This window comes from Pseudomonas putida (genome assembly GCF_004357765.1).
GTDB lineage: Bacteria > Pseudomonadota > Gammaproteobacteria > Pseudomonadales > Pseudomonadaceae > Aquipseudomonas > Aquipseudomonas putida_U.
The window spans coordinates 279,296-391,769 of the sequence record NZ_SMTE01000003.1 but is presented as its reverse complement, the minus strand read 5'-3'; the positions used below and the strand labels follow the sequence as shown (position 1 = coordinate 391,769).

At 62.7% G+C, this 112,474-nt stretch carries 112 protein-coding genes (2 of these 112 cut by a window edge); 57 read left to right on the top strand and 55 right to left on the bottom strand.

Translation table 11 applies throughout. The features are described from left to right. From E2H86_RS06475 to E2H86_RS06435, 9 genes are all read left to right on the top strand, one after another. Positions 1-717, top strand: the 3' portion of a protein-coding gene (locus tag E2H86_RS06475) for a Re/Si-specific NAD(P)(+) transhydrogenase subunit alpha (protein WP_133325878.1). Its footprint begins 405 nt before the window's first position; the window shows 717 of its 1,122 coding nt (coding positions 406-1,122); its start codon lies beyond the left edge, outside the window; the stop codon is at positions 715-717. 11 nt (positions 718-728) lie between these two features. Continuing rightward, complete coding sequence (locus E2H86_RS06470) at positions 729-1,043, top strand: NAD(P) transhydrogenase subunit alpha (protein ID WP_003256966.1); 315 nt, start codon at positions 729-731, stop codon at positions 1,041-1,043. Positions 1,044-1,045: 2 nt separating this feature from the next. Then, a complete protein-coding gene (locus E2H86_RS06465) occupies positions 1,046-2,482 on the top strand; it encodes an NAD(P)(+) transhydrogenase (Re/Si-specific) subunit beta (protein ID WP_133325876.1) in 1,437 nt (478 codons plus the stop codon). A gap of 182 nt (positions 2,483-2,664) precedes the next feature. Next, the gene (locus E2H86_RS06460; RefSeq protein ID WP_133325874.1) at positions 2,665-4,158 is read left to right on the top strand and encodes an acetyl-CoA hydrolase/transferase family protein; all 1,494 of its coding nucleotides are present in this window, start codon (positions 2,665-2,667) and stop codon (positions 4,156-4,158) included. Between the two features lie 345 nt (positions 4,159-4,503). Beyond that, positions 4,504-4,719: a DUF1127 domain-containing protein gene (locus tag E2H86_RS06455; protein ID WP_133325872.1), complete on the top strand. Its 216-nt coding sequence runs from the start codon at positions 4,504-4,506 to the stop codon at positions 4,717-4,719. A 302-nt stretch (positions 4,720-5,021) separates the two neighbouring features. Beyond that, positions 5,022-5,339 carry a DUF2388 domain-containing protein gene (locus E2H86_RS06450; protein ID WP_133325870.1) on the top strand — a complete coding sequence of 106 codons (318 nt, stop codon included), beginning with the start codon at positions 5,022-5,024 and terminating at the stop codon, positions 5,337-5,339. Positions 5,340-5,424: 85 nt separating this feature from the next. Then, positions 5,425-5,718, top strand: coding sequence for a DUF2388 domain-containing protein (locus tag E2H86_RS06445; protein ID WP_133325868.1), 294 nt, complete (start codon positions 5,425-5,427; stop codon positions 5,716-5,718). Between the two features lie 37 nt (positions 5,719-5,755). After that, on the top strand, positions 5,756-6,076 hold the full coding sequence (locus E2H86_RS06440; protein WP_133325866.1) for a DUF2388 domain-containing protein: 321 nt from the start codon (positions 5,756-5,758) through the stop codon (positions 6,074-6,076). Next, positions 6,073-8,031, top strand: a complete 1,959-nt coding sequence (locus E2H86_RS06435; RefSeq protein WP_133325864.1) for a DUF7844 domain-containing protein — start codon at positions 6,073-6,075, stop codon at positions 8,029-8,031. Before E2H86_RS06440 ends, E2H86_RS06435 begins: the two co-directional genes overlap by 4 nt. Before the next feature lie 60 nt (positions 8,032-8,091). Here the strand turns inward: E2H86_RS06435 and E2H86_RS06430 are convergent, their stop codons facing one another. Beyond that, positions 8,092-8,493, bottom strand: coding sequence for a GFA family protein (locus E2H86_RS06430; RefSeq protein ID WP_133325862.1), 402 nt, complete (start codon positions 8,491-8,493; stop codon positions 8,092-8,094). Positions 8,494-8,757: 264 nt separating this feature from the next. Here E2H86_RS06430 and E2H86_RS06425 point away from each other — a divergent pair, with 264 nt between their 5' ends. From E2H86_RS06425 to E2H86_RS06385, 9 genes are all read left to right on the top strand, one after another. Next, positions 8,758-10,065, top strand: a complete 1,308-nt coding sequence (locus E2H86_RS06425) for a CitMHS family transporter (RefSeq protein ID WP_133325860.1) — start codon at positions 8,758-8,760, stop codon at positions 10,063-10,065. 72 nt (positions 10,066-10,137) lie between these two features. Then, a complete protein-coding gene (locus tag E2H86_RS06420) occupies positions 10,138-10,908 on the top strand; it encodes a TerC family protein (protein WP_133325858.1) in 771 nt (256 codons plus the stop codon). 163 nt (positions 10,909-11,071) lie between these two features. Beyond that, positions 11,072-12,730 carry a Na/Pi cotransporter family protein gene (locus E2H86_RS06415; protein ID WP_133325856.1) on the top strand — a complete coding sequence of 553 codons (1,659 nt, stop codon included), beginning with the start codon at positions 11,072-11,074 and terminating at the stop codon, positions 12,728-12,730. Positions 12,731-12,760: 30 nt separating this feature from the next. Further along, positions 12,761-14,167, top strand: coding sequence for a M16 family metallopeptidase (locus tag E2H86_RS06410; RefSeq protein ID WP_133325854.1), 1,407 nt, complete (start codon positions 12,761-12,763; stop codon positions 14,165-14,167). Positions 14,168-14,317: 150 nt separating this feature from the next. Next, positions 14,318-15,340 carry a DUF5924 family protein gene (locus E2H86_RS06405; RefSeq protein ID WP_133325852.1) on the top strand — a complete coding sequence of 341 codons (1,023 nt, stop codon included), beginning with the start codon at positions 14,318-14,320 and terminating at the stop codon, positions 15,338-15,340. 103 nt (positions 15,341-15,443) lie between these two features. Further along, positions 15,444-16,577: an ABC transporter permease gene (locus E2H86_RS06400; RefSeq protein ID WP_133325850.1), complete on the top strand. Its 1,134-nt coding sequence runs from the start codon at positions 15,444-15,446 to the stop codon at positions 16,575-16,577. Then, positions 16,574-17,365 (top strand): ABC transporter ATP-binding protein, encoded by a 792-nt coding sequence (locus E2H86_RS06395; RefSeq protein WP_133325848.1) that lies wholly within the window; start codon positions 16,574-16,576, stop codon positions 17,363-17,365. Before E2H86_RS06400 ends, E2H86_RS06395 begins: the two co-directional genes overlap by 4 nt. A 2-nt stretch (positions 17,366-17,367) precedes the next feature. Continuing rightward, a complete protein-coding gene (locus E2H86_RS06390) occupies positions 17,368-18,306 on the top strand; it encodes an MlaD family protein (RefSeq protein ID WP_133325846.1) in 939 nt (312 codons plus the stop codon). Beyond that, positions 18,303-18,926 carry an ABC-type transport auxiliary lipoprotein family protein gene (locus tag E2H86_RS06385; RefSeq protein ID WP_133325844.1) on the top strand — a complete coding sequence of 208 codons (624 nt, stop codon included), beginning with the start codon at positions 18,303-18,305 and terminating at the stop codon, positions 18,924-18,926. The genes E2H86_RS06390 and E2H86_RS06385 overlap by 4 nt, the downstream gene beginning before the upstream one ends. Here the strand turns inward: E2H86_RS06385 and E2H86_RS06380 are convergent. From E2H86_RS06380 to E2H86_RS06355, 6 genes are all read right to left on the bottom strand, one after another. Next, positions 18,908-20,137, bottom strand: a complete 1,230-nt coding sequence (locus E2H86_RS06380) for a nucleoside recognition domain-containing protein (protein WP_133325842.1) — start codon at positions 20,135-20,137, stop codon at positions 18,908-18,910. The genes E2H86_RS06385 and E2H86_RS06380 overlap by 19 nt on opposite strands. Positions 20,138-20,292: 155 nt before the next feature. Beyond that, positions 20,293-21,621, bottom strand: coding sequence for a glutamate/aspartate:proton symporter GltP (gene gltP / locus E2H86_RS06375; protein ID WP_133325840.1), 1,329 nt, complete (start codon positions 21,619-21,621; stop codon positions 20,293-20,295). A 739-nt stretch (positions 21,622-22,360) separates the two neighbouring features. Then, positions 22,361-22,828 (bottom strand): inhibitor of vertebrate lysozyme family protein, encoded by a 468-nt coding sequence (locus E2H86_RS06370; RefSeq protein ID WP_133325838.1) that lies wholly within the window; start codon positions 22,826-22,828, stop codon positions 22,361-22,363. Between the two features lie 2 nt (positions 22,829-22,830). After that, positions 22,831-22,992: a DUF1328 domain-containing protein gene (locus tag E2H86_RS06365; RefSeq protein ID WP_003252966.1), complete on the bottom strand. Its 162-nt coding sequence runs from the start codon at positions 22,990-22,992 to the stop codon at positions 22,831-22,833. A 44-nt stretch (positions 22,993-23,036) separates the two neighbouring features. Next, a complete protein-coding gene (locus E2H86_RS06360) occupies positions 23,037-23,339 on the bottom strand; it encodes a hypothetical protein (protein ID WP_133325836.1) in 303 nt (100 codons plus the stop codon). A 175-nt stretch (positions 23,340-23,514) separates the two neighbouring features. Beyond that, the gene (locus tag E2H86_RS06355; protein ID WP_133325834.1) at positions 23,515-24,330 is read right to left on the bottom strand and encodes a BON domain-containing protein; all 816 of its coding nucleotides are present in this window, start codon (positions 24,328-24,330) and stop codon (positions 23,515-23,517) included. Between the two features lie 213 nt (positions 24,331-24,543). Here E2H86_RS06355 and algB point away from each other — a divergent pair, with 213 nt between their 5' ends. Together algB and E2H86_RS06345 are read left to right on the top strand one after the other, a co-directional pair. Next, positions 24,544-25,890: a sigma-54-dependent response regulator transcription factor AlgB gene (gene algB / locus E2H86_RS06350; RefSeq protein ID WP_133325832.1), complete on the top strand. Its 1,347-nt coding sequence runs from the start codon at positions 24,544-24,546 to the stop codon at positions 25,888-25,890. A gap of 8 nt (positions 25,891-25,898) precedes the next feature. Next, positions 25,899-27,665 (top strand): KinB sensor domain-containing domain, encoded by a 1,767-nt coding sequence (locus tag E2H86_RS06345; RefSeq protein ID WP_133325830.1) that lies wholly within the window; start codon positions 25,899-25,901, stop codon positions 27,663-27,665. A gap of 24 nt (positions 27,666-27,689) precedes the next feature. On the opposite strand, the gene E2H86_RS06340 is transcribed toward E2H86_RS06345, so the two are convergent. From E2H86_RS06340 to E2H86_RS06305, 8 genes are all read right to left on the bottom strand, one after another. Beyond that, entirely contained in the window at positions 27,690-29,309 is a 1,620-nt protein-coding gene (locus tag E2H86_RS06340) for an EAL domain-containing protein (protein WP_133325828.1), read from the bottom strand. Positions 29,310-29,381: 72 nt separating this feature from the next. Then, positions 29,382-30,170, bottom strand: coding sequence for an N-acetylmuramoyl-L-alanine amidase (locus E2H86_RS06335; RefSeq protein ID WP_133325826.1), 789 nt, complete (start codon positions 30,168-30,170; stop codon positions 29,382-29,384). Between the two features lie 60 nt (positions 30,171-30,230). After that, the gene (locus E2H86_RS06330) at positions 30,231-30,623 is read right to left on the bottom strand and encodes a hypothetical protein (protein ID WP_133325824.1); all 393 of its coding nucleotides are present in this window, start codon (positions 30,621-30,623) and stop codon (positions 30,231-30,233) included. A gap of 85 nt (positions 30,624-30,708) precedes the next feature. Then, a complete protein-coding gene (locus tag E2H86_RS06325; protein ID WP_133325822.1) occupies positions 30,709-32,685 on the bottom strand; it encodes a GGDEF domain-containing protein in 1,977 nt (658 codons plus the stop codon). A 95-nt stretch (positions 32,686-32,780) separates the two neighbouring features. Next, entirely contained in the window at positions 32,781-33,635 is an 855-nt protein-coding gene (locus E2H86_RS06320) for an endonuclease/exonuclease/phosphatase family protein (RefSeq protein ID WP_133325820.1), read from the bottom strand. A gap of 13 nt (positions 33,636-33,648) precedes the next feature. Continuing rightward, positions 33,649-34,284 (bottom strand): thiol:disulfide interchange protein DsbA, encoded by a 636-nt coding sequence (gene dsbA / locus E2H86_RS06315; RefSeq protein WP_133325818.1) that lies wholly within the window; start codon positions 34,282-34,284, stop codon positions 33,649-33,651. Positions 34,285-34,437: 153 nt separating this feature from the next. Beyond that, positions 34,438-35,055 carry a c-type cytochrome gene (locus E2H86_RS06310; RefSeq protein WP_133325816.1) on the bottom strand — a complete coding sequence of 206 codons (618 nt, stop codon included), beginning with the start codon at positions 35,053-35,055 and terminating at the stop codon, positions 34,438-34,440. A gap of 31 nt (positions 35,056-35,086) precedes the next feature. Then, a complete protein-coding gene (locus E2H86_RS06305; protein ID WP_133325906.1) occupies positions 35,087-35,389 on the bottom strand; it encodes a c-type cytochrome in 303 nt (100 codons plus the stop codon). Positions 35,390-35,582: 193 nt separating this feature from the next. Between E2H86_RS06305 and yihA the strand changes: the two genes are divergently transcribed. After that, positions 35,583-36,215 carry a ribosome biogenesis GTP-binding protein YihA/YsxC gene (yihA, locus tag E2H86_RS06300; protein ID WP_133325814.1) on the top strand — a complete coding sequence of 211 codons (633 nt, stop codon included), beginning with the start codon at positions 35,583-35,585 and terminating at the stop codon, positions 36,213-36,215. 290 nt (positions 36,216-36,505) lie between these two features. Here the strand turns inward: yihA and polA are convergent, their stop codons facing one another. Continuing rightward, a complete protein-coding gene (gene polA, locus E2H86_RS06295) occupies positions 36,506-39,253 on the bottom strand; it encodes a DNA polymerase I (RefSeq protein WP_133325812.1) in 2,748 nt (915 codons plus the stop codon). A 75-nt stretch (positions 39,254-39,328) separates the two neighbouring features. On the opposite strand from polA, the gene E2H86_RS06290 reads away from it, so the two are divergent. Beyond that, positions 39,329-39,616, top strand: a complete 288-nt coding sequence (locus E2H86_RS06290) for a DUF2782 domain-containing protein (RefSeq protein WP_133325810.1) — start codon at positions 39,329-39,331, stop codon at positions 39,614-39,616. A 69-nt stretch (positions 39,617-39,685) separates the two neighbouring features. Further along, the gene (locus tag E2H86_RS06285) at positions 39,686-40,636 is read left to right on the top strand and encodes a homoserine kinase (RefSeq protein WP_133325808.1); all 951 of its coding nucleotides are present in this window, start codon (positions 39,686-39,688) and stop codon (positions 40,634-40,636) included. Between the two features lie 49 nt (positions 40,637-40,685). Here E2H86_RS06285 and E2H86_RS06280 read toward each other — a convergent pair whose 3' ends face one another. Next, positions 40,686-41,642: a zinc ABC transporter substrate-binding protein gene (locus E2H86_RS06280; protein ID WP_133325806.1), complete on the bottom strand. Its 957-nt coding sequence runs from the start codon at positions 41,640-41,642 to the stop codon at positions 40,686-40,688. Positions 41,643-41,660: 18 nt separating this feature from the next. Between E2H86_RS06280 and zur the strand changes: the two genes are divergently transcribed. From zur to E2H86_RS06260, 4 genes are all read left to right on the top strand, one after another. Further along, the gene (gene zur / locus E2H86_RS06275; RefSeq protein ID WP_133325804.1) at positions 41,661-42,146 is read left to right on the top strand and encodes a zinc uptake transcriptional repressor Zur; all 486 of its coding nucleotides are present in this window, start codon (positions 41,661-41,663) and stop codon (positions 42,144-42,146) included. Next, positions 42,143-42,916 (top strand): zinc ABC transporter ATP-binding protein ZnuC, encoded by a 774-nt coding sequence (gene znuC / locus E2H86_RS06270; protein WP_133325802.1) that lies wholly within the window; start codon positions 42,143-42,145, stop codon positions 42,914-42,916. The genes zur and znuC overlap by 4 nt, the downstream gene beginning before the upstream one ends. Then, on the top strand, positions 42,909-43,691 hold the full coding sequence (znuB, locus tag E2H86_RS06265; RefSeq protein ID WP_133325800.1) for a zinc ABC transporter permease subunit ZnuB: 783 nt from the start codon (positions 42,909-42,911) through the stop codon (positions 43,689-43,691). Before znuC ends, znuB begins: the two co-directional genes overlap by 8 nt. Positions 43,692-43,819: 128 nt before the next feature. Continuing rightward, entirely contained in the window at positions 43,820-44,527 is a 708-nt protein-coding gene (locus E2H86_RS06260; protein WP_133325798.1) for a PA5502 family lipoprotein, read from the top strand. 52 nt (positions 44,528-44,579) lie between these two features. Here E2H86_RS06260 and katE read toward each other — a convergent pair whose 3' ends face one another. After that, positions 44,580-46,724 carry a catalase HPII gene (katE, locus tag E2H86_RS06255; protein WP_133325796.1) on the bottom strand — a complete coding sequence of 715 codons (2,145 nt, stop codon included), beginning with the start codon at positions 46,722-46,724 and terminating at the stop codon, positions 44,580-44,582. A 225-nt stretch (positions 46,725-46,949) separates the two neighbouring features. Between katE and E2H86_RS06250 the strand changes: the two genes are divergently transcribed. The 3 genes from E2H86_RS06250 to E2H86_RS06240 all read left to right on the top strand — a co-directional run bounded on the left by E2H86_RS06250 (position 46,950) and on the right by E2H86_RS06240 (position 49,463). Beyond that, positions 46,950-47,957, top strand: a complete 1,008-nt coding sequence (locus E2H86_RS06250) for a methionine ABC transporter ATP-binding protein (protein WP_133325794.1) — start codon at positions 46,950-46,952, stop codon at positions 47,955-47,957. Further along, entirely contained in the window at positions 47,957-48,628 is a 672-nt protein-coding gene (locus tag E2H86_RS06245; RefSeq protein WP_133325792.1) for a methionine ABC transporter permease, read from the top strand. The genes E2H86_RS06250 and E2H86_RS06245 overlap by 1 nt, the downstream gene beginning before the upstream one ends. Before the next feature lie 64 nt (positions 48,629-48,692). Beyond that, positions 48,693-49,463, top strand: a complete 771-nt coding sequence (locus E2H86_RS06240) for a MetQ/NlpA family ABC transporter substrate-binding protein (protein ID WP_133325790.1) — start codon at positions 48,693-48,695, stop codon at positions 49,461-49,463. Between the two features lie 55 nt (positions 49,464-49,518). Here the strand turns inward: E2H86_RS06240 and E2H86_RS06235 are convergent, their stop codons facing one another. The 6 genes from E2H86_RS06235 to E2H86_RS06210 all read right to left on the bottom strand — a co-directional run bounded on the left by E2H86_RS06235 (position 49,519) and on the right by E2H86_RS06210 (position 55,634). Continuing rightward, the gene (locus tag E2H86_RS06235; RefSeq protein ID WP_133325788.1) at positions 49,519-51,681 is read right to left on the bottom strand and encodes a M48 family metallopeptidase; all 2,163 of its coding nucleotides are present in this window, start codon (positions 51,679-51,681) and stop codon (positions 49,519-49,521) included. A gap of 75 nt (positions 51,682-51,756) precedes the next feature. After that, complete coding sequence (locus E2H86_RS06230; RefSeq protein WP_133325786.1) at positions 51,757-52,389, bottom strand: SCO family protein; 633 nt, start codon at positions 52,387-52,389, stop codon at positions 51,757-51,759. Then, positions 52,386-53,279 (bottom strand): heme o synthase, encoded by an 894-nt coding sequence (gene cyoE, locus E2H86_RS06225; protein ID WP_133325784.1) that lies wholly within the window; start codon positions 53,277-53,279, stop codon positions 52,386-52,388. The genes E2H86_RS06230 and cyoE overlap by 4 nt, the downstream gene beginning before the upstream one ends. Continuing rightward, positions 53,264-54,337, bottom strand: coding sequence for a COX15/CtaA family protein (locus E2H86_RS06220; protein ID WP_133325782.1), 1,074 nt, complete (start codon positions 54,335-54,337; stop codon positions 53,264-53,266). The genes cyoE and E2H86_RS06220 overlap by 16 nt, the downstream gene beginning before the upstream one ends. Positions 54,338-54,346: 9 nt before the next feature. Continuing rightward, entirely contained in the window at positions 54,347-54,928 is a 582-nt protein-coding gene (locus E2H86_RS06215; protein ID WP_133325780.1) for a hypothetical protein, read from the bottom strand. Continuing rightward, positions 54,897-55,634, bottom strand: coding sequence for an SURF1 family protein (locus tag E2H86_RS06210; protein WP_133325778.1), 738 nt, complete (start codon positions 55,632-55,634; stop codon positions 54,897-54,899). The genes E2H86_RS06215 and E2H86_RS06210 overlap by 32 nt, the downstream gene beginning before the upstream one ends. Positions 55,635-55,697: 63 nt before the next feature. Between E2H86_RS06210 and E2H86_RS06205 the strand changes: the two genes are divergently transcribed. After that, on the top strand, positions 55,698-55,901 hold the full coding sequence (locus tag E2H86_RS06205) for a twin transmembrane helix small protein (RefSeq protein ID WP_133325776.1): 204 nt from the start codon (positions 55,698-55,700) through the stop codon (positions 55,899-55,901). A gap of 4 nt (positions 55,902-55,905) precedes the next feature. Here E2H86_RS06205 and E2H86_RS06200 read toward each other — a convergent pair whose 3' ends face one another. Genes E2H86_RS06200 through coxB form a run of 4 tightly spaced genes read right to left on the bottom strand, consistent with a single transcriptional unit; the run spans position 55,906 to position 60,146 of the window. After that, positions 55,906-56,793, bottom strand: a complete 888-nt coding sequence (locus E2H86_RS06200) for a cytochrome c oxidase subunit 3 (protein WP_133325775.1) — start codon at positions 56,791-56,793, stop codon at positions 55,906-55,908. 16 nt (positions 56,794-56,809) lie between these two features. After that, on the bottom strand, positions 56,810-57,376 hold the full coding sequence (locus tag E2H86_RS06195; protein ID WP_133325773.1) for a cytochrome c oxidase assembly protein: 567 nt from the start codon (positions 57,374-57,376) through the stop codon (positions 56,810-56,812). Positions 57,377-57,385: 9 nt separating this feature from the next. After that, a complete protein-coding gene (gene ctaD / locus E2H86_RS06190; RefSeq protein WP_133325771.1) occupies positions 57,386-58,975 on the bottom strand; it encodes a cytochrome c oxidase subunit I in 1,590 nt (529 codons plus the stop codon). Positions 58,976-59,018: 43 nt separating this feature from the next. Further along, positions 59,019-60,146 carry a cytochrome c oxidase subunit II gene (gene coxB, locus E2H86_RS06185; RefSeq protein ID WP_133325769.1) on the bottom strand — a complete coding sequence of 376 codons (1,128 nt, stop codon included), beginning with the start codon at positions 60,144-60,146 and terminating at the stop codon, positions 59,019-59,021. Between the two features lie 370 nt (positions 60,147-60,516). Between coxB and E2H86_RS06180 the strand changes: the two genes are divergently transcribed. Continuing rightward, entirely contained in the window at positions 60,517-61,158 is a 642-nt protein-coding gene (locus E2H86_RS06180) for a hypothetical protein (protein ID WP_133325767.1), read from the top strand. Positions 61,159-61,278: 120 nt separating this feature from the next. Here the strand turns inward: E2H86_RS06180 and E2H86_RS06170 are convergent, their stop codons facing one another. From E2H86_RS06170 to prlC, 6 genes are all read right to left on the bottom strand, one after another. Continuing rightward, the gene (locus E2H86_RS06170; RefSeq protein WP_133325765.1) at positions 61,279-62,811 is read right to left on the bottom strand and encodes a SulP family inorganic anion transporter; all 1,533 of its coding nucleotides are present in this window, start codon (positions 62,809-62,811) and stop codon (positions 61,279-61,281) included. A gap of 191 nt (positions 62,812-63,002) precedes the next feature. After that, positions 63,003-63,722 (bottom strand): carbonic anhydrase, encoded by a 720-nt coding sequence (locus tag E2H86_RS06165; RefSeq protein ID WP_133325762.1) that lies wholly within the window; start codon positions 63,720-63,722, stop codon positions 63,003-63,005. A 278-nt stretch (positions 63,723-64,000) separates the two neighbouring features. Continuing rightward, on the bottom strand, positions 64,001-65,056 hold the full coding sequence (locus tag E2H86_RS06160; RefSeq protein ID WP_133325760.1) for a PA0069 family radical SAM protein: 1,056 nt from the start codon (positions 65,054-65,056) through the stop codon (positions 64,001-64,003). Positions 65,057-65,119: 63 nt separating this feature from the next. Continuing rightward, positions 65,120-67,120, bottom strand: coding sequence for a M3 family metallopeptidase (locus tag E2H86_RS06155; protein ID WP_133325758.1), 2,001 nt, complete (start codon positions 67,118-67,120; stop codon positions 65,120-65,122). A gap of 116 nt (positions 67,121-67,236) precedes the next feature. Beyond that, on the bottom strand, positions 67,237-67,521 hold the full coding sequence (locus tag E2H86_RS06150; protein WP_133325756.1) for a YheV family putative zinc ribbon protein: 285 nt from the start codon (positions 67,519-67,521) through the stop codon (positions 67,237-67,239). After that, complete coding sequence (gene prlC, locus E2H86_RS06145; protein WP_133325754.1) at positions 67,518-69,605, bottom strand: oligopeptidase A; 2,088 nt, start codon at positions 69,603-69,605, stop codon at positions 67,518-67,520. Before prlC ends, E2H86_RS06150 begins: the two co-directional genes overlap by 4 nt. A gap of 66 nt (positions 69,606-69,671) precedes the next feature. On the opposite strand from prlC, the gene E2H86_RS06140 reads away from it, so the two are divergent. Further along, positions 69,672-70,220: a gamma carbonic anhydrase family protein gene (locus E2H86_RS06140; protein WP_133325752.1), complete on the top strand. Its 549-nt coding sequence runs from the start codon at positions 69,672-69,674 to the stop codon at positions 70,218-70,220. A gap of 85 nt (positions 70,221-70,305) precedes the next feature. Beyond that, the gene (locus E2H86_RS06135; RefSeq protein ID WP_133325750.1) at positions 70,306-70,956 is read left to right on the top strand and encodes an HAD family hydrolase; all 651 of its coding nucleotides are present in this window, start codon (positions 70,306-70,308) and stop codon (positions 70,954-70,956) included. A 38-nt stretch (positions 70,957-70,994) separates the two neighbouring features. On the opposite strand, the gene E2H86_RS06130 is transcribed toward E2H86_RS06135, so the two are convergent. Continuing rightward, the gene (locus E2H86_RS06130; protein WP_133325904.1) at positions 70,995-72,059 is read right to left on the bottom strand and encodes an aminopeptidase; all 1,065 of its coding nucleotides are present in this window, start codon (positions 72,057-72,059) and stop codon (positions 70,995-70,997) included. 83 nt (positions 72,060-72,142) lie between these two features. Here E2H86_RS06130 and E2H86_RS06125 point away from each other — a divergent pair, with 83 nt between their 5' ends. Together E2H86_RS06125 and E2H86_RS06120 are read left to right on the top strand one after the other, a co-directional pair. Beyond that, positions 72,143-72,556, top strand: coding sequence for a PA0061/PA0062 family lipoprotein (locus E2H86_RS06125; RefSeq protein ID WP_133325748.1), 414 nt, complete (start codon positions 72,143-72,145; stop codon positions 72,554-72,556). A gap of 55 nt (positions 72,557-72,611) precedes the next feature. Continuing rightward, positions 72,612-73,025, top strand: a complete 414-nt coding sequence (locus E2H86_RS06120) for a PA0061/PA0062 family lipoprotein (protein WP_133325746.1) — start codon at positions 72,612-72,614, stop codon at positions 73,023-73,025. 50 nt (positions 73,026-73,075) lie between these two features. On the opposite strand, the gene E2H86_RS06115 is transcribed toward E2H86_RS06120, so the two are convergent. Together E2H86_RS06115 and E2H86_RS06110 are read right to left on the bottom strand one after the other, a co-directional pair. Then, a complete protein-coding gene (locus tag E2H86_RS06115; protein ID WP_133325743.1) occupies positions 73,076-73,309 on the bottom strand; it encodes a DUF1161 domain-containing protein in 234 nt (77 codons plus the stop codon). A gap of 74 nt (positions 73,310-73,383) precedes the next feature. Continuing rightward, positions 73,384-73,809, bottom strand: coding sequence for an OsmC family protein (locus E2H86_RS06110; RefSeq protein WP_133325741.1), 426 nt, complete (start codon positions 73,807-73,809; stop codon positions 73,384-73,386). Positions 73,810-73,963: 154 nt separating this feature from the next. On the opposite strand from E2H86_RS06110, the gene E2H86_RS06105 reads away from it, so the two are divergent. Continuing rightward, entirely contained in the window at positions 73,964-74,968 is a 1,005-nt protein-coding gene (locus tag E2H86_RS06105; RefSeq protein WP_133325739.1) for an LLM class flavin-dependent oxidoreductase, read from the top strand. A 26-nt stretch (positions 74,969-74,994) separates the two neighbouring features. Here E2H86_RS06105 and E2H86_RS06100 read toward each other — a convergent pair whose 3' ends face one another. Next, positions 74,995-75,216 carry a DUF1161 domain-containing protein gene (locus E2H86_RS06100; RefSeq protein WP_133325737.1) on the bottom strand — a complete coding sequence of 74 codons (222 nt, stop codon included), beginning with the start codon at positions 75,214-75,216 and terminating at the stop codon, positions 74,995-74,997. Positions 75,217-75,313: 97 nt separating this feature from the next. Continuing rightward, on the bottom strand, positions 75,314-75,529 hold the full coding sequence (locus tag E2H86_RS06095) for a dodecin (RefSeq protein ID WP_133325735.1): 216 nt from the start codon (positions 75,527-75,529) through the stop codon (positions 75,314-75,316). A 149-nt stretch (positions 75,530-75,678) separates the two neighbouring features. Between E2H86_RS06095 and E2H86_RS06090 the strand changes: the two genes are divergently transcribed. Next, complete coding sequence (locus E2H86_RS06090; RefSeq protein ID WP_133325733.1) at positions 75,679-76,002, top strand: DUF883 family protein; 324 nt, start codon at positions 75,679-75,681, stop codon at positions 76,000-76,002. Here the strand turns inward: E2H86_RS06090 and E2H86_RS06085 are convergent. Further along, the gene (locus E2H86_RS06085; protein WP_133325731.1) at positions 75,999-76,895 is read right to left on the bottom strand and encodes a LysR family transcriptional regulator; all 897 of its coding nucleotides are present in this window, start codon (positions 76,893-76,895) and stop codon (positions 75,999-76,001) included. The genes E2H86_RS06090 and E2H86_RS06085 overlap by 4 nt on opposite strands. Before the next feature lie 109 nt (positions 76,896-77,004). Here E2H86_RS06085 and trpB point away from each other — a divergent pair, with 109 nt between their 5' ends. Beyond that, positions 77,005-78,222 carry a tryptophan synthase subunit beta gene (gene trpB, locus E2H86_RS06080; protein WP_133325729.1) on the top strand — a complete coding sequence of 406 codons (1,218 nt, stop codon included), beginning with the start codon at positions 77,005-77,007 and terminating at the stop codon, positions 78,220-78,222. Beyond that, a complete protein-coding gene (gene trpA / locus E2H86_RS06075; protein WP_133325727.1) occupies positions 78,219-79,028 on the top strand; it encodes a tryptophan synthase subunit alpha in 810 nt (269 codons plus the stop codon). Before trpB ends, trpA begins: the two co-directional genes overlap by 4 nt. Before the next feature lie 92 nt (positions 79,029-79,120). On the opposite strand, the gene E2H86_RS06070 is transcribed toward trpA, so the two are convergent. After that, positions 79,121-79,453 (bottom strand): DOPA 4,5-dioxygenase family protein, encoded by a 333-nt coding sequence (locus E2H86_RS06070; RefSeq protein WP_133325725.1) that lies wholly within the window; start codon positions 79,451-79,453, stop codon positions 79,121-79,123. A 53-nt stretch (positions 79,454-79,506) separates the two neighbouring features. Between E2H86_RS06070 and E2H86_RS06065 the strand changes: the two genes are divergently transcribed. Further along, positions 79,507-80,124: an NAD(P)-dependent oxidoreductase gene (locus E2H86_RS06065; protein ID WP_133325723.1), complete on the top strand. Its 618-nt coding sequence runs from the start codon at positions 79,507-79,509 to the stop codon at positions 80,122-80,124. Between the two features lie 8 nt (positions 80,125-80,132). Here the strand turns inward: E2H86_RS06065 and E2H86_RS06060 are convergent, their stop codons facing one another. After that, positions 80,133-81,032 carry a choline sulfate utilization transcriptional regulator gene (locus E2H86_RS06060; protein ID WP_133325721.1) on the bottom strand — a complete coding sequence of 300 codons (900 nt, stop codon included), beginning with the start codon at positions 81,030-81,032 and terminating at the stop codon, positions 80,133-80,135. Positions 81,033-81,142: 110 nt separating this feature from the next. Here E2H86_RS06060 and betC point away from each other — a divergent pair, with 110 nt between their 5' ends. Next, entirely contained in the window at positions 81,143-82,660 is a 1,518-nt protein-coding gene (gene betC / locus E2H86_RS06055; protein ID WP_133325719.1) for a choline-sulfatase, read from the top strand. 14 nt (positions 82,661-82,674) lie between these two features. Further along, a complete protein-coding gene (gene choX, locus E2H86_RS06050; RefSeq protein ID WP_133325717.1) occupies positions 82,675-83,601 on the top strand; it encodes a choline ABC transporter substrate-binding protein in 927 nt (308 codons plus the stop codon). Positions 83,602-83,607: 6 nt separating this feature from the next. Here the strand turns inward: choX and aroE are convergent, their stop codons facing one another. Next, positions 83,608-84,432: a shikimate dehydrogenase gene (aroE, locus tag E2H86_RS06045; protein ID WP_133325715.1), complete on the bottom strand. Its 825-nt coding sequence runs from the start codon at positions 84,430-84,432 to the stop codon at positions 83,608-83,610. Positions 84,433-84,457: 25 nt separating this feature from the next. Then, positions 84,458-85,369 (bottom strand): oxygen-dependent coproporphyrinogen oxidase, encoded by a 912-nt coding sequence (hemF, locus tag E2H86_RS06040; RefSeq protein ID WP_133325713.1) that lies wholly within the window; start codon positions 85,367-85,369, stop codon positions 84,458-84,460. Positions 85,370-85,503: 134 nt separating this feature from the next. On the opposite strand from hemF, the gene E2H86_RS06035 reads away from it, so the two are divergent. After that, the gene (locus tag E2H86_RS06035) at positions 85,504-86,481 is read left to right on the top strand and encodes an NADPH:quinone reductase (RefSeq protein ID WP_133325711.1); all 978 of its coding nucleotides are present in this window, start codon (positions 85,504-85,506) and stop codon (positions 86,479-86,481) included. Between the two features lie 127 nt (positions 86,482-86,608). Here the strand turns inward: E2H86_RS06035 and E2H86_RS06030 are convergent, their stop codons facing one another. After that, on the bottom strand, positions 86,609-87,166 hold the full coding sequence (locus tag E2H86_RS06030; protein WP_133325709.1) for an L-threonylcarbamoyladenylate synthase: 558 nt from the start codon (positions 87,164-87,166) through the stop codon (positions 86,609-86,611). A 40-nt stretch (positions 87,167-87,206) separates the two neighbouring features. Further along, positions 87,207-88,304, bottom strand: a complete 1,098-nt coding sequence (gene dprA, locus E2H86_RS06025) for a DNA-processing protein DprA (RefSeq protein ID WP_133325707.1) — start codon at positions 88,302-88,304, stop codon at positions 87,207-87,209. A gap of 206 nt (positions 88,305-88,510) precedes the next feature. On the opposite strand from dprA, the gene def reads away from it, so the two are divergent. From def to E2H86_RS06000, 5 genes are read left to right on the top strand one after another with little or no spacing between them, the layout of a single operon-like run. After that, on the top strand, positions 88,511-89,017 hold the full coding sequence (gene def / locus E2H86_RS06020) for a peptide deformylase (protein WP_051097836.1): 507 nt from the start codon (positions 88,511-88,513) through the stop codon (positions 89,015-89,017). 59 nt (positions 89,018-89,076) lie between these two features. After that, complete coding sequence (fmt, locus tag E2H86_RS06015) at positions 89,077-90,009, top strand: methionyl-tRNA formyltransferase (protein WP_133325705.1); 933 nt, start codon at positions 89,077-89,079, stop codon at positions 90,007-90,009. Beyond that, positions 90,006-91,316 carry a 16S rRNA (cytosine(967)-C(5))-methyltransferase RsmB gene (gene rsmB / locus E2H86_RS06010; RefSeq protein ID WP_133325703.1) on the top strand — a complete coding sequence of 437 codons (1,311 nt, stop codon included), beginning with the start codon at positions 90,006-90,008 and terminating at the stop codon, positions 91,314-91,316. The genes fmt and rsmB overlap by 4 nt, the downstream gene beginning before the upstream one ends. Positions 91,317-91,339: 23 nt before the next feature. Further along, positions 91,340-92,713, top strand: coding sequence for a Trk system potassium transporter TrkA (gene trkA, locus E2H86_RS06005; RefSeq protein ID WP_133325701.1), 1,374 nt, complete (start codon positions 91,340-91,342; stop codon positions 92,711-92,713). A gap of 13 nt (positions 92,714-92,726) precedes the next feature. Beyond that, positions 92,727-93,035, top strand: a complete 309-nt coding sequence (locus E2H86_RS06000) for a tetratricopeptide repeat protein (RefSeq protein WP_133325699.1) — start codon at positions 92,727-92,729, stop codon at positions 93,033-93,035. Positions 93,036-93,159: 124 nt separating this feature from the next. Here the strand turns inward: E2H86_RS06000 and E2H86_RS05995 are convergent, their stop codons facing one another. Both E2H86_RS05995 and E2H86_RS05990 read right to left on the bottom strand, forming a co-directional pair. After that, a complete protein-coding gene (locus E2H86_RS05995; protein ID WP_133325697.1) occupies positions 93,160-94,047 on the bottom strand; it encodes a lysophospholipid acyltransferase in 888 nt (295 codons plus the stop codon). Between the two features lie 41 nt (positions 94,048-94,088). Next, positions 94,089-94,640 (bottom strand): DNA-3-methyladenine glycosylase I, encoded by a 552-nt coding sequence (locus E2H86_RS05990; RefSeq protein WP_133325695.1) that lies wholly within the window; start codon positions 94,638-94,640, stop codon positions 94,089-94,091. 83 nt (positions 94,641-94,723) lie between these two features. On the opposite strand from E2H86_RS05990, the gene glyQ reads away from it, so the two are divergent. From glyQ to E2H86_RS05970, 4 genes are all read left to right on the top strand, one after another. Next, entirely contained in the window at positions 94,724-95,671 is a 948-nt protein-coding gene (glyQ, locus tag E2H86_RS05985; RefSeq protein WP_133325693.1) for a glycine--tRNA ligase subunit alpha, read from the top strand. After that, positions 95,668-97,719, top strand: a complete 2,052-nt coding sequence (gene glyS / locus E2H86_RS05980) for a glycine--tRNA ligase subunit beta (RefSeq protein ID WP_133325691.1) — start codon at positions 95,668-95,670, stop codon at positions 97,717-97,719. The genes glyQ and glyS overlap by 4 nt, the downstream gene beginning before the upstream one ends. A 3-nt stretch (positions 97,720-97,722) precedes the next feature. Next, positions 97,723-98,250, top strand: coding sequence for a D-glycero-beta-D-manno-heptose 1,7-bisphosphate 7-phosphatase (gmhB, locus tag E2H86_RS05975; protein WP_133325689.1), 528 nt, complete (start codon positions 97,723-97,725; stop codon positions 98,248-98,250). 61 nt (positions 98,251-98,311) lie between these two features. After that, positions 98,312-99,082 (top strand): lysophospholipid acyltransferase family protein, encoded by a 771-nt coding sequence (locus E2H86_RS05970; RefSeq protein WP_133325687.1) that lies wholly within the window; start codon positions 98,312-98,314, stop codon positions 99,080-99,082. A 190-nt stretch (positions 99,083-99,272) separates the two neighbouring features. Here the strand turns inward: E2H86_RS05970 and E2H86_RS05965 are convergent, their stop codons facing one another. After that, complete coding sequence (locus E2H86_RS05965) at positions 99,273-100,892, bottom strand: MFS transporter (RefSeq protein WP_133325685.1); 1,620 nt, start codon at positions 100,890-100,892, stop codon at positions 99,273-99,275. Between the two features lie 96 nt (positions 100,893-100,988). After that, positions 100,989-102,635 carry a GMC family oxidoreductase gene (locus E2H86_RS05960; protein WP_133325683.1) on the bottom strand — a complete coding sequence of 549 codons (1,647 nt, stop codon included), beginning with the start codon at positions 102,633-102,635 and terminating at the stop codon, positions 100,989-100,991. 119 nt (positions 102,636-102,754) lie between these two features. On the opposite strand from E2H86_RS05960, the gene E2H86_RS05955 reads away from it, so the two are divergent. Next, a complete protein-coding gene (locus E2H86_RS05955) occupies positions 102,755-103,642 on the top strand; it encodes a LysR family transcriptional regulator (RefSeq protein ID WP_133325681.1) in 888 nt (295 codons plus the stop codon). Here the strand turns inward: E2H86_RS05955 and E2H86_RS05950 are convergent. Genes E2H86_RS05950 through E2H86_RS05940 form a run of 3 tightly spaced genes read right to left on the bottom strand, consistent with a single transcriptional unit; the run spans position 103,631 to position 106,638 of the window. After that, positions 103,631-104,449 (bottom strand): sulfite exporter TauE/SafE family protein, encoded by an 819-nt coding sequence (locus tag E2H86_RS05950; protein WP_133325679.1) that lies wholly within the window; start codon positions 104,447-104,449, stop codon positions 103,631-103,633. The two genes, E2H86_RS05955 and E2H86_RS05950, sit on opposite strands and share 12 nt — an antisense overlap. Continuing rightward, positions 104,446-105,717 carry an NAD(P)/FAD-dependent oxidoreductase gene (locus tag E2H86_RS05945; protein ID WP_133325677.1) on the bottom strand — a complete coding sequence of 424 codons (1,272 nt, stop codon included), beginning with the start codon at positions 105,715-105,717 and terminating at the stop codon, positions 104,446-104,448. The genes E2H86_RS05950 and E2H86_RS05945 overlap by 4 nt, the downstream gene beginning before the upstream one ends. Before the next feature lie 36 nt (positions 105,718-105,753). Beyond that, positions 105,754-106,638 (bottom strand): MBL fold metallo-hydrolase, encoded by an 885-nt coding sequence (locus E2H86_RS05940; RefSeq protein WP_133325675.1) that lies wholly within the window; start codon positions 106,636-106,638, stop codon positions 105,754-105,756. Between the two features lie 223 nt (positions 106,639-106,861). Between E2H86_RS05940 and E2H86_RS05935 the strand changes: the two genes are divergently transcribed. Beyond that, complete coding sequence (locus E2H86_RS05935) at positions 106,862-108,166, top strand: sigma-54 interaction domain-containing protein (RefSeq protein WP_133325673.1); 1,305 nt, start codon at positions 106,862-106,864, stop codon at positions 108,164-108,166. Between the two features lie 137 nt (positions 108,167-108,303). Next, positions 108,304-108,699, top strand: a complete 396-nt coding sequence (locus tag E2H86_RS05930) for an RcnB family protein (RefSeq protein WP_133325671.1) — start codon at positions 108,304-108,306, stop codon at positions 108,697-108,699. Positions 108,700-108,764: 65 nt separating this feature from the next. Here the strand turns inward: E2H86_RS05930 and E2H86_RS05925 are convergent, their stop codons facing one another. Then, a complete protein-coding gene (locus E2H86_RS05925) occupies positions 108,765-110,375 on the bottom strand; it encodes an MFS transporter (protein ID WP_133325669.1) in 1,611 nt (536 codons plus the stop codon). A 204-nt stretch (positions 110,376-110,579) separates the two neighbouring features. Further along, positions 110,580-111,968, bottom strand: coding sequence for an aminotransferase-like domain-containing protein (locus E2H86_RS05920; protein WP_133325667.1), 1,389 nt, complete (start codon positions 111,966-111,968; stop codon positions 110,580-110,582). Between the two features lie 119 nt (positions 111,969-112,087). On the opposite strand from E2H86_RS05920, the gene E2H86_RS05915 reads away from it, so the two are divergent. Further along, on the top strand, positions 112,088-112,474 hold the 5' portion of the coding sequence (locus E2H86_RS05915; protein ID WP_133325902.1) for a DMT family transporter. It continues 483 nt past the right edge of the window; 387 of the gene's 870 nt are visible here — the first part of the coding sequence; its start codon is at positions 112,088-112,090; its stop codon lies off the right edge, out of view.

The following is a 112,474-nucleotide window of genomic DNA, read 5'->3' as shown; positions in this document are numbered from 1 at the left end:
GCCGGGTACAAGGCCGTATTGCTCGCCGCACATCACTATCCACGCTTCATGCCCATGCTGATGACCGCCGCCGGCACCGTGAAGGCCGCCCGTGTGCTGATCCTCGGTGCAGGCGTTGCCGGCCTGCAGGCGATCGCTACGGCCAAGCGGCTGGGCGCAGTAATCGAAGCATCGGATGTGCGCCCCGCAGTGAAGGAGCAGATCGAATCGCTTGGTGCCAAATTCATCGACGTGCCATACGAGACCGACGAAGAACGCGAGTGCGCCGAAGGCGTGGGCGGTTACGCCAGGCCGATGCCGGCGAGCTGGATGCAACGCCAAGCCCAGGCCGTGCACGAGCGCGCCAAGCAGGCCGACATCGTCATCACCACAGCTCTGATCCCTGGCCGCAAGGCGCCGACTCTGCTCAGCGCCGAGACCGTAGCGCAGATGAAACCCGGCTCGGTGGTCATCGACCTGGCCGCCGCCCAGGGCGGCAACTGTCCGTTGACCGTCGCCGATCAGGTGGTCCAGCACAACGGCGTGACCATCGTCGGTCCGACCAATCTGCCCGCCCAGGTCGGTGCCGATGCCTCGGCGCTGTATGCGCGCAACCTGCTGGACTTTATGAAGCTGCTGTTCGACAAGGACAGCGCATTGGTGATCAACCTCGAAGACGACATCGTCGCCGCGTGCCTGATGTGCCGCGACGGCCAGGTCGTGCGCAAGAACGGCTAAGGAGCACGACAATGGAAGACATGCTGATTTCTCACGGAATCTACAACCTGATCATCTTCGTGCTGGCGATCTATGTGGGTTACCACGTGGTATGGAACGTCACCCCGGCCCTGCACACGCCGCTGATGGCGGTCACCAATGCCATCTCGGCCATCGTCATCGTCGGCGCCATGCTCGCCGCAGCCCTGACCGTGACCCCGGCCGGCAAGCTGATGGGCACCCTGGCTGTCGCCCTGGCGGCGGTCAATGTATTCGGTGGCTTCCTGGTCACCCGCCGCATGCTGGAAATGTTCAAGAAGAAAACCAAGAACGAGGCGCAGAAGTAAGCATGAGCATGAATCTGGTAACGCTTCTCTACCTCGTCGCTTCGGTGTGCTTCATCCAGGCGCTCAAAGGCCTGTCGCACCCGACTACCTCGCGACGCGGCAACCTGTTCGGCATGATCGGCATGGGGATCGCGATCCTCACCACGGTCGGCCTTATCTATAAGCTCGGCTCCGAACTTGCAACGGCCGGCATCGGCTACGTCATCGTCGGCCTGCTGGTCGGCGGCAGCGCCGGTTCGATCATGGCCAAGCGCGTCGAGATGACCAAGATGCCCGAGCTGGTCGCTTTCATGCACAGCATGATCGGTCTGGCCGCAGTGTTCATCGCCATCGCCGCCGTTCTCGAGCCGCAGTCGATGGGCATCGTCGCCGCCATCAGCGACCCCATTCCCACCGGCAACCGCCTGGAGCTGTTCCTCGGCGCGGCGATCGGTGCAATTACCTTCTCCGGTTCGGTGATTGCCTTTGGCAAGCTGTCGGGCAAGTACAAGTTCCGTCTGTTCCAGGGCGCACCGGTACAGTTCGCCGGCCAGCACAAGCTGAACCTGATCCTGGGTCTGGCCACCATCGCCCTGGGCCTGCTGTTCACCTTCACCGGCCACTACAGCGCATTCACCCTGATGCTGGCCCTGGCCTTCGTCATGGGTGTACTGATCATCATCCCGATCGGTGGCGCCGACATGCCGGTGGTGGTGTCGATGCTCAACAGCTACTCGGGCTGGGCGGCGGCCGGTATCGGCTTCTCGCTGAACAACTCGATGCTGATCATCGCGGGTTCGCTGGTAGGCTCGAGCGGTGCGATTCTCTCGTACATCATGTGCAAGGCGATGAACCGCTCGTTCTTCAACGTCATCCTCGGCGGCTTCGGCGGCGATACCGACAGCGGTGCCGCGCAAGGCTCGAAGGAGCAACGCCCGGTGAAGTCTGGCTCGGCCGACGACGCCACCTTCCTGCTGAGCAACGCCGACAGCGTGATCATCGTCCCCGGTTACGGCCTGGCAGTAGCCCGCGCCCAGCATGCGCTCAAGGAACTGACCGAGAAGCTGACCCACAATGGCGTGACCGTGAAGTATGCGATCCACCCGGTGGCGGGCCGCATGCCCGGACACATGAACGTGCTGCTGGCCGAGGCCGAAGTGCCTTACGACCAGGTGTTCGAGATGGAAGACATCAACGCCGAGTTCGGGCAGGCCGACGTAGTGCTGGTACTGGGCGCCAACGACGTGGTCAACCCGGCGGCGAAGAACGATCCCAAGTCGCCGATCGCGGGCATGCCGATCCTCGAAGCGTTCAAGGCCAAGACCATCATCGTCAACAAGCGCTCGATGGCCAGCGGTTACGCAGGTCTGGACAACGAACTGTTCTACCTGGACAAGACCATGATGGTGTTCGGCGATGCGAAGAAGGTCATCGAGGACATGGTTAAAGCCGTAGACTGATCCGTAGGTAGACACCTCACGCTATAAAGGAAGCCCCGCTCATAATTGAACGGGGCTTTCTCCATTGCTTCAGATCAAAGGCCTTTGTCATAGGCCTTTCATACGACCATGGTCGTGGGACGGCGACGGGTTAAATCTCTAGACTGCGCTGCAGTAGCTTCAGTAGCCCGAGATAACAATCCATGTACCGTGATCGTATCCGCTTGTCCTCCCTGCACAGCAAGGTTATGAGTGCGGCTGACGCCGCTGGCCTGATCGAGGACGGCATGACCGTCGGCATGAGCGGTTTCACCCGTGCCGGTGAAGCCAAGGCCGTGCCACATGCGCTGGCCGAACGCGCCAAGCAGTCACCACTGAAAATCAGCCTGATGACCGGCGCAAGCCTGGGCAACGACCTGGACAAGCAATTGACCGAGGCCGGCGTCCTGGCTCGCCGCATGCCATTCCAGGTCGACAGCACCCTGCGCAAGGCCATCAACGACGGCAAGGTGATGTTCATCGACCAGCACCTCTCGGAAACCGTCGAGCAGCTGCGCAACAAGCAGCTCAAACTGCCCGACATCGCGGTCATCGAAGCTGTGGCCATCACCGAGCAAGGCCACATCGTGCCGACCACCTCCGTAGGCAACTCGGCCAGCTTCGCCATTTTCGCCAAGCAAGTGATCGTCGAGATCAACCTGTCGCACAACGCCAACCTCGAAGGCCTGCACGACATCTATATCCCGACCTACCGCCCGACCCGCACCCCGATCCCGCTGGTCAAGGTCGACGACCGCATTGGCAGCACCGCCATCCCGATCGATCCGGCCAAGATCGTCGGCATCGTCATCAGCGAGCAACCGGACTCTCCCTCCACCGTGCTGCCGCCCGATGACGAAACCCAGGGCATCGCCAACCACCTGATCGAGTTCCTCAAGGGCGAAGTGGCGGCCGGGCGCATGAGCAACGAGCTCGGTCCGCTGCAGGCTGGCATCGGCAGCATCGCCAACGCGGTGATGTGTGGTCTGATCGAGTCGCCTTTCGAAAACCTGACCATGTACTCCGAGGTGTTGCAGGACTCGACCTTCGACCTGATCGATGCCGGCAAGCTGCGCTTCGCTTCGGGCAGCTCGATCACCCTGTCGACTCGTCGCAACGCCGATGTGTTCGGCAACCTCGAACGCTACAAGGACAAGCTGGTGCTGCGTCCACAGGAAATCTCCAACCACCCTGAGGTGGTACGGCGCCTGGGCATCATCGGTATCAACACCGCACTGGAATTCGACATCTACGGCAACGTCAACTCCACCCACGTCTGCGGCACCAAGATGATGAACGGCATCGGCGGATCCGGCGACTTCGCCCGCAACGCCCATTTGGCGGTATTCGTCACCAAATCGATCGCCAAAGGTGGCGCGATTTCCAGCGTGGTGCCGATGGTCAGCCATGTCGATCATACCGAGCATGACGTGGACATCCTCGTCACCGAGCAGGGCCTGGCCGACCTGCGAGGCCTGGCACCCCGTGAGCGCGCTCGAGCGATCATCGATAACTGCGTGCACCCGGACTACCGCGCAGCGCTCAACGACTACTTCGAGCGTGCCTGCCAGCGTGGCGGCCATACCCCGCACATCCTGCGCGAGGCATTGAGCTGGCACGAGAACCTGGAAGAAACCGGGCGTATGATCGCCGTCTGACCCCAGGTTGCACCGGAACAGCTGCAATGGCTGTTCCGGCCTTATCGCCAGTACAGATTGAAACACCCCTTCGCAGCCATCACGCCAATTTCAAAAAACTGTACTACTGTACTGCAATAAACCGTCGCCACGGCTTCCCATCGACCTAACAAAAACCTAAAACGCACCATTTAGGGGCAGACCGGTACAGTTTCGCCAGTTTAGAGTGCAACAGTTGCTTAAAACAGTTAACTGGGCCATCGCATTGCTGTTGAACTGTATCTACTGTTATGGACAGGGGAGGAGGATCATGGGCACCAGTTAAATCACTCCCTAGTACCGCCATAAGCGGAAGGATGAAGCATCATGGAACGTACCCTCAGTTCCGGTCTGGTTTTTGAAAGCAACGCCCAGCAATCCCAAACTTCGCTGCCGCTGCGCGCCCTCTCCACCCTGCTGCTCTGGCAGCGTCGCATGGCCAGCCGCCGTCAACTGGCTCGCCTGGACGCCCGCCTGCTGGCCGACGCCGGTATCAGCGAGTCGCAGCGTTACGAAGAGCTGAGCAAGCCGTTCTGGCGCTAAGCCTCGGTTCGCCGGCTCCGGCTGGCACCGCGAATTCCAAACCCGTTGCGGGAAACCGCAGCGGGTTTTTTTATGCCTGAAGTAACGAGCTAGAGCCGCTAGAGCCCATACAAGTACAGTTTTAATGAACTGACATTCGACCATAACAGTTAAGAAAGTGGCTTGCGCATCAACATCTGGAAATACCAGCCCGTGATACGCTTGGCTTAGCAGTCTGTTACAAACACGTTGTTCAAAAGTACCGTGACGAGCTGTGCGAGCGTCCGATAAGCAGATCGACCCTTTTCCAGGAGTCCATGACCATGACCCGTAAATACCTGATTGGCACAGCCTTCCTGCTCGGCCTCGCCGGCACTGCCAATGCCAGCAGCTTCGTCGTCACCACCGATGCCGTGGTACGTGCCGTTGCTGCTTCGACCGACGCCACCTCCGACCTGACTTCATCGTTCCGTGACGACAAGATCGTCCAGGCGGCACGTGACGACGCGGCCAGCTTCGTCGGTAGCCAGGGCGACATCCGTGGCGCCAAGCTGGAGAGCGCGTTCATGCACATCCGTTCGAGCATGCCATCCCTACAGGCCAGCGACGCACAGTTGGCCCAGGCGATCCTGGCGCTCTGATCCGAAGCCCGACTACGCAAGCGCTGGCTTAAGCCAGCGCTTTCAGGCTAGCCTTCGTCACCCACGTTCTGTCTTAAGAAAACCCATGCGTTATCTGTTGTCGTTGCTGCTCTGCGTCGTTGCCTCGGGCGCTGCCCATGCCATGGACACCACCACACAGGGCTTGGTCATCACAGGCTATGTCACCAGCCAAGTCACCACTGCTCCCTTCGACCGCAAGCTGGTCAGACAGGCGCGCGACGATGCTGCGGCGTTCGTTGCCAGCGACGGCGTGATCCGCGGCGCTCGCCTGGAAGCAGCGCTGCAGGCGCTGCGCCATGGCAGTACCCATCATTCGGTCGGCGACCTTGAACTGGCCGAAGCAATTCTCGTCCAATGATCTCATCTGACTCCTTGTTATGTTCCGGAGATGCTCCATGCGTAAACCGCTGATCGCCGCTACCCTCGGCATGCTGCTGCTGGCCGACCTGGCCCAGGCACAAACCCTGGTAGCCACCAGCAACATCATCGTGCGCGCCTTTGGCCGCTCGATCGACTTCACCTCTGACACCACCACTTCGATCCGCGACTCCAAGGTCGTCCGTGAGGCCCACGACGATGCTGCCAGCTTCGTCGCCAGCAACGGGGACATCCGTGGCGCGCAACTCGAGGCCGCCTTCACAACTCTGCGTGAGCGTGTACCAGAAGCACGTGACGCCAGCGACCAGGTATTGGCCGAAGCCATCCTCGCCCTGTGAAGCCCATGCGTGCCTGGTTGCTCGGCTGCGCCATGACGCTGCTGGGCACGCCCGCCCTGGCTGACCTGCAACTCGACCTGCAGACATCGGGTCTCGACGCGCAACAGGTGCAAGCCACACAGGCTTTGCTGGACGAGGCCCTGGGCAAACTTCCCCCCAGCTTCAAACAACGTCTGGACCGACGCATCCAGGTCAGCTGGGATGCCCACATGCCGGCCGATGCCTATGGTCAGGCATCATTGGTCTCGACCCTGGCGCTGAACCGTCGCCTGCTACCTGGCCTGACCGACGGCAGCGCGGCGCTGGAACGCACCGATCGCCCCCATGGCACGGTGCGCGAGGAACTGCTCGCCACGGTGCTCCACGAGCTTACGCACATCTATGACCGCGCCAGGCTCTGGCCCCAAGCCGAGCGTGCTCTGCTGGCTCGCTGCACACGCCAGCAGGGCACCTTGGGCAAGGTTGGCCAGCGCGCAGAATGCCGCGGTCAGGCCGACCGACGCTTCACCTTGAGCGACGATCCACGTCTGCTCGACCTCGCCGGCTGGCCGCAATACGTCGGTCGACGTGGCGAGCGCGAGCAACGCAACGGCCAGTTTCTACGTAGCCCCGACAGCTACGAGCTGAGTAGCCCCAAGGAATTCGTGGCGGTCAACATGGAGTATTTCCTCCTTGACCCCAGTTATGGCTGCCGCCGTCCAGCGTTGAACCAGTACCTGCGCGATCATTTCGGTTGGGCCCCACAGCAGGACACCTGCGCCAAGGGCCTGCCGTTTCTCAATGCCGGCAGTGATTTTGCCCGTCAGCCATTCGGCGAAATCGACCCGGAGCGGGTCTACGAAGTGGACTACCTGCTGGCCGAAGCCAACCAGAACCTGGTCAGCCGCTGGGGCCACAGCATGTTGCGACTGGTGATCTGCAAACCCGGTCGCCCACGTGGCCCGGACTGCCGCCTGGATCTCGACCAGCACTTGGTGCTCTCCTATCGGGCGTTCGTCAACGATGTGCAGTTGTCGAGCTGGGACGGCTTGGTCGGCGCTTACCCATCCCGGCTGTTCGTCCTGCCGTTGGCGCAAGTGATCGATGAATACACCAAGACCGAGCTACGCAGCCTGGCCTCGGTGCCACTCAAGCTCACTCGCACCGAGCTGGAGAACCTGGTGCGTCAGGCCGTCGAGATGCACTGGAGTTACGACGGCAACTACTGGTTCCTGTCCAACAACTGCGCGGTGGAGGAGTTGAAGCTGCTACGCAGCGGCACCGGCAATCCTCGCCTGAACGATCTCGACAGCATCATGCCCAATGGCCTGCTGGCGGTGCTCAAGGGTCGCGGACTGGCCGATACCAGCGTTCTTGAGGATCCTCGCGAGGCGCTGCGCCTGGGTTATCGCTTCGATTCCTACCGCGACCGTTACCAGGCCATGTTCGAGGTCTTGAAAAAGCAACTGCCGGTCAAGCAGGACAAGGTTGAGGACTGGCTGGGGCTGGACGCCGAGCAACGCCGCGGCTGGTTCGCCAAGGCCGATCTGCGCACCAGTGCTGCGCTACTGTTGCTGGAGCAGGCCGCCCTGCGCCAGCAACTGTTGCTGGCCCAGGACGAGGTCAAGAATCGTTATCTGAATGCTGCGGCGCTGAAGGACGGTAGCATCGGCAAGGCCGACGAGACGCTCAGGCAGATGCTCGCCAACAGCGGTTTCCTCAGCCGCCCGGCAGAGCTTCTCGATGCCAAAGGCTACGGCTTGCCACAACCCGCTGAGCGCAAGCATCTGGAGCAGGTCAGCGCCGAGCGCCAGGCACAATTGCTGCGCTTGAGCACCGATCTGGACAAGGAGGTGAGGGCGCTGCTGAGCCCGGCACGGGCCAAGGAAATTGCCGCGGTCGAGACCAATGTGAAACAGATAGGCGATCACCTGCGGGCATTGCACAAGGCTGCCGGGGGCTTGCAGCTGCCTTAGGGTCAGCAGCGGCCCAATCGCCGGCAAGCCGGCCCCGACCTGGGGCCGAGGTGTGCATGCCTAGATCGATTCCTGCTCCTCTTTTGGCAGATCCTCGTCCAGATGTAACCAGGGCAAGCGACTGCCAGTCCAGATATGGCGCTTGGCCCGTACCCGTTCGGGGTGGTCCAGGGTGGCTACGGTCACGTCGATGCTCTGCGGACTGTGCTCGGTCACCAGTGCCACATGGGCACCGCAGTTGCCGCAGAAGTAGCGCTTGCAACTGGCCGGCGCCACGTAGCAGTTGGGATTGCCAGCCAACCAGGTAAAGCCGGCAAGGGGCAGGGTCAGCCAGGTCACCAGCAATCCGCCGCTTACCCGTCGACAGATCGAACAATGGCAGTGGGCGACGTCGTGCAGTTGGCCTTGCAACCGATATCGCAGCGCGCCGCAATGGCACCCGCCTTCGTTAACGTCGTCCATCACCTACCTCCGGTCCCCTCGCGATTGGCGAAAGCTGGTTGAAAGCTTGCCCCCCTAGGATAGCGCCACCACCGGCACCAGACCGGTCGCCAGGGCAACCGGAACTGCCGAGCCCGGCTCAATCAACAACAACAATGGTGATTCTGATGTCTTTCCACGCCCGCCGTTACCCGGTATTCCTCCGTGTGCTCCATGTGCAGCGCCTGATGCGCTGATCCGCCCGAACAGTCCTTTCTTTCGTCGCGCCACGCCTGGAGTACCGCCATGCTGACCTTCCTCGGCTTCGCCATGGTCATCACCTTCATGTACCTGATCATGACCAAGCGCCTGTCGGCCTTGATCGCCCTGATCCTGGTACCGATTCTGTTCGCCCTGTTCGGTGGTTTTTCCACCAAGATCGGCCCGATGATGCTCGAAGGCATCAGCAAACTTGCGCCCACCGGCGTGATGCTGATGTTCGCCATCCTCTATTTCGCCCTGATGATCGACTCCGGCCTGTTCGACCCGGCGGTGCGCAAGATCCTCAAGCTGGTCAAGGGCGACCCGCTGAAAGTCTCGGTCGGTACGGCGGTACTGGCCTTGGTGGTCTCGCTCGACGGCGACGGCGCCACCACCTACATGATCTGCTGCGCGGCCATGTTGCCGTTGTACAGCCGTCTGGGCATGAGTCCAAGGATCATGGCCGGCCTGATCATCCTGGCTGGCGGTGTGATGAACATGACCCCTTGGGGTGGCCCGACCGCCCGCGCCGCCAGTGCTCTGCACGTGGACCCTTCGGACATCTTCGTACCCATGATCCCGGCCATGGCCTTCGGTGTGGCGGGCATTCTGGCCATTGCCTATTTCTACGGCAAACGTGAACGCGCCCGGCTCGGTGAGTTGCACCTGCCGACCGACGACATCGACCACAGTGAAATCAGCGTGTCGCAATTCCCCGAAGCACGCCGGCCTAAGCTGCTCTGGTTCAACGGTGCGCTGACCGCGGCATTGATGGTGGCGCTGATCGCCGGCGTGCTGCCGCTGCCGGTGCTGTTCATGATCGCCTTCAGCATCGCCATGATCGTCAACTACCCTTGCCTGCAGCAGCAGAAAGACCGCATCGCCGCCCACGCCGGCAGTGTGCTGGCGGTCACCGGGCTGATCTTCGCCGCGGGTATCTTCACCGGCATCCTCTCCGGCACCGGCATGGTCGAGGCGATGTCCAAGAGCCTGCTGGCGGTAATTCCGGATGCCTTGGGCCCCTACCTGGCAGTTATCACCGCAGTGGTGAGCATGCCGTTCACCTTCTTCATGTCCAACGACGCCTTCTACTACGGCGTGCTGCCGGTACTCTCGGAGGCGGCTGCGCACTATGGCATCAGTCCGGTGGAAATGGCCCGTGCATCGATCGTCGGACAGCCGGTGCATTTGCTCAGCCCGTTGGTACCCTCGACCTACCTGCTGGTGGCCCTGGCCGGCATCGAATTCGGCGATCATCAGCGCTTCACCCTCAAGTGGGCAGTGCTGGTGTGCATGTGCATAATGCTCGCCGCGCTACTGATGGGCATTTTCCCATTGTTCAGTAGTCTTTAATTAACACCCATCGCCCCACCGCGATGCGTCCAGGCTCAGGCGCGTCGCCTTCACTCGTTCGAAGGAATACACATGGAATGGCTGACCAGCCCGGAACTCTGGGTTGCCTTTTTTACCCTCACCGCCCTCGAGATCGTGCTGGGCATCGACAACATCATCATGATCTCGATCCTGGTCAGCCGCATGCCCAAGCACATGCAGCCACGCACGCGGATCTTCGGCCTGGCACTGGCCATGGTCACGCGGATCATGCTGTTGCTGTCGATCACCTGGGTCATGCGCCTGACCAGCGATCTGTTCCACGTGTTCGGCGAGGGCATTTCCGGCCGTGACCTGATCCTGTTCTGCGGCGGCCTGTTCCTGCTGTGGAAAAGCTCCCAGGAGATCTACCACGGCCTGGAAGGTGAGGACGAGCAGGGTGATGCGCCGAAAGGCGCAGGTGGCAAGTTCCTCTACACCATCATCCAGATCGCCATCATCGACATCGTATTCTCCCTGGACTCGGTGATCACCGCGGTGGGTATGGTTTCCCACGTGCCGGTGATGATCGCCGCGATCGTCGTCGCGGTGCTGGTGATGATGGCCTGTGCCGGCACCATCAGCGACTTCATCGACAAACATCCGTCGCTGAAGATGCTCGCGCTTTCGTTCCTGATCGTGGTCGGAACCGTCCTGATCGCCGAATCTTTCGACGTGCACGTACCCAAAGGCTACGTCTACTTCGCCATGGCCTTCTCGCTGGCCGTGGAAGCGATCAACATCCGCATGCGCACCGCCATGGCGCGCAAGAAGGGCGAGGAACACGAGCCTGTGAAACTGCGCAAGGACATGCCGGGTCAATAACTCAGGCTGACCATGATCGAGGGCCCTGCGGGGCCCTTTTTCATGAGAAGCTGGAAACCGCCGTGCAAAACGGCTAAAGCTTCGAGTGAGCACTCTAAAAAGATCAACGCGCTCACGCTCCACTCATTGGTCCTTTGGACCATCGACAACAGGGGGCCATGTCATGCTGACCCTGCTCAACCTGCTCTCCGCGGTGGCCTTGCTGGTGTGGGGAACGCATATCGTCCGTACCGGCATCCTCAGGGTGTTCGGCTCCAACCTGCGCCGCGTGCTCAGCCAGAACATGGATCGCCGGCCACTGGCCTTCATCGCCGGCATCGTGGTCACCGCGTTGGTGCAAAGCAGCAACGCGACGGCCATGCTGGTCACTTCGTTCGTCGGCCAGGGGCTGATGGCCATGACCCCGGCCCTGGCGATCATGCTCGGCGCCGACGTGGGCACCGCGCTGATGGCGCGGGTGCTGACCTTCGATCTGTCCTGGCTGTCGCCGCTGCTGGTGTTCCTCGGCGTGATCTTTTTCCTGTCGCGCAAACAGACCCGCGCCGGACAGCTGGGACGGGTGGCTATCGGACTGGGCCTGATCATCCTGGCCCTGGAACTGATCGTCCAGGCCGCCACGCCCATCACCCACGCCCAAGGCGTGAAGGTGCTGTTCGCCTCCCTGACCGGCGACATCCTGCTCGACGCCTTGGTCGGCGCGCTGTTCGCCATGATCTCCTACTCCAGCCTGGCGGCGGTGCTGCTCACCGCCACCCTGGCCGGCGCCGAAGTGATCAGCCTGCCAGTGGCCATCGGCCTGGTGGTCGGCGCCAACATCGGCAGTGGCCTGCTGGCCTTCCTCACCACCAGCATGCAGAACGCGGCAGGCCGCCGCGTGGCGCTGGGCAGCCTGCTGTACAAGCTGATCGGCCTGGTGCTGATCATTCCAGGGCTGCACCCGCTGGTGAACTGGATGGACTCGCTGAACTTCAGTCCCCAGGAACTGGTGATCGGCTTTCACCTGCTCTACAACACACTGCGCTGCCTGATCATGCTGCCCACCACCACGCCCATGGGCCGCCTGTGCAACTTCCTGTTGCCCGAGCGGGAGAACGGCAATGGCCAGGTGCGCCCCCGCCACCTGGATGCCTCGGCCTTGGCGACGCCAAGCCTGGCTCTCGCCAATGCCGCACGCGAGACCCTGCGCCTGGGCGATCTGGTCGACAGCCTGCTCGAATCCATGCTCGGCGCCCTGCGCGGCACCCAGACGGCCCTGCCACAGCAGGTGCGGGCCCTGGTCGAAGACGCCGAGGCACTGTACAGCGCGATCAAGCTTTATCTGGCACAGATGCCCCGCGATGACCTCAGCGACCAGGACAACCGCCGCTGGGCCGAGATCATCGAACTGGCGATCAATCTCAAGCTGGCCTGCGACCTGATCGAGCGCATGCTGCGCAAGGTGCAACAGCAGAAGACCAGCCAGCGCCGGGAGTTTTCCCAGGTCGGGCTGCAAGAGCTCACAGGCCTGCAGGAACAACTGTTGGCCAACCTGCGTCTGGGCCTTTCGGTGTTCCTCAGCGCCGACCCGCACAGCGCACAGCTGCTGCTGCGGGAGAAGCGCCGCTTTCGCGCTCAGGAACGGCGCCTGGCCCACGCCCATGTCAGCCGTTTACAGCGCAAGGTAGTGCAAAGTATCGAGACCAGTTCGCTACACTTGGAGCTGATCGCAGACATGAAGCGGTTGAACTCTTTGTTCTGCAGCAGTGCCTATGTGGTACTGGGCGGCTCGGACACAGGCGGACTCTTGCTCGAGAGCGCCCCTGAAGAAACTCGCCAGCCCTGATCTCGCCAATCCGGAGACTCCCGCTCGCCTATGCGTTGCCTGATGTTCCTTTGCCTGCTGATCTGCAGCCTGCCCTCGCTTGCCCTGGACCGCTCACGGGTCGAGGGCTATCTGCTGCCCAATGGGCTGCAGGTGATCCTCAAGTCTGGCTACGAACGTGACCACGTGGCGATTCGCCTGGTGGTCGGTGTCGGCCTGGATGACTTCGACTGCGAACAGAAAGAGCTGCCACACCTGCTCGAGCACCTGCTGTTCACCGGCATCGACGAGACCGGCGAGGGCGGCCTGGAAGAGCGCTTGCAAGCACTGGGCGGGGAATGGAACGCGTACACCAGTAGCGCCGATACCACCTTCGTCATCGAGGCACCGGCCCGGAACCAGCGCAAGGTGCTCGACCTGCTGCTGGCCGTGATCCGCGATACGCGCATCGATGCCAAGGCACTGGCCACCGCCAAACGCATCATCGAGCGCGAGGATGGCGGCCATTACGGTCATCTGCAGCGCTGGCTCGACCGCCAGGACATCGGCCATCCGGCCAGTGATCAGCTGGCCACGGAACTGGGCTTGAAGTGTCCGGAGCGCTCCAATGTCAACGACATGACGTTGGCGCAGGTGCAGGCCCTGCGCGAGAAATGGTACGCCGCCAACAACATGACCCTGATCATCGTAGGTGGTCTCGACCGCTTGCTGCCGGCCTATCTGGAACGAACCTACGGCGAGCTGCCGGCCACCGAGCCTGAAGAGCGCCGTGCCCTGGAAAGCATCAGCCAGCAGGCAGAACAACGACGCGACCTGACCCGCGGCTGGTTGGGCGACAGCGCCAAGCTGCACTGGCTATTCATCGAGCCAGTGCTGGACAACGACCATCAACAGACCTTGGACCTGCTCTCAAGGTACCTGGAATGGGCCCTCTACGATCAGCTACGGCTGCGCAACGGGTTGTCCTATGGCCCCTCGGTACAGCGTGAGAGCTTCGGCGACAGCGGCATGCTCAGCCTCAACGCCGATCTCGAGCGCGATGATGTCGACCAGGCCATCGACGTGATGCAGCAATTGTTCGACCACCTGCGCAAAGACGGCCTGGACCCGGACACCTTCGCCCGCATCAAGGACGCGGCCATCGCCAAGGAAAGCTGGAGCACCCAGGGCAACAGCGCGCTGGCCGACTATTACTGGGGGGCGCTGAACGACTACGACAACGGTCGCTTCACCGATCCGGCCCGCAAGCTGCGTCAGGTCAGCCTGGATCAAGCCAACGACGCGCTGAAGGAAATGCTCAAGGACCCTGGCTACCTGCGCATCGAAAAGCCGTTGTTGGGCTATGACGAGCTGTACGGGCTGTTGGCGCTGCTGCTTGGGCTCATTGTCGCGGCGGGTCTGCTACGCTGGCGTCGGCACACGCCGCAGCGGCCCAGTGGTGCTACTCGGGAGCGGTGAAACAGCGGTATCCTTTTGCCAGTACCGCCCTCTTCGCGGGCAAGCCCGGTCCTACAGAAACCTCACAGTATCGAATGTTGTGGGGGGTCGGTGTGGGGCTTGCCGGCAAAGAGGGCGGCACAGCCACCCCATGAACATGTTGTAGACCCAATGCCCCCAATACCCCGCTTCGTCAATCGCATCATCGAACTGCTCAAACGCTACCCCGGCGTCATCGCGCTCGGAGGCTTCCTCTCCGGCATCGGCAGTTTCATCCTGGTCGACCGTCAAGCCGGCCTGGCGAGCTGGGTCGCTGTGCTGATGCTGGTGAGCTGGGTCTGGCTGATGTTCGAGAACACCCTCACCGGCCTGTTCGCCCGCACCTTCAACCGCGAGATCCCGCAGCCACTGCTGCGCTACGCGACGCAGATGATCCACCAGGAAAGCCTGTTCTTCGTCTTGCCGTTCTTCTTCATCACCACCACCTGGAACAGCGGCCAGTTGGTTTTCACCGGCCTGCTTGGCGCGGCCGGGCTGATCTCGATCATCGACCCGCTGTACTACAAGTGGCTGGCCCCTAGGCGCTGGCTGTTCATGGCACTGCATACCCTGACGCTGTTCGCTGCCCTGCTCACCGCGCTGCCGATCATCCTCCACCTGACCACCGCGCAAAGCTTCAAGCTGGCCCTGATCGCCGCCATGGCCCTGTCGTTCCCGAGCCTGGCCAGCAGCTTCCCGATCAATAACTGGCGCCGCGGCGTGGCCCTGGTGCTGGTGACCCTGGCCGTCGGAGGCGGCGGCTGGCTATTGCGCTCCTGGGTGCCACCGGCCACCTTGTGGATGACCGAAGTGGCGGTCAGCACTGAAGTACTCAACCGCCAGCCAGGCGACTCGCTGAAAGAAGTCGCCGCCAGCCGCATCCGCAGCGGCGGTTTGTATGCCTACACCGCGATCAATGCGCCACGCGGCCTGAACGAACGTATCTATCACGTGTGGCAGAAGGATGGTAAGGAAGTCGACCGCATCGCTCTGGATATCCATGGCGGACGCAAGGAAGGTTACCGGGCCTGGACCCACAAACAGAATTTCCCGCCCAACCCGGTGGGCAAGTGGCAGGTGCGGGTCCTCACCGAGGATGGCCAGGTGATCGGCGTACTGCGCTTCAAGGTCGTCGACGACACGCCGGCAGGATGACCGGCAGGCGTTGCAAAGGCTGCTAGACAGCACATTTTCAACAAACCCCGGTAGCCCGGCTGGGCTATGATCAGCCTCTATCCTTCCGCGCCTAGTCAGCTGCATGGAGCCTATGACCACGCCAAGCGCAACACTGGACACCAGCCGACAGCCGGCCTGCCTACGCATCGCCGGTGACTGGACCCTGGCGCACTATGCCGACTTGCGTCGCGACAGCGAGCAACTGCGCAGCCAGTGCGCCGCCGATGCGGTGGCCGACCTCAGCCAACTGGGCCGTCTGGATACCGCCGGCGCCTCGCTATTGGCCGAGCTGCTGGGGGCCGAACGCCTGTCGCGCTGCACTGGCCAGCTCCCGGAAGCCAGCCGCGCCCTGCTCCAGACGGTGTATTGCTCGGTGCAGGATTACTGCGTTCCAACCAAGGCCCCGGAACGCAACGTGTTCATGGTGCTGCTCGAACGCATCGGCTGTGCGGTGGCCGTCCTGTGGGACGATACCCGACAGTTGCTAGGTTTCATCGGCCTGATTCTCGAAACCATCGTGCGGCGGCTGTTTCAACCCCATCGCTGGCGCGTCACACCAGTGGTTGCGCACCTGGAACAGACGGGCCTGGACGCCGCGCCCATCGTCGCCTTGCTGACCTTCCTGGTCGGTGCGGTGGTGGCCTTTCTGGGCGCCACGGTACTGGCGGCATTCGGCGCAACCATCTTCACCGTTGACCTGGTGGCGTTTTCCTTCCTGCGCGAGTTCGGCGTACTGCTGACCGCCATCCTGCTCGCCGGACGCACGGCCAGCGCCTTCACCGCGCAGATCGGCTCGATGAAGGCCAACGAGGAAATCGACGCCATCCGCACCCTGGGCCTGAACCCGATCGAGCTGCTGGTGGTGCCAAGGGTGCTGGCCCTGTTGATCGCACTGCCGCTGCTGACCTTCGTCGCCATGGTTTGCGGCATCGTCGGCGGCGCGGTGGTCTGCGCCCTGTCGCTGGACATCACGCCGGCCATGTTCCTGTCACTGCTGCAAAGCGACATCGGCGTGCAGCACTTCTTGGTGGGTTTGGCAAAAGCGCCGTTCTTCGCCTTCCTGATCGGCGCCATCGGCTGCCTTGAAGGCTTCAAGGTCAGCGGCAGCGCCGAATCGGTCGGCGCCCATACCACCTCCAGCGTGGTCCAGTCGATCTTCGTGGTGATCGTGCTCGACGCCGTGGCAGCGCTGTTCTGCATGGAGATGGGCTGGTGAGCGACCGCGAAGCAGTGATCGAGGCTCGCGGCATCTGCAACCGCTTCGGCAGCCAGAGCGTGCACGAGCATCTCGACCTGGATCTTTACCGGGGCGAGATCCTGGCCGTGGTCGGCGGCTCGGGTAGCGGCAAGTCGGTGCTGCTGCGGAGCATCATTGGTCTGCGCCGACCCAATGAGGGCGTCATCAAGGTGTTCGGCGAGGACCTCACGCAACTGGGCGAACATCAGCGCTCGCTGGTAGAACGTCGCTTCGGCGTGCTGTTCCAGAAGGGCGCGCTGTTCTCTTCGCTGACCGTGACCGAGAACGTCGCATTGCCCCTGATCGAGCATGCCGGCCTGTCCCGCGCCGATGCCGAACACCTGGCCGGGGTCAAGCTGGCCCTGGCCGGACTACCGCTGTCGGCCGCCGACAAATACCCTGCATCGTTGTCCGGCGGCATGATCAAGCGCGCCGCGCTGGCCCGCGCCCTGGCGCTGGATCCGGACATCCTGTTCCTCGATGAACCCACCGCCGGCCTCGATCCAATCGGCGCGGCGGCCTTCGACCAACTGATCCTCACCCTGCGCGACGCCTTGGGGCTGAGCGTGTTCCTGATCACCCACGATCTGGACACGCTGTACACCATTACCGACCGAGTCGCGGTGTTGTCGCAGAAACGGGTGCTGGTCGCCGGTCCGCTGGCCGAGGTCGAACAGACCGACGATCCCTGGATCCACGAATACTTTCACGGCCCCCGCGGGCGTGCGGCCGCACGGGCCGCCAGCGGTACACGGCAGGAGCGCTGAACATGGAAACCCGAGCTCATCACGTCCTCATCGGCCTGGTCACCGTTCTGGTGATCGTTGGGGCCATGCTGTTCGGCCTGTGGCTGACCAAGTCCAGCGTCGACGACGCCTTCAAGGACTACGAAGTGGTGTTCAACGAAGCGGTCTCGGGTCTGTCCCGGGGCAGCCCTGTGCAATACAACGGCATCAAGGTCGGCGATGTCACCAGCCTGCGCCTGGACCCGAAAGACCCACGCCGAGTGCTGGCCCGGGTGCGCCTGAGCGGCGACACACCGGTCAAGGAGGATACCCAGGCCAAGTTGACCCTGGCGGGGGTGACCGGCAACTCGTTCATCCAGCTCAGCGGCGGCACGCCGCAAAGCCCCGAGCTGCGCGGAAAGGGCAACAAGCTACCGGTGATCGTCGCCTCGCCATCACCGATCTCGCGACTACTCAACGACAGCAGCGACCTGGTCACCAACATCAACCTGTTGTTGCACAATGCCAATCAGATGTTCTCGGAAAGCAACATCGAACGCTTGAGCAACACCCTGGCCAATCTCGAGCAGACCACCGGCGCCTTCGCCAGCCAGAAGGGCGGTATCAGCCAAGCCATCGAGCAGCTGTCGCAGGTGGGCAAGCAGGCCAACGCCACCCTGGCCGAGACCCAGGCGCTGATGCGCAATGCCAACAGCCTGCTCGACAGCTCCGGCAGGCAGGCCATCGGCAGTGCCGAACACGCCATGCAGTCGCTGGCGCAAAGCACCGAAACCATCAACAACCTGCTCAAGGACAATAGCCAGGCCATCGGCGACGGGGCCCAAGGGCTGAACCAACTGACCCCGGCGATTCGCGAACTGCGGGAAACCCTCAATTCACTGAAGGGGATCTCGCGACGCCTGGAAGCAGATCCGAGCGGCTACCTACTGGGCCGTGACAACAACAAGGAGTTCCAGCCTTGAAAACTTCGCCGCGTCTGCTGGCCATGGCCGTGGCGTTGAGCCTGGCAACCGCCTGCTCGATCCTGCCACAGAGCGAGCCTGTGGATATCTATCGCCTACCGGTCAATCAAGCCACCCTGAATCGCACGCCGGTGGCCTGGTCGCTGCGTCTGAACAAGCCACTGGCCAGCGAGGCGTTGGCCGGCCCACGCATTGCAGTGGTGCCCCAGGGCGATGTGATCAGCAATTACAAAGGCGCACGCTGGAGCGATCCGGTGCCCCTGTTGCTGCGCAACCGTCTGCTCGATGGCTTCCAGCGCGACGGACGGGTCCAAAGGCTCAGCGCCGACGACAGCAACCTGCAGGCCGACTACGAGCTGGCGGGCGAGCTGCAGGCGTTCCAGAGCGAGTATCGCCCAGGCGGCGCGGTTGAAGTGGTGGTCCGCTACGACGCGCGCCTGGTCGAGGGGCGCAGCCAGCGCATCCTGGCCAGCCAGCGGTTCGAGGTGCATCAGCCGTTGGCTGGCATCCAGGTTCCAGCGGTGGTCACGGGCTTCGGTGCGGCCAGCGATGAGTTGGCCCGCCAGGTCGTGGAGTGGTCGATTGCCCAGGCCAGCCAGGCTCAGGCGAAGAACCAGTAGCAGACGCAGACGGCCGCGATCACGCCGCACAGCTCCGCGAACAGGGCGCAGCCGACAGCGTGGCGCACGCGTTGGATACCCACCGCGCCAAAGTAGACCGCCAATACGTAGAAGGTGGTCTCGGTGCTGCCTTGCACGGTCGCCGCCACCAGCGCCGGGAAGCTATCCACGCCGTGGGCCTGCATGGTCTCGATCAACATGGCCCGCGCGGCGCTGCCTGAGAACGGCTTGACCATTGCCGTCGGCAGGCCGTCGACGAAGCGGCTATCCAGGCCCAGCCAGTCCACCCCGTGGCGGATGCCGTCCAGGGCCAGCTCCAGTGCCCCCGAAGCGCGCAGCACACCTACCGCCACCAACATCGCCACCAGATAGGGCAACAGGCTCTTGGCCACGTCGAAGCCTTCCTTGGCCCCCTCGATGAACGCTTCGTAGACCTTGACCCGCCTCAACGCACCGATGATCAGGAACAGCACGATCACACCGAACAGCGTGAGGTTACCGAGGATCGACGACAGGCTCGCCAGCGCTGCTGCCGAGAGTGTGCCAAGAAAGGCCATGAAGCCGCCCAGCAGCAATGCACCAGGCACCAGATAGGCGAGCACGACCGGGTCCCACAGACGCAGGCGCTGCATCACCGCCACCGACAGCAGGCCGACCAGGGTCGAGGCACTGGTCGCCAGGAGGATAGGCAAGAACACCAGCGTAGGGTCGGTCGCGCCTTGTTGAGCGCGGTACATGAAGATGGTGACGGGGAGGAGGGTCAGTGATGAGGCGTTGAGTACCAGGAACAGAATCTGTGCGTTGCTGGCCGTGGTGCTGCTCGGGTTGAGTTCCTGCAGGGCGCGCATGGCCTTGAGGCCGATCGGCGTGGCGGCGTTGTCCAGCCCCAGGCCGTTGGCAGCGAAGTTCATGGTGATCAGGCCCAGGGCAGGGTGGCCGGGCGGAACTTCGGGCATCAGGCGAGCGAACAGCGGCCCGAGCAACTTGGCCAGCCATTCGACGATTCCGGCCTTTTCGGCAATTTTAAGAAAGCCCAACCACAGCGTCAGGGTGCCGAACAGCAGGACCATCACCTCGACCGACAGCTTGGCCATGGCGAAGATGCTCTCGACCATGCTGGCGAAGATGCCGGCATTGCCGCCAATCAGCCATTGGGCCAGAGCGGACACCGCCGCCACCAGAAAAAAGCCGAGCCAAAGGCCGTTGAGCATCCTTGTGTACCCCCTGAGAAATGCCCGGAATCATAACGCATCAGTATGCAGGTCTGGAGGTTGAGGTGGCGCTCGATCGCACAGGCGCCACATGCCTTACGGCAGGCAAAAAAGAGCCCCGACAGGTCGGGGCTCTTCGTTCAATCACATTGCCTTCAGCGCTTGGCAGGCTCGCCCACCAACGCCGCTTCCTGCTTGTCTGCCATCAGCGAGGCATAGTAGCGCTCGCCCTTGGCAGCATCGTACATACCTTCCCAACGGGCGATCACCAGGGCGGCCAAGGCATTGCCGATCACGTTCAGCGCGGTACGCGCCATGTCCATGATGCGGTCGACACCAGCGATGAAGGCCAGGCCTTCCAGCGGGATGCCGACGCTGCCCAGGGTGGCCAGCAGCACCACGAACGACACGCCCGGCACACCTGCGATGCCCTTGGAAGTGACCATCAGCGTCAGCACCAGCAGCAGTTGCTGGCTCCAGGACAGGTCGATACCGTACAACTGAGCGATGAAGATCGCCGCGATGCTCTGATACAGGGTCGAGCCGTCGAGGTTGAACGAGTAGCCGGTCGGTACCACGAACGAGCAGATCGACTTCGGCGCACCGTATTTCTCCATCTTCTCGATTACCCGCGGCAGCACGGTCTCGGAGCTCGAAGTGGAATAGGCGAGGATCAGCTCGTCTTTCATGATGCGCATGATCTTGATCACCGAGAAGCCGAACAGGCGCGCCACCAGGCCCAGCACCATGAAGGCGAAGAAGGCGATGGCGAAGTACACCAGCAGCACCAGCTTGGCCAGCGGCAGCAGCGAGCTGAAGCCGAAGTTGGCGACCGTCACGGCAATCAACGCGAACACACCGATCGGGGCGTAGTTCATGATCATGTGGGTGACCTTGAACATGGTTTCCGAAACGCCCTGGAAGGTTCGCACCAGCGGCTCGCGCAGCTCGGCCTGCAGGCTCGACAGGCCCAGGCCGAACATCACCGAGAAGAAGATGATCGGCAGCATCTCGCCGCGCATCAGCGCCGCGAAGATGTTCGACGGAATCAGGTTGAGCAGGGTCTCGATGAAAGCGTGCTCATGCTGCACCTCGGCTGCGGTGGCCTGGTACTTGGAGATGTCGACGGTACCCAGGGTGCTCATGTCGATGCCTGCGCCTGGATGGAACAGGTTGGCCAGGACCAGGCCGACGACGATGGCAATGGTGGTCACCACCTCGAAGTAGAGGATGGTCTTCAGGCCGATGCTACCCAGTTTCTTCGCATCGCCCACGCCTGCGATACCCACGATCAACGAGGTAATCACGATCGGGACGACGATCATCTTGATCAGGCGAATGAAGATGTCGCCGGCGGGCTGCAGCACATTGCCGATCCACCAGGCCTTCTCTGCGCTGAAGTGGTTCAGGAGCGCGCCGACCGCAACACCCAGGACCAGACCGATGACGATCTGCCAGGCGAGGCTCAGTTTTGCCTTCTTCATGTCTTTACCCTTTGTTCTAGTGATCATGGGCACCGACCGGAAAGCACGTAACAGAGCCGTTGGCAACGTCACGAGCAGCACAGCTGCTTCCGTCCGGGACCCCATGTAAGGACACCGCAAGCGAGCGAACAGGCGCTCGGGCCAGCGAAAAAGGCGGCAACTATTGCGATGGCAAAGGATGAAATCTAATGCCGGAAACGCATACCCCATACCGGATAGACATAGGCTGACAGAATGTCGCAAGGGGTTCGTAAGTCATTGATTTATAACGTTCGGAAACCCGAACAAGACCAAAGCGCCATAATTAGGCCGATTTGGCAGCATGCGAATGAGCGTGAAAGGCGCTTGTTCGACAATCCGAACGGCTCTGTCGACGCCAAGTCGCTTCAGACGCGACGGGAAAAAAAATGGATGGATGGTCGAGACAAAATGTGTCTCGAAGGGAAATTCACGGATGTGGATGAAGTGATGGCGCCTCGGAAGCCAGGTCGCGCTCAAGTGCCCCACTGGCACGACTCGACCTGAAGCTTCCGATTCTGCCCGCCTGACCCGGCCCAAACCTGGAGGTACTCCCTGTACCCCTAGGCCACTCCGATCTTGCAACAATCAGAACAGCCCGGCCCCCTGGTCATGTGTCGCCCCTCCTCGGGGCGGCGCAGCATAGAAGCGGAAACGATAGAAAGGTTCCGCTTCCATTACGTGACAAGGCACGACCGCTGGCCCTTACCCATTCAAAGGATCAGTACCACTTGGGATCGCGCTTGAGTTGCTCCTGCAACATCGCCTTCATGCCGTCGTCGGGGTCACCCAGCCAGCGGTATTGCGCATGACGGGTAGGCGACTTGTCGCTCGGCAGGCCTTCGGGCACTTCCACGAGCATCCCGTAGGCGTCGTCCTTGTCCCAGCTGAACGCTACGATCAGCCGTTTGTAGGTGCAATTGTCGGCAGCTTCGCACAATGGCCCGACCAGATACTTATCGCCATCCTCGGTCACCGCGGACATCTGCTGCTGAGCACTACCGGTCAGGTTGATCACCCAATCCGGCAGGCGTTCTTGATGCTTGATGGCGTCTTGCCAGGCTTCCCGGTATTCCGGGTCCGGGCCAAGCACCTGGTCAGCCCGCAACTGGCCGTCATTGGCCGCCATCGCCGCTGCGCTGCCGCCCAACAGGGCGGCAGCCAGGAAGGCACGGAGCTTCATGCCCATCGTCAACCTCGACCACGTCCGAAGAAGAAGGACGCCACGAACAGGACCAGGAACACGATGAACAGGATCTTCGCGATTCCGGTAGCGGCGCCGGCGATACCACCGAAGCCCAGCACGGCAGCGACAATGGCGATGATGAGGAATGTGATAGCCCAGCTCAGCATGGTGGTTCTCCTACTTTTCCTTGATGAAATCGTTACGACCCAGCTCAGAACACCCAACGGTCCTGAGGAACTATGTTCTCTACGGTGGCTGGCGCGGATTTCTTCTGGCCATTGCCACTCACCTGAGCCAGTGGCTCCGCGGCTCGAACCAATGTAGTGGCGCGGGTCGTCTGAAGCTGCGACAGCAGGGCAGTCTGCGCCGCAACCTGGTCAGCCAGTCGAGCGGTCTGCCAGCTGTAATAGAACAGGCCAACGGCCACGCTCAGCAGGAGCGCCATGCCGATCACCAGAAAGTGGCGCAGAGGCAGCGTAGCGATCTGGGGACGGTCGATGGTTGAGCGGTTCATGCCGGCTTCTCCTGCGGTCGTTGTTGTACAAACCTGATCAGGTAGTTGCAGCCTGCATGCCAGCCTTGGTCAATAAATAATTTCCTTATAAATCAACAAGTTAAGTCTGGAAGGCTTAGATGACCGGGACGTATCCTGCACGATGCCCCCCATAGCGTCGTGCGATTTGCACGATTCACCCCTCGACCTTCCTCGCCACCTTGAGCAGATCCGCATCTACGCCACGTACGCCAATGATCTGCCGTGCCACTTCCACCGCGATGGTCTTCTGCTCACTGCTGACCACTTCGCCCGATAGCCGCACCAGCCCTGCCTCACTGGCGACCTTGATGTTCAGGCCATCGAGATTGCGACTGAAACGCAGGCTGCTCTGGATCTTGTCCACCACCCAACTGTCGCTGGGTTGTGGCCCAGTGGGGGCATCGACCGGCTTGTCGCGGGCCTTGGCCATGGCAGCGCTGTCCAGGCTGACCAGGTTGTTGACCAGATAGACACCATCGGTAGTGCGCGACAGCACCCCGGCCAACTCCTTGGCCTCGGCGCTGTCCACCTTGCCGCGAAGCGTGACGACACCTTCACTGCTCTGCACCTCGATCGGTGCCTTCTCGGTCACGCGGCTCCACAGCAGTCGCGCGCGAATCACCGCAGCCAGGGTCGCGTCCTCCAGCCGCTGCGCATAGGCTCGCGCCTCCAACGGACGCTCGACCAACTGCGGATTGACCTTGAGCTGGTTGTCGACACGCTCGATACCGCGAGTGGCCAGGGCGACATGCTCGGCCAATTGGCGCTCGACCTCGTTCTCCACCTCTCCGGCCAGCCGCGCCTGCTCGCCCTCGACATCGACCTCGATGCGAAAGGGGTTGAGCATGCGGTTGAGCGACAAGGCCGTTTGCAGCGCACCCTCGAGACGGGCGTCCTGCACCGGATCGGCCAGGGCGATGAGAGGGAGGCAACTGATCAACAGGACAGCCGCTCGATTCGGAAAAGGCATGGCTACATCTCCTTTCGTGGGCGAAAAAGAAAAAAATTGTCGCAACCAATGTGCCAGCCGGTATCTCTAAGACAATCATCGGGAAACCGGGGCCGCGGGCGACCTTTTGGCCATTGGCTAGCATGCAAAGGGCATATTCCCTCAGAATGGACCATGCAACTTGCCCGATTTTTCCCACACTAATTAAAGATCTATCCCGAAGGAGCCCAGGAAATGGCAGCGACACAGGACAATCAAGGCCGCATTCTGCTGGTGGATGACGAGTCGGCGATCCTGCGTACGTTCCGCTATTGTCTGGAAGACGAGGGCTACAGCGTGGCGACGGCCAACGGGGCTGCCCAGGCTGAATCGTTGCTGCAACGCCAGGTGTTCGACCTGTGCTTCCTCGACCTGCGGTTGGGTGAGGACAACGGCCTGGATGTATTGGCGCAGATGCGCATCCAGGCCCCTTGGATGCGGGTGGTGATCGTCACCGCCCACTCAGCGATCGACACCGCTGTCGACGCCATCCAAGCCGGTGCCGCCGATTATCTGGTCAAACCGTGCAGCCCCGACCAGTTGCGCCTGGCTACGGCCAAGCAGCTGGAAGTGCGTCAGTTATCGGCGCGACTGGAGGCCCTCGAAGGCGAGGTCCGTAAACCCAAGGACGGCCTGGACTCCCACAGCCCGGCAATGATGGCCGTGCTGGAAACCGCGCGCCAGGTCGCGACCACCGACGCCAACATCCTCATTCTCGGCGAATCGGGTACCGGCAAGGGCGAGTTGGCCCGGGCCATTCATGGCTGGAGCAAACGCTCACGCAAGGCCTGCGTCACCATCAACTGCCCGTCGCTCAATGCCGAACTGATGGAGAGCGAACTGTTCGGCCATACCCGTGGAGCCTTCACCGGCGCCAGCGAAAGCACCCTGGGCCGGGTCAATCAGGCCGATGGCGGCACCCTGTTTCTCGACGAGATCGGCGACTTCCCGCTGACCTTGCAGCCCAAGCTGCTGCGCTTCATCCAGGACAAGGAATACGAGCGCGTCGGCGACCCGGTTACACGCCGGGCGGATGTGCGCATCCTCGCCGCGACCAACCTCAATCTGGAAGAGATGGTGCGTGAAAGCCGCTTCCGTGAGGACCTGCTGTACCGCCTCAACGTGATCACCCTGCATCTACCGCCGCTACGCGAGCGCAGCGAAGACATCCTGACCTTGGCCGACCGCTTCCTCGCTCGCTTCGTCAAGGAATACTCACGGCCAGCCCGCGGCTTCAGCGACGAGGCCCGCAGCGCCCTGCTCAACTATCGGTGGCCGGGCAACATCCGTGAACTGCGTAACGTCATCGAGCGGGCCAGCATCATCTGTCCGCAGGAACGTGTGGAAATCAACCACTTGGGCATGGGCGAACAACCGGCTGGCAACGCACCGCGAGTAGGCGCGGCATTGAGCCTGGACGAGCTGGAGCGTGCACACATCGGCGCGGTGCTGGCCGCCAGCGACACCCTTGACCAAGCGGCCAGGACACTGGGTATCGATGCCTCGACCCTGTATCGCAAACGCAAGCAATATAACCTATGAAGTTGTCGATGAGGCTGCGCACGCGGCTGTTCCTCAGCATTTCGGCGCTGGTCACGGTTGCCTTGCTTGGCTTGCTGATCGGCCTGGTCAGCGTGCTGCAGATGGCCAGGGCCCAGCAGGAACTGGTGCGCAGCACCACCCATACCCTGGAAATCGGCCTGAAATTGCGCCAGAACCTGGGCGAGCAGTTGACCTTGATGCTCGACGAAGGCACGCCGTCCCAGGCCCTTAAAGTCCTTCAGGGCGACTTCGAAGTCTTGCTCGAGGAAGGCCGCAAGCAAGGGGACGAACGCAGCACCTTCGACAAGACCAGCAGTCATTATCAGGCGTTTCTGCAAGCCTATCGGGAAAGTCCGCAGCCGTCCCGCAGCATGGGCTCAGGGCAGCCTCTGGGGGCTGCCTTCAAACAACTGCGCATGGACTTGGTAGAGGCGCATCGGCAGGCGCTGGAGCGAATCATCCAGAGCGAGGCGAGCACCCGTGACCGCGCCTTGCTGGTCAGCGGACTGATCGGCCTCATGGGACTGGCGGTGGTGGCGCTCGGTTTCATTACCGCACACAACATCGCGCGCCGCCTCGGCCAGCCGATCGAGGCCCTGGCCAAGGCCGCTGATCAGATCGGCCAAGGCAACTTCGACGTGACCCTGCCTGTGAGTCAGGCCGCCGAGCTCAACCAGTTGACCCGGCGCTTCGGACTCATGGCCGATGCGCTGCGCAAGCATCAGGCCACCAATGTCGACGAGCTACTCGCCGGCCAGCAACGCCTGCAGGCGGTACTCGACAGCATCGATGATGGGCTGCTGATCATCGACCGCCAGGGTCGTCTCGAACACCTCAACCCAGTGGCCCAGCGTCAACTCGGCTGGAGCGACAGCCGCGTGGGCAGTGCCCTGATCGACGCGCTGCAGCGCCCGGATCTTGAACAACAGCTGCGCCAGGTGCTGCGTGGCGGCACGCTGGATCGTCCGCCGGACGATCTGGCCATCGAAGTGGACGAAGAATCGCGCCTGCTGGCCTACAGCCTGACTCCGGTCAGTCACCCAGAAGGGCCGATCCTGGGCGCGGTGATGGTCTTGCACGACGTCACCGAACAGCGCGCATTCGAGCGGGTGCGCAGCGAGTTCGTCTTGCGTGCCTCCCATGAGCTGCGCACGCCGGTCACTGGCATGCATATGGCATTCGGCCTACTGCGCGAGCGGGTGAAGTTTCCTGCCGAGGCCCGGGAAAACGACCTGCTGGAAACCATTGGCGAAGAAATGCAGCGCTTGACCCAGTTGATCAACGATCTGCTGAACTTCTCCCGCTACCAGAGCGGCCTACAGAAACTCGAGCTGGCGCCTTGCGCCATCGACGAGTTGCTCGACCGCGCCCAGTCGCGCTTCGCCGCCCAGGCTGGCGATAAAGACATCGAACTGGTCAAGGCGCTGGAGGGACCGTTGCCGCGAATCCAGGCCGACGTCGCCCAGCTCGACCGGGTGCTGGACAACCTGCTGCACAATGCCATCCGCCATACTGCACCTGGGGGCCATATCCGCCTGCATGCGCGTCGGCATGCCGAGCGAGTGATCATCAGCGTCGAGGATAATGGCGAGGGGATTGCCTACGGGCAGCAGGGACGGATCTTCGAACCCTTCGTCCAGGTCGGCCGCAAGAAAGGCGGCGCAGGCTTGGGCCTGGCGCTGTGCAAGGAGATCGTGCAACTGCATGGCGGACGTATGGGCGTGTTCTCCCGACCGGGGCAAGGCACTCAGTTCTACATGGCGCTGCCAGCCTGAACGCCTGGCAGTGCCACGGCGCACTCAGGCCTCGTCCGTCGTCGGCGGCGCGCCTCTGTACCTACCCCGGACCACCAGCTCGATGAACTGCCGGGCGTTGAGTGGGTGGGCGAATAGCCAACCCTGGCCGTAGTTCACCCCTTCGCTGTTGAGCAGCACCGCCTGGTCCTCGCACTCGATGCCCTCGGCGATCACCCGCAGGTGCAGGTCGTGAGCCATGCGGATGATATGCGGCGCCACACCGCTGCTGGCGGCATCATGGCCCAGCGCGTCGATGAATGCCTTGTCGATTTTCAAACAGTCCACAGGCAAGGTCTGCAGGTACGCCAGGCTGCAATAGCCAGTACCGAAATCGTCGATCAGCACTTGATGGCCGACCGCGCGCAACGCCTGCAGATTGTCACGCGCCACCACCACGTCGATCAGCCCACGCTCGGTGACCTCGAAGGCGATCTGCCTGGGCGACACCCGGTGATGGGCCAGCAGGCGCGCAGCCACCCGGCCGATGCGCGGCACCATGACATCGCAGGCCGCCAGGTTTACCGAAATGTAGAGATTGCGGTGCGTCCGCAACAGATGGCCAAGTTGTTCGAGCACGCGCTGCAGCACGAAGTCGGTGATGTCGCAGATCTGCCCGGTATTTTCCGCCAAAGGAATGAACAGGTCGGGGCTGGTCAGGCTGCCGTCGGGCCTGCGCCAGCGAACCAGCGCCTCGGCACCGACGCAGCGCCGGCTGTCGAGTTCGATGATCGGCTGGTAAAGCACCTGCAGTTCGCCACGGCGCAGGGCATTTTGCAGCTCGGAACTCATCGAGCGCCGTTGCAGGATCAACTGCAGCACCAACCAGCCGATGCAGCACGCCGCCAGCACGCTACCGGGGAACAACAGCCAGAGGGTGCCGTTCATGCGCAATGGCAGACTGGCCCTAGGGGCGATGAGGACCAACTGGTAATCAGGCGACTTGGTCGGCATGCGATAGACCAGGCGATCGGACAACTCCAGCAGGGCGGTGTGCCCAGATACCCACCAACCCGCAGCTGGTGGCCAGGGCTGACGCGGCCCCAGCACGGGAATGGCGCGATTGCCGTTATCGAGCACCACCAACAAGCTGCCGCCCGGCGGCAGATCGACCACATCGGTCAAGTGGCCGCGTGAGGTGGACACCAGGAAATTGCCCCGACCAAGCATCAGTGCAGCCAGGTTCTCGTCGGGCTCGGTGGTGGTGTTGAGCCAATAGCTGTAGGTCGGGCCCTGGATATCCGGCGGTCGCAACGGCACGAATGCCGGCAGCGCCCCCCGATTGGAGCAGGCGAAGCTACGGTCGACGTAGGCTGCCTCATAGATGAACCGGGAACCCAAGGCGGCCTCGCGCAACGCCACCATCATCGCGGCGCTGCAACCCCGTAGAGGTTGCGCCTGCAATTGATCGACCGAATGGCGCAACTGGCCGAACACCTGTTCGAGGCGTTCAAGAAAACGCTCGCCCTGGGCATTCATCTGCGCGCTTTCGCTCTGTTTCATCTGATGCAGGGCGATACCGAAGCTGGCGGTCAGCAACACGGCGGCGCTGGCCAACGCTGCGAGAGTTGCCAGCATCCAGGGGCGATAGAAAAATTGGCGCAACGCAGTTACAAAGGCCGGCATCGCAAGCATCCAGTTGATTAACAAGGTATAGCAACTGGATGAAGAATTGGCGCGGCCATTGAGCGGAGCGGCTTAGCGCATGCGGTTGAGCACCTGCAGGATGGCGGCGGTCTGGGCATCGGGATTGCCATCGAAGCGTTGTGGCCGGAAACGCATCTGGAAGGCCGCTATGACGTGGCGGGTGGCGACGTCCAGCTGTCCGGTCTGGTCGATGGCATAGCCGAAACGGGCCAGTTCCTGCTGGTACCAGCCGATGGTCGGCGGATTGGCGCTGAAATAGGCCTGCTGACGGGCCACGGCGTTGGCCTCGGGCCAGATGCCCAGTCCGGCGTCGGCCAGGCGCTTCCAGGGGAACATCGGCCCCGGGTCGAGCTTGCGCAGCGGCGCGATGTCGCTGTGGCCGATGATATGCCGAGGTTCGATGTGGTTGCGCTTGACGATGTCCTTGAGCAGGGCGATCAACGACTGAATCTGGGCTTCGCTGTAGGGATACCAGACCCGCCCGTTAGGCGTGTCGTCGAACCCGGGGTTGACGATCTCGATACCGATGGAGCTGGAATTCAGCCAGGTGCGACCTTGCCACTGGCTTTCGCCCGCATGCCACGCCCTGCGGTTCTCGTCGACCAGTTGGTAGATGGTGCCGGGACCATCGCCGATCAGGTAGTGGCTGCTGACCTCGCCGTGGGTGAGTAGCGCCAGCGAACGCTCCAGGGAGGCGTTCGTGTAGTGCAGAACGACGAACTGGATACGGTCGTCCTGGTTGGCCGATGGATGATTGCGATCGATGCGCAACCCCGTCGAACAGCCCGCGATCGACACCAGCAATAAAGCGATAAGTATTCTTCTGACTGAGATGAGCACGTCGAAACCTCGGCTTGTAAGCGTACAGTATAACGTGCTCAAAATGATCGTTGCCGCCAATCAGCGGCTGCACATCAACATGAATTCCATGTCGTTGTTGCCACTTGGGCCTTTGAGATCCACCAACTGGGTATTGACCGTGACATTGGTCGTGGTCGGAGCCCCGACCACTTTGGCTTGGCCATGCATCAGCCGCGTCTCGGTGCTGAGGTCGATGGGGGATGCGACGCAGAAGCCGGGCGCCTGCTGCCATTGGGCAGGGTCGAGTTTCAGCTTGTATTGGCTGAAGTAGTCTGGCTGCGACTGCAGCGTGACGCTTTCAACCCACTTGCCGGATTGCTTGACGATCTGCCCATCGGCAGCGATGTGGGCGGTCATGACTGCGTCGTCGGCGCTGGCGGTGGCCTGAAAGGCCAATCCGCCCAGCAGCAGAGTAATTGCAAGGGTTTTCATTTGTTAACTTCCTGTATGAGATCGATGACCGAAGCGGCCACGAGCAGCCATGGTGGGCATGGCTTCACAGGAAATCTGTAAGCTTTTACTGTATTTCGATGCGATTTCGCCCCAACTTCTTGGCGCTGTAAAGCGCAGTGTCGGCACGTTTGAGAACCTGGTCTGCACGCTCGTCCGATTGAAACGAGGACAGTCCTATCGACGTGGTAATCACCACGCGCTCACCTTTGAAATGGAAAGGACAGGCCTCGACCGCGGCGCGCAACGCCTCCACCGCTCGCGCCGCCATTGCCGGGGAGGTCTGCGGCAGCAGCAGTACGAACTCTTCGCCACCGAACCGCGCCATGAAATCACGGGGCCGCAAGCGCTTGCGCAACTGATCGGCGACAATCTTGAGAACCTTGTCACCCGCCAGATGGCCGTAGTTGTCATTGATCCGCTTGAAATGGTCCAGGTCGAAAATAGCCATGGCCAAGTGGCCACCGTGCGCCTGCCAGTCTTGAATCTCGCGCTCCACCCGTTCACTCCACGCCGCCCGATTAGGCAACCCGGTCAATGGGTCGATCAGGGCTTTCTGGCGCTGTTCCTCCAGGTGCTCGCGGTAACCGAGCGCCTCTTGCTCCATGCTCGCTACACGCTCGGCCAGACCCTGCAAGCGTCCGGCCAGCTCCTGCTCGCGACGGTCACGGGCGTGCTGGTGCTCGTCCATAGTCGTCAGCAAGCCCTCCAGGCGGTTTTCCAGAATGTGCTTGAGGCTGTCGACATCGACCGCGCCCTGCACGCTGTTCTGCAGGCCACCGACCTGCTCGCGCAACTGGTTGTCCAGCTCACGCGCTGCAGAACTGTTGTCGGCATGGCCAGAACTGGCTTCTTGCAGATGACTTTGGAAGCCCTCGAGGCGCTCGTTGAGTTGCTGCAGATAGGCCTCGAACTCGTGCTGGCCACTGTCGGTGATCGCCAGCATCAGCACCGCCAGGTCATCGAGCACGGGGATCAGTTCGTACCAGTTCAACCCACGTGCGACCCGGTTGCGCATTTCCAGGGCCTGGGCCTTGTGACGCTCCGGAAGGCTGAGGTCATCGAGCAGGCCGAGCAGGGTCTGTTCGATATGCGCGGCCACCTGGCTATAGGGGGGTTCGACGGCGTCGGGAAGCGCGTAGGGACCATCCTCGCCCGACAGCACGTCGGCTATGTCTGGTGCAGGCTCTGCGGGAGCGGCTGGTTGCTCCGGTTGAGCATCAGGCCCGGCGACCTCGCTCTGCGGGAGCGCCGCATCCGCTACGCTATGCACGGGCCCTGTTGCGGCAGGAGGGATAACCAGCGCTGGCGTGTGTAGCGGGGTTTCTTCCTGCACGGGCAGTGGCTCAGCCGCGTCCACCTCGACCTCAATGCCGGCAACAGGCCCAGGTTCAACGGTCGGAGCGACAGGCGCCAGCGGCTGCAATTCGTCGATATCGGCAGCTTCGGACGGTCCAGGCATCTCGGCCGCAGGCAGGGCAGGGGCAGGCGGTGCAGACTCGGCGACCACTTGCGTCTCGCCGTCGCGACCACCGAAGAGCCGCTGGAACAATCCCGGCCGCGATTGCTCCTCGGCATTCAACGTGGACAGCGCGCGCCCTTGCAGGCCACTCAGCTCGCCCAGCAGCGGCGGCAGCTCACGGGACTGGCTGACCCCGCCATCGAGCTTCTTCGCCAGTTTCTTCAATGGCCGGGACACCTCCCCCGGCAACGGCAGGGACTGGAGCTGGGTCACCAACGCCGTCAGCGCATCGCTGACCTGGGTCATACGGGTCTCGCGGCGCTGTTCGGAATCCAGCACGGCTTTTTCAAGGCGCGGAATCAAGCCGGCCAGGCCCGCATCCATGTTGTCGCGACGAATGACTTCGCGCATTTCCTTCATGCAGTCATCGACCGCCTTGTCGCTGCCTTCGGCTGCCAGCGAGCTGCGCACCAGGCCACGGCGCAGCAGGTCGAGACGGGCTTCCCAGCGGCGCTCGAGCTTTTCCTGCGCTTCGATGCTTTTGAGGTATTTTTCTTTCCAGCGCTCAGCTTCTTCGGTCATGCCTTGATCCGCAACGGTGGTGCAACGGGGGGCTGTGTGTACTGGCTTTCGGCGCGAGTTGGCAACACTTGAGGGTTGGCAACCCTCAGGTTGATCTAGCTCAGGACCGGCAGGGTATCCACAGTCAATGCATCCGGCAATCGGATCTCGACAGCGACAGGAAGGTGGTCGGAAATCGGCTGTGCCAGCACCTCGACCCGTTCCAAGGTCAGGCTCGGGCTGAGCAGGATATGGTCCAGGCAGCGCTGGGGGCGCCAGCTGGGGAAGGTGGCCTCGGCCTGCGGTGCGACCAACCCCAGGTCGCGCAGTGGCGAACGCTCCAACAGGTCGTTGGCGTGGGTGTTCATGTCGCCCATCAGCACCTGGTGGCGGTAACCGCCAATCAGTTCGCGGATATAACCCAGCTGCAGGGCACGGGTCTTGGCACCCAGCGCCAGATGCATCATCACCACGACCAGGGCATCCTCGCCTTCACCGAAGCGCACCAGGATCGCACCACGACCGGCCGGGCCGGGCAACGGATGATCCTCCAGCAGATGCGGCTTGAGGCGGCTGAGCACGCCATTGCTGTGTTGGGCGAATCGTCCGAGGTTACGATTGAGCTGCTGGTACCAATAGGGGAATGCGCCCAGCTGGGCCAGGTGCTCCACCTGATTGATATACCCAGAGCGCAGGCTGCCTCCGTCGGCCTCCTGCAGGGCCACCAGGTCGAAATCGTTGAGCAGTTCGCCGATACGCTGCAAATTGCCCGCACGGCCGTTATGCGGCAACAGATGCTGCCAGCTGCGGGTCAGGTAGTGACGATAGCGTTCGGTGCTGATGCCGACCTGGATGTTGAAACTGAGCAGCCGCAGACGACCATCCTCGGGCAGGCCAGGGGCCTGCAGGTGATGTTCGTTGACCTGCGGCTGGTGCAGGCCAATGCCGCGCGTGGTACGGAAGCGGGGCATGGGATCGCGCCGCTTACTTAGCGGCGCGCTCCTTGTCGATCAACTGGTCGGCGACATTCAGCACGCCCTCCGGCCCACCGGCAGTGCCGAGGTCGAAGCGGTACTTGCCGTTGACCACCATGCTCGGAACGCCGGTGACTTCGTACTTCTTCGCCAGCTCCTTGGCCTGGTTGACCTGGCCCTTGATGGCGAAGGAGTTGTAGGTGGCCAGGAACTTGTCTTTGTCGACGCCCTGAGTGGCAAGGAAATCAGCCATGTCGGCAGGGTCGGTCAGACGTTTGCGCTGGTTCTGGATGGCATCGAACACGGCGGCGTGGACCTTATGCTCGACGCCCATGGCTTCGAGGGTCAGGAACATCTGGCCGTGGGCATCCCATGGGCCGCCGAACATGGCGGGCACGCGCTTGAAGTTGACGTCCTTGGGCAGTTTTTCGATCCAAGGGTTGATGGTCGGCTCGAAGTGATAGCAGTGAGGGCAGCCATACCAGAACAGCTCGACCACTTCGATCTTGCCCGGCTGGGATACCGGAACAGGGTTGCTCAGCTCGATGTATTCCTTGCCGGCAGTGGCAGGCTCCGCGGCCTGGACGGCAGTCATACCGAAGACGCTGGCAGCGACCAGCGCGGCGCTGAGAATCAGTTTACGCATGCTTTACTCCTGAGCATTCATTGGTCGCCTCGACGCGACCTGTGCTGAGACCGGTCGGGACGGGTCCGAGTTCTTTAGTGTAACGGCTGTGGACGTAAAAAAGGGCGGTCCACGCCGCCCTTTCATCTTTAGTCCTGCAGCATTAACCGAATGTTAATGCAGCCCCTGGATGTAACTGGCCAAGGCCTCGATGTCGTGGTTGCTGAGCTTGCCGGCAATGGTACGCATGGTCATCGCATCGCCATCGTTGGTGCGGTTGCCCTCGCGGAAATCGGTGAGCTGCTTGGTCACGTACTGCGCATGCTGGCCGCCCAGATGGGGGAAACCGGCCAAGGCGATACCGGCACCGTTGGGTGAATGGCAGCCGATACAGGCCGGCATGCCTTTTTCCAGGTCGCCGCCGTTGAACAAGCTGCGGCCACGTTCGACCAGCTTGGGATCGGCGGCACCGACGCTACCCTTCTGGCTGGAGAAGTAGGCGGCGATATCGGCCAAATCCTGGTCATTGAAGTTGGCCAGCATGCCGGTCATCTCCAGCACGGTACGCTTGCCAGACTTGATGTCGTGCAGTTGTTTCTCGAGGTAGCGCTGGCCCTGGCCGGCCAGTTTCGGGAAGTTTGGGGCCAGGCTGTTACCGTCGGGGTTGTGGCAGGCACCACAGACGGCCGTCTTGGCCTGGCCGGCGGCGGCATCGCCTTTAATGGGTTCGGCAGCGGTGGCTGTACCTGCGACACCCAGGGTCAACAGCAGACTCACGACTAGTTTGTTCATCAGCTAATCCAACACGGCTAAGGGTGAAATGTTATGTATCGGGACTGCCGCTCATCCAAAGGATGACCAAACGGTAGTCCTCGGCACTGCAGTCCATGCACAATCCACGCGGCGGCATAGCCTTGAAACCCTGGGTGACGTGCGCCACCAGTGCGTCCACACCTTGCGCCAGTCTTGGCTCCCAGGCCGCCCGGTCCCCCCTTTGGGGTGCCTGGGGCAACTGCCCGGCGTGACAGGCCGCACACGTGCGGTTGTACAACGCCTCGGGATCCTGTGTAGCCTGTGCGCCGTAAAACGGTAGGAACATACCGACAGCAAGCAGCCATTGCGCCATGCGCATCGACCTGACAGGGTTGGGGGCCGCGCTGCGTTCTGTCGCGCGAGCTATTGTTCGACACCCCATGCGCATTCCTCTTCGCTGGAAGAATGAGCACACAAAAACTGGGGCATTATATACTTCCGCCATCCAAACGGAAACGACACCGCTTGCCGGCCTCGGCTTTGGCAACACCCACATCGGATATCCCATGCAAGTCAAGAACCCCATCCTCGGCCTCTGCCAGAAAGCCAAATTCGCCCTCAGCGCTGCCAAGGTCGAACAATGCCCGGACGACCAGGGTTACGAGGTGGCTTTCGCCGGCCGTTCCAACGCCGGCAAATCCAGCGCCCTCAATACCCTGACTCATGCCAGCCTGGCGCGTACCTCGAAAACCCCGGGGCGCACCCAGCTGTTGAATTTCTTCAGTCTGGACGATGAACGGCGTTTGGTCGACCTGCCGGGCTACGGTTATGCAAAAGTGCCCATCCCGCTCAAGCAGCACTGGCAGCGTCACTTGGAGGCCTACCTGGGCAGCCGCGAGTGCTTGCGCGGCGTCATTTTGATGATGGACGTGCGCCATCCGATGACCGATTTCGACAAGATGATGCTCGACTGGGCCAAGGCCAGCGGCATGCCCATGCACATCCTGCTGACCAAGGCCGACAAGCTGACCCATGGCGCGGGCAAGAACACCCTGCTCAAGGTGCAGTCGGAAATCCGCAAGGGCTGGGGTGAGGGAGTGACCATCCAGTTGTTCTCGGCACCCAAGCGCCTGGGCCTGGAAGAGGCCTATCGAGTGCTGGCGGATTGGATGGAACTGGAAGACAAGCCCGCGGCCTGAGGCCGCTTGCCGGCAAATCGCAGGCAAAAAAAACCCCGGACTTCGTATGGGGAGGGGGAAGTTCGGGGTTCAAGTCCGGACCGCTAGGGTGAGGTCCAGATATCTGCCAACACTTAACACAACATAGGAGCATCGAAAGGCTTCACCAGCCATTCAGTTACTCTGAGTAGCGTTTCACCGGTTTAGTTCCAGGGCCCTCGAAACTATTTGCGATAGTTTCACGAAGCGTAAGAACCTTATGTCAGGACCGCGGTACTCCCCACGGATCCTACACGGCCTTGCCCCTTCAATCAGTGAGCTTCGTCCCAATTCGAGCCGATCCCTACCTGGACCAGCAGCGGCACATCCAACTGCGCGGCGCTGCTCATGTGCAGGGGAATTTCATCTCTGACTTGTTCGACCAGGTCCTCACGCACTTCCAGAACCAGTTCATCGTGCACTTGCAGGATCACTCGCGCATCCAGCCCGCTGCCGCTCAGCCAGTTGTCGACGTTGACCATCGCCCGTTTGATGATGTCGGCGGCAGTACCCTGCATCGGCGCGTTGATCGCCGTGCGCTCGGCGCCCTTGCGCAGAGCCGGATTCTTGGCGTTGATGTCCGGCAGGTACAAGCGGCGACCGAACAGGGTTTCCACGAAGCCTTGCTCGGCTGCCTGGGCTCGGGTGCGTTCCATGTATGCCAGCACCCCTGGGTAGCGGGCGAAATAGCGGTCGATATAGTCCTGGGACTGCTTGCGGTCGACGCCGATCTGCTTGGCCAGGCCGAACGCACTCATGCCGTAGATCAGGCCGAAGTTGATGGCCTTGGCACTGCGGCGCTGGTCGGTGGTGACGTCCTCCAGGGCTACGCCGAACACCTCAGCAGCCGTGGCCCGGTGCACGTCCAGGTCATTGCGGAAGGCATGCAGCAGGCCCTCGTCCTTGGCCAGGTGAGCCATGATGCGCAGCTCGATCTGCGAATAGTCCGCCGCCAGCAGCTTGTAGCCCGGACTGGCGACGAAGGCCTGGCGGATACGGCGGCCTTCGGCGGTGCGGATCGGGATGTTCTGCAGATTCGGGTCGCTCGACGACAACCGCCCGGTGGCCGCCACCGCCTGCTGGTAGGAGGTATGGATACGCCCGGTGCGCGGGTTGATCTGACCCGGCAGTTTGTCGGTATAGGTACTCTTGAGCTTGCTCAGGCTGCGGTACTGCATCAGCACCTCAGGCAGCGGGTAACCTTGCTCGGCGAGCTCATCGAGCACCGCTTCGGCAGTTGACGGCTGGCCCTTGGCGGTCTTGCTCAGCACTGGCATGCCCAGCTTGTCGTACAGGATCGAACCGAGTTGCTTGGGCGAACCGAGGTTGAACGTCTCGCCTGCCAGCTCGAACGCCCGGCGCTCCAGCTCGGCCATCTTCACCCCCAGTTCGCCGCTTTGTACCTTCAGCAGCTCGGCATCGACCAGCGCGCCCTGGCGTTCGATCCGCGCCAGCACCGGCACCAACGGCATCTCGATGTCCATCAGCACCGGCTGCACGCTTGGCGTCTGTGCCAGCCGCGCCTGCAACGCCTGGTGCAGACGCAGGGTGATATCGGCATCTTCGGCAGCGTAGGGGCCGGCCTTGTCCAGGTGGATCTGGTTGAAGGTCAGCTGTTTGGCGCCCTTGCCGGCGATGTCCTCGAAGGCGATGGTGGTGTGGTCGAGGTACTTCTGCGCCAGGCTGTCCATGTCGTGACGGGTGGCGGTGGAGTTGTACACGTACGACTCGAGCATCGTGTCGTACGCCACGCCACGCATTTCGATGGCCGGCGAGCCATTGGCGAGGATATTGATGTCGTACTTGGCATTCTGCCCGACCTTGGCCTTGTTCGGATCTTCCAGCAACGGCTTGAGCGCCAGCAACACGGCCTCACGGTCCAGTTGGGTCGGTGCACCTTCGTAGTCGTGGGCCAGCGGCACGTAGGCCGCTTCGTACGGCTCGATCGCGAACGACACACCCACCAGCTGCGCCTGCTGGGCGTCCAGGCTGGTGGTCTCGGTGTCGAAGGCGAACAGCGGCGCCTGGCGAAGCTTCTCCACCCAGGCGTCGAATTCGGCCTGCTCGTAGAGGGTGTGATATTTCGCTTCGACCTGGGCCGCGGGAGGCTCTACCGCTTCGATGGCCTCGCCGGCCTGGGCTGCATCGCGCTGCACTTCGGCGATCCAGCTCTTGAATTCCATCTCGGTGTACAGCGCCAGCAGGGCTTCACGATCGGGTTCGCCGCAGACCAGCGCATCGACTTCGATGTCGAGCGGCACGTCGACCTTGATGGTGGCCAGCTCGTATGACAGAAACGCCGCGTCACGGTGCTCCTCGAGCTTGGCGGGCAGGGTCTTGGCACCACGAATGGCCAGGGCTGGCACCTTGTCGAGGTTGGCGTAAAGATCGCTCAGGCCACCACCGATACCGGTCAGCAGCCCCACGGCGGTCTTTTCACCGACGCCAGGCACGCCTGGAATGTTGTCGACCTTGTCGCCCATCAGAGCCAGGAAGTCGATGATGTGCTCCGGGCCCACGCCGAACTTCTCGTGCACGCCGGCCACGTCCAGCACGCTACCGGTCATGGTGTTGACCAAGGTGATGTGCCCATCCACCAGCTGCGCCATGTCCTTGTCGCCCGTGGAGATGATCACCGGGCGATTCAGTGCCGCGCTGCTGCGCGCCAGGGTGCCGATGACATCATCGGCCTCGACCCCTTCGACACACAGCAGCGGGTAGCCCAGCGCCTTGACGCTGGCATGCAGCGGCTCGATCTGCACCCGCAGATCGTCCGGCATGCTTGGGCGGTTGGCCTTGTACTCGGCGAACATGGCATCGCGGAAAGTACCGCCCTTGGCGTCGAAGACCACGGCGAACAGGCTGTCGGGGTATTGCTTGCGCAGGCTCTTGAGCATGTTCAGCACGCCCTTGACCGCACCGGTCGGCATGCCCTTGGACGTGGTCAGCGGCGGCAGCGCGTGAAATGCACGGTAGAGGTAGGAGGAACCGTCCACCAGGACGAGGGGCGCTTGGCTCATGAGCAGAATCAACCTTTTCGACGGGTCCGGCGCTAGAATAGCCAGAATCATTGACGACAAAGGGACAAGGTTATCATGCGTACACTCAATCGCCTGTTACTGCTCGGCCTGTTGGCAACCATGCCTGTCGTCACCCTGGCAGCGGATGATGCGCCCTCGGCCGATCCCGAGGTGACCATCCGCACCGAAGGCGACCGAACCATCCAGGAATACCGCCAGAATGGCTTCCTGTATGCGATCAAGGTCACGCCGAAACATGGCAAGCCTTATTTCCTGGTACGCGCCGATGGCTCCGATGGCAATTTCATACGATCCGACCAACCGGACATGCTGATTCCGTCGTGGAAGATCTTCGAGTGGTAATCTGACGCGCATCCATTACATCAACCTGGCACTTCCCGGCGGAAGTGCCCGCATGGGCAACTCTTCATCATGTCAGTCTTCACCCCCGTGACCCGGCCTGAGCTGGAAACCTTTCTGGCGCCGTACGAGCTGGGCCGTCTGCTCGATTTCCAGGGCATTGCCGCCGGCACCGAAAACAGCAATTTCTTCGTCAGCCTCGAACAGGGGGAGTTCGTCCTGACGCTGGTCGAGCGCGGCCCGGTGGAGGACATGCCTTTCTTCATCGACCTGCTCGACGTGCTGCACGACGCCGACATGCCTGTGCCCTACGCCCTGCGTGACCGCGACGGCAACGCATTGCGCACGCTGTGCGGCAAGCCGGCGTTGCTGCAGCCGCGCCTGTCGGGCAAGCACATCAAGGCACCGAACAACCAGCACTGCGCCCAGGTGGGCGAGCTGCTGGCACACATTCACCTGGCCACCCGCGAGCGTATCATCGAACGCCGTACCGACCGCGGCCTGGAATGGATGCTGACCAGCGGTGCCGAACTGCTGCCACGCCTGAGCGCGGAGCAGGCCGCGCTGCTGCGACCGGCGTTGGCCGAGATCGAGGCACACAAGGCGCAGATCCTGGCCTTGCCACGGGCCAACCTGCATGCCGACCTGTTCCGCGACAACGTGATGTTCGAAGGCACCCACCTGACCGGCGTGATCGATTTCTATAACGCTTGCTCCGGTCCGATGCTCTACGACATCGCCATCACCGTGAACGACTGGTGCCTGGATGAAAACGGTGCCATCGACGTGGCGCGTGCCCAGGCCTTGCTGGCAGCCTATGCGGCACTGCGGCCGTTCACCGCTGCCGAAGCCGAGCTGTGGCCGGAAATGCTACGGGTGGCGTGCGTGCGTTTCTGGCTGTCGCGCCTGATTGCAGCGGAATCGTTTGCCGGCATGGATGTGATGATCCACGACCCGCGCGAGTTCGAGGTGCGCCTGGCGCAACGTCAGCAAGTGGCGTTGCACCTGCCGTTCGCACTCTAGGTCGCGCCGGCCCTTTCGCGGGCTTGCCCGCGAAAGGGCCAGTGTAGGCTCAGAGCTGCTCCAGGCACCCCGCCAGATCACTGCCCAGCTTCTCCAGCAGACGCTCGTAACCCTTGCCATCCACCGGATCGTTACCGCCCAGCGCGTCCAACTCCGCCAGGCGTACCGGCAATCCGGCAGTCAACGTTTCTGCCAGGCGTGGTCGGATCGGTGGCTCACTGAACACACAGGTCTTGCCCACTTCCTGCAAACGTGCGCGCATCGCCGCCACATGCTGGGCGCCCGGCTGCACCTCCGAGGCGATGCTGAACACCCCGGTGTGCTTCAGGCCGTAAGCGTTCTCGAAGTAGTCGAACGCCTCGTGGAAGACAAAGTAGGGCTTGTCGGCGACACCCGCCACGCGTGCCTTGATGCGCGCATCCAGGGCGTCCATGCGCTCGACGAAGGCCCGGCCGTTGGCCATGTAGCGCGCGGCATTGGCCGGGTCGGTTCGGGCCAGATCGGCGGCCATGGTCAATGCGATAACCCGTGCATTGACCGTCGACAACCACAGGTGGGCATCCAGGCTGCCTGGGCGGTGGTCGTGGTCATGGTCGTCATGGGCCTCTTGCTCATGGGAATGACTGTCCTCGCCGAAGCGGCGCAGGTGGATGCCCTTGAGCGTCTGCACCGCCACCGTGGGCTTGCTGCGGCTACCCAGGACCCTGGGCAGGAAGCTCTCCATGTCGGGGCCGATCCAGTAGAGCAGGTCGGCATCGGCCACCCGCCGCACATCGGAGGGACGCAGGGCGTAGTGGTGCGGCGAAGCGCCCGGCGGCAGCAGCACCTCGGGACTGCCCACCCCGTCCTGGACTGCCGCGGCAATCTGCTGCAGGGGTTTGATGCTGGTCAGCACACGCACGTCGGCCTGCGCCGAACAGGCGAGGAAAGCGACAAAAAGCACAAGGAATCGGGACACGTTTAATACTCGACTCGTCAGAAACAGGTAACATAATAACGTCTCCATCCAGAACCGTCGCTGCCCATGTCCATCACGCCGCTGGCCAACCGCCCCCACGATCACTCCCACTGCGTGCACAGCGCATTGTCCGAGGCCGATGCCCTGTGCACTCGCCAAGGCCTGCGCCTGACTGCCCTGCGCCGGCGCGTACTGGAACTGGTTTGGCAGAGTCACAAGCCGCTGGGGGCTTACGACATCCTTGCCGTACTCAGCGAACAGGATGGCCGCCGCGCCGCGCCGCCCACCGTATACCGTGCGCTGGACTTTCTCCTGGAAAACGGCCTGGTTCACCGCATCGCCTCGCTCAACGCCTTCATCGGCTGTAGCCACCCCGAACACGTGCACCAGGGCCAGTTCCTGATCTGCCGGCAATGCCACGTGGCCATCGAGCTGGAACAGCAGAGCATCAGCGACGCCATCGTCGCCAGCGCCCAAGGCGTGAACTTCACCGTCGAGACCCAGACGGTCGAAGTGGTCGGCCTGTGCAGCAACTGCCGGAGCGCAGCATGAGCGACGCCTTGATCCGCCTGGAGCAGGTCGGCGTCACCTTTGGCGGCGAGGCCGTGCTGGACAGCATCGACCTGTCGGTGGCGCCCGGGCAAATCGTCACGCTGATCGGCCCCAACGGCGCCGGCAAGACCACCCTGGTGCGCGCAGTACTCGGGCTGCTCAAACCGCACCGAGGCAAGGTATGGCGCAAGCCGAAGCTGCGCATCGGTTACATGCCGCAGAAAATCCAGGTGGATGCGACCTTGCCGCTGTCGGTATTGCGCTTCCTGCGCCTGGTGCCCGGCGTGGACCGCGCCGCTGCGCTTTCGGCCCTCCAGGAAGTGGGCGCCGAGCAGGTCATCGACAGCCCGATCCAGACCATCTCCGGCGGCGAAATGCAGCGTGTACTGCTGGCCCGTGCCCTGTTGCGCGAACCGCAACTGCTGGTGCTGGACGAGCCGGTGCAGGGGGTGGACGTGGTCGGCCAGACCGAGTTGTACAACCTCATCACCCGCCTGCGCGACCGCCATGGCTGCGGCGTGTTGATGGTCTCCCACGACTTGCACCTGGTGATGAGCACCACCGACCAGGTGGTCTGTCTGAACCGCCACGTGTGCTGTTCCGGGCATCCGGAGCAAGTCAGCGGCGACCCTGCGTTCGTCGAGCTGTTCGGCCAGAATGCCCCGAGCCTGGCCATCTACCACCACCATCACGACCACAGCCACGACCTGCATGGCTCGGTGGTCGCCCCCGGCGCCCATGTTCACGGAGAGCACTGCAAGCATGGCTGATTTTCTTCTGTATGCCCTGCTCGCGGGTCTGTCCCTGGCGCTGGTTGCGGGGCCGCTGGGTTCATTCGTGGTATGGCGGCGCATGGCTTATTTCGGCGATACCCTGTCCCATGCCGCACTGCTGGGTGTGGCCATGGGCTTCGCCCTGGACGTCAGCCCGGCGCTGGCGGTGACCGTCGGCTGTCTGCTGCTGGCGATCCTGCTGGTGACCTTGCAGCAACGTCAGCCACTGGCCTCCGATACCCTGCTTGGCATCCTCGCGCCTAGCACCCTGTCGCTGGGCCTGGTGGCTCTGAGCTTCATGCACGACGTACGCATCGACCTGATGGCTTACCTGTTCGGCGACCTGCTGGCCATCGGCACCACCGACCTGGCCTGGATCCTCGGCGGCAGCGCGTTGGTGCTGGTACTGCTCGCCGTGCTCTGGCGGCCTTTGCTGGCGGTCACTGTGCACGAAGAGCTGGCCATGGTCGAAGGCCTTCCAGTAGCCGGCCTGCGCTTGGGGCTGATGCTGCTGATCGCAGTGGTCATTGCGGTGGCGATGAAGATCGTCGGGGTGTTGCTGATCACCTCGTTGCTGATCATTCCGGCGGCCACCGCGCAGCGCCATGCCCGCTCGCCCGAGCAGATGGCTCTGGGCGCGAGCCTGCTCGGCGTAGTCGCGGTGTGTGGCGGCCTGGCCCTGTCCTGGTTCAAGGACACCCCGGCCGGGCCGTCGATCGTGGTCTGCGCCGCAGTGCTATTCTTGCTGAGCCTGGCCCTGCCTAAACGATGAGCCGGTCAGGGTACGCACGGCGCATCCTGCAACCATTTCGCGGGTAAAGGGTCTGTAAGACTTGTTTTCGAGCGTGCGCACCTGGGTGTAGACTTGCTCGCTTTTTGCGCAAATAGAGAGTCGCAGGAATGAAGCCGTTCGCAACCCGTTATCTGCTTGTTGCCGTGTTTTCCCTGTTCCTGGCCGCTTGTTCCAGCGCGCCGGTCGACCAGGCCTCCGCACCTGCCCAAGCCGATGCCTGGCAGCAGCTGCAGCAAAGTATCACCAGCAACGAGCTGGCCACCGCCGAAGACCAACTCGCCGCGCTGCAGGCGCAGTCGCCCGACGATGCGCGCCTGGAGCAATACCAGCGGCAGTTGGCCGAAGCCTACCTGCAACGCAGCCAGATCGTGCTGCAGAAAGGTGACGTGAATGCCGCAGCGACGGCCCTGGCCCGCGCCCGCGCCCTGATGCCACAGGCTCCGGCAGTGACCGGCGGCGATGCCGTGGCCATGGCACGCAAGGCTGAACTGGAAAAAGCCGAGGCTGCATTGAAAGCGGCCGAAGCCAAGCCTGCGGCACGGGTGATCGATCCGACCGCACCAAGCACGGTCATTGCGTTGAAGACCACGGACATTGCAGCGATGCGTCGTCAACTCGACGAAATCGCCAAGGATGTGGTGAATTACCAGTGTGATGTGGTGTTTCAGGTGCCACGCACAGCTGACGCGCCTTGGCTGAAGACCCTTCTGGAAAAGCGCGTGCACAAGATCGACAGCGGATTCGCGTTGAAACAGAAGCACGAGATCCAACGTTCGCTGCCGGCGCAGGTGGTGCTAATACCGCACCAGCAGTGAACGCTTCGCGGCGGCTCGGGGCGCCGAACCGCCGCGAAAGGTTCCACACCGATCAGGCAGGAATAGCCTCGGCCGCAGCCTCACGCTCCCAAACCCGATGCCCCTCGACCGCCTTGACAAAGGCATCCACCGCCTTCTGGTCATCGCCTGCCAACAAGCCCTTGTCCATCTTGAGGCCCAGCCCGTCGATCAACGACTTGCCTTCGGCAGCAGAAGCGATCGCCTTGAGGTGCTTGTAGGCTTCCAGCAGGAAATGCTTGGCCAACCCGCTGGCCGCCAGTGCATCCAGTGCCTTCTTGCCGCCCGGCACCACCACCCCATCGAACATGACCGAAGGCATCCCTTCCATCGAGGCATCCACCGCCAGCATCTGCCCGTCGGCCGTTTTCACCGGCGCCGAGGTCGGTCCCAACACCAAGATCCGCGCGCTGTGCGCCTCGAGCGCCTTGCGCCAGTGGTCGACGCTACCGCCATCCACGCCATCGGCCACCAGCACGGCAATCTTGCGACCCTTGATGCCGACATCGCCCAGGTGATTCATCTGGCTGAGCGCTGGCGATTGCTTCAACTGGCTACCCTTGACCTTGACGGTGCCGGCCTTGGGCGCCGGCAGGCCAAGGTTGGCCGCCACGGCTTCCGCCAGCTGGAGATCGATGTTGGCGAGAATTTCATTCACCTCACGGGCACGGATGTGCTCGCGTTCGACCTTGCCCAGCTCGAAGCTGTACGCCTTGACGATATGCTGCTGCTCAGTCTCGCTCATGCTCTCGAAGAACAGCCGGGCCTGGGAGAAGTGATCAGCGAACGACTCGCTGCGCTCACGGATCTTGTGCGCGTCGATACGCTCCTGATAGCTCTCGAAACCACCATCCTGGGGACCTGCCGGGGTCTCCTTGGGCCAGCCGCCGTCAATGGAGTTCGGCTCATAAGAGGCGCGCCCCTTATGCACGACGTGCTGATGCATCGCATCGCGCTGGTTGTTGTGATTGGGCGCTACGGGGCGATTGATCGGGATCTGGTGGAAGTTCGGGCCACCGAGACGACTGATCTGGGTGTCGGTGTAGGAGAACAACCGTCCCTGCAATAGCGGGTCGTTGGTGAAATCGATGCCCGGCACGATATGCCCAGGGCAGAAGGCCACCTGCTCGGTTTCGGCGAAGAAGTTGTCCGGGTTGCGGTTGAGCACCATCTTGCCCAGTGGCGTCACCGGTACCAGCTCCTCGGGAATGATCTTGGTCGGATCGAGCAGGTCGAAGTCGAACTTGTGTTCGTCCGCCTCCGGGACGATCTGCACGCCCAGCTCCCACTCCGGGTAGTCGCCGGTCTCGATGGCTTCCCAAAGGTCACGACGCTGGAAATCGGTGTCCTTGCCCGCCAACTTCTGTGCCTCGTCCCATAGAAGAGAGTGCACGCCCTGACGCGGCTTCCAGTGGAACTTGACGAAGTTGGCCACGCCTTCAGCGTTGATCAGGCGGAAGGTGTGGATGCCGAAGCCTTCCATCATCCGCAGGCTGCGGGGGATCGCTCGGTCGGACATGGCCCACATGACCATGTGCGCCGACTCCGGCACCAGCGAGACGAAATCCCAGAAAGTATCGTGGGCCGAGCCGCCGGTCGGCATCTCGTTATGCGGTTCAGGCTTCACCGCATGGACGAAGTCGGGGAACTTGATCGCATCCTGGATGAAGAACACCGGCATATTGTTGCCAACCAGGTCGAAATTGCCTTCATCGGTGTAGAACTTGACGGCGAATCCGCGCACATCGCGTACCGTGTCTCCCGATCCCCGCGGTCCCTGCACAGTGGAGAAACGCACGAATACCGGGGTGATTTTCTCAGGGTCCTGAAGGAAGCCCGCCTTGCTCAATTCGGCGTGGCAGCCGTAGCTCTGGAAATAGCCATGGGCCCCGGTGCCACGGGCGTGGACGATGCGCTCAGGAATACGCTCATGGTCGAAGTGGGTGATCTTCTCGCGCATGATGAAGTCTTCGAGCAACGATGGACCTCGAGCGCCAGCCTTGAGCGTGTTCTGGTTGTCGGCGATGCGCACGCCCTGGTTGGTGCGCAGGGCCTGGCCGGTGGGATCGCTGCGCACGTCCTCCAGGCTCTGCAGTTTGGCGTTGGTGTTGGCCCGGTCCGGGGTCTGGGTGCCGGCGGCTTCGCTGGTCCTGGGCGCGTCCGTTTTCTTGCTGGGCATGATCGGCTCTCCTCTTCAGTCTTCAGGCGTGCCCATTCGGGCTTGTCTTGTAGTGACTGAAGGGCTTCGCCGAGCGTTCAATCGGGTTTACCAGTTGTCGCGTTATGCCCGCAGAATTGGTGCATCACGAAATAAATGCTAAGAACAGCTAAGGGAAAACGCTAAAATGCGCGACCGACAGCTAACCGCTGACCCAAATTCCATGCGCCCCACAAGGTTCGCTACGTGATCGAGTTCCAACAAGTACATAAGACCTACCGCGTCGCCGGTAGGGAAATCCCCGCTCTCCATCCGACCAGCCTGACCATCGAAGATGGCCAGGTGTTCGGCCTGATCGGCCATTCCGGCGCCGGCAAGAGCACCATGCTGCGCCTGATCAACCGCCTGGAGGAGCCCTCCGGTGGCAAGATCATCATCGACGGCGAGGACGTCACGGCGTTCAACGCCGCCCAACTGCGCAGCCTGCGCCAGCAGGTCGGGATGATCTTCCAGCACTTCAACCTGCTGGCTTCCAAGACCGTTGCCGACAACGTGGCATTGCCGTTGACTCTGGCCGGCGAGCTGTCGCGCAGCGACATCGACAAGCGCGTCACCGAGTTGCTGGCCCGTGTCGGTCTGTCCGACCACGCCAGGAAGTACCCGGCGCAGCTGTCCGGCGGCCAGAAACAGCGCGTCGGCATTGCCCGCGCCCTGTCCACCAACCCGAAGATCCTGCTGTGCGACGAGGCCACCAGTGCCCTCGACCCGCAGACCACCGCTTCGGTGCTGCAACTGCTGGCCGAGATCAATCGTGAGCTGAAGCTGACCATCGTGCTGATCACCCATGAAATGGACGTGATTCGTCGGGTCTGCGACCGCGTGGCGGTGATGGATGCCGGCCAGATCGTCGAGCAGGGCTCGGTGGCCGAGGTGTTCCTGCACCCCCAGCACCCGACCACCAAACGCTTCGTGCAGGAAGACGAGCAGGTCGACGAGGGCGAACAGCGTGATGACTTCGCCCATGTACCGGGCCGCATCGTGCGCCTGACCTTCCAGGGTGATGCGACCTACGCGCCACTGCTGGGCACCGTCGCCCGTGAGACCGGCGTGGACTACAGCATCCTTGCCGGGCGCATCGATCGCATCAAGGACGTGCCCTATGGGCAGCTGACCCTGGCCGTCACCGGCGGCGACATGGAGGCGGCCTTCGCCCGCTTCACGGCAGCTGACGTACATATGGAGGTACTGCGTTGATGGACGCCCTGAATTTCTTCGCCAACGTTGACTGGGCCGAAATCTGGCTGGCCACCGTCGATACCCTGATCATGCTGTTCGGCTCGCTGTTCTTCACCGTGCTGCTGGGCCTGCCGCTGGGCGTGCTGCTGTTCCTCTGCGGCCCTCGGCAGATGTTCGAGCAGAAGGGCGTGTATGCGTTGCTGTCGCTGGTGGTCAACATCCTGCGTTCGCTGCCGTTCATCATCCTGCTGATCGTGATGATCCCGGTCACCGTACTGATCACCGGCACCTCCCTGGGCGTCGCCGGCGCCATTCCACCCTTGGTGGTGGGGGCCACGCCGTTCTTCGCTCGCCTGGTCGAGACCGCCCTGCGGGAAGTGGACCGCGGCATCATCGAAGCGACCCAGTCGATGGGCGCCACCACTCGCCAGATCATCACCAACGCACTGCTGCCGGAAGCTCGCCCAGGCATCTTCGCGGCCATCACCGTCACCGCCATCACCCTGGTGTCTTACACTGCCATGGCCGGCGTGGTCGGTGCCGGTGGCCTCGGCGACCTGGCGATCCGCTTTGGCTACCAGCGCTTCCAGACCGACGTGATGATCGTCACCGTGGTGTTGTTGCTGATCCTGGTTCAAGTCCTGCAAAGCGTGGGCGACAAACTGGTCGTGCATTTTTCCCGTAAATAACCCCAATGGGGTCGGCCCGGCCGGCCCGCTCGGGGGCCGTCGCGGCCCTCACAAGGAGTGATCAATGAAGAAGCTGCTTGCTGTCGTCGCCGCTGTCGCGGCCTTCTCGGCCCACGCCGAAACCCTGACCGTCGCCGCCACACCGGTACCCCACGCCGAGATCCTCAACTTCGTCAAACCGCAGCTTGAAAAACAAGGCGTGGAGCTGAAGGTCAAGGAATTCACCGACTACATCCAACCCAACGTACAGGTGGCCGAGAAGCGCCTGGATGCCAACTTCTTCCAGCACCAGCCATACCTGGATGAATTCAACAAGGCCAAGGGCACCGACCTGGTGAGCGTGGTCGGCGTGCACCTGGAGCCGCTGGGTGCCTACTCCAGCCAGCACAAGAAGCTCGACGAGTTGCCGGACGGTGCCACCGTGGTCATCCCCAACGACGCGACCAACGGCGGCCGTGCCTTGTTGCTCCTGGACAAGGCAGGTCTGATCACTCTCAAGGACAACAAGAACATCCTGTCCACCGTGAAAGACATCACCGGCAACGACAAGAAGCTCAAGTTCCGCGAGCTGGAAGCCGCGACCATCCCGCGTGTATTGACCCAGGTCGACCTGGCGCTGATCAACACCAACTACGCGCTGGAAGCCAAGCTGAATCCAGAGAAAGACGCCCTGGTCATCGAGGGTAGCGACTCGCCATACGTCAACATCCTGGTGGCGCGTCCGGACAACATCAACTCCGATGCCATGAACAAGCTCAAGGCAGCGCTGCACTCGCCCGAGTTGAAGCAATTCATCCAGGATAAGTACAAAGGCGCAGTGGTACCGAGCTTCTGAGCCGCTAGCTATCGCTGACTTCATCGCCGGCAAGCCGGCGATGAATCCACTCCTCCTATCGGGCGTCGCCCACCGACTCTCCTTCCAACGCCTGCAGCGCCTGCCGTGCGTGACCGCCCTCCAGGTAGCGCCCCACCAGCAACGACAGCTCGCCACCACTCAGCGCCTTGCCGTCCACGCTCCAACGCCCCAGGGCCAACGTGACCCGCCGGGTCCGCGCATCGAACGTGGCATCGGGCTCCCAGAACCTGCGCTTGTGGAACACCGGCAAGGGTGCATCCTCGGCCAGCTGCAACACCACCGCCAAGCCAGGCGAAACCTTGATCATGTATTGATCGAAGCAATGCAGCGGGATCGCTTGCGGGGCATTGGCGAAGCGTACCGTGTCTCGGGTCAGGATCAGCGCGGGAATGGCAGCACGCTTGACGAAGCGCCAGCCGAACACGCCGAGCATCACCCCGGTTGCGGCGATGCCCACTGCCAGCACCCGGAAGAAGGTGATCAGCCCGGGCTTTGCACCGTGCACATTCACCCCCAGCACCAACCACAGCGCCGCGATCATGCAGCCTACCGCCACGACCAGCAGAAACCGTCCGCGCAGCTGTGCGCCTTCATGGACGATGCTTTCGCTCGGCACCGCCTGGGCACGCTCCTCCAACTCGCGACGCATTTCCTCGCGCTGACGCGACAGGTAGCCGCCGAGCGCCGACGTCAGTTGTCGCGACAGCACTGACACCTCGGGCACGTCCTCGGCCAGGCGGGCCAGGGCCTGGTCCACCGACACCGGGCGCAACGCCTGACCATGGCGCGCATCCTCGACCGACATGCCAAGCGCCTGGATGCGCTGCAGGGTCGGCGGATGGGTATCGGTCGGGTGGGGCAGTTGCTCCGCCAGTTCGTTGTCTGGCAACACGACCGGTTGCTGCGCCAGATGGGCCAGCACAGCACCCAACAGGTCCTGCGGCCACTGTTCCGGCTGGCTGCACAAGTGCGCGTGGTGCTGATCGATCAGCGGCTCCAGCGCGCCGATGCGCACCAGCGAATCCACCACTGCCTGCGGCCCGCCAATCCGTGCGCCCGCGGCATCGGCCAGCAGTTCGCGTTCGCGGCTCCAGTGGCTCACGGCATGGTCGAACCGCTGCATCGAATATACCGCCAGGGCGAAGGCCGGCAGGGTCAGCAAGCCCCGTAGAAAGCCTGCCTCCATATGCTCGCCGAGCACCCCGATGCTGCGCCATACCCCTTGGTAGATGGGAGCGAAACGCATGCTGTAGGCGGTGTCCTCGCCTGAGAAATGCGCCAGTTCATGGGCGATCACCGCATCGCTTTCGCTGCGGCTGAGTACCGCCAGCAACGGCAGCGGCAGGTACAGCGTACGCCCGTGCAGGCGACGTTCGTCAGGCTGCAGCAAGACCTCCGCGGAGGTCACGTAAAAACCTTCGAGGCAGCCGACCACGATGTTGTCCGGCTCCAGCGCATCGAGCCGCTGCGCCAACGACCGCACCCTGGCCCACAGGGCAGGCGCCTGTTGCTCGGTCAGCGGCGTGCCGAAGATGTCATGGGGTTCGGGGTTGAACAGTTGCAGCATGCTTTTCAGATGGCCAGGCAACCGGTACAGCGGCCAGAGCATGGCCAGGATCAGGAACCCTACCAGCAGTTGCAGCTTGAGCACTCCGGCCGAGGTCTGTTTGAGCGCGAACAACCACAGCGCCTCATAAGCGATTTCCAGCACAGCGGTCAGGGTCAGCAGTACCATCAGCGCGGCCAACACCAGCGGCAACAGCTGCCGCACCCGGTGGAACAAGCGCACCAGCCGATCCCTTGAGGCCAGCGCCGCCCTGCCGGCCCAGCGCAGCGTCAGCAAAGCGCTTACGCCAAGCAGCACCAGCAGGGCTGCCAGAGGCAGTGCGCCGTGGGCCAGCACGGTGCCGATGCGCGCAAAGGTCAGCTCACGCTCCACCTCATTGAGGCTCAGCACCGCCAGACTATTGGCCAGGTAGGGGTTCACCGAGCGACCATTGAACTGCACATCGCGGTGATCGCGGTCGCGCTGCATGCGCTCGACCTCGGCTATGAACCCATGCAACTGGCCGCGATCCTCCAGCAACAAGGTGCGGTGTTCATCGGCACGCTGACCTTGCCAGACGGCCAGGGCCAGCAACAGCAGCGGCAGTACCACCAGCCGCCAACCAAGAATGCGCGTATCGCGCGACGTCATATCAGGCTCTCCATGCCAATGCTTCGGTCGGTCATCCTAACCGACACGCAAGTGGAACCAAAGCCGCGGTCAGGTTCAGTCGCGCTTGACCAGTCCCGGCAACTGCGCCACCAGCTTCTGGTTGTTGAACGGCGCACGGATGAAGCCACGCTGACGCCCATCGGGGCCGACGATCGCCAGGTTGCCGCTGTGGTCAACCGTGTAGCCTGGCTTGCTGGTATCAGCCGGAATGAAAGGAATGCTCAAGGCATTGGCGAGCTTCTGGGTATCCTCGATCGATCCCGCCAGGCCGACGAAGTCCTTGTCGAAGTAGCCCAGGTACTGCTTGAGCTGGTTGGGCGTGTCGCGATTGGGGTCGACGCTCACCAGCACCACCTGCAGGCGGTCCACGGCTTCCTTGGGCAATTCGCTCTTGACCTGACGCAACTGGGCCAGGGTAGTGGGGCAGATGTCCGGGCAGTAGGTGTAGCCGAAGAACAGCAACGACCACTTGCCCTTGAGGTCGTCCAGCTGCACCGGCTGGCCGTTCTGGTCGGTCATGGTCACATCGGCCACCGCACGGCTCTGGGGCAGCAGAATGATGCCGGCATCGATCAGTTCGGCGGGGTTCGGCTGGCTGCGTTCGTTGAGCACCTTGTTGACGGTCAGGCCGATGATCAGCGCGACCAGGGCAACGAGGATGAAGACGGTTTTCTGGGTTCGGGTCATAGGCTCAGCAACAGGTAGTGATCAACGAGCAACGCGGTGAACAGCGCGAACAGGTAGCCGATAGAGTACTTGAAGGTGCCGATCGCCGCATGCGGCCGGCTGCCACGGTACAACACCCAGGCCCAGTGCAGGAAGCGCAGGCCCAAAGCCAAGGCACAGACCAGGTACACCGGCCCACTCATGTGAATGACGTACGGCAGCAGGCTCACGGCCAGCAATATCAGGCTGTACAGCAAGATGTGCAGCTTGGTGTAGGCCTCGCCATGGGTGACCGGCAGCATCGGAATATCGACCTTGGCATATTCCTCCTTGCGGTGGATGGCCAAGGCCCAGAAGTGCGGGGGCGTCCAGGCGAAAATGATCAGTACCAACAGCAGTGGCTCAGCGCTGACCTGGCCACTGACCGCTACCCAGCCCAACAGCGGCGGGGCTGCGCCGGCCAGTCCACCGATGACGATGTTCTGTGGCGTGGCCCGCTTGAGATAGCCGGTGTAGAGCAGCGCATAGCCGAGCAGGGAAGCCAGGGTAAGCCAGGCGGTGAGGGCATTGGTGAACACCAGCAGCAAGGCCATGCCGAGCAGCGCCAAAGCCAGGGCGAACAACAACGCCGGCAGCGGCTCGACCCGGCCCTGGGCCAGCGGACGCTTGTCGGTGCGCGCCATCAGCGCATCGATCCGCCGATCCAGGATATGGTTGACCGCCGCTGCACCGCCGGCACACAGGGCGATGCCCAGGTTGCCGAACAGCAATATGCTCCAGTTCACTTCGACACGACTGGCCAGCAACATGCCGACCAGTGAAGTGATCAGCATCAGCACCACCACCTTGGGCTTGGTCAGCTCCAGATAGTCGCGCCACCCTGCTCGCCGGGCGTTTAGAAGCGTCGCCATGTATCGTTTCTCATGGGTTGGGCCACACCAATACCGGCTACCGGCGTCAGCCGCCAACCATGGCCGACACGCACCTTGTCGGCCACGCGAATGCGGTAGTTCACCAGCACCATGCACAGCAACAACAATGCGCCCCCTGCGTTGTGCGCCACGGCTACCGCCAGTGGCAGGTGCAATACGACGTTGCTGATGCCCAGACCCACCTGCAGCGCCAGCGCCAGCAAGACACAGCGGGCCAGGCCGGCCAGGCCACAGCGATACAGCTTCCAGCTCAGCGTCAGCAGTACCACGGTCACCAGCACAGCGCCCAGGCGGTGGCTGATGTGGATAGCGGTACGCGCATCGCTGTCCAGTTGCCCGCCGAGGTAATTGGGGCCGACGTGCTGGGTCAGATGAAAGCCGTTGCTGAAGTCTACCGCCGGCCACCACTGGCCGTGGCAGGTGGGCAAGTCGATGCAGGCGACCGCTGCGTAATTGGCGCTGACCCAACCGCCCAGGGCGATCTGGCCGATCACCACCAGCAACGCCAGCGCGGCCACCCGACGCAAACTCAGCGGCAGCTTCGGCAAGGGCGCGAAGGCCCGGGACAAGCGCAGCGACAAGAGGAACAGCAAGCTCAAGGTGGTGAAGCCGCCCAACAGATGGGCAGTGACCACCTGCGGCCACAGTTTCAACGTCACCGTCCACATGCCAAAGGCCGCCTGGGCCAGCACCACGCCCAGCAACAGCAGCGGTAGGCGATAGGGCTGCCCGTCGCGGGCATGGCGACGCACCGCCTGCAGGGCCAGGCCGGCGATGACCAGGGCCAGGGTCCCGGCGAAATAGCGGTGGACCATCTCCGCCCAGCCCTTGGCCGCTTCCACCGGATGATCGGGAAAGTGCAGCTCGGCGTGGGCCAACTGCGCTTCGCCCTTGGGCACGCCGATGAAGCCATAGCAACCCGGCCAGTCGGGGCAGCCAAGGCCGGCATGGGTCAGTCGGGTATAGGCACCGAGCAGGACGACCAGCAGTGCCAGCAAGGTGGCGAACACAGCGAGGCGAAATCCGGGTCTGGCCATGGCAGGCTCCTAGCCGATGTTGGACAGCTTGAGCAGATGGCGCAGGTCATCGAGCACATGCTTACCGTTGACCTTGCCGTCGTAGCGCAGCACCAGGTTGCCGTGCGGGTCGACGATCCACAGTTGCGGGCCCGCATCGCCGACCTTTTGCAGGTAGTGCGAGGCATCCAGGGAATACCGCTGCAGTTGCGGGTATTCGCGGCCGAGCACTGCCTGGTAGGCAGCGTCCAACGGCTGAGCCGCCGCCAGGGCATGGCTGGCACGGCTGGCGTCGCGACCTAGTCCGACTTGTATCTGCCGCGCCAGGTAGACCAAGCGCTGGCAATCCTCGGCGCAGGCCTGCGGCGCGCTGACCAGCAATTGCCAGCGTGAGTCCTCGCCGGCAATGCCGATATCCGCACGGGTCTGGCCAGTGCCGATCATCGCGCCGTGGTAGCTGCGCCCTTCCGGGACCCAGAACTTGAGCTTGTACATGCAAGTGGCCAGGACCATCGGCCCGAGCACTACCAAGAGAATCAGAATAAGCTGCAAACGCCCGCGGGCTCTGGGTTTGCTGCGTTCAGGCAGGTCCAGCGGAGTGGCGGCGGCCATGGGCTTTCTCCTTCTTGTGATGCCAGCCGAAGTAGAGGTAGAGCAGTACCAGGGCGCTGGCCAAGGCAAACCACTGCACGGCGTATCCCTGGTGTTTTTCCGGCCCCATGGCCACTACCGGCCAATCCAGGCGATAGCTGGCCGGACCCGGTTCCAGACGCAACTCATGGTTAAAGCCCTCACGCCCCAGCTGTTGCCACAGTTGCTGCGGGTCGACGGCCGTCAGCAGGTGCGGCCACTGGCCGTCGACCGGGTCTGGGTGCAGTTGGAAGGTGGAACCGGGCGCCACGTACACCGAGGCCTCCAGCGCCAATGGCGAATCCGGGGTAGTGAAGCGCACCGGTGCGCGGCGGTCGGGCCAGGGCAGCCAGCCACGATTCACCAGCAGCCACAGGCCGTTGGCCTGGTCATGGAATGGCTGCAACAGCTCGACACCGGCCTGGCCATCACGCATGCGGTTGTCCAGCAACAAGCTGTGTTCGGCATCGAACCGGCCATACAGGTGCACCCGGCGATAGGCATTGTCCTCATCCTGCTGCAGTTGGCCTGTGGCCACGGGGGCTTCGAGCTGCCGCTCGGCGTAGGAGGCCAGCAAGGCACGCTTTTCCTCAGCCCGACCGAGCTGCCAGCAGCCTAGGGCGATCAGGCCCGGCAGCAGCGCGAGCACGACCAGGGTGGGGATCCAGCCCGGACGAAACGGCCTCATCGGAGTCTCGCCCGGTCGATCGCTATACTTATCCACATCACCGCATCCCCCTGGAGAAGCGCCATGCTCAAGGCCGCGATTGTCCTGATGCTGTTGGCCACGATTGCCAGCCTGTTCAGTGGCCTGGTGTTCCTGGTCAAGGACGACGACCACTCTACCCGGCTGCTCAAGGCCCTGACCGTGCGTGTGGCCCTGGCCGCCGTAACCATCGGCCTGGTGGCCTGGGGCTTCATCAGCGGTCAGTTGGTGTCACACGCCCCGTTCTGAGGCGCTAAAGCACATACACGAAGATGAACAACCCCACCCACACCACATCGACAAAGTGCCAGTACCAGCTGGCCGCCTCGAAGCCGAAGTGCTTGTCGGGGTTGAAGTGTCCGCGCAGGATGCGCACGAACATGACGAACAGGATGATCGTGCCCAGGGTCACATGGGCCCCATGGAAGCCGGTGAGCATGAAGAAGGTCGCACCGTAGATCCCCGAGCCTAGCGTCAGCCCCAGCTTGGTGTACGCCTCGTGGTATTCGTAGGCCTGCAGGGCGATGAAGCTGGCACCCAGGACGATAGTCAGCCCCAACCACAGCTTCAGCGCGCCACGGTGATCGCGGCGCAAGGCGTGGTGGGCGATGGTGATGGTGACGCTGGAGCTCACCAGCAAGATGGTGTTGATCAGCGGCAGGTGCCAGGGATCGATCACTTCCTTGGGCGGCGGGAACAACGTCGGGTCGGGGGTGTGCAGCAGCGGCCAGGCGAACTCGAAGCTCGGCCATAGCATATGAGCGATGCCCTTGTGCCCCTCGCCACCCAACCAGGGCCCGGCGAGCACCCGCACATAGAACAGCGCGCCGAAGAAGGCCAGGAAGAACATCACCTCGGAAAAGATGAACCAGCTCATGCCCCAGCGGAACGAGCGGTCGAGCTGCGGACTGTACAGCCCGGCGCGGCTTTCCTTGACCACCGCGCCGAACCAGCCGAACAGCATGTAGGCCAGGAACACCGCACCGATGAAGAAGATCAACGGCCCATGGGAGTCCGCGTGGCCGGCCTTGAGGTCGTTGAACCAGGTACCCAGGCCGAACACCGTGATGAACATGCCCAGGGTGGCGATGATCGGCCACTTGCTCTGCGCCGGCACGTAGTAGTGATCATGACTTGCCATTGCTGTTCTCCTTCCCTCAGCGGGCGCCCTGGGCGTTGGCTGCCGTGGCGTGGGCCACCGGCGGATGACGCGCAGTGATGTCGAACAAGGTGTAAGCCAGTGTCAGGTGCTTCACGTTGGCCGGTAGATCGCGGTCGACGATGAAGCGCACCGGCATCTCGATGCGTTCGCCGGGCTGCAGCACCTGCTGGGTAAAGCAGAAGCACTCGGTCTTGTGGAAATACGCCGCCGCCTCGGCAGGGGTGATGCTCGGGATGGCTTGCGCGCTCATCGGCCGGTCGGTGGGGTTGTGGGCGATGAAGATCATCTGGTTGACCGCGCCCGGGTTGACCTCGAGCTGGTCGGCGGTGGAATAGAAATCCCAGACCATGTCGCTGGCATTGGTCGACATGAACTGCACGCGCACCGAGCGGGACGAGTCGCTGACCTGGCTGCCTTCGTACTGCCCACCGGTCTTGCCGTTGATGCCGAAGGCTTTGCACATCACGTCATAGATCGGCACCAGGGCGAAGCCGAAGGCGAACATCACCACCGTCAGCATCAGCAGGCGCAGGACCAGGCGTTTGATCGGCAAGCCGGACATGGCGGTTTCCTATTTGACTTCCGGGGGTGTCTGGAAGGTGTGATAGGGCGCAGGCGAAGGAATGGTCCACTCCAGGCCTTCGGCGCCATCCCATGGCTTGGCCGGGGCCGGTGCGCCGCCGCGAATGCACTTGATAACGATGAACAGGAAGAAGATCTGCGTGGCACCGAACAGGAAGGCTCCGATCGACGACACCATGTTGAAGTCGGCGAACTGCAGGTTGTAGTCGGGGATCCGCCTCGGCATGCCGGCCAGGCCGACGAAGTGCATGGGGAAGAAGGCCATGTTCATGCCGATGAACGAGAGCCAGAAGTGCAACTTGCCCAGGGTTTCGTCGTACATGTGGCCGGTCCATTTCGGCAACCAGTAGTAAGCGGAGGCAAAGATGCCGAAGATCGCGCCAGGCACCAGCACGTAGTGGAAATGCGCCACCACGAAGTAGGTATCGTGGTACTGGAAGTCGGCCGGAGCAATGGCCAGCATCAGCCCGGAAAAGCCGCCGATGGTGAACAGGATGACGAAGGCGATGGCGAACAGCATCGGCGTCTCGAAGGTGAGCGAGCCTTCCCACATGGTGCTCACCCAGTTGAATACCTTCACCCCGGTGGGAACGGCGATAAGCATGGTGGCGTACATGAAGAACAGTTCGCCGACCACAGGGATCCCGACCACGAACATATGGTGCGCCCAGACGATGAACGACAGGAAGGCGATCGCCCCCGTGGCATAGACCATCGAGGTGTAGCCGAACAGCGGTTTGCGCGAGAACGCCGGAATGATCGAGCTGACCGCGCCGAACGCCGGCAGGATCATGATGTACACCTCGGGATGGCCGAAGAACCAGAACACGTGCTGGAACAGTACCGGGTCGCCACCGCCGGCGGCGCTGAAGAAGCTGGTGCCGAAGTGAATGTCCATCAGCATCATCGTCACCACACCGGCCAGCACCGGCATCACCGCTATCAGCAGGAAGGCAGTGATAAGCCAGGTCCAGACGAACAGCGGCATCTTCATCAGGGTCATTCCCGGCGCCCGCAAGTTGAGGATGGTGGCGATCACGTTGATCGCGCCCATGATCGAGCTGATACCCATCAAGTGAATGGCGAAGATGAAGAAGGTCACGCTGGCCGGTGCATAGGTGGTCGACAGCGGTGCATAGAAGGTCCAGCCGAAGTTCGGCCCACCCCCAGGGCTGAACAGGGTCGACACCAGCAACAGGAACGCCGCCGGCAGCAGCCAGAAGCTGAAGTTGTTCATCCGCGGCAGGGCCATGTCGGGGGCGCCGATCATCAGTGGGATCATCCAGTTGGCCAGGCCGACGAAGGCCGGCATCACTGCGCCGAACACCATGATCAGCCCGTGCATGGTGGTCATCTGGTTGAAGAAGGCAGGCTCGACGATCTGCAGGCCGGGTTGGAACAGCTCGGCACGGATCACCATGGCGAACGAGCCGCCCAGCAGGAACATGGTGAAGCTGAACCACAGGTACATCGTGCCGATGTCCTTGTGGTTGGTGGTCAGCACCCAGCGCATCAGGCCCTTGGCCGGGCCATGGGCGTGCTCATGGCCGTGGGCGTGGTCGTCGATCACTGCACTCATGTCCTGTCTCCTGCAATCCGTTGATTGCCGCGAGTAACCCGCTTCATTTCGCTTCGGCCTGTTTGAGCGCGAGCACGTCCTTCGGCGTGACCATGTCGCCCTTGTCGTTGCCCCAGGCGTTGCGCTCGTAGGTGACCACCGCGGCGATGTCGACTTCCGAGAGCTGCTTGCCGAAGGCCGCCATCGCCGTGCCCGGGCGACCATGGAAGACCACGCTCAGGTGCTCCTCCTTGGGCCCGGTGGCGACTTTCGAGCCCTTGAGCGCCGGGAACATCGGCGGCAAGCCCTGGCCTTCGGCCTGGTGGCAAGCGACACAGGTGGTGTGATAGACCTTATCCCCGCGCGCGACCAGTTCCTCGAGTGTCCATTCCTTGCTGGTCAGCTCCTTGAGCTGAGCGGCCTCGGCCTTGCGTTCGGCGAGCCAGGTGTCGTAGTCGGCCTTGGACTTGACCTCGACCACCACCGGCATGAAGCCATGGTCCTTGCCACACAGCTCGGTGCACTGACCACGGTAGATGCCCGGCTTCTCGATGCGCGTCCAGGCCTCGTTGACGAAGCCTGGGATGGCGTCACGCTTGACCGCGAAGGCCGGCACCCACCAGGAGTGGATGACATCCGCCGCAGTCACCAGAAACCTCACCTTGGCGCCCACCGGCAGCACCAGCGGTTGGTCGACCTCCAGCAGGTAGTGCTCGTCCTTGGGTGTCTGGTTGTGGATCTGCTCGGCGGGGGTGGCCAGGTTGCTGAAGAACTCCACGTCCTGACCCAGGTACTTGTAGTGCCACTTCCACTGATAGCCGGTGACCTGGATATCGATGTCCGAGTCGCTGGCATCGTAAATGTCGATCAGGGTCTTGGTGGCGGGGATCGCCATGGCTACGAGGATCAGGAAAGGTACGACGGTCCAAAGGATCTCGACCCAGGTGTGCTCATGGAAGTGCGCAGCCTGCTGGCCGGTGGAGCGACGGTGCAGCACCATCGACCAGAACATCGCACCGAACACCACGATGCCGATGATCACGCAGATCCAGAAAATGGTCATGTGCAGGTCGAAGACGGCGTTGGAGACTTCCGTGGCCCCAGGCGCCATGTTCACGGTCCAGGCGGCGTTGGCCTGGTCGAAAACCGTCCACAACAGGAGGCCCATCCAGACATGTGGATGTCGCATCATTGCGGGTTCCCCTTATCGTTCTTGTTGTCCCGGAGGCGTGGCCTGCGGCAAGGGGGGGACGGCGGTCAAGACTGCCTGGCTTCGACGACCGAGCCCCTGCATAAAGCAGTCGGGCCTCATCAACGAATCACGTTCAACCGGAGTATAGCCAGGGACCCCTGCGTCGCAATGACGGGGATGAAATGATCTTCACGCAATTGAGAATTTCAGGAAGAACGCCGAGATAGAGCGGTTATGGCAAAATAATAGCAACTCTTTATGCTCAGAAGCGCACACGTTTGCGCAGGTTATAACAAATAGGTCTTAGGTATGCTGTATACCGAGCTAATTTAGTGTCTTCCGTTTGAAACGTAATGTCCCTGGAGTTGTCATGAACATCGCTGCTGTACGCGAGCAGATTCAAAAAGCCCATCAAAACGAGGCAGACACCGGCCAGTTGGCCCAGCGGCTGGCACTGCAACTGCCGCATCTGCATCCTTCGATTCATCTGCCCGAGCAGGACGCCCAGGGAACCTTGTCACGCTTCGTCAGCGCTTATGTGGAACAAGTGCCGGAGCTGCTGGAGGCCGCCAATTCGGTTGCCCGAGAAGCCGGGATCGAGTCGCAGATCAAGCCGGTGCTGAAGATTGCCGAAGCCTACTTCCTGCAGCCGCCGGAGGTCATGAAAGACAAGGTCGGCCTCGACTGCCTGCTGGATGAAGCGTACCTGGCCCATCGCCTGGTAGAAGAGGTCAACGACCTGTATATCCGCCATTTCGACCAGCCGCTGATTCCGGTGGACACCACGGTAGCCAACCTGATCGCCCACCAGTTGATCGGCGAGACGTTCGCCAACCAGCTCGACGAAGTGGTGCACCACTCGGTGGATGAGATGCTCGATGACGAAAGCTTCGCCAGCGAGTCGGTAGAGGCCTATCGCGAAAAATTGAGCAGCCCGGAGACAGGCACTGCCTGGATGCGCTGGCCGTGCCTTTCGCGGCAGCTGGGGGTGGAGTTGGGCGAGCCTTCCTGAGTTGTGCTGTCTGCACTGGCCTCTTCGCGGGTAAACCCGCTCCTCCAGGTAAAGCGGTGATCCTGTAGGAGCGGGTTTACCCGCGAAGAGGCCAGTTCAGGCAAACTCATCCTCCAAAAACTAAGCCCCAACCCCCGCCGTGGTCCGCATCCGCCCCTCGATCCGCCGCTTCAACCGCCGCTGTTCGATCACCAACCTCGAGCCATGTGCGGCGTTGCTGCGCCCCCAGTCCTCCAGCAGTTCCAGACACGAGTGGTCGATGTAGTTCAGGTTACCCAAGGGCACATGCAAGGTCGTCCCTGCCGGTACCGTGTCCAGTACCTGGGTCAACGCCGGCACCTTGAGGAACGTGGCTGCACCGCTCAAGCGCAGCTCCATGTGCCCAGGCTGGGCCAGGCTCACCAGATTGATCTTCAACCGTGCGGCCTTGAACGCCAGCTTCAGCAGAGTCAAAGCGAAGCCCAACAGCACCCCGGTCAGCAGGTCGGTGAAGACGATCGCCAAGGCCGTAGCCGCGTAGGTGAACATCGGCATCCGCCCGTAGCGGCCCAGGCCCCTGAACGCCTTGAAGTCCACCAACTTGATACCGGTGTACACCAGCACGCCCGCAAGGCTCGCCACCGGGATCTGCTGTAGCACGCTGCTCAGCACCACGACGAAGGCCAATAACCACAGGCCATGCAGGATCGCCGAAGCGCGTGTCTGCGCACCGGCCTGGACGTTCGCCGAACTGCGCACGATCACCCCTGTCATGGGCAAGGCACCCAACACACCGCAGAGCATGTTGCCGATACCTTGTGCCGACAGTTCGCGATCGAAGTCCGAGCGTTGGCCGCTTTGCATGCGATCGACCGCAGCGGCGGAGAGCAAGGTCTCGGCGCTGGCGATGAAGGCGAGGGCGAACGCGGCGACCAGCAGGGTGGGGTCGGCCAGCTTGAGCAAGTCATCCGGGCGAATCCAGTCGATGGCCTCGGACAGGTCCGCAGGCACCACCACACGATTGACCGGCAGGGCCAGCCACATGCTGATGATCGTCATGGTCGCGACCCCGAGCAGTGCGCCGGGGATGAACCGCAGCTTCTGCGGACGCCAACGCTCCCAACCCCACATCAAGGCAATGGTCCCCAGACCCAGTGCCCCCGCCTGCCAACCATTGCCGGCAGTCTCCTGGGGCAAGGCCGCCATCAAGGTGGCTGGAAACTCCAGCAGGTTCTGCATACCGGACGGCTGCGGCGCCGTGTCGAACATCACATGCACCTGAGACAGCACGATCAGTATGCCGATGCCTGCAAGCATGCCGTACACCACTGCTGGCGCCGTCACCCGGAACCAGCAGCCCAGGCGCAGGCGCCCGGCTAGCAGTTGCAATACCCCAGCCAGCAACAGGATCGGCCCGAGCATGCCCATGCCGTGCTGGCGCACCAACTCGAACACCAGCACCGCCAGACCCGCTGCGGGGCCGCTGACCTGCAACGGCGAACCGGCCAGAAAGCCCACCACGACGCCACCGATGATGCCGGTGATCAGGCCCTTGGCCGGCGGCATGCCGGAAGCGATGGCGATGCCCATGCACAGGGGTAGAGCGACCAGAAAGACCACCACCGACGCTAGCAACTCACGCGGCAGGGCCGCTTTCAACTGTGTAATGTTCACCCTATTTCTCCTTTCTCTGTCGCACGACCAATCCGCTGGTCGTGGGCACGTGGGTCCCTGACGAACGCGCAGGCGCTGGCCGCCAGCGAAAATGCCGGCAGGGCAGTCAGGGAATTCAAGGCAGCCGAAGGCCGCGCCACACCCCTATGGGGTGCAGCCGGCTATCAAGGCTCTAGCTGTGGACGGGTCGCTTAGTAGCGGCCTCTCGGAGTGGCGCAGGGAACCGGCTCGCCGGCGGCCAGGGGCATGAAGCTATCGCTGGCAGCGTCGTAGGCTTCGATTCGGCTGGTCTCGATGTCGTAGACCCAACCGTGGATGTACAACTCACCGGCCGCCAGGCGCGAGGCGACCGAAGGGTGAGTGCGCAAGTGATGCAGCTGGGCGATGACGTTTTCCTTGGTCAGCACCTGCATCGTCTCGTGCTCGCTGCCACAGGAACAGTTGTTCTCGACCACGGTACGGGCGACCTCGGCGTGGCGCAGCCAGGCACCGACGGTCGGCATCTTGTCCAGCGAGTGCGGGTTGAGCACTGCACGCATCGCGCCGCAGTCGGAGTGACCGCAGATGATGATGTGATGCACCTTCAACGCCAGTACGGCGTATTCGATGGCGCTGGAAACACCCCCGTTCATCTGGCCATATGGCGGTACGACGTTACCGACGTTGCGGGTCACGAACAGGTCGCCGGGCGAGCTCTGGGTGATCAGTTCGGGGACGATGCGCGAGTCGGCACAGGTAATGAACATGGCACGCGGCGTTTGCGCCGTGGCGAGCTTCTTGAACAGCTCCTGCTGTTCGGGGAAGACGTCATGGTGAAAACGCAGGAAGCCGTCGACGATGTGTTTGAGGGCGGCATCGGCGCTCTCGGCAGGGGCCTGCGGAACGACCTTGGAAGGGTCCTTGACGGGCATGATTCATCCTCTTGGCGGTGTGTAGGTAAATCCATTTTACCGGGGAAAGATTCTGGCTATGCAGGGAGTTAGATGACACGCACAGGCCATTGATCACAGTCTTCGTCGACTGGGTTCCTACGCTAACGGGGAAAACTTAACTGAAACTTAATTCGAAGGCTCTAGAACGGGTGTTCCAGATGAGGAAGGCGGGATCTAGATAATAGCAAAAAAGCATCAAATGGCTAGGGGTATGAGTGTAATTATTGAGTCGGATTAGTCGTACTGTGGACAGCGCCCTAAAACAACGCCATTTGTCCACCTGGCGGGCAAAACGCCGAGCAATCCAGCGCTTGCGCTTCCCGTCCGGCGAACGCCAGACGTTTCATGGCCCGGGCGAAGCGCTGGGCCAATAACTCGGCAAACACACCCTCGCCGCGCATGCGTGCGCCAAAGCGGCTGTCGTACAACGCTCCACCACGGCTCTGGCGAATTAGGCTGAGCACATGAGCTGTCCGCTGCGGGTAATGGTCCTGCAACCATTGCTCGAACAGCGGCGCCACTTCCAGCGGCAGACGCAGCATCATGTAGGCCGCGCTCTGGGCTCCAGCTTCCTTGGCGGCCTGAAGGAGATGCTCCAGCTCACTGTCGTTGATCATCGGAATCATCGGCGAGCACAGTACTCCCACCGGTACGCCGGCTTCGTGCAACACGCGGATCGCTCGCAAGCGGGCCTTGGGCGAGGCCGCACGCGGCTCCAGCACCCGTTTGAGTTCATCATCCAGGGTGGTCAGGCTGATCATCACCCGCACCAGCCGCTGACCGGCCATCTCCGCCAGCAGGTCAAGATCGCGCAGTACCAGCGATCCCTTGGTGACGATGGTCACCGGGTGGCGAAAACGTAGCAGGACTTCGAGCAACTGTCGGGTCAGGCGCTGGTCGCGCTCGATCGGCTGATAGGGGTCGGTGTTGGCGCCGAGGTTGATCGGCGCGCAGACGTAACCGGGCTTGCTCAGCTGCTCGGCCAATACCTCGGCAGCGTTGGTCTTGGCGATCAGCTTGGTCTCGAAGTCCAGGCCTGGCGACATGTCCCAATAGGCGTGGCTAGGCCTCGCATAGCAATAGATACAGCCATGTTCGCACCCCCGATAGGGGTTGATCGAACGGTCGAAGGGCAAGTCGGGCGAGGTATTGCGGGCGATGATGGTCTTGGCCATCTCGACCCGCACCTCGGTGCCCTGGGTTTGGGGTACTTCCTGGTACCAGCCGTCGTCCTCCACCACCGAGCGGTTGGGCGCGAAGCGGTTATGGGGATTGCTGGCGGTACCGCGACCGCGGATGGAAGTCGGTTGCATGATCGGCCCCGTATACTGTATTTACGTACAGTATCGCAAAGCACCGAACCTTGGCCACTACCGTCAGGCGGAACCCTGCCGACGCGCATAGGCTTGCAGCGACATGTTCCGACCTACGAAAGCCAGGAACGAGGCACCCATACCACGCAAGCCGCCCTTGGCCAGGATCTCGTGGCGCACCGCTCGGCCCAACGCGGCCTCATCGGCATCGGCTGCCTCGAAGCGGGTGAACGCATCGATCGCGTGGGTCTGCGCCCATTTATAGGTGTAGAACCCGGCTTCGTAGCCGGTCACCATGTAGTCGAACGTTTCGGCGAAACGGTCCTCGGCGAACCCTTCGGGCAACCCGACACGACGAGTGGCAGCGACGGCCAGTTGGCGCAAGTTCTGGCGGGCGTCTGGGTCACGGTGTACGAAGAAGTCGAACCAGCCCTTGCGCAGTTGTTCGGCCTCGCTCACCGATTGCATGCGGCTCCTGGCCGCCAGCCACTGGCGCAACTGCGGCAACGACACCGACGCCGGCTGTGCAACGGCATGCAGGGTGGACGCCGACCAGCACCACTGTTCCATGAACTTGCCAACGAACTCGCAACGGTCCGCGCCGAGCGATGTATCGGCGACCCGGTTGAGCCGACGGTGCCGGTTGGTCACCAGCACCTGGTTCAAGGCATGCCCGAACTCGTGGAACAGCTGGCACAGCTGCTCATGACTCAAAAGTGACGCTGGCTGGCCCGCGACTCGCTTGACGTAGCAGGAGAGCAGCACGGCCGGCAATATGACCACCCCATCGGCATCGACATGACGCTGGCGCATGGGGTAGCAGGTCGGCCAAGGCAGCTTGTCCGCGCGCGCATATATATCCAGGTAGATATGACCGAGGGTCGCTCCCGCCTCGCTGACCTCGAGAACATGCACATCCGGATGCCAGGCAACCACGGCAGAGGACGAGATCCGAATACCCAGCAGCCGCTCATGCAATTGCCACAAACCCGTCAGGACCCTGTCCAAAGGGAACAGCGTCTGCATGCGCATCTCGATTTCCTCACTGCCTTGCAGGCGTAGCTGACGCGCCAGGTATGCCGTGTCCCACGGCTCGACCGGGGCGATTCCCAGCTGCTCGCCGTGGGCCTCGATCACCCGCAGATCGTCTTGCAGGCGAGGGCGGTTTTGCTCGATCAGGTTTTCGATGAACCCTTCGACCTGCTCCGCCGTGCGCGCCTCCCGGGTTTCCAGGCCCAGTTGCGCTGCATCGGTCAGTCCCAGCAATTGAGCCCGCTCGTGACGCAGGCGCAATAACGCACGCAGTACGGGCTCATTGTCCAACGCACTGTCCGGCCCCAGATCGGATGCCAGGTTTCGCGAGGCGCGGTACACCGTTTCGCGCAGTTTTCGATCGTCGGCCCAGGCGAGCAGCGCCTCGACCGTCGCTTGCTCAAGGTCGAGCCGCCAGCCCTGTTCGCCAAGGGCTTGGGCATTGGCGGCCAGCCGCTCGCGCAGCGTCGACGGCAGGCCGGCCAGGTCGGACTCGTCGGTGATCAGGTAGTCCCAGGCAGTACGTGCCTTTTCCAGGTTGCCCAGGAACTGGTCTTGCAACCGGGCGATCGCCGCCTCGGTCTCGCGTAGTTGCACGAGTTCGGTCCCATGGAGACCATGCCCACCCAGGCGCAGGTCACGCAGGATGAGGGCGTGCACCACTTTCCGTTCGTCGTCGAGCTGGAGGGTGTCGAGACGCTGGTAGGCGTCATGCAGCCCAGCCTGGCTGTATTTGTCCTGCTTCCAGGCCATGCACAGTTCATAACAGGCGTTGACTGCGTCGCGCCAAGCGCCGTCTTCGTACGCCAGCGGTACGAGCAGATCGAACAGGCCTTCGATTCGCTGGTCCAGACGGTCGATCGCCAACACGAAATTGTCCCACCCAGGCGATTGTCCGTGGGCTTGGATGATCTGTTCGAGGGCCGCGATATTGGTATCGCGCAAGGTTCGGAAGAGGGGCTCGAGCTGCTCGGGTCGCAACGCGGAATAGTCAAGCAAGCCATGGGCCAGCGTGGGCAGACTGTCGGTCATGGGGCACTCCCTGGTGCTGATTGAAGGGCGGCCAGGGTAGGGCGCCGCTCAACCAGGTCAGGAAGCCATATCTAAGTGCAACAGGGCCGGCGCCCGTGCAGGCGCCGGCCCGAAGATCACTCGGTGGGCTTTTTCAGCTTGGGGTTGGGGAAGAACTGCACCGTCTGCACCTGGACCGGGGCAGCGGCCTTGGGCGCCTGCTGATTGACCCGTGTGCCCAGTTCCTTGGGCACCGACAGGCCCTGCTCGTTGAGGGTGTCGGTGAAGCCGCAGGCGACGCACTCGCGATGCGGCACACCGTCCTCGTTCCACATCATCAGCTTGTCCGGCTCGCTGCACGCCGGGCATACCGCACCGGCGATGAAACGCTTCTTGGTCTTGTTCACGACGACCTCGCTCATGCTGCCGCGTCCTCGCTCAGGCCACTGTGGCGCAGCAAGGCATCGATGGAAGGCTCACGGCCACGGAAGTCGACGAACAGCACCATCGGCTCACGCGAACCACCACGGGCCAGAATAGCCTCGCGGAAGGCGCGGCCGGTCTCGGCGTTGAGCACGCCTTCTTCCTCGAAGCGCGAGAAGGCGTCGGCCGACAGCACCTCGGCCCATTTGTAGCTGTAGTAACCTGCGGCATAACCGCCAGCGAAGATATGGGCGAAGCTGTTGGGGAAACGGTTGTACGCCGGCGGACGCATCACCGAGACCTCGTCGCGAACACCTTCGAGCACCTCTAGCACGCTGCGGCCATCGCCGTGACTGGCGTGCAACTCGAAGTCGAACAGCGAGAATTCCAACTGGCGCACCATCATCATGCCGGATTGGAAGTTCTTCGCCGCCAGCATCTTGTCCAGCAGGTCCTGGGGCAGGGCAGCACCGGTTTCGTAATGACCGGAAATCAGCGCCAGGCCTTCAGGTTCCCAGCACCAGTTCTCCATGAACTGGCTCGGCAGCTCGACTGCATCCCAGGCCACGCCGTTGATGCCGGACACGCCAGCATGCTCGATGCGGGTCAGCAGGTGGTGCAGGCCGTGGCCGAACTCGTGGAACAGCGTGGTGACTTCATCGTGGGTCAGCAGCGCGGGCTTGCCGGGCGCTGCCGGGGTGAAGTTGCACACCAGGTTGGCCACCGGGCTCTGCAACGCGCCCTCGGCCGTGCGGCGACGGTCGCGAGCGCCGTCCATCCAGGCACCGCCGCGCTTGTTGGCGCGGGCATACAGGTCGAAGAAGAAGCGGCCGACGTGTTGGCCGTCTTCCTTGATCTCGAACAGACGCACGTCCGGGTGCCAGGTGTCGAAATCCTTGAGCTCGGTAATCTCGATGCCGTACAGGCGCTGGACGATGGCGAACAGGCCCCCGAGCACCTTGTCGATGGGGAAGTAGGCACGCAGGGTTTCCTGCGAGACGCTATAACGCTGCTCGCGCAGCTTCTCACCGAAATAGCCGGCGTCCCAGCTGGCCAGCTCGGCGCAGCCCTGTTCGGCAGCGTAGGCCTTGAGTTGCTCCAGGTCCTGGGCGGCGAAGGGTTTGGAGCGCTTGGCCAGGTCACGCAGGAAGCTCAGCACCTGGTCGCTGGACTCGGCCATCTTGGTCGCCAGGCTCAGTTCGGCGTAGTGCTTATAGCCCAGCAGCTCGGCCAGTTCCTGACGCAGATCGAGGATCTCGCGCATCACCGGGCCGTTGTCGAACTGACCGGCGTTCGGCCCCTGGTCCGAGGCACGGGTGCAGTAGGCGGCGTACAGCTCTTCGCGCAGCGCGCGGTCGCTGGCGTAGGTCATTACCGCGTAGTAGCTGGGGAATTCCAGTGTGATCAACCAGCCTTCGAGGCCTTTGGCCTGGGCGGCGGCGGCCATCTGTGCCTTGGCCGAATCAGGCAGGCCGGCCAGGGCGGCTTCATCGGTGACGTGCTTGGTCCAGGCCTGAGTAGCGTCGAGCAATTGGTTTGAGAAGCGGCTGCCCAGTTCGCTGAGCTTGCTCTGCACCTGGGCATAACGCTGCTGCTGATCGGCCGGCAGGTCTATACCCGACAGGCGGAAGTCGCGCAGGGCGTGCTCGAGAATCGTTTTCTGCGCCACGTCGAAGCCAGCGGCTTCGGGACTGTCGATCAGCGCCTGATAGGCTTCGAACAGCGCACGGTTCTGTCCCAGTTCGGTAGAGTAGGCACTGAGCGCCGGCAGGCACGCCTCATAGGCCTCGCGCAGCTCCTGGCTGTTGCACACCGCGTTGAGGTGGCTGACAGGGCTCCAGGCAGCGCCCAGTCGGTCGTTGAGTTCGTCCATGGCCAGCACCAGGCCGGCCCAGGTAGGCTGCTTGCCTTGCTTTTCGAGGATCTGGGCAATGGCTTTGCGGTTGTCGGCCAGGATCTCTTCGATGGCTGGCAGCACGTGTTCGGCACGGATCGCCGAGAACGGCGGCAGATCGTAGGGCTGCAGAAGCGGGTTGTTCGCACTCACGGTTTGGATACCTTGGCAGAAGAAACACTGGACCATCTTAATTACAATCGACGCCGACCGCAGCAGGCAGCCTGCCTATCGGCACAGATGAGAGACGCTATCATGGCCATCCGAAGCTTCCAGCAACACACTCCGAAAGTTGGACCACGTGCCTTCGTCGACCGTTCGGCAGTGGTGCTGGGCGACGTGGAGATCGGCGAGGACAGCTCGGTGTGGCCGTTGACGGTGATCCGCGGCGACATGCACCGCATCCGTATCGGTGCGCGCACCAGCGTGCAGGACGCCAGCGTGCTGCACATCACCCACGCCGGCCCGTTCAACCCCGACGGTTTCCCGCTGATCATCGGCGACGAGGTGACCATCGGCCACAAGGTGATGCTGCACGGCTGCACCCTGGGCAATCGCATCCTGGTCGGCATGGGCAGCACCATCATGGATGGCGCCATCGTCGAAGACGAGGTGATCATCGGCGCCGGCAGCCTGGTACCGCCGGGCAAGCGCCTGGAGAGCGGCTACCTGTACGTGGGCAGCCCGGTGAAGCAAGCGCGACCGCTTTCCGACAAGGAGCGGGCGTTCTTCCCGTATAGTGCCGGCAACTACGTAAAGCTCAAGGACCAGCACCTGGCCGAAGGCTACGACCAACCTGAGTGACTTCTTCGCGGCCAAGCGGCGCCATCCCTTGCGGGAGCGGGTTTGCCCGCGAAGAAGACCCCGCAGCATTCAAGTGGAACGCCTCATGCACCAACAGAACATCCTTTTCGACCTCGACGGCACCCTGACCGACCCTCGTCTGGGCATCACCCGCTCGATCCAATACGCCCTGGCCAAACTGGGCATCGACGAGCCGGACCTCACGCGCCTGGAGCACTTCATCGGGCCACCGCTGTTACAGGCCTTCATGCAGTTCTACGATTTCGACGAAGCCAAGGCGTGGGAGGCGGTGAACCACTACCGCGAACGCTTCCGGGTGACCGGTCTTTACGAGAACCACGTGTTCGATGGCGTGCCTGAGCTGCTCGAGGCGCTCAACGACCAGGGCCGCACGCTATACATCGCCACCTCAAAACCGTGGGAGTTCGCCCGTGAGATCGCTCGTCACTTCGCTTTCGACCACCACTTCAAAGTGATCTACGGCAGCGAGCTGGATGGCACCCGCACCAACAAGGTCGAGTTGATTCGCCACCTGTTGGACCAGGAGGGGCTGGATCCTTCGCAGACGCTGATGATCGGCGACCGCAAGCACGACCTGATCGGCGCTCGCAGCAATGGGCTGCAGGCGGTGGCGGTCGGGTACGGGTTTGGCAGCCAGGATGAACTGGAGGCTGAAGCGCCGGCTTTTCACTTCGCCACGTTGGCGCAGTTGCATCAGGCGTTCATCAAGGCCTGATGGCCGGGGCCGCAGAGCGGCCCCAAACCCTCGTCGGCTTACCTCAACCGCTGCAACGCTGCTGTGCGCTGTTCGATCGGCAACTGCCCCAATCGCTCCACCCGCTGGTAGAACAGCCGCCAATTCCCGCCCACCTCGCCAAACAACGCCGCGAACGCAGGCACCCACTGGTCGTACAGACCAAACGGCAGCAGTTTGGCATTGTTCATCGGCCCGTAGATCCAAGCGTCGTAGCGCTTGTCCCCCGCCCACGGCCCATCGCGCAATACCCGGTACTCGCGCCGCAGGCGCTGAAATTCGGCCTGCTTGGCCTCCCGCTTGTGCGCATCGTCCAGCGGACCTGCATAGATCGCCTGCAGGCGCTCGCGACTGGCCAGTACCAATCGGGTGAACTGCGCCCGTTGTCCGGCCTGGCCATCCTCCAACGCCGGCAATCCACGGGCCGCGCGCCATTGCCGGGCACCCTCCTGCTCGACGAAGGTGGCAAACGACTCATTGAACGCGGTGTCGTCACGCACATAGAAGCGCTGGTGCGCCAGTTCGTGAAAGATCAACGCCGCCAGGCGCTCATCGCCCCAGCCGATCATCGTCGACAGAATCGGGTCGTCGAACCAACCCAGGGTCGAATAGGCCTCGACGCCCCCGACATAGGCATCCAGGCCGTCCTGGCGCAGCAGCGCCGCCGCACCGCGAGCTGCGCCCTGACGGTAGTAGCCGCGGTAGGCGACGCAGCCGGCGATGGGGAAGCAGTGAGTCACCGGTTGCAGCGACAGCTCGGGAGTCGCGAAGACATTCCACACCACATAAGGTCGACCGAGGTCGGCATAGACCCGGTAGCTGCGATTATCTGGCAGTTGCAGGTGTTCGCTGGCAAAGCGCCGCGCCTGTTCCGCATGAGCCAGGCGTTGGCGCAATAGCGGGCTGCTGGTCGGATCGGCCAACACGTCATCCACAGGCTGGCGCGCCCGCAGCAGTTGCCATTGCCCTTGGGCCAGTTGCCCGTAATAACCGACGCTGCTGCAACCGTTCAGCAGAAGCACGGCCAGCAGGGGAACCAATCTGCTGAAAATGCGGTCGAGTGGCCCAGGGCCCGAGCGCTGCAAAAGAAAAATTCGATCCATCTGGGGTCGTCCCGCTCGCTCACGGCCAATGCGCCCAAGACTATCTTGCCCGGGGGAGTACCGCCATGCGTGCACTGTTGGTCGCCAGTTCGCTGACCCTGCTATCTGCCTGCTCGACCTTGCCCGATCCCGATCCCAATCAGGCCTGGATCGATCTAGACCCGCATGCCGATACATCGTTGCACGCCGTCCAGGTGGACGAACGTGAATGGGCAGACAATCGCTACTTCGAAGTAGCGCCTGGCAGCCACGAGTTGACCGTGCGCTATCAGTTCCCTGTAACGCCGAGCAATATCGGCCCGGTGAATGAACCACTGTGGCGCGATTGCCAGCTCAACCTGACGTTCAAGGACTTCGGCGCCGGCCAGCGCTATCAGCTGCAAGCCGGCAGCATTGGCTTCCGGCCCTGGATCAAGCTCTACGATCACCAGCAAAAACTCGTCGGCCAAGGCCTGCCAGCGGGCTGTCAGCGCACCTGAACCGCCTGAACGGCGCTATGCTTGTACCTTGTGAGTCGCACGCGGGAGTATTGCAATGCGCCAGCCCATGATGCTGATCGCCCTCAGTGCCCTGGGGGCTTGCGCCAGCCCCTTGCCGCCGGCCGACCCCAAGCAGGCCTGGGTCGACCTCTACACCATGACCCCTGGGCGTCTGGTCATGGCCGACCGACTCGACGGTCAACGGCTGAACGATGGCCGCTACTTCCAGGTAACCCCCGGCAAGCACGAATTGGTGGTGCGCTTCGACTACGAGGTGTACTCAGGCGGCTTGACCACCGACCCTCGGGATCGCACCTGCTATCTCACCGTGCGTTTCGATAACTTCAAGGCCGGTGAACGTTATCGCCTGGTTGCCCGTGCGCCGGTCATGGACCCCGAGGTGGCGATGTACGACGCCAGCCGCAACAAGGTGGTGGATGAAGCGAGCAACGTGTTCTGCATACCCTAGGCGCAGCGACCCCATGGAAGCGGCCTTGGCTGCTTCCATGGGGCGAGCGCTTACTGATCGTTCTTCTGGTAGATGATCTTCTTGGTTCCGCCATCGCAGGAGCCGACGACCATATTCTGGTCCTTCACCTCACTGTTCGGCACGATTTCCAGGGTATAGGACGGTACGCCAGCAGCCTGGATCTTCGCTTCGATCTCGGCCTTGAGCTCTTCGCACGGTTTGACCGCCGCTAATGCTGAAGTGGCGAGGACAGAGGCCAGTGCGGCAATTACGACGCGTTTCATAGGAACGGCTCCCGAAAAGGCAGCCTCGCTGCCAACGCACTTTAGACTACAGCAATCTGCCACCGGTTCGCGGCTCAGCCCTCGAGCGAAGCATCCAGGCTGATCTTTGCCTTCAGCACCTTGGACACCGGGCAGCCGGCTTTGGCCTTGTCGGCGATCTGCAGGAACTGCGCCTCGCTGGCACCGGGCACCTTGGCCTTGAGGGTCAGATGTACCGCAGTAATGGCGAATCCATCGGGCTCGCGCTCCAGGCTCACTTCGGCAGTGGTATCGATGCGCTCCGGGGTAAGCCCCGCTTCGCCGAGCATCATCGACAGCGCCATGGAGAAACAACCGGCATGCGCGGCGCCGATCAGCTCTTCCGGGTTGGTCCCAGGCGAGCCTTCGAAGCGGGTATTGAAACCGTAGGGGCTCTCCTTGAGGGCCCCGCTTTCGGTGGAAATCCGGCCTTTGCCGTCCTTGAGTCCACCTTGCCAAACCGCCGATGCTGTCTTTTTCATGATGCCTCCTGGTCAAGGGTTACATACGTACTGATTCAGAGGCAGCTCTCGTACAGCAAGTTCAGATCAATCCACCGGCGAGCATTGATTACTGCGATTCTGCCCATACACAGAATAAAAGGCTTCTGGCCTATGACCTTTTGCGGAGGCTCCGATGACCCAGCTGCGTGACCTGAAAATATCCACACTCGACCTGGTACCGGTACGCGCCGACGCCGGTCCTGCCCAGGCGCTGCACAACTCCCTGGACCTGGCGCGCCACGTCGAACGCTTCGGTTACAACCGTTTCTGGGTGGCCGAGCATCACAACATGGACGGCATCGCCAGCTCCGCCACCTCGGTGCTGATCGGCTATCTGGCAGGTGGCACCTCGACCATTCGCGTAGGCTCCGGCGGTATCATGCTGCCCAATCACGCGCCCCTGGTAGTCGCAGAGCAGTTTGGCACCCTGGCCAGCCTCTATCCTGGAAGGATCGATCTGGGCCTGGGCCGTGCGCCGGGGTCCGATCAAATGACCGCCCATGCCTTGCGCCGTGACCGTGCTGGCAGTCCCGACGATTTTCCGGACGACGTCGAGGAGCTGTCACGCTACCTGGGGCCGCGAACCGATGACCAGAAAGTGATCGCCGTGCCGGGTCACGATACCGAGGTGCCCATGTGGCTGCTCGGCTCCAGCCTGTTCAGTGCTCAACTGGCCGGTATGCGCGGCATGCCCTATGCCTTCGCCTCGCATTTCGCGCCGCGCATGATGCATGAGGCGATCCGCATCTACCGCGATCACTTCAAGCCCTCGACCACCCTGGACAAGCCCTACGTGATGCTCGGCGTGCCGATGGTGGTTGCCGACACCGACGAGCGGGCCGAGTACCTGGCCACTTCGGTGTACCAACGCATTCTCGCGCTGATCCGAGGACAAAGCCTGATGCAGCGCCCACCGGTGCCGAGCATGGACGGCTTGTGGTTGCCCCATGAACGCGATGCGGTGGGTAGTTTCCTGGGCCTGGCGATGATTGGTAGCCCTCAGAAAGTACGCGCCAAGGTGGAGGTGTTGCTGGAGCAGACCGGAGCGGATGAGCTGATCTTCACCTGCGACCTGTACGAGCATGCCGACCGAGTGCGTTCCTATGAGCTGATGGCCCAGGCGCTCAAGACTGCGTGACCTCATACGCAGGCAAACCCCGCGCATCAACCACGCCGGTAGACGATTTCCTTGGTGCCGCCCTCGCAGCTACCGATGACCTTGCCCGCCGGCTCGCCCTTGTCTACCACTTCGAGGGTATAGCCTTCGACCCCCTTGGCATCGAGCTTCGCGGCAATTTCCGCCTTGAGCTCATCGCACGGCTTGCCCGCCGCTGAAGCTCCGCCCGCCAACACCATGAGCGCTACTGCCGACATCACTTTATTCATCACTCACTTTTCCTGATTGAATGAAGCCGAAAAAGGGCGCCGGCAGCGGCACCCTCGAAAAGTATCAGCACGCCTGGGCCTCAGGCCCCGGCCGAACTCAGCTGTTGGCGATACGGAAGCCGACCTTGAGCGTCACCTGGTAGTGCTCGACCTTGCCGTCGCGGATATGCCCACGGGTATCGACCACTTCGAACCACTCCAACAGCTTGATGCTCTTGGCCGCTTCGGCCAGTGCATTGTTGATGGCGTCCTCGATGCTGGTGGTCGAGGACCCCACCAACTCGATCTTCTTGTACGTGTGATGATCGCTCATGACGTTCTCCTTGAAGGTTGTGACATTTGAGCCTAGCAGCGCCGGCTTGGTTTACCTGCGAGCCGTCGGCGGCGCTGAAAGTTCGATCGCACTTTCAACGCAGCGGGAAGTCGCAATCCTTACCACCCCTACCGCGAAGGAGAGTCCACATGCCACGCAATTCGCTGCGCAAAGCGTCCCTGGAAAGCATGGAGTCGGAGATCGAAAGCCTGCTCAAAGCCCTGGAAAACCTTAAGCACGACGCCTCCGAGGAGTCGCAGAAGTCACTCAAGACCATTCGCAGCAATGCCGAAAGCGCGCTGCGTCACTCGCGCAGCCTGCTCGGCGAGGCCTATGAAGAGGTCAAGACCCGCACCCGCCAAACCGGCATCGCTACCCGCGACTATGCCCAGGAGCACCCACTGACCACCGCAGGTGTAGCGGTGGGGGCGCTGGGTCTGCTGGCCGCCTGGTTGCTGTGCAAGCGCAACTAGGCCAACTGACTGTCCAACTCCCGGCGCAGCCATTGCGCCAACTGCTCGGCGCGCCCATCTGCGGCGCGCCGCGGCACCCATAGCGCCAGCGCCGCCCGGGTCGGCGAGAACCCCCAAGGCGCGCTCAACCTCCCGGCACGCAGGTCATCGGCCACCAACGGTTGCGGCGCGATGGCGACGCCGAGGCCCGCAACCGCCGCTTCCAAGAGGTAGTAAAGGTGCTCGAAGGCCTGGCCATACTGAAGGGCACCGGCGTCCAGCCCTTGTTTGCCAGCCCACGTCGGCCATGCCTGGGGTCTTGAGGTGGTGTGTAGCAGAGGCTCTCCCAGCAGGGCCTGCGCCGGGGCCGTGCGGAGCCGCTCGAAGCCTGCGAAATGCGGGCTCAGTACCGGCCCGATGCGCTCTTCGGCCAGCACATGCACCTGCATGTCCGCAGGCCAAGGAGGCTCGGCATAGACCAGCAGCGCATCCAGCCCGGGACGGCGTGGGTCGAGGTCACCTTCGCCAGCCGACAGGTGCAGGCGCAACTCTGGCAGATCGGCGTTCAATCTTCCCAACCGCGGTATGAACCACCTCGCCAGCAGACTTCCCGAACAGCCCAGCACGAATGGTGCCTCGCTGATATCCCGGCTGAGCTCCGCGCAGATGCCCCGCAGCCGGTCGAAGGCGTCGAAGCTCGCATCGCGCAGGCGGATACCGGCATCTGTGAGTTTGATGCCACGGCCATCTTTGACGAAAAGCGCCACCCCCAGATGCTCCTCCAACACCTTGAGCTGCCGGCTAACGGCGCCGTGGGTAACGTGAAGCGCTTCGGCTGCCTGACTGACACTGTTGAGTCGGGCCGTGGCCTCGAATGCGCGCAGGGCATTGAGCGGGGGGAGATCGTGGGCCATTGTCGTGTGAGATTTCCTGACAGGTTAGCGCAATCTTATCGGTTTTCAGCCGGGCGTGTCGTGGTTAGAGTAAAGCCCATCACTCATTCATAACGCCCTGGAGCGCCCCATGACCCAGACCCAATACCGCCCCGGCCCGGATGCCAACGGCCTGTTCGGCTCGTTCGGCGGCCGCTACGTGGCCGAAACCCTGATGCCCCTGGTCCTGGACCTGGCCCGCGAGTACGAAGCGGCCAAGGCAGACCCGAAGTTCCTCGAGGACCTGGCCTATTTCCAGCGTGACTACATTGGCCGGCCGAATCCACTGTACTTCGCCGAACGCCTGACCGAGCACTGCGGCGGCGCGAAGATTTTCTTCAAGCGTGAAGAACTCAACCACACCGGCGCGCACAAGGTGAACAACTGCATCGGCCAGGTGCTGCTGGCCAAGCGCATGGGCAAGAAGCGTCTGATCGCCGAAACCGGCGCCGGCATGCACGGCGTGGCCACCGCCACCGTGGCGGCGCGCTTCGGTCTGCCCTGTGTGATCTACATGGGCGCCACCGACATCGAACGCCAGCAGGCCAACGTGTTCCGTATGAAGCTGCTGGGCGCCGAGATCGTCCCGGTCACCGCCGGCACCGGCACCCTGAAAGACGCCATGAACGAAGCCCTGCGCGACTGGGTCACCAATGTCGACGATACCTTCTACCTGATCGGCACCGTAGCCGGCCCGCACCCATATCCGGCCATGGTTCGTGATTTCCAGTCGATCATCGGCAAGGAAACCCGCGCTCAACTGCAAGAGAAGGAAGGCCGCCTGCCTGACAGCCTGGTCGCCTGCGTCGGCGGCGGCTCCAACGCCATGGGCCTGTTCCATGAATTCCTCGAAGAGCCGAGCGTGCAGATCATCGGCGTCGAAGCCGGCGGCCACGGCGTGCACACCGACAAGCATGCGGCCAGCCTCAACGGCGGCGTACCGGGCGTGTTGCACGGCAACCGCACCTACCTGCTGCAGGACGACGACGGCCAGATCACCGATGCCCACTCGATTTCCGCCGGTCTCGACTACCCCGGCATCGGCCCTGAGCACGCCTACCTGCACGAAGTGAAGCGCGTCGAGTACGTCAGCATCACCGACGATGAAGCCCTCGACGCGTTCCATGCCACCTGCCGCCTGGAGGGCATCATCCCGGCGCTGGAGAGCTCCCACGCCCTGGCCGAGGCGATCAAGCGCGCGCCGACCCTGCCCAAGGACCACCTGATGGTCGTGTGCCTGTCGGGCCGTGGCGACAAAGACATGCAAACCGTGATGAACCACATGGCAGCCCAGGAGAAACAGGCATGAGCCGTCTTGAACAACGCTTCGCCGAGCTCAAGGCCGAAGGCCGCTCCGCACTGGTCACCTTCGTCACTGCCGGCGACCCGGGCTACGACGCCTCGCTGCAGATCCTCAAGGGCCTGCCGGCCGCCGGTGCCGATGTGATCGAGCTGGGCATGCCATTCACCGACCCGATGGCCGATGGCGTAGCCATCCAGCTGGCCACCTTGCGTGCCCTGGACGCTGGGCAGACCTTGGCCAAGACCCTGCAGATGGTTCGTGAATTCAGAGTGGATAACCAGACCACGCCGATCGTGCTGATGGGTTACTACAACCCGATCCATCGCTTCGGCGTGGCGCAGTTCGTTGCCCAGGCCAAGGACGCGGGCGTCGATGGCCTGATCATCGTCGACCTGCCGCCCGAGCACGACGCCGAGCTGGCGACCCCGGCCCAGGCCGCGGGCATCGACTTCATCCGCCTGACCACCCCGACCACCGACGACGTGCGTCTGCCGCGTGTGCTGGAGCGCAGTTCCGGGTTCGTCTACTACGTGTCGGTGGCTGGTGTGACCGGTGCGGGTTCGGCGACCACCGAGCACGTGACCGAAGCCATTGCTCGCCTGCGCCGGCATACCGACCTGCCGATCAGCGTCGGCTTCGGCATCCGTACCCCGGAGCAGGCAGCGGCAATTGCGCGCCTGGCCGATGGTGTGGTCGTGGGTTCGGCGCTGGTCGACAAGATCGCCAAGGCCAACGATGACGACCAGGCTGTCAGTGATGTACTGAGCCTGTGCTCGGCGCTGGCCGAAGGGGTGCGCGGCGCGCGGCGCTGATCCGCGCCGCCTTTGCGGCAGCACCTGCTCTGTGGCAGCGGCGGTTCTGCGCTCCCACAGAGCGGGCTTGCCAGCGAGCGAACGGCACGACTCTACCCACCGAAAACCGCAAGATTCAGCGGTCGCACAGCCCCCATCCAGATCGCGTGGTCGCGGTGATCCACCAGCTCATCGCCGGTCAGTGGGTGCAGGAATACCACCAATCCCTTGCGATTCAACGCCAACCACGGCAACACCACTCCCACCACCTCCGGCCCGAAGGCCAACTGGCAGCTCCAGTCCGGATGCGGCCCTACCGGTTTCTGGTGCATTCGCCCCATGGTCACCGGGAACAACCGCGCCGCTTCCTCGCACAACTCGCGTGCCTGGTCGATGGTGCCGGCGTCATAATAGACGTGGGCGTGATATCCCTTGATCCGTTGCACGATAACTCCTGAAAGTGGTCAAACCCTTCATCATCTGGCAAGGGAGTGACGCCGTGAAAAATGCCGAAACGCCCGTTTTCAAACTGGTGCTGTTCGGCGCCGATAGTAGCCTGGGCAATGCCCTGATGGTCGAGCTGCTGTCGCGCCAACACGAGGTCACGGCGGTGGTGCAGGACCTCAACCGCCATGCACCGCGCCCAGGTCTGCACTTCAAGATAGGTGGGCTGGACAGCGCCGACCAGGCCGAACAAGCCGCGGCGGGCGGTTCGGCGGTGATCGCGCTGCTGTCGCAACTGGCTCCAGGCGACCTGCCGGCTCAAACACGGATGAGCGCAGCACTGCTGGCCGGGCTCGCGCGCACGACTATACGCCGACTGTTGCTGGTGGGCGATTTCGCTGTGCTCGACATGCCAGGGCACTACACCGACGAACAGCGCAGTTGCGTCGACCGAATTGTCGATGGCCTACAACGCAGTGACTTGCACTGGACGGTGATCAATGCGCCGGAGGATTGCCCAGGGCTTGGCATCGAGCATTTTCGCACAGTGCAGGGCACCCTCGAGCCTGCGATTGCCGAGCCCGTGCGGCGTTTGGCCGGGATTGCAGCGGGAATGGTGGATATGCTCGAGCTGGATCTGCACCGGGGAGAGCATCTGAACTTTGTGACCTGAGGTGAGGCCTACTGGCCACGTTCCTGCTCCAGCCAGTCCACGAATCGCGCGATCAACGCCCCGCGCCGTTTCCGCGGCGGAAGTACTGCGTAATACCCCCGTGATGAACGCAGATGGCCCTCCACGGGGCGACACAACAAGCCCTGCTCGACCAGTCCATCGACCAGATGTCCCCAGCCGATCGCCACGCCCTGACCCGCGATAGCCGCCTGGATCAACAGCGTGTAATTGTCGAACCGCAAATAGCCGGTCGGCGGTGCGCTCGCCAATCCGAGTCCACGAAACACGCCCGCCCAATCGAACCAGCGACTGCCCTGGCCAGGACGCAGATGAAGCAGGGGCAATCGTTGCAAAGCCTCGGCTGGCAAGGCCTTGCCATGGCTCAACCGGGGACTGCAGACCGGAAACACCTCCTCGTCGAACAGCCAGCGGCTCTCGCCCTGGTGAAATCGACCATCGCCGAACAGCACCGCTACGTCGATGTCCGGGCGCAGCATCGCCTCGGTGCGTTCGCTGGTCACCAGACTCACGTCCACCTGGGGATAAGCGTCGTGAAAGCGCTGCAAGCGAGGCATCAACCAGAAGGCAGCGAAGGCAAAGTCAGTCGCCACCTGCAACACTTCGCGCTGGCCCTGTCCACTGACCTGGGCGATGCCTTCGTTCATGCACTGCATGCCTTGCTGCACCTGCTCGAACAATACCTGGCCGGCCTCGGTCAGCGCGATGCCACGGTAGATCCGATCGAACAAGCGCGTCGCCAGCTGCGCCTCCAGGCGCTTGATCTGCTGGCTCACCGCAGGCTGGGTCGTGCCCAGCTCCAGCGCCGCCGCGGTGAACCCGCGCAGGCGGGCCGCGGCCTCGAACACCCGCAGGGTCTCCAGAGAAAACTCGGCAAGGTGTTCAAACATAAGCTCAGCTAATCCCAGTCATTGTCCGCCATGGGCTTTACCCCATTTATCCTGGGCCTCATCGTGGAAAGCAAGTGAAATGCATAATCCTCGACGATGGAAAGCCTACCATGACGCGCCCGAATATCCTGTTCATCATGGCCGACCAGATGGCCGCGCCGCTGCTACCGATCTACGGTCCCTCGCCGATCCAGATGCCCCACCTCGGCCGCCTCGCCGAGCAGGCCGTGGTATTCGATTCGGCCTATTGCAACAGCCCCCTGTGTGCGCCGTCGCGCTTCACCCTGGTCAGCGGTCAACTGCCCAGCCGCATCGGTGCCTACGACAATGCCGCCGACTTCCCCGGCGACGTACCGACGTACGCCCACTATCTGCGTCGCCTGGGCTATCGCACCGCGCTGTCGGGCAAGATGCACTTCTGCGGGCCGGACCAACTGCATGGCTACGAAGAACGCCTGACCAGCGACATCTACCCGGCAGACTATGGCTGGTCGGTAAACTGGGACGCGCCAGATGAGCGACCAAGCTGGTATCACAACATGTCGTCGGTGCTGCAAGCCGGCCCCTGTGTGCGCACCAACCAGCTGGACTTCGATGAAGAGGTGGTCTTCAAGGCGCGCCAGTACCTCTACGACCATGTGCGCGCCAATGATGGCCAGCCGTTCTGCCTGACCGTTTCGATGACCCACCCTCACGACCCGTACACCATTCCCCGGCAGTACTGGGATCGCTACGAGGGTGTGGATATCCCCATGCCGCACGACACGCCGAGCCAGGATCAGCTCGACCCACATTCGCAACGCCTGCTGAAGGTCTACGACCTGTGGGACAAGCCGCTGCCTGTGGATAAGATTCGTGCCGCTCGCCGCGCCTACTTCGGGGCATGCAGCTACATCGACGACAACATCGGCAAGCTTTTGCAGACCCTGGAAGAGTGCAATCTGGCCGAGGACACTCTGATCGTGTTCTCCGGCGACCACGGCGACATGCTTGGCGAGCGCGGCCTCTGGTACAAGATGCACTGGTTCGAAATGTCGGCACGGGTACCGCTGCTGGTCCATGCACCCAAGCGCTTCGCGGCGCAGCGGGTCGGCGCCTCGGTATCGACCTGCGACCTGCTGCCGACCCTGGTGGAACTGGCTGGCGGCAGCGTCGAGCCGGACTTGCACCTGGACGGACGCTCGTTGCTCGGCCACCTGCAAGGGCAGGGCGGGCACGACGAAGTGATTGGCGAATACATGGCCGAAGGTACGGTCGGCCCTCTGATGATGATTCGCCGCGGACCGTACAAATTCGTGTACAGCGAAGACGACCCCTGTCTACTCTATGACCTGAGCAACGACCCGCACGAGCGGGAGAACCTCGCCGGCAGCCCGGACTATCAGGCGCTGCTGCAAGCCTTCATCGAAGAGGCGCGCCACCGCTGGGACATTCCCAGTCTGCGTCAACAGGTGCTGGCCAGCCAGCGCCGCCGTCGCCTGGTGGCCGAGGCCCTGGCCATCGGCACCTTGAAAAGCTGGGACCACCAACCGTTCGTGGACGCCAGTCAGCAATACATGCGTAACCACATCGATCTCGATGACCTCGAGCGCAAGGCACGTTATCCACAGCCCGCCCCCATGGATTGAGAAGAGAGGCCGCCATGCACACGTTCGCCCGCACCGCTTTGACCCTGTTACTCGGTTTCGGCGCCATCAGCGCCCAGGCCGCAGACAACGCCCAATGCAGCACCGTCAGGCTTGCCGACCCCGGCTGGAGCGACATCGCTTCGACCAACGCGGTCGCTCGCTTGCTGCTCGAACGCCTGGGCTACGAGGTGAAGATCGACAACCTGGCGGTGCCGATCATCTATGGCGGCCTCAAGGACGGCAAGGTGGATGCCTTTCTTGGCAACTGGATGCCGGCGCAGCAGGGCTTTCATGACAAGTTCGTCGCCACGGGCGACGTCCAGCGGCTGTCACGCAACCTCCAGGGCACCGAGTTCACTCTCGCGGTGCCGGACTACGTGTGGAATGCCGGCGTGAAGGACTTCGCCGACCTGCACAAGTACGCTGATAAGTTCGACCAGAAGCTCTATGGGATTGGCTCCGGCGCGCCGGCGAACCAGTCGCTGAAAGAGATCATCGATAAAAACGAATTCGACCTTGGTCAGTGGAAGCTGGTGGAGTCCAGCGAGCAGGCGATGCTGGCGCAGGTCGACCGGGCAGCGAAGAAGCAACAGTTCATCGTTTTCCTCGGTTGGACGCCACACCCCATGAACGTGAAGCTGAACATGCACTACCTCACTGGCGGGGAGAAGTGGTTCGGCAGCAAAGGCGATGTCTATACCCTGACCCGTAAGGGTTATCCACAGGCCTGTCCGAACGCGGCCAAGCTACTGGCGAACCTGACCTTCACCCTGGACATGGAAAACAGCATCATGGCCGAGGTTGTGGATAACAAGACCAGTTTCGACGAAGCGGCCGCGGCCTGGGTCAAGGCCCATCCGCAGGCGCTCGGCGGCTGGCTGCAGGGCGTGACCACTCGGGACGGTGGCAACGCCGAAGCGGCCCTCAGCGCCAGCCGCTGAGCTGCATCAGCCGCGGGCGAGCTGGCGGCGCAATTCAGCCAGCACTGGCGTGGTGTCCGGCCGGACTCCGCGCCAGATGAAGAACGCCTCGGCTGCCTGTTCGGCGAGCATGCCCAGACCATCGAGCACCTTGGCCGCCCCCAACCTGGTCGCCCACTGGCAGAACGGGGTCGGCTCCTTGCCATACATCATGTCGTAGCACACCGTGCGGCCAGGCTCGACCAGACTGTCGGCGATCGGCGGCAGTTCGCCAGCGAGGCTCGCCGAGGTGGCGTTGATGATCACATCCACCGGCTCCTGCAACCAGGCGTATCCACTGGCCACCACCGGCCCCAGTTCGTCGAACTCGTGGGCCAGCTGCTCGGCCTTTTCCACCGTGCGGTTGGCGATCACCAGCGATTGCGGCTTATGCGCCAGGATCGGCTCCAGCACTCCTCGTACCGCGCCACCGGCACCCAGAATCAGAATGCGCTTGCCCGCCAGGGTCACGCCGGCATTCACCGTCAGGTCGCGGACCAGCCCGGCGCCATCGGTGTTGTCGCCTTGCAGGGTGCCGTCGGCAAGTCGGGTCAGGGTATTCACCGCTCCGGCGCGCCGCGCGCGGGGGGCCAGGCTGTCGCACAAGCGGTAGGCTTCTTCCTTGAACGGCACGGTGACGTTGGCGCCACTGCCTTGCTTGAAGAAGCCGCGGGCGCAGTCACTGAAATCGTCGAGTGGCGCCAGCAGGGTGGAATATTCCAGATCCTGGCCGGTCTGCTCGGCGAACAGCCGGTGGATCAACGGCGACTTGCTGTGGCCGATGGGATTACCGAAAACGACGTACTGGTCCATGGAGTTTCTCCGGTTATCCACAGGCTTACTGGCCGAGCCAGTCGCGGTCTTGCAGGAAGTATTCGGTCAGCCGCGCTTCCTCGCTGCCCGGCGCCGCTTTCCAGTCGTAGCCCCAGCGCACCTGCGGCGGCAGCGACATCAGAATCGATTCGGTCCGCCCGCCGGACTGCAGCCCGAACAGCGTGCCTCGGTCGTAGACCAGGTTGAACTCCACGTAGCGGCCACGCCGATACTCCTGGAACTCACGCTGCTGCGCAGTGTAAGGCGTGTCCTTGCGGCGCTGGACGATTGGCAGGTAGGCCTCGACATAGGCATCGCCGATGGCGCGGATGAAGGCGAAGCAGGTGTCGAAATCCCATTCATTGAGGTCGTCGAAGAACAGCCCGCCGATACCCCGCGGCTCGCCACGGTGCTTGATGTGGAAATAGCGGTCGCACCAGGCCTTGTAACGCGAGTACACGTCGGCACCGAATGGCGCACAGGCCTGCTCGGCGACCCGGTGCCAGTGGATGCAGTCTTCTTCGTTGCCGTAGTACGGGGTCAGGTCGAAGCCGCCGCCGAACCACCATACCGCTTCCTCGCCTTCCTTTTCGGCGATGAAGAATCGCACGTTGGCGTGGGACGTGGGCACGTGGGGGTTATGCGGGTGGATGACCAGCGACACACCCAGGGCCTCGAAGCCACGGCCCGCCAGTTCCGGACGGTGGGCACTGGCCGACGGCGGCAGGCCGGTGCCGAATACGTGGGAGAAATTCACCCCGCCTTTTTCGATGACCTTGCCGTCGCCGATCACCCGCGTCCGCCCACCACCACCGGCTTCGCGCACCCAGGCGTCCTCGACGAAGCGGGCGCCGCCGTCCTCGTTTTCGAGGGCAGAGCAGATGCGGTCTTGCAGGTCGAGCAGATAGGCTTTCACGGCCTCGGTGCGGCTAGTCATCGGGTCACCAGGAACGGGCAGGGAAGAATTCGCCGCGTAGCATACCACCGGCGGCCAGCGCGCCGCAGTTGACGGCGATCAAGCAAAGGCGTCCGATAGAGGGCCTTTCCCTATCCCGACGACAGGAGTACGAGATGGCCAAGCGTATCCAGTTCAGCCAGCATGGCGGCCCGGAAGTGCTGCAGCTTGTGGAATTCGAACCCGCCGCCTTAGCGCCGCAGCAGGTGCGAGTGCGCAACCATGCGATCGGCTTGAATTTCATCGACACCTACTTCCGCGGTGGATTGTATGCCCCGCCTGCGCTGCCGTCCGGGCTGGGCACCGAAGGTGCAGGTGTGGTCGAGGCAGTGGGCGAGGGCGTGACACGCCTGAAGGTCGGCGACCGCGTGGCCTACGGCACGGGGCCGCTGGGCGCCTACAGCGAAGTGCACACCTTGCCGGAAGCCAATCTGGTCAAGCTGCCCGAGCACATCAGCTTCGAGCAGGCAGCCGGGGTGATGCTCAAGGGCCTGACCACCCAATACCTGCTCAAGCAGACCTACGCCGTGCAGCCGGACGACTTCATCCTGTTCCATGCCGCTGCCGGTGGCGTGGGCTCGTTGGCGTGCCAGTGGGCCAAGGCATTGGGCGCCAAGCTGATCGGCACCGTCAGCTCAGCCGAGAAGGCCGAGCGGGCCAAGGCGCTGGGCGCGTGGGCAACCATCGACTACAGCCACGAGGATGTGGCCAAGCGGGTGCTGGAACTGACTGACGGCCAGAAATGCGCCGTGGTGTATGACGGCGTCGGTGCCGACACCTGGCTGACCTCGCTGGACTGCGTGCGCCCGCGCGGGTTGATGGTGAGCTTCGGCAACGCCTCTGGCGCGGTTAGCGGGGTCAACTTGGGCATCCTGGCGCAGAAGGGCTCGCTGTACGTGACCCGGCCGACCTTGGCGAGCTACGCCAACAATGCCGAGAACACCCAGGCGATGGCGGATGATCTGTTCGCGATGATTGGGAGTGGGAAGCTGGTGGTGGATATCCAGCAGCGGTATCCGTTGACCGAGGCGGCGAAGGCGCAGGCGGAATTGTCGGCGCGCAGGACTGTGGGGTCTACGGTGTTGGTGCCCTGAAGGGTGGGGCTGGAGGGGTACGCTGGGGATTTGCAGCGGCGCGGATATCGAGCGCCGCGCGGGCGGCGCTCGATCTCACGAGCACTGAAAATCCAAAGACAAGTACCTGCCATCTCTAGCAGCAATATCACCCCGGACGCACGACCTCGCCAGTCACAAGATCCCGAATCACACTCGGGTTCTTGCGCCCCCCCAGCGCCCCACCCAGCACCAGATCCAACTCGCCGTGGAAATACTGCTCGACCCGCAACCGGGTCTTCGCCGCCGGGCGCCCGCCTGGATTGCACGACGTGGAAATCAACGGCCCCACCAGCGCGCACAACTCGCGCACCAACGGGTGATCGCTGACCCGCAAGGCCACGGTGTCATGTTGCCCCGTCACCCACTCCGGCAACAGGTCCTGATGCGGTACCAACCAGGTGTTGGGCCCAGGCCAGGTGCTGCCCATGCGGTCGATCCACTCGGTGGGGAAGTCCTCGAAGAGGAAATCGAACTGACGGATGTTGTCGGCGACCAGGATCAAGCCCTTATCCACAGGCCGCGACTTGAGCGCCAGCAGGCGATACACCGCATCCTCGTTCCAAGGATCGCAGCCCAGGCCCCAGACCGCCTCCGTGGGGTAGGCAATCACTGCGCCCGCCCGAACTTCACGCGCGGCTTGCTGCACACGCCAACTGCTGACCATGTAATGTCTCTCCGCCATTTAAGCTATGGGCGCAGTGTACTTAGCCCAAGCGGGCAAACCAACGTCCAGCTTCATTGCTGACCTGGCCATTGAGCTCGAGTTCGGTCAACTGCGCCAGCACCTTGGCCAGCGGCTGCCGGCTGCGCAGGGCCAGGCTCTCACTGCTCTGCGGTTCGGCATGCAATAAGACGAGCAGGGGATGAGCGGGGTTTTCCACAACGGCTGGTGGCACGTTCTGCCAACCTTGCAGGCTGTCGAGTATCTGCCCGACGTCTTCCACCAGCAGCGCACCATCACGGATCAGCTGGTGGCAACCCTTGGCCCCGGGATGATGGATCGAACCGGGCAAGGCGTACACCTCGCGGCCTTGTTCGGCCGCCAAACGCGCGGTAATCAGCGAGCCGCTGGCCAGACTCGCCTCGATCACCAGAACGCCCAGCGACAGGCCACTGATGATGCGATTGCGCCTGGGGAAGTTGCCCGGTTGTGGCCCGGCGTCCAGTGGGTATTCGGAAACCAGCGCTCCGCCGCTGTCGAGCATTGCCCCGGCCAGCTCAAGATGGCGTTGTGGATAAAGTTTTTGCAAGCCGGTGCCGAGCACCCCAATCGTGCTACCTCCGACCTGCAGGGCCGCCCGATGAGCGGCGCCGTCAATGCCCAGAGCAAGGCCGCTGGTGATGGTGAAACCGGCCTGGGCCAGGCGGCGGGAAAATGCCCTGGCGGTGTCCAGCGCGGTCGGTGAAGCACGTCTGCTGCCCACGATAGCCAACTGCGGACGCTCGAGCAGAGCAGGATCGCCAGCGACGAAGAGCAGCGGTGGAGGATCGTCGATCTCTGCCAGCAAAGCGGGGTACCCAGGGCCGTCCCACATCAGTAAATGCTGGCCGGGACGCTCTATCCAGGCCAGCGCGGCCAGGGCGCCATCACGCACGAGGGGGCAGCGTCGGGCATCGATAGCGGCTTGCGGCACGCCCAACGAGCGCCAGGCACTGGCCGGTGCACTGAGCGCCGAAGAGGCACTGCCGAAGGCTTGAAGCAGAGTGCTGAAGCGACGCAATCCCACTTCCGGAAGGCGGTGCAGACGCAACCGCGCCTCCAGCTCGGCGGGCGGGCAAGGCGACGAATGGTAGGTCGACATGAAGCTCATCCTTGATCGAAAAGGGGCCATCGACGTGGCACAAGCTGTGGATAACTTTGTGGGTAACAGTTTGAAAAGCTGTCCATTGATTGGCAGCTATCGCACCTATAGACACCCTAGTCGAGCTTGCCAGGTGCCGAAATCCTCGATTCCCTTTATTATGTGTGTTCAGTTTTCAACCAAACGCACAGTGACTGCCTGACCCTATGGCCATTTTGAACATTCTCGAATTCCCGGACCCGCGCCTGCGCACCATCGCCAAACCGGTGACGGAGTTCGACGACGCCCTGCGCCAGCTGATCGACGACATGTTTGAAACCATGTACGAAGCCCCCGGCATCGGCCTGGCCGCGACCCAGGTCAACGTGCATAAGCAGGTCGTGGTCATGGACCTCAGCGAAGACCGCAGCGAGCCGCGGGTCTTCATCAATCCCACGGTCGAGGAACTGACCCACGACATGGGCCAGTACCAGGAAGGCTGCCTGTCGGTACCGGGCTTCTACGAGAACGTCGACCGTCCGCTGCGGGTCCGGGTCAAGGCTCAGGACCGCGACGGCAAACCGTACGAACTGGAATGCGAGGGCCTGCTGGCGGTCTGCGTACAGCACGAGTTCGATCACCTCAACGGCAAGCTGTTCGTCGACTATCTGTCGCAGCTCAAGCGCGACCGGATCAAGAAGAAGCTGGAAAAGCAGCACCGCCAGCAAGCCTGATCCCACCTTCCAGAAGGCTTGCTCCGGCAAGCCTTTTTCTTTTTTGAAGCGAGAACTCCATGCGCATCGTCTTTGCAGGCACTCCAGAGTTTGCCGCCGAACACCTCAAGGCCCTGCTCGACAGCCCCTACGAGATCGTGGCCGTCTACACCCAACCCGACCGGCCCGCAGGGCGTGGTCAGAAACTCATGCCGAGCCCGGTAAAACAGTTGGCCGTGGCCCATGACATTCCCGTGCTGCAACCGCCGACCCTGCGCAACGCCGAGGCCCAGGCCGAACTCGCCGCGCTCGCCCCAGACCTCATGGTGGTGGTGGCCTACGGCCTGATCTTGCCCCAGGCGGTGTTGGATATCCCGCGCCTGGGCTGTATCAACAGTCACGCCTCGTTGCTGCCTCGCTGGCGCGGCGCGGCGCCGATCCAGCGTGCCGTCGAAGCGGGCGATGCCGAGAGCGGCGTGACCGTGATGCGCATGGAAGCGGGCCTGGACACCGGCCCCATGTTGCTCAAGGTGGTCACCCCGATCAGTGCCGAGGATACCGGCGGCAGCCTGCACGACCGCCTCGCCGAAATGGGCCCGCCCGCCGTACTGCAGGCCATCGCCGGCCTGGCCGACGGTAGTCTGCAGGGTGAAGTCCAGGACGATGCCCTGGCCACCTATGCACACAAGCTGAACAAGGATGAAGCGCGCATCGACTGGAACCGCCCGGCGAGCGAACTGGAGCGCCTGATTCGCGCCTTCAACCCCTGGCCGGTGTGCCACAGCACCCTGGATGGCGAAAGCGTGAAGGTCCTGGCCGCCAAGTTGTCCACAGGCAAGGGCGCGCCGGGCGAGATTCTCGATGCCAGCAAGGACGGCGTGGTGGTCGCCTGCGCCGACCAGGCCCTGAGCCTGACCCGCCTGCAACTGCCTGGAGGCAAGGCGCTCAACTTCAGCGACCTGTTCAACAGCCGCCGCGAGAAATTCGCCGCTGGCAAGGTATTGGGCCAATGAATCCACGTCTCGCCGCTGCCCGCGCGCTGGCCGCCGTCCTCAGTGGCAAGGCGTCGCTGAACAGCTCGCTACCGGCGCAGCTGGACAAGGTCGATGAGCGCGACCGGGGCCTGACCCAGGACCTGGCGTTCGGCACCGCCCGCTGGCAGCCACGCCTCGACCTGCTGGCCGCACAGCTGCTGCAGAAGCCGTTCAAGGCTGCCGACGCCGATGTGCAGGCGTTGCTGCTGGTCGGCCTGTACCAACTGTTCTATACACGCATTCCGGCCCACGCCGCCATTGGCGAGACGGTCGGCTGCGCCGACAAGCTGAAGAAGCCATGGGCCAAGGGGCTGCTCAATGCCGTGCTGCGCCGGGCCCAGCGTGAAGGCGAGGCTTTGCTCGCCGACATGGAGCGCGACCCGGTGGTACGCACCGCTCACCCGCGCTGGCTGCAAAAGTCCCTGAAGGCTTTCTGGCCGGAGCAGTGGGAGGCCATCTGTGCCGCCAACAATGCCCACCCGCCGATGATCCTGCGCGTCAACCGCCGCCACCACACGCGTGACGCCTATCTGGCCTTGCTGGCCAAGGCGGGGATCGATGCCAGCGCCTGCCAATACGGCAGCGACGCCATCGTCCTGAGCCAAGCCTGCGACGTACGTGGCCTGCCCGGCTTCGCCGAGGGATGGGTGAGCGTACAGGACGAAGCCGCACAACTGGCCGCCGACCTGCTCGAACTGGCCCCCGGCCAGCGTGTGCTCGACGCCTGCTGCGCCCCGGGTGGCAAAACTTGCCACCTGCTCGAAGCTGAAGCCGGCCTGGCCCACGTGGTGGCCATCGACCTCGAAGCCAAGCGCCTGGCCCGCGTACGCGAGAACCTCGACCGTCTCCAGCTCGACGCCGAGCTGATCGCCTGCGATGCCCGAGATACCGCCAGTTGGTGGGATGGCAAGCCATTCCAGCGCATCCTGCTCGATGCCCCCTGTTCGGCCACCGGGGTGATCCGCCGCCACCCGGACATCAAGCTGACCCGCCAGGCCGATGACATTCCGGCACTGGCGGCGCTGCAAGGCCAGCTGCTCGACGCCTTGTGGCCGACCCTGGAAGTGGGGGGCATGTTGCTGTACGCCACCTGCTCCAGCCTGCCGACGGAAAACACCGAAGTCATCGACGCGTTCCTTGCCCGCACTCCAGGCGCCCGCGAGCTGGACCTGGCCACCGAGGCCGGCCTGCGCCAGCCCCATGGCCGCCAGTTGCTGGCCCAGGAAGGCGGCCACGATGGCTTCTACTATGCCAAGCTGATCAAGATCGCCGCGTCACGCGGGTAAGAACCAAGGTTAGGGAGTAGCGGATGAAGATCATCATCCTCGGCGCAGGACAAGTCGGCGGAACATTGGCCGAGCACCTGGCGAGCGAAGCCAACGACATCACCGTGGTCGACACCGACGGCGACCGCCTGCGCGACCTCGGCGACCGCCTCGACATCCGCACCGTGCAGGGGCGTGGCTCTCTGCCCACGGTGCTGCGCCAGGCCGGTGCCGACGATGCCGACATGCTGGTGGCGGTGACCAACAGCGACGAGACCAACATGGTGGCCTGCCAGGTCGCCTACTCGCTGTTCCACACACCGACCAAGATCGCCCGGGTGCGCGAATCTTCCTATCTGAGCCGTGAGGAGCTGTTCGACAACGACCACATTCCGGTCGACGTGCTGATCAGCCCGGAACAGGTGGTGACCAACTACATCAAGCGCCTGATCGAACACCCAGGCTCGCTGCAGGTGATCGACTTCGCCGAAGGCAAGGCCCAGCTGGTGGCGGTCAAGGCCTACTACGGCGGCCCGCTGGTGGGCCAGCAGCTGCGCCAGATCCGCGCCCACATGCCCAACGTCGACACCCGTGTGGCGGCGATCTTCCGCCGCGACCGGCCGATCACCCCACGCGGCGACACCTTGATCGAAGCCGACGATGAAGTGTTCTTCATTGCCGCGCGCAAGGACATCCGCGCGGTGATGGGCGAGCTGCGGCGTCTGGACGAAACCAACAAGCGCGTGGTCATCGCCGGCGGCGGCCAGATCGGCGAACGCCTGGCCGAGGCTATCGAAAGCCGCTACCAGGTGAAGATCATCGAGATGAGCCCGGCGCGTTGCCGCTACCTCTCCGACACCCTGGAAAGCACCGTGGTGCTGCAGGGCAGCGCCTCGGACAAGGACCTGATGCTCGAAGAGAACATCGCCGACGCCGATATCTTCCTGGCCCTGACCAACGATGACGAGGCCAACATCATGTCCTCGCTGTTGGCCAAGCGCCTGGGCGCACGCAAAGTGATGACCATCATCAACAACCCGGCCTATGTCGACCTGGTGCAAGGCGGCGAGATCGACATCGCCATCAGCCCGCAGCTGGCCACCATCGGCACCTTGCTGGCCCACGTGCGCCGTGGCGACATCGTCAGCGTGCACTCGCTGCGCCGCGGTGCCGCCGAGGCGATCGAAGCGGTGGCCCATGGCGACGCCAAGTCGAGCAAGGTGGTGGGCAAGGCCATCGAAGACATCTCGTTGCCGCCGGGCACCACCATCGGCGCGATCATCCGCGACGAAGAGGTGCTGATCGCCCACGATGACACGGTGATCGAGTCGGGCGACCATGTGATCTTGTTCGTTGTGGATAAAAAGCATATCCGCGACGTGGAAAAGTTGTTCCACGTGGGGCTGAGTTTCTTCTAAAGGAGAGCAGGGCATGCGTGAATCGCTGGAGAAGATGCTCGCCAAGGGTGTGGATAACCCGCTGTTGCGCTTTGGCCTGGGCAAGGCCTGGCTGGACGAGGGCAACGGCGCCGAGGCGGCGCTGCACCTGGCCCGCTGCGTGGAGCAGGACCCCAAGTATTCCGCGGCATGGAAACTGCTGGGCAAGGCCTATCAGTTGCAGGGCGACCTGACGGCGGCGCGCAAGGCTTGGGAAGACGGGATCGTCGCGGCCCAGGCCCATGGCGACAAGCAGGCCGAAAAAGAGATGGCGGTGTTCCTGAAGAAGCTCGATAAAGCCTGAGATGGCTGGGGCTACTTCGTAGCCCATTCGCGGGACAAACCCGCTCCCACAAAGGTCCTGCATACACCGATCGATGTGGGAGCGGCCTTGTGTCGCGAAAGGGGCGCCAAGCGCCCCCAGGATCTCAATACCAGCGCGGCTCGCCAGCCGGGCGCTTCTTGAAGCGCTTCATGCTCCACATGTACTGGCTCGGATACTCGCGCACATAACGCTCGACCACCTTGCTCATGGCCGCCGCCGATTCGGTGACATCTGTGCTGTACATCGCTTCCGGGGCTGCCTCCAGGAATACCTTGAAGCCCGACCCGTCGGGCAGGCGCAGGGCATGCAGGAACACCCCGACGGCCTTGCCACCGGCCAGCATGTTCGGCACGAACTTGCTGGTCAGCGCCTGGGTGCCGAGGAACGGCACGAACACCCCCGCCGATTCGGCAGGCTCCGGGTCGGCAGGAATGCCCACCTGACCGCCACGGCGCACTTCCTTGATCACGCTGAGAATGCCTTCCTTGGTCGAAGGCGCGACGCGGTTGCCCATTTGCACACGCTGCTCGCGCAGCAGGTCATCGACCGCCTTGAGCTTGGGCGGGCGGTAGAAGATGATCGGCTTGCACTGGCTGCAATAGAAGTGGTTGAGCACTTCCCAGTTGCCCAGGTGGCTGGTGATACCGACCACGCCCTTGCCCGAGGCCAGGGCCTGCTCCAGCACTTCCAGGCCATGCACTTCCTTGACCAGCTCCAGCGATCGCTGCGGTGGCCAGATCCAGGCGCAGGCGCTCTCGGTGAACGACTTGCCGATGTCCTTCAATGCACGGCCCACCAACTGCTCACGTTCGACCGGATCCATCTCCGGGAAGCACTTGGCCAGGTTGATGCGAACCACGTTGCGCGAACCGTTGGGGATTTTCCACATCAGCCAGCCGATGCCGGCACCCACGCGCTGCACCGCGCCCCAGGGCAGCTTGGCAAACAGACGCAGCACCCCGACCATCAGGGCGCCTTTGAACTTTTCCACAGGCGGATTCCTTATTTCAGCAAGGCGCGCATTGTACCCTTTCAGCGCGCCAGCGCGGCGTAGCGATCACAGTCGATGGTATGGTCCATGACCATGCCGGTGGCCTGCATGAAGGCGTAGCAGATGGTCGGGCCGACGAAGGTGAAGCCGGCCTTGCGCAACGCCTTGCTCATGGCCTTGGCTTCATCGGTGACTGCCGGCACTTGGTCGCGACTCTTGAAATGGTTGATCCTGGGCACGCCGCCGACGAACGACCAGAGCCACTCGGCGGGGTTATCCACAGCCAGCCAAGCCCGGGCGTTACGCCGTACGGCGTTAAGTTTGAGGCGGTTGCGGATGATCCCGGCGTCGAGCATCAACTCAGCGATCCGTTCGTCGCTCAACTGCGCCAGGGCCACCGGATCGAAGCCGTGCAGCACCTCGCGATAGCGCTCGCGTTTACGCAGCACGGTGATCCAGGAAAGGCCAGCCTGGAACCCTTCGAGCAAAAGCATCTCGAACAGCAACGCCGGGTCACGCTGCGGCGTTCCCCACTCCTGGTCGTGGTAGGCCTGGTACAACGGATCGTCGGTACACCAAAAGCAGCGTGGCATAAGGCTCCAATGAGTAGAGGGCGAAGCGAATCAGGTTATACTCCCGCTCTTTACATCCGCATCCCCAGATACAGGTGAATTTCGTGAGCCAGCCTACGCCAGCCGTGCGTACCTTCCAAGACCTGATCCTCGCCCTGCAGAACTACTGGGCCGAGCAAGGTTGTGTGGTGCTTCAGCCCTACGATATGGAAGTAGGCGCCGGCACTTTCCACACCGCTACATTCCTGCGCGCCGTCGGCCCGGAAACCTGGAACGCCGCCTATGTGCAGCCTAGCCGCCGCCCTGGCGACGGCCGGTATGGCGAGAACCCCAACCGCCTGCAGCACTACTATCAGTTCCAGGTGGTGCTCAAGCCGAACCCGGCCAACTTCCAGGAGCTGTACCTCGGCTCGCTGAAAGCGATTGGCCTGGATCCGCTGGTCCACGACATTCGCTTCGTCGAAGACAATTGGGAGTCGCCGACCCTGGGCGCCTGGGGCCTGGGCTGGGAAATCTGGCTCAACGGCATGGAAGTCACCCAGTTCACCTACTTCCAGCAGGTCGGTGGCATCGAGTGCTACCCGGTCACCGGTGAAATCACCTACGGCCTCGAGCGCCTGGCCATGTACATCCAGGGCGTCGACTCGGTCTACGACCTGGTCTGGGCCGACGGACCGTTCGGCAAGGTCACCTACGGCGACGTGTTCCACCAGAACGAAGTGGAGCAGTCGACCTACAACTTCGAGCACGCCAACGTCGAGAAGCTGTTCGAGCTGTTCGACTTCTACGAAAGCGAAGCCAACCGCCTGATCAAGCTGGAGCTGCCGCTGCCGACCTATGAAATGGTCCTGAAGGCGTCGCACACCTTCAACCTGCTCGATGCGCGCCGCGCCATCTCGGTGACCGAGCGCCAGCGTTACATCCTGCGCGTGCGTACCCTGGCCCGGGACGTGGCGCAAAGCTATCTGCAAGCCCGTGCACGCCTGGGCTTCCCGATGGCCACCCCTGAACTGCGTGACGAAGTGTTGGCGAAGCTGGAGGCTGCACAATGAGTGCTCAAGATTTCCTGGTAGAACTGGGCACCGAAGAGCTGCCACCCAAAGCCCTGGCGAGCCTGGGCGATGCCTTCCTGGCCGGCATCGAGAAAGGTCTGCAGGCCGCCGGCCTGAACTACACCGGCAAGCAGGTATATGCCGCGCCACGCCGCCTGGCGGTGCTGATCCGTCAGCTCGACGTGCAACAGCCCGACCGTAGCATCAACATCGACGGCCCGCCCATGCAGGCGGCCTTCAAGGACGGCGAGCCGACCCAGGCTGCCCTGGGCTTCGCCAAGAAGTGCGGCGTGGAGCTGTCGGAAATCGACCAGAGCGGCGCCAAGCTGCGCTTCTCCCAGCACATCCCGGGCAAAGCCACCGTCAGCCTGCTGCCCACCATCGTCGAGGACTCGCTGAACGACCTGCCGATCCCCAAGCGCATGCGCTGGGCTGCCAGCCGTGAAGAGTTCGTGCGTCCGACCCAGTGGCTGGTGATGCTGCTCGGCGACCAGATCGTCGACTGCACCATCCTCTCGCAGAAGGCCGGTCGCCAATCCCGTGGCCACCGCTTCCACCATCCGGAAAACGTGGTCATCTCCGCGCCGGCCAACTACGTCGAAGACTTGCGCAAAGCCTACGTGCTGGCCGATTTCGCCGAGCGTCGCGAGCTGATCGCCAAGCGTACCGCCGAACTGGCCCTGCAGCAGGAAGGCAGCGCCATCGTGCCGCCGTCGCTGCTCGACGAAGTGACCGCCTTGGTGGAATGGCCGGTGCCGCTGGTGTGCTCGTTCGAGGAGCGTTTCCTCGAAGTGCCGCAGGAAGCCCTGATCACCACCATGCAGGACAACCAGAAGTACTTCTGCCTGCTCGACAGCGAAGGCAAGCTGCTGCCGCGCTTCATCACCGTGGCCAACGTCGAGAGCCGTGATCCCAAGCAGATCGTGCAGGGTAACGAGAAGGTCGTGCGCCCACGCCTGACCGACGCCGAGTTCTTCTTCAAGCAGGACAAGAAGCAGCCGCTGGAAACCTTCAACGAACGTCTCAAGAACGTGGTGTTCCAGGCTCAGCTTGGCACTGTGTACGACAAAGCCGAGCGTGTTTCCAAACTGGCCGCGTTCATCGCTCCGCTGATCGGTGGCAACGCTCAGCGCGCAGGCCGCGCCGGTCTGCTGTCGAAGTGCGACCTGGCCACCGAAATGGTCGGCGAATTCCCGGAAATGCAGGGCGTTGCCGGTTACTACTACGCGATCAACGACGGTGAACCGGAAGACGTCGCCCTGGCTCTGAACGAGCAGTACATGCCGCGCGGTGCCGGTGCCGAACTCCCGCAGACCCTGACCGGTGCCGCCGTGGCCATCGCCGACAAGCTCGACACCCTGGTCGGCATCTTCGGTATCGGCATGCTGCCGACCGGCAGCAAAGACCCCTATGCCCTGCGCCGCGCGGCCCTGGGCGTACTGCGTATCCTCATCGAGAAGCAGCTGGACCTGGACCTGACCACCGCGGTCGAGTTCGCGGTCAAGCAGTTCGGTGCCAAGGTCAAGGCCGCCGGCCTGTCCGACCAGGTGCTGGAATTCATCTTCGACCGCCTGCGTGCGCGTTACGAAGACGAAGGCATCGATGTCGCCACCTACCTGTCGGTGCGAGCCCTGAAGCCGGGTTCGGCCCTGGACTTCGACCAGCGCGTGCAGGCCGTGCAGGCTTTCCGCAAGCTGCCGGAAGCCGAAGCCCTGGCAGCGGTGAACAAGCGCGTGTCGAACTTGCTGAGCAAGGCCGAAGGCGCCATCGCCGACCAGGTCGAGCCGAAGTACTTCGACAACGCCAACGAGTTCTCCTTGTACTCGGCCATCCAGCAGGCCGACCAAGCCGTGCAGCCGATGGCCGCAGCGCGCCAGTACAGCGAATCGCTGGCTCGCCTGGCAGCCCTGCGTGACCCGGTCGATGCCTTCTTCGAAGCGGTGATGGTCAACGCCGAAGACGCCAAGGTCCGCGCCAACCGTTATGCCCTGCTCAGCCGCCTGCGCGGCCTGTTCCTGGGCGTGGCCGATATTTCGCTGCTGGGGTAAGTCTTGAAACTGCTGATTCTCGACCGTGACGGAGTGATCAACTATGACTCCGACGCCTACATCAAGACGCTGGAAGAGTGGATCCCGATCCCTGGCTCGGTCGAGGCTATCGCGCAGTTGAGCAAGGCCGGCTGGACGGTGGCGGTGGCCACCAACCAGTCCGGCATTGCCCGTGGCTACTACCCGCTGGAAACCCTCGAGGCCATGCACACGCGTCTGCGCGCGCTGGTGGCCGAGCAGGGTGGCGAGGTGGGCTACATCGTGTATTGCCCGCACGGCCCAGACGACGGTTGCGAGTGCCGCAAGCCCAAGCCTGGCATGTTGCTGGCGATTGCCGAGCACTACCAGACCGAGCTGCGCGACGTATGGTTCGTCGGCGACAGCAAAGGTGACCTGGAGGCAGCCCTGTCTGTGGGTGCACAGCCGGTGTTGGTCAAAACCGGCAAAGGCGAAAGGACCCTGGAAAAAGGCGTTCCCGACTCTACACTGATTTTCGACGATCTGGCGGCTATCGCCAGAGAACTAATTTAAATAGTGCGCCGATTGGCGCGCTTTCCATCAGGCGGGCGAGCCCGCAACGGTACATGCCACTATGTCGATCCTGCAGGCGATCAGAATCTTTCTTTTTTACCTGCTACTGGGCACCAGTTCATTGCTGTGGTGCTCTCTGAGCTTCTTTATCGCGCCGTTTCTGTCATTCCCCAAGCGCTATCGCTTCATCAACGTCTACTGGTGCCGCTTCGCCGTGTTGCTGGCGCGCGTCGTATTGGGCATCGACTACAAGATCACAGGTGCTGAAAACGTGCCGAGCACGCCGTGCGTGATTCTGTCCAATCACCAGAGCACCTGGGAAACCTTTTTCCTGTCGGCCTACTTCTCGCCCCTGAGCCAGGTGCTCAAGCGCGAACTGCTCTACGTCCCCTTCTTCGGCTGGGCCATGGCCATGTTGCGCCCCATCGCCATTGACCGCGATAACCCCAAGGAGGCCTTGCGCCAAGTCGCCAGCAAAGGCGACGAGTTACTCAAGCAAAGTGTCTGGGTATTGATCTTCCCGGAGGGTACCCGTGTACCGTTCGGCACCGTAGGCAAGTTCTCCCGCGGCGGCACCGCCCTGGCGGTGAATGCCGGGCTGCCAGTGCTGCCGATTGCCCACAACGCCGGTAAGTTCTGGCCCAAGGCAGGATGGGGCAAACGCTCGGGTACCATCGAGGTGGTGATTGGCGAGCCGATGTACGCCAACGGCACCGGGCCACGCGCCATCGCCGAGCTCAACGATCGCGCCGCAGCCTGGAACGAGGCTACCCAACGGGCCATGGGTTCGCTGCCGCCGGTGAACGAGAAACCGGAAGAGCAGATTGCCTGACGATCTGTGGATAACTTGTGTGCAATTTTTGGATGGAATACTTGGATTTAACTCTAACTCTTTGATTTAGCTATTTATTTCCCTGTATGAATTTTTTCCGAGAATCGTGCATAAGTTTTTTCGGGGCATAAGAAAACCGGCTTTTACAGCCGGTTTTTTTATAGGGTCTCGCCGCCGATAGGGCCGCTCCTCAGACCTTGTCGATATCCACATCCTTGGTTTCTTTAAGGCAGAAGATCCCCACCACCAGACTGATGCCGGTGACCAGCACTGGATACCACAGCCCGTAGAAGATATCGCCGGTATACACCACCAGGGCGAACGATACGGTAGGCAGGAAACCACCGAACCAGCCATTGCCGATATGGTAAGGCAGGGACATGGAGGTGTAGCGGATACGGGTCGGGAACAACTCGACCATCACCGCCGCCAGCGGCCCATAGGTCATGGTCGCGATCAGGATCATCGCCACGATCAGCACCACCACCATCAACTCGTTGACCTGCGCCGGATCTGCCTTGGCCGGGTATCCAGCCTGCTCGATGGCTGCCCGCATGGCCGCCTCGTCGAAACCGTTGATGCTGGTCTCGCCTATCTTCACCACCACCTCACTACCGGCCGCGCTCACCGAGCTGTACGGCAAGCCTTGCTTCACCAGGAAGGTCTTGACCTTGTCGCACGGGCTGTCGAAGCGCGCCTTGCCGACCGGATCGAACTGGAAGGTGCAACCTTGCGGGTCGGCGCTGACCACGATAGGAGCCTGGCGGCTGGCCGCGTCGATCTGCGGGTTGGCGTAATGGCTCAGGGCCTTGAACATCGGGAAATAGCACACGGTGGCCAGCAACAATCCAATCATCAGGATCGGCTTGCGACCGATCCGGTCGGACAACCAGCCAAAGAACACGAAGAACGGCGCACCGATCACCACACTGATGATCAACAGGGTATTGGCCTGCGCCGCATCCATCTTGAGCATCTGGGTGAGGAAGAACAGCACGTAGAACTGCGCCGTATAGAAGGTCACGGCTTGGCCTGCGTTGATGCTGAACAGGGCGGTGAGCACCACCTTCAGGTTCGGCCACGAGGTGAACGACTCACGAATCGGCGATTTGCTCACCTTGCCCTGGGCCTTCATTTTCACGAACGCCGGCGATTCGTGCATGCTCATACGGATCCAGGTGGAGATGCCCAGCAGGATGATCGACAGCAGGAAGGGCAGGCGCCAGCCCCAGGTTTCGAACTGGTCGCCAGTGATGTAGCGGCTGGCCAGTACCACCACCAGCGATAGCAGCAGTCCCAAGGTGGCGGTGGACTGGATGAATCCGGTGTGGAAGCCGCGCTTGCCAGGTGGAGCATGCTCGGCCACGTAGGTCGCCGCACCGCCGTACTCGCCGCCCAGGGCCAGGCCCTGAAGCATGCGCAACGCCACGAGGATGATCGGCGCAGCGATGCCGATACTGGCGTAGGTCGGCAGCAGACCGACCGCGAATGTCGACAACCCCATCAGCACGATGGTGATCAGGAAGGTGTACTTACGCCCGATCATGTCACCGAGGCGACCGAATACCAGTGCCCCGAATGGCCTGACCAGGAAGCCAGCGGCAAAGGCCATCAGGGCGAAGATGAAGGCGGTGGTGTCGTTCACACCAGCGAAAAACTGCTTGCTGATGACCGCTGCCAGCGCGCCATAGAGAAAAAAGTCATACCACTCGAAAACCGTCCCGAGGGATGACGCGAAAATGATCTTGCGCTCTTCGCGACGGCTGGAGCTGCTGGCCGTCGCACCCTGCTCTTGGATGTAATCCGACATCGTTGCTGTCCTCGGCCCGCAGGCCACAGTGATTATTCTTGTTGTTCCACTGTCGGCAGCCTCCGACCGCAGGCTGCCGGTGTTGCACGCACCCGGTCAGGGCGTCGGTATTGCGTCTTGATTCAGGTAGGTCTGGGTGGGCGCTCCCTTGAGAATGAGTTCAGCCGCCTTCTCGGCGATCATCAACGTGGGTGAACAGGTATTGCCGGAGGTGATCTGCGGCATGATCGAAGCATCTGCCACGCGCAGGCCGGGAATGCCGTGGACACGCAATTGGTTATCCACAACGTCCAGCGCGCCATTGCCCATGCGACAGGTACCCACCGGGTGGAAGATGGTGGTGCCGATACGGCCTGCGGCCTCGAACAGATCCTGCTCGGTTTGCAGGGCAGGGCCCGGGAGATATTCCTGCGGCGCGAACGCCGCCAGCGCCGGGGCCTGGACGATGCGCCGGGTAAGGCGGATGGCATCGGCAGCGACCCGCAAGTCCTGTGGGTCGCTGAGGTAATTGGGGTCGATCAGCGGCGCACTGTTCATGTCGGCGCTGCTGATGTCGACGCGCCCACGGCTGGCCGGGCGCAGGTTGCACACCGAGGCGGTGAAGGCCGGGAAGCGGTGCAACGGTTCGCCGAAACGCTCCAGTGACAAGGGTTGCACGTGGTATTGCAGGTTCGCCGTCGGCTGATCGGGGCTGGAACGTACGAAGGCTCCCAGCTGGCTGGGTGCCATGGCCAGCGGGCCACTGCGGTCGTAGAGGTAGCGCAGGCCCATACCCATCTTGCCCCAAAGGCTGTTGGCCATTTGGTTGAGGGTGCGGGTGTTGCGAATCTGATAGATCAGGCGCAGTTGCAGGTGGTCCTGCAGGTTGCCACCAACGCCGGGCATTTCATGGCGTACGGCGATCCCGAGGCTGTCCAGCAGTTTGCGCGGCCCGATCCCCGAGCGTTGGAGAATGCCGGGAGAACCGATCGCTCCGGCGCACAGGATGATCTCGCGCCGCGCCCCGAACTCGTGCCAGGCGCCTTGCCAGAAGGCCTTCACAGCACGGGCGCGGGTATTGTTGAGCAAGACCTGATCGACCTGGACACCGGTAAGCACCCTGAGATTGGGACGGTTCTCGATTGGCCGCAGGAAGGCCTTCGACGCGTTCCAGCGCACGCCACTGCGCTGGTTGACCTGAAAGTATCCACAACCCTGGTTGTCGCCGGTGTTGAAGTCGTCAACCTTGGCGATGCCGCTTTGCTCGGCAGCATCGCGAAAGGCATCGAGGATCGGCCAGCTGTAGCGCTGGCGCTCGACCCGCCATTCGCCAGCGCCGCCATGATGCTCGCTGGCACCGGCAAAGTGGTTTTCACTGGTCTTGAACAGCGGGAGCACATCCTTCCAGGCCCAGCCTTCGTTGCCTTGCTTGGCCCAAAGGTCGTAGTCGGCGGCCTGACCGCGCATGTAGATCATGCCGTTGATCGACGAACAGCCGCCCAACACCTTGCCCCGTGGATAACCCAGGCTGCGACCGCCCAGGCCAGGCTGTGCCTCGGTCTTGAAGCACCAATCGGTGCGTGGGTTGCCGATGCAGTAAAGGTATCCGACGGGAATATGGATCCAGGGATAGTTGTCACGGCCACCCGCTTCGAGCAGCAGGACGCGGCAAGAAGGGTCGGCGGACAAACGATTGGCCAGCAGGCAACCGGCGGGACCGGCACCCACGACCACATAGTCGTAGACAGTTTCGGCTGATGGCATGGGCAACCTCGGGCCTGTTTTTTATTCTTGTCCCGGAACAGCTTAGTGAGTAATTTCGCTAAATAAAGACGAGATTTCGCGCAGCCGTTGTGCGTTTTAGCACAGCTATAAGGATCAGTATGTTCGACTGGAACGATCTGCGGTTTTTCCTCGAGTTACAGCGCAGCGGCCGCCTGCTCACTGCCGCCAAGCGCCTCAATACCACCCACAGCACCGTAGCCCGGCATATCGAAAGCATCGAGAAGAGCCTCGGCACCCCGCTGTTTATGCAGCACGCTCAAGGGTACGAACTGACTCCTTCGGGCCAGGCCTTGCTCAAGCACGCTGAAGCCATGGAAAACGTCGCCCTGCTGGCGCAGGAGGAGATCACCCAGGCCATCACGCCACTGGGCAAGATCCGCCTGGGGGTTACCGAGGGTATTGGCATCATGTTCTTCACCCCGCGCATGAGCGAACTGTTCAGCCGCTACCCGGGGCTGGAAGTGGAGCTGGTGGCGGTACCGCGCTTCGTCAGCATCCTCAACCGCGAGGCCGAGATCAGCATCCACCTGGAGCGGCCCAGCGCCGACCTTCTGATCACTCGCAAACTCACCGACTACCGGCTGGCACTGTACGCCAGCCAGGCCTATCTCGACCGGGCACCAGCACTGAACAACCGCGAAGACCTGGCCCGGCATAGTTGGATCGGCTACGTCGACGATCTCCTGTTCAGCCAGGAACTGCTGTTTCTCAACAGTTTCTGCCGAGCCCCCAACGTGGCTTTTCGCAGCACCAGCGTGATAGCCCAACAGCAGGCGGCGCGAGCCGGCCTGGGCATCGCCGTACTGCCCAACTACATGGCCCGCCACGACCCGGCACTGGTGCGGGTGCTGCCCAGCGAGACCATTCAGCGCAGCTACTGGATCTGTACCCGCCGCGAACTGCACAAGTCGGTTCGACTGCGAGTGGTGTGGGATTACCTGCTGGCGCTGTGCGCCGCCGAGCAGGCCGAACTGCTAGCCGAGTAATGCCTTGCCGGCGAGCAGTAGCGCTGCCAGCCAACCGGCCAGGGCGAACGACTGCTGCAGCCGCGGGCCGGCAATCTTGCTCGCCAGTGGCCGTGCCAGCAGCAAACCGAGCACCGCGCCTGCGGCGAACGGCGCCCCAATGCGCCAGTGCATCACACCTGCGAGGCTGGCACTGATCACGCTGCCGATGGACACCAGTGCGATCACGGCCAGCGATGTCGAGACGATGCTCTTCATGCGCAGGTTGGTATAGCGGTTCAACGCCGGGATGATCACGAAACCGCCTCCCACGCCGAGCAGGCCGGACAGCAGCCCGGACAATGCGCCCGTGAATGCCAGGGCTCGTGCGCAGGGCAGTGTCCAGCGCAGGCGGCCCTGCAGTGGATTGAGCACGCAGGGTTCGATGTAGCGATGGGCATCGTTGTGCTCACCGCGCAGTTCCTTGCCTGCCTTGCGCCAGATGCGCAAGCAGGCATAGACCAGCACCCCGGCGAAGACCAGTGCCAACGGTGTATTGGGCACACGGTGCGCGAGCATCAGACCCAAGGGTGCCGCCACGATACCGATCAGCGCGATGAAACACGCGGCGCGATAACGCACCAGACCTTCGCGCAGGCCCAGCCCAGCCCCGACCGCAGCCGCCAGGCCGACAGCGAGCAACCCGATGGGCGCCGCCTCGGCCATCGACAGGCCAAGTCCGAACACCAGCAAGGGTACCGCCAGGATTCCGCCCCCGGCGCCGGTCAAAGCCAGCACCGCGCCGATGATCGCGCCCAAGCCGGCCCCCAGCAATTGATGCTCGATCACTGTGTCGTCTCGACGGCCAACGGCTGTGGCCGCGCCAGCCATTCTCGGCCCTTGAGCATCGCCTGCCAGTACAGCGGTGGCAGCACGCGGGCTTTCAGCAGCCAGGCCAGACGGGTTGGTTGCCGCCCATCGAGCAGCCAGCGCGGAAAACTGGGCGCGACCTTCCCGCCATAGGTGAATTCGGCCAGCACGATCTTGCCGCGTTCGACGGTGAGCGGGCATGAGCCATAGCCGTCGTACTGGGCCAAGGTCGGCAAGCGGCCCAACGCCACCAACACATTATTGGCCACCACCGGGGCCTGCTTGCGGGCAGCGGCGGCGGTCTTGGCATTGCTGGTATTGGCGACGTCGCCCAGACCATGGACGTTATCGAACTGGCGGTGGCGCAGGGTGTAGGGGTCGACGTCGACCCAGCCGGCGGCGTCGGCCAGAGGGCTTTGGCGGATGAAGTCCGGGGCCACCTGGGGCGGTACGACGTGCAGCATGTCGAAGGCCTGGGTGAAGGTCTCGCTGCTGCCATCGGCCAGGGTGCGCACGAAGGTGGCGCGTTGTCCGGGCCCATCCACCGCGACCAGGCGATGGTGGTAGTTGAGGTCGACGCCATACTTGTCGATGTAGCGCATCAAAGCAGGCACGTAATCGGGCACGCCGAACAGCACCGCACCGGCGTTGAAGAATTGCGGCTTGATGGCGCCCAGGTGCCCATTGCGCAGCCAGTGGTCACACGACAGGTACAGGGCCTTCTGCGGCGCGCCAGCGCACTTTATCGGCATCGGCGGTTGGGTGAACAGCGCTTGGCCCTGCTTGAGGGTCTGCACCAATTTCCAGGTGTAGGGTGCCAGGTCATAGCGGTAGTTGGAGGTCACGCCGTGGCGGCCGAGGGTCTCACTCAGCCCATCGATGGCGTCCCAGTCCAGCTTCAGCCCGGGGCAGACCACCAGTTGGTCATAAGCGATGGCACGACCTTCTTCGAGCATCACCTGCCGACCGCTCGGGTCGAAGCTTTGCACACGCGCCTTGATCCAGCGCACGCCTCGAGGGATGGCCGAGGCCATGCTGCGGGCGGTGTCCGATGCGTCGAACACGCCGGCGCCGACCATGGTCCAGCCGGGCTGGTAGTAATGCACGTCGGCAGGGTCGATCAGCGCGATATCCAACGACGGCTCGCGCGCCAAGAGGCTGGAAGCCGTAGCGATACCGGCAGCGCCGGCACCGACGATGAGCACCTGATGGTGCTCGGTAGGGGAAGGGGACAGCAAGGCAGGCATGGCAATGAATCCTGGATTATGGTGAGGGCGGGGCGCTCAGAGCTTGTTCAGCGGGATCTTCAGGTAGCTCACCCCATTGTCTTCCGGGGCGGGGAAGTGGCCGCTGCGCATGTTCACCTGCACCGAAGGCAGGATCAGCACCGGCATGTCGAGGGTCTTGTCACGGGCCTCGCGCATGGCCACGAAGCTGTCCTCGTCGATACCCTGATGGATATGAATGTTGCGGGCGCGCTGCTCAGCCACGGTGGTGACGTACTGCATTTCACGTCCGCCAGGCAGGTAGTCGTGGCACATGAACAGCCGAGTCTGATCGGGAAAGGCCAGCAGGCGGCGGATCGAGCGGTACAAGGTACGGGCATCGGCTCCAGGGAAGTCGCAGCGCGCAGTGCCGTAGTCGGGCATGAACAGGGTATCGCCGACGAATACCGCTTTTTCGCCACTGTCCTCGACGACGAAGCTCATGCACGCCGGGGTATGCCCGGGCGTATGCAAAGCGCGGGCATGCAGGTTGCCGATGCGGAACCCTTCCTCGTCTTCGAGCAGCACATCGAACTGGCTACCATCACGGGCAAACTCCGGTTCGGCGTTGAACAGCGTACCGAATGTCTGCTGAACCTGGGTGATGTGTGCGCCGATGGCAGTATGGCCACCGAGCTTTTCCTTGAGGTAGGCCGCCGCCGAGAGATGGTCGGCGTGCACATGGGTTTCCAGTATCCAATGCACCTTGCCATCGAGTTCGGTCACCCGCTCGATCATGCGGTCCGCACTGGCGGTGCTGGTCCGACCGGATTTGGGGTCGTAGTCGAGCACGCTGTCGATCAGCGCGCACTGGTGGGTTTCAAGGTCCAATACCAGGTAACTGATGGTCGAGGTTGCCTTGTCGTAGAAGGCATCCACGTGAAGGTTGTTGCCGATGATCATCACGCTCTCCAGATTATCCACCAGGGCTTATAGAGGCCTAGGCAGTATCCAGTGGTTTATCAAGATGCATGCCAGGGATTTTGCTCGGCCCGAGCCCGTGAAACGGGGCCGCCACCGACCAGCCCCGCGCACATTGGCAGTCAGGTTGGCAGTCGACTGTCAGCCAATGGCAGTGTTTGGCAGTGGCTGTTACGCTCATCCAGGTTATCCAAGAGTTGTCGCCATGCCTGCGCCCCATTCGATCATCCTCGCCTTGGTCTCCTACCTCGAGCACGATGCCTTACCCACCATCGTGCTGGACACCGACTACAACATCCTCGCGGCAAACGCTGCCTATCGCCGCCAGTTCGGCGATGCCGAGCGCGCACCGCTTGGCGAAAAGTGCCACAGGGTCTCCCATCACTACGCCGTGCCCTGTGACCAAGCCGGCGAGGATTGCCCCATGCGCAAAGCCTGGGACAGCAAGGTGCCGGAGCGCGTCCTGCACATTCACCACACCCCGCGCGGGCCAGAGCATGTGGACGTGGAACTGCGTCCGATCCTCGACGAAGAGGGCAGTGTCATCGCTTTCGTCGAACGTCTGACCAGCATCACCTTGGCTTCGGCACAACCACAGCAGCACGGATTGGTCGGCCGGGCACCAGCCTTCAAGGCGGCATTGGCCAGTCTGCAGCGCGCCGCACCGGCGCAGATTCCGGTACTGCTACAGGGCGAATCGGGTACCGGCAAGGAACTGTTCGCCCGTGCCATCCACCTGGGTAGTCCACGTGCCAATGGTCCCCTTGTGGTGGTCGATTGCACCGGCCTGACCGAATCGCTGTTCGAGAGCGAGCTGTTCGGCTACGAGAAGGGCGCCTTCACCGGCGCCAATCAACGCAAGGTCGGCCTGGCCGAAGCGGCGCATGGCGGGACGTTGTTCCTCGATGAGATCGGCGAAGTGCCATTGGCCATGCAGGTCAAGCTGCTGCGCCTCATCGAGTCCGGCAGCTTCCGCCCAGTGGGCAGCCTTCGCACCGTGCATTCGGACTTCCGACTGGTGTCGGCGACCCACAAACCGCTTAAGCAGATGGTCGCCGCCGGTACCTTCCGCGAAGACTTGTACTACCGCATCAGCGGCTTTCCGATTCGTCTGCCGGCGTTGCGCGAGCGCGTCGAGGATCTGCCGCTGCTGGCCGCAAGCCTGCTGCAGCGCATGCCGGGTCACCCGCCCGCGCAATTGGGTGCAGCGGCGCTGGCGCGGCTGGCACTGCACGCGTTTCCTGGCAACATCCGTGAACTGCGCAACCTACTGGAGAGGGCCCGGTTGTTTGCCGACGATGGGCTGATTCGACCCGAACACTTGCCAGAGGATATTGGGCCACCGGGCACCTCCATCGGGATCCGCCGACGTGGCGGCAAAGACCTGGGCGACCTTGCGCAAGCGCTCGAACAGTTCCAGGGGTCACGCAGTGAACTGGCCCAGCACCTGGGTTTGAGCGAGCGCACGTTATATCGCCGCCTGAAAGCCTTGGGCCTGGGATCGAAGTAAGTTTGCGACCTTACATACCTTTACCGGACCTTTACCTGATGCTGAGGTTGGCGCCTGGGAAACTGTGTTTTCATGACGCCATCGCACCAGGCATAGACGACGTACTTGCCGGTCGTTCACAGGAAGAGGAACACCCGATGAAAAAGACGCTTAAAGTGATCTGCGCCGCGCTGATGATAAGCGCCCCTTTGGCCAGCTTCGCTCAACCCGGTCCGCCCCAAGGCGGCCAACCGGGGCGTCCGCATCAAGCCCAGCATCCAGGTCACCAGCAGGCCCCTAAACCGGGCCACGATCACGGCTATCGCGATCCGAGCTACCGCCCGCAGCCAGGAATGCCAGTGCCGCACACTCAGTGGAAACGGGGCCACGTTGTCGACCGCGGCTATCGCGGCGATCGTTATTGGGTAACCGACTGGCGCGCACGTCACCTGCCAGCACCTCCTCATGACCATCGCTGGTTGCACATCAACGGCGACTATGTCCTGGTCGCCATCACCAGCGGCGTGATCATGAACATTCTGCCGGGTTACTGATCGCCCAAGGAAAAGCCCGCAGAAGCGGGCTTTTTCATTTGGATCGGCCTCAGTCATCAGCCGGCTCAGGTAGAAGCCCTGTGTGCTGCAGGCTGATGGCTAGCCGCCAGAAGATGACGAATTTTCACCGGGACCGCTTCGCTCTGAAACCGCCTTACGCGCGCTTCGATCTTCAGCTCCGCACGTGTCACGCGATGGTGGTGACGCAAGTGCTCGAGCCATGATTCCTCGAAGAAGAACTCCTGCCACAGTGCAGGCTCAGCGCTATCCTGGACCAGCCCCCAGGACAGTGCACCGTTGCGCTTGCGCATGGCTTGCAAAGCAGCGGCAGCCTCCAGAAACGCCTCGGCTTTGCTCGGGTCGATGTGGTAATCGACGGTGACCATGATCGGGCCGCGTTCTTGGTCCATTTCACCGTCGATAACCGGTGCAGGCCAGTGCAGCGAGGGCATGAGCTCCTCGGCAGGTGTTTCCGGCAACGTCACCCGGCAAGAGAGCAGCGTGGCCAAGGCGAGTCCGCCGCCAGCCGACAACAGACTCAATGGGATCGATGCATGGCTGGCGAGCGTCCCCCATAGTAAACCGCCACCGGCCATGGCCCCGAAGAACACCAGGATGTAGACCGACAACGCACGCGCCCGAACCCAGGCGGGTACCGAGGTCTGAGCGGCGACTTGCAGGTTGGAGAGTACCGCGATCCATGCCGCCCCACTGAGCAGCATGGCCGGCAACAACACATAAAAATTGCGCACCGAGGCCAGCAGCACCAGGAACACCGCATACATCAGGCTCGCGATCATCACCAGACGATCACGGCTGAGGCGCTCCCGCAGCCGCGGCAGCAGTGTTGCACCACACACGGCACCAATCCCGATCGCGGCAAGCAATATCCCAAAGTCAGCGGCGCTGCCATGCATCTCCCCACGGACGATCAATGGCAACAGCGACGTGCCGGCGCTCGCGAAGAGAAAGAAGGCGAGGGCACGTACCAGTACCGCCTGCAACGGCTTCGAGCTGCGGGCAAAGCGTACGCCAGTACGCATCGCACCCATGAAGCGCTCTGCCGGAAGCAGCGGCGCCTTGATCTCGCGCTTCCACATGAACAGCACCACGATGACCCCAATGAACGACACAGCATTGAGCGCAAAGGTCAGCCAGGGCCCAACCAGGCTGACCACCACGCCGGCCAATGCTGGACCTATCGCTCGCGATACGTTGATCCCCACGCTGGAGAGGGCCACCGCATTGGGCAGATCCGCCTGACCGACAAGCTCAGGAGTGAGGGCACTCCAGGCAGGCATCATCAACGCCGTGCCGACACCCAGCGCCAGCGTCAGCACGAGCAGCAACGGCACACTCATCACACCGAGCAATGTCAGGCTCGCCAGTGCCACCGCAACTGCAGACATCCAAAGCTGAACCAGCAACAGATAACGACGTTTGTCGATGATGTCCGCTGCGGCACCGGCTGGCAGGGCCAAGAAGAACATGGGCAAAGAGCCGGCGACCTGGATCAGCGCAACGTGCAGCGGGTTGGCCGACAGGGTTGTCATCAACCAACCAGCGCCAACCTCGTGCATCCATGTACCGATGTTGGATGCGATGGTGGCGATCCACAGCATGCGGAATGTGTGGTTGCGTAGAGGGCTCCAGGCGCCTGAAGTCGAAGTGCTCATATCGTTGCGGCCTCGGAAGAGGGGTAGGAATCAGGAGACGTTCTCCCTGAAGGGGAACCCCGCCCGAGCGGTATGAAAGCACTCTACTGACAGTGACGCTTGGCAAAAACCGGGTTGGCCAAGTAGGACTGTCTCGGCTGGATGGACAAATTGACCCTGTGGCCACCAGCCTCATCAAAAGGTTCCACGTGGAACATCAACGGTTCAGTGCGGACCGTCCATGGCTCGTTGCAGAACTTCATACACCCGAGGATCGGCACACTGCGCGACATTAAATCGTAAATAGTCCCCAGCGCACATTGACTGGCTGAATGCATTGCCAGGCGCCAGTACCACACCATGGGCAAGACAAGCCTTGGCGATTCCAGCTGCGTCCTTTGCTTGAGGGAGCTGACACCACGCGTACATACCGGCTTTGGGATGTAACCAAGGTTTCATGCCAATCGCCTCGAGCGCGCTGAGTGTCCTGTCCATTTCACTGGATAGCTTGGTTCGGATCCATTCCATGTGCTTGCGATAGCCGCTGTCGGTAATAGTCCGATAGACGATATCAGCCGCGAGTCTACCTCCCCCAAACGAGGTCGCGATCTTGAGGTCGATCAGCCCTTCGATCCAATCCTCCCTGGAAGCGATGTAGCCGCACCGGGCAGAGGCAGAAACCGTTTTGGAGAAACTTCCAATCTGAATGACGCGGGACAGGCCGTCAAAAGCCGCCAGCCTGGGAGCAGGCGTATGCTCGAAGTCTGCGAAGATGTCATCTTCGACAATGATCAAATTGGTTGAATCAGCCAGCTTCAGCAGTTTATGGGCAGTAACCGGAGACAGAGTTGCACCGGTAGGATTGTGGATCCCGGAATTCGTTATGTACAAACGGGGCGAGTGTGCCTGCAAGGCTGCACCGAAAGATTCCACGCACGGACCCGACTTGGTATAGGGCACCCCAATTACATTCACCCGGTGAGCTTTCAGCAGGGCTTGAAAGTTGAAGTAGCAGGGATCATCGATGAGTACCGTATCCCCAGGTTCGAGGAAGAATCGGCAGATCAGATCGATTGAATGGGTTCCGGACTCGGTGAGCATGATGTTCTGGAATGGCGCGTCGATTCCGAAGTTCGCCAGACGACGGGTCAGGAACTGACGTAAGGGCAGGTGGCCAAGGGGTGACGCGTACTCCGTCAGCGTCGAGGTCTCGGAGCGTGCAGCACTTCGCAGCGCCTTTCGCACCCCCCTTTCGTACATCCACGAAGCAGGAAGCCAACCGCAACCTGGCTTGAGCCTATCGGAACTGGTTTCCAAAGACTGCCGGGAGATCCACAGAGGATCGACAGCCCTGTCGAGCTTGGGCCCAAGTTCGGTCAAGGCCAGGGGAGCTGATGGGCCCGCTACGTAGAACCCAGACCCCGGCCTTGAGGTCAACGCGCCTTCTGCAGCCAAACGCTCATAGGCCTCGAGCACCGTTGAGACAGAGACCTGCTCTGCCTTGGCCATCGCCCGAACCGATGGAATCCTCGCGCCAGGCGAGTACATCCGAGCAGTGATCCGTGAACGAATCTCGTCCATGACCGTTTGGATTCGCGTACCGTCGCGTCTCATAGGACCTCGATTGTATTGGTCTGTTATGTATAACAGTTCGGCCAAACTGTACTGGATTGTACATGGCCTCGATTCGTCCGTCAGTGATCTACTGGTTGCATACAGACGAGGGATTAGCGATGGAAAAAGCAACGAGCGGGTGGATAAACGGCTTCATTGGGGTCGCGATCTTTGCAGGATCGCTGCCGGCGACGCGCGTGGCAGTGGCAGACTTCGATCCTACGTTCCTGACATGTGCCAGGGCGACCATCGCAGCCATGCTGGGTATCGGTTTCTTGATCGCACTCCGTCAGCCGCGACCGAGTCGAGCCGATTTGCTGTCACTGGTCATTACTGCGCTCGGGGTGGTGATTGGGTTCCCATTGCTGACAGCCCTGGCACTTCAGCACATCACCTCCGCCCATTCCATCGTCTTCGTAGGTCTGCTGCCACTCTGTACGGCTATTTTTGCAGTGCTACGCGGTGCAGAGCGGCCCCAGCCATTGTTCTGGCTGTTCTCGATCATC

Excerpts from the sequence above, each read along its gene's own strand:
- E2H86_RS06215 (WP_133325780.1), bottom strand. The coding sequence starts at position 54,928 with ATGGCCGCCGCCACTCCGCTGGACCTGCCTGAACGCAGCAAACCCAGA.
- E2H86_RS06150 (WP_133325756.1), bottom strand. The coding sequence starts at position 67,521 with ATGAGCGAGGTCGTCGTGAACAAGACCAAGAAGCGTTTCATCGCCGGT.
- E2H86_RS06355 (WP_133325834.1), bottom strand. The coding sequence starts at position 24,330 with ATGCCTTTTCCGAATCGAGCGGCTGTCCTGTTGATCAGTTGCCTCCCT.
- E2H86_RS05930 (WP_133325671.1), top strand. The coding sequence starts at position 108,304 with ATGAAAAAGACGCTTAAAGTGATCTGCGCCGCGCTGATGATAAGCGCC.
- trpA (WP_133325727.1), top strand. The coding sequence starts at position 78,219 with ATGAGCCGTCTTGAACAACGCTTCGCCGAGCTCAAGGCCGAAGGCCGC.
- E2H86_RS06210 (WP_133325778.1), bottom strand. The coding sequence starts at position 55,634 with ATGAGGCCGTTTCGTCCGGGCTGGATCCCCACCCTGGTCGTGCTCGCG.
- fmt (WP_133325705.1), top strand. The coding sequence starts at position 89,077 with ATGCGCATCGTCTTTGCAGGCACTCCAGAGTTTGCCGCCGAACACCTC.
- E2H86_RS05965 (WP_133325685.1), bottom strand. The coding sequence starts at position 100,892 with ATGTCGGATTACATCCAAGAGCAGGGTGCGACGGCCAGCAGCTCCAGC.
- E2H86_RS06345 (WP_133325830.1), top strand. The coding sequence starts at position 25,899 with ATGAGGCTGCGCACGCGGCTGTTCCTCAGCATTTCGGCGCTGGTCACG.
- E2H86_RS06260 (WP_133325798.1), top strand. The coding sequence starts at position 43,820 with ATGAAGCCGTTCGCAACCCGTTATCTGCTTGTTGCCGTGTTTTCCCTG.
- E2H86_RS06470 (WP_003256966.1), top strand. The coding sequence starts at position 729 with ATGGAAGACATGCTGATTTCTCACGGAATCTACAACCTGATCATCTTC.
- E2H86_RS06030 (WP_133325709.1), bottom strand. The coding sequence starts at position 87,166 with ATGGTCAGCAGTTGGCGTGTGCAGCAAGCCGCGCGTGAAGTTCGGGCG.
- E2H86_RS06405 (WP_133325852.1), top strand. The coding sequence starts at position 14,318 with ATGCCCCCAATACCCCGCTTCGTCAATCGCATCATCGAACTGCTCAAA.
- E2H86_RS06400 (WP_133325850.1), top strand. The coding sequence starts at position 15,444 with ATGGAGCCTATGACCACGCCAAGCGCAACACTGGACACCAGCCGACAG.
- gltP (WP_133325840.1), bottom strand. The coding sequence starts at position 21,621 with ATGAAGAAGGCAAAACTGAGCCTCGCCTGGCAGATCGTCATCGGTCTG.
- E2H86_RS06310 (WP_133325816.1), bottom strand. The coding sequence starts at position 35,055 with ATGAACAAACTAGTCGTGAGTCTGCTGTTGACCCTGGGTGTCGCAGGT.
- E2H86_RS06060 (WP_133325721.1), bottom strand. The coding sequence starts at position 81,032 with ATGTTTGAACACCTTGCCGAGTTTTCTCTGGAGACCCTGCGGGTGTTC.
- E2H86_RS06180 (WP_133325767.1), top strand. The coding sequence starts at position 60,517 with ATGAACATCGCTGCTGTACGCGAGCAGATTCAAAAAGCCCATCAAAAC.
- E2H86_RS06115 (WP_133325743.1), bottom strand. The coding sequence starts at position 73,309 with ATGAAACGCGTCGTAATTGCCGCACTGGCCTCTGTCCTCGCCACTTCA.
- E2H86_RS06455 (WP_133325872.1), top strand. The coding sequence starts at position 4,504 with ATGGAACGTACCCTCAGTTCCGGTCTGGTTTTTGAAAGCAACGCCCAG.
- E2H86_RS06245 (WP_133325792.1), top strand. The coding sequence starts at position 47,957 with ATGGACGCCCTGAATTTCTTCGCCAACGTTGACTGGGCCGAAATCTGG.
- E2H86_RS06430 (WP_133325862.1), bottom strand. The coding sequence starts at position 8,493 with ATGGACGACGTTAACGAAGGCGGGTGCCATTGCGGCGCGCTGCGATAT.
- E2H86_RS06330 (WP_133325824.1), bottom strand. The coding sequence starts at position 30,623 with ATGAAAACCCTTGCAATTACTCTGCTGCTGGGCGGATTGGCCTTTCAG.
- E2H86_RS06195 (WP_133325773.1), bottom strand. The coding sequence starts at position 57,376 with ATGTCCGGCTTGCCGATCAAACGCCTGGTCCTGCGCCTGCTGATGCTG.
- E2H86_RS06305 (WP_133325906.1), bottom strand. The coding sequence starts at position 35,389 with ATGGCGCAATGGCTGCTTGCTGTCGGTATGTTCCTACCGTTTTACGGC.
- E2H86_RS06085 (WP_133325731.1), bottom strand. The coding sequence starts at position 76,895 with ATGGCCCACGATCTCCCCCCGCTCAATGCCCTGCGCGCATTCGAGGCC.
- dprA (WP_133325707.1), bottom strand. The coding sequence starts at position 88,304 with ATGTCGACCTACCATTCGTCGCCTTGCCCGCCCGCCGAGCTGGAGGCG.
- E2H86_RS06235 (WP_133325788.1), bottom strand. The coding sequence starts at position 51,681 with ATGACGTCGCGCGATACGCGCATTCTTGGTTGGCGGCTGGTGGTACTG.
- E2H86_RS05925 (WP_133325669.1), bottom strand. The coding sequence starts at position 110,375 with ATGAGCACTTCGACTTCAGGCGCCTGGAGCCCTCTACGCAACCACACA.
- E2H86_RS06465 (WP_133325876.1), top strand. The coding sequence starts at position 1,046 with ATGAGCATGAATCTGGTAACGCTTCTCTACCTCGTCGCTTCGGTGTGC.
- aroE (WP_133325715.1), bottom strand. The coding sequence starts at position 84,432 with ATGGACCAGTACGTCGTTTTCGGTAATCCCATCGGCCACAGCAAGTCG.
- E2H86_RS06125 (WP_133325748.1), top strand. The coding sequence starts at position 72,143 with ATGCGTGCACTGTTGGTCGCCAGTTCGCTGACCCTGCTATCTGCCTGC.
- E2H86_RS06090 (WP_133325733.1), top strand. The coding sequence starts at position 75,679 with ATGCCACGCAATTCGCTGCGCAAAGCGTCCCTGGAAAGCATGGAGTCG.
- E2H86_RS06100 (WP_133325737.1), bottom strand. The coding sequence starts at position 75,216 with ATGAATAAAGTGATGTCGGCAGTAGCGCTCATGGTGTTGGCGGGCGGA.
- trpB (WP_133325729.1), top strand. The coding sequence starts at position 77,005 with ATGACCCAGACCCAATACCGCCCCGGCCCGGATGCCAACGGCCTGTTC.
- E2H86_RS06205 (WP_133325776.1), top strand. The coding sequence starts at position 55,698 with ATGCTCAAGGCCGCGATTGTCCTGATGCTGTTGGCCACGATTGCCAGC.
- E2H86_RS06290 (WP_133325810.1), top strand. The coding sequence starts at position 39,329 with ATGCGTACACTCAATCGCCTGTTACTGCTCGGCCTGTTGGCAACCATG.
- E2H86_RS06140 (WP_133325752.1), top strand. The coding sequence starts at position 69,672 with ATGGCCATCCGAAGCTTCCAGCAACACACTCCGAAAGTTGGACCACGT.
- E2H86_RS06370 (WP_133325838.1), bottom strand. The coding sequence starts at position 22,828 with ATGGGCATGAAGCTCCGTGCCTTCCTGGCTGCCGCCCTGTTGGGCGGC.
- E2H86_RS06135 (WP_133325750.1), top strand. The coding sequence starts at position 70,306 with ATGCACCAACAGAACATCCTTTTCGACCTCGACGGCACCCTGACCGAC.
- E2H86_RS06420 (WP_133325858.1), top strand. The coding sequence starts at position 10,138 with ATGGAATGGCTGACCAGCCCGGAACTCTGGGTTGCCTTTTTTACCCTC.
- E2H86_RS05920 (WP_133325667.1), bottom strand. The coding sequence starts at position 111,968 with ATGAGACGCGACGGTACGCGAATCCAAACGGTCATGGACGAGATTCGT.
- E2H86_RS05940 (WP_133325675.1), bottom strand. The coding sequence starts at position 106,638 with ATGATCATCGGCAACAACCTTCACGTGGATGCCTTCTACGACAAGGCA.
- hemF (WP_133325713.1), bottom strand. The coding sequence starts at position 85,369 with ATGACTAGCCGCACCGAGGCCGTGAAAGCCTATCTGCTCGACCTGCAA.
- def (WP_051097836.1), top strand. The coding sequence starts at position 88,511 with ATGGCCATTTTGAACATTCTCGAATTCCCGGACCCGCGCCTGCGCACC.
- prlC (WP_133325754.1), bottom strand. The coding sequence starts at position 69,605 with ATGGTCCAGTGTTTCTTCTGCCAAGGTATCCAAACCGTGAGTGCGAAC.
- E2H86_RS06280 (WP_133325806.1), bottom strand. The coding sequence starts at position 41,642 with ATGGAGACGTTATTATGTTACCTGTTTCTGACGAGTCGAGTATTAAAC.
- E2H86_RS06220 (WP_133325782.1), bottom strand. The coding sequence starts at position 54,337 with ATGGCCAGACCCGGATTTCGCCTCGCTGTGTTCGCCACCTTGCTGGCA.
- E2H86_RS06415 (WP_133325856.1), top strand. The coding sequence starts at position 11,072 with ATGCTGACCCTGCTCAACCTGCTCTCCGCGGTGGCCTTGCTGGTGTGG.
- katE (WP_133325796.1), bottom strand. The coding sequence starts at position 46,724 with ATGCCCAGCAAGAAAACGGACGCGCCCAGGACCAGCGAAGCCGCCGGC.
- E2H86_RS05960 (WP_133325683.1), bottom strand. The coding sequence starts at position 102,635 with ATGCCATCAGCCGAAACTGTCTACGACTATGTGGTCGTGGGTGCCGGT.
- E2H86_RS06440 (WP_133325866.1), top strand. The coding sequence starts at position 5,756 with ATGCGTAAACCGCTGATCGCCGCTACCCTCGGCATGCTGCTGCTGGCC.
- choX (WP_133325717.1), top strand. The coding sequence starts at position 82,675 with ATGCACACGTTCGCCCGCACCGCTTTGACCCTGTTACTCGGTTTCGGC.
- znuC (WP_133325802.1), top strand. The coding sequence starts at position 42,143 with ATGAGCGACGCCTTGATCCGCCTGGAGCAGGTCGGCGTCACCTTTGGC.
- cyoE (WP_133325784.1), bottom strand. The coding sequence starts at position 53,279 with ATGGCGACGCTTCTAAACGCCCGGCGAGCAGGGTGGCGCGACTATCTG.
- E2H86_RS06285 (WP_133325808.1), top strand. The coding sequence starts at position 39,686 with ATGTCAGTCTTCACCCCCGTGACCCGGCCTGAGCTGGAAACCTTTCTG.
- ctaD (WP_133325771.1), bottom strand. The coding sequence starts at position 58,975 with ATGAGTGCAGTGATCGACGACCACGCCCACGGCCATGAGCACGCCCAT.
- zur (WP_133325804.1), top strand. The coding sequence starts at position 41,661 with ATGTCCATCACGCCGCTGGCCAACCGCCCCCACGATCACTCCCACTGC.
- E2H86_RS06390 (WP_133325846.1), top strand. The coding sequence starts at position 17,368 with ATGGAAACCCGAGCTCATCACGTCCTCATCGGCCTGGTCACCGTTCTG.
- E2H86_RS06360 (WP_133325836.1), bottom strand. The coding sequence starts at position 23,339 with ATGAACCGCTCAACCATCGACCGTCCCCAGATCGCTACGCTGCCTCTG.
- E2H86_RS06380 (WP_133325842.1), bottom strand. The coding sequence starts at position 20,137 with ATGCTCAACGGCCTTTGGCTCGGCTTTTTTCTGGTGGCGGCGGTGTCC.
- E2H86_RS05955 (WP_133325681.1), top strand. The coding sequence starts at position 102,755 with ATGTTCGACTGGAACGATCTGCGGTTTTTCCTCGAGTTACAGCGCAGC.
- E2H86_RS06120 (WP_133325746.1), top strand. The coding sequence starts at position 72,612 with ATGCGCCAGCCCATGATGCTGATCGCCCTCAGTGCCCTGGGGGCTTGC.
- E2H86_RS06160 (WP_133325760.1), bottom strand. The coding sequence starts at position 65,056 with ATGCAACCGACTTCCATCCGCGGTCGCGGTACCGCCAGCAATCCCCAT.
- E2H86_RS05990 (WP_133325695.1), bottom strand. The coding sequence starts at position 94,640 with ATGCCACGCTGCTTTTGGTGTACCGACGATCCGTTGTACCAGGCCTAC.
- E2H86_RS06445 (WP_133325868.1), top strand. The coding sequence starts at position 5,425 with ATGCGTTATCTGTTGTCGTTGCTGCTCTGCGTCGTTGCCTCGGGCGCT.
- E2H86_RS06095 (WP_133325735.1), bottom strand. The coding sequence starts at position 75,529 with ATGAGCGATCATCACACGTACAAGAAGATCGAGTTGGTGGGGTCCTCG.
- E2H86_RS06320 (WP_133325820.1), bottom strand. The coding sequence starts at position 33,635 with ATGCCCCGCTTCCGTACCACGCGCGGCATTGGCCTGCACCAGCCGCAG.
- E2H86_RS06110 (WP_133325741.1), bottom strand. The coding sequence starts at position 73,809 with ATGAAAAAGACAGCATCGGCGGTTTGGCAAGGTGGACTCAAGGACGGC.
- E2H86_RS06155 (WP_133325758.1), bottom strand. The coding sequence starts at position 67,120 with ATGACCGACAGTCTGCCCACGCTGGCCCATGGCTTGCTTGACTATTCC.
- E2H86_RS06230 (WP_133325786.1), bottom strand. The coding sequence starts at position 52,389 with ATGACCCGAACCCAGAAAACCGTCTTCATCCTCGTTGCCCTGGTCGCG.
- E2H86_RS06410 (WP_133325854.1), top strand. The coding sequence starts at position 12,761 with ATGCGTTGCCTGATGTTCCTTTGCCTGCTGATCTGCAGCCTGCCCTCG.
- glyS (WP_133325691.1), top strand. The coding sequence starts at position 95,668 with ATGAGTGCTCAAGATTTCCTGGTAGAACTGGGCACCGAAGAGCTGCCA.
- rsmB (WP_133325703.1), top strand. The coding sequence starts at position 90,006 with ATGAATCCACGTCTCGCCGCTGCCCGCGCGCTGGCCGCCGTCCTCAGT.
- E2H86_RS06165 (WP_133325762.1), bottom strand. The coding sequence starts at position 63,722 with ATGCCCGTCAAGGACCCTTCCAAGGTCGTTCCGCAGGCCCCTGCCGAG.
- E2H86_RS05945 (WP_133325677.1), bottom strand. The coding sequence starts at position 105,717 with ATGCCTGCCTTGCTGTCCCCTTCCCCTACCGAGCACCATCAGGTGCTC.
- algB (WP_133325832.1), top strand. The coding sequence starts at position 24,544 with ATGGCAGCGACACAGGACAATCAAGGCCGCATTCTGCTGGTGGATGAC.
- polA (WP_133325812.1), bottom strand. The coding sequence starts at position 39,253 with ATGAGCCAAGCGCCCCTCGTCCTGGTGGACGGTTCCTCCTACCTCTAC.
- E2H86_RS06460 (WP_133325874.1), top strand. The coding sequence starts at position 2,665 with ATGTACCGTGATCGTATCCGCTTGTCCTCCCTGCACAGCAAGGTTATG.
- E2H86_RS05935 (WP_133325673.1), top strand. The coding sequence starts at position 106,862 with ATGCCTGCGCCCCATTCGATCATCCTCGCCTTGGTCTCCTACCTCGAG.
- E2H86_RS06000 (WP_133325699.1), top strand. The coding sequence starts at position 92,727 with ATGCGTGAATCGCTGGAGAAGATGCTCGCCAAGGGTGTGGATAACCCG.
- E2H86_RS06425 (WP_133325860.1), top strand. The coding sequence starts at position 8,758 with ATGCTGACCTTCCTCGGCTTCGCCATGGTCATCACCTTCATGTACCTG.
- dsbA (WP_133325818.1), bottom strand. The coding sequence starts at position 34,284 with ATGCGTAAACTGATTCTCAGCGCCGCGCTGGTCGCTGCCAGCGTCTTC.
- E2H86_RS06240 (WP_133325790.1), top strand. The coding sequence starts at position 48,693 with ATGAAGAAGCTGCTTGCTGTCGTCGCCGCTGTCGCGGCCTTCTCGGCC.
- E2H86_RS06450 (WP_133325870.1), top strand. The coding sequence starts at position 5,022 with ATGACCCGTAAATACCTGATTGGCACAGCCTTCCTGCTCGGCCTCGCC.
- coxB (WP_133325769.1), bottom strand. The coding sequence starts at position 60,146 with ATGATGCGACATCCACATGTCTGGATGGGCCTCCTGTTGTGGACGGTT.
- znuB (WP_133325800.1), top strand. The coding sequence starts at position 42,909 with ATGGCTGATTTTCTTCTGTATGCCCTGCTCGCGGGTCTGTCCCTGGCG.
- betC (WP_133325719.1), top strand. The coding sequence starts at position 81,143 with ATGACGCGCCCGAATATCCTGTTCATCATGGCCGACCAGATGGCCGCG.
- trkA (WP_133325701.1), top strand. The coding sequence starts at position 91,340 with ATGAAGATCATCATCCTCGGCGCAGGACAAGTCGGCGGAACATTGGCC.
- E2H86_RS06035 (WP_133325711.1), top strand. The coding sequence starts at position 85,504 with ATGGCCAAGCGTATCCAGTTCAGCCAGCATGGCGGCCCGGAAGTGCTG.
- yihA (WP_133325814.1), top strand. The coding sequence starts at position 35,583 with ATGCAAGTCAAGAACCCCATCCTCGGCCTCTGCCAGAAAGCCAAATTC.
- E2H86_RS05970 (WP_133325687.1), top strand. The coding sequence starts at position 98,312 with ATGTCGATCCTGCAGGCGATCAGAATCTTTCTTTTTTACCTGCTACTG.
- E2H86_RS06340 (WP_133325828.1), bottom strand. The coding sequence starts at position 29,309 with ATGCCGGCCTTTGTAACTGCGTTGCGCCAATTTTTCTATCGCCCCTGG.
- E2H86_RS06200 (WP_133325775.1), bottom strand. The coding sequence starts at position 56,793 with ATGGCAAGTCATGATCACTACTACGTGCCGGCGCAGAGCAAGTGGCCG.
- E2H86_RS06105 (WP_133325739.1), top strand. The coding sequence starts at position 73,964 with ATGACCCAGCTGCGTGACCTGAAAATATCCACACTCGACCTGGTACCG.
- E2H86_RS06325 (WP_133325822.1), bottom strand. The coding sequence starts at position 32,685 with ATGACCGAAGAAGCTGAGCGCTGGAAAGAAAAATACCTCAAAAGCATC.
- E2H86_RS06365 (WP_003252966.1), bottom strand. The coding sequence starts at position 22,992 with ATGCTGAGCTGGGCTATCACATTCCTCATCATCGCCATTGTCGCTGCC.